Raw genomic sequence first — 115,343 nt, forward strand, 5'->3', positions numbered from 1 at the left:
ATGATTTCATCTGTATCTTCTTTGGGTTGTCAAATCGGTGGGTCCGGCCCATGTAGTTTTACCTGACGCTAACATATGCTTGTCGGGTCGTCGAAATAAATTACACAAAGCATTATTCCTTCGACAAGGAAGTGTGGCTACCAAGCAAAAGCATGCGTGCGCGCCACGTATAATGGCGGTCATCCAAGACCTTCGCAGCGCACCATGACCTCCCCTGACCTGACCGCCGCCCCCTGGGGCGAGATTCCCGCGCACGCCGTCGATGCCGCCGCCGCCCACCTGCGCGAGGTGCTCGCCACCGTGGTCGAACACGGGCCGGCCCAGCGCGCGCTGGTGGTGCACGACTGCCGCTCCGACCTGGCGCGCGCGCTGACCGAAGGCTATCGGCGCAACCTGCCCGATGCCGTCTTCATCGATTTCGATACGGTCGCCGCCGACGCGGTGCTGGCCGCCTTCAAGGGCATGGCGGCGCACGACCTGGTGGTGCTGATCCAGTCCACCAACTTCCGCCTCGAAGCCTTCCGCATCCGGGTCGAGCTGTTCAAACTGGGCCTGAAAGTGATCGAGCACGTGCACCTGTCGCGCATGCCCGGCGCGCAGGGCGAGCACTACATCGAATCGCTGGCCTACGACAGTGCCTACTACCGCGGCGTGGGCAAGGCGCTCAAGCGCCGCATCGATGCCGCCTCCGGCGGCGTGGTGCACAGCGGCGGCGAGACGCTGGTATTCGCCTCGCCGTTCGAGCCGGCCAAGCTGAATGTGGGCGACTACAGCGGCATGAACAACGTCGGCGGCCAGTTCCCGATCGGCGAAGTATTCACCGAAGCGCAAGATCTCGAAGCGGTCAACGGGCGCGTGCGCGTGCACGTCTTCGGCGACACCTCGTACATGGTCAACCGCCCCGAAACGCCGATCACGCTGGTGATCGAACGTGGCCGCGTGGTCGATACGGTCGACGCCACGCCGGAATTCGCGCGCCTGCTGGAGATCATCCGGGCCGACGAAGGCGAAGTATGGGTGCGCGAACTCGGTTTCGGCATGAACCGCGCCTTTACCCGCGAGCGCCGCGTCAACGACATCGGCACCTATGAGCGCATGTGCGGCATCCACCTGTCGCTGGGGGCCAAGCACGGCGTCTATCCCAAGCCGGGCTTCAAGCGCAAGGATGCGCGCTACCACGTCGACATCTTCGCGGTGACGGAAGCCGTGTACCTGGACGAGGAACTGGTCTACAAGGATGGCGCCTGGCAGGTCGGCGCCGAGGCCTGATCAAGCCAGGATGCCGGCGCGGGCCAATGCCAGGTCCCACGGCGCCACGCGGTACTCCTCCACCAGGAAATCGACCAGCGCCCTGACCTTGGGCGAGAGCTGGCGGCTGGCCGGGTACAGGGCCGACAGGTCGTTCAGCGGCAGCTCCCAGTCCGGCAGCACCGGCAGCAGCGCCCCATCGATCAGCTTTTGCCAGGCCAGGAAAGTGGTGTTGTAGACGATGCCCAGTCCGCGCTCGGCCGCCTGCTGCAGCACCAGCCCATTATTCGCGGTGAAACCGGCGTTCACGCGCACCGTGCGGCGCTCGCTCCCGCGCGTGAAGTGCCAGCTGGTGCCGTCGGTCAGGTGGCTGAAATGCAGGCACTGGTGATCTAGCAGTTGTTCCGGTGTTTGCGGCATGCCCCAGCGGGCCAGGTAATCGGGGCTGGCGCACAGCACCCCGCGGCACGGCGCCAGGCGGCGCATGGCCAGGCCGCTGCTGTCCGGGATGCCGCCCACGCGGATGGTCAGGTCGAAGCCATGGCGGATCGGGTCGAGCAGCGCATCGTCGACGAACAGCGATGGCGTGAGCAGCGGATGGCGCAGGTTGAAACGCGCCAGCGCGTCGGCCAGCCATGCGCTGCCGAAACCGGACGGCGCCTGGATCCGCAGCGCCCCGGCCAGCTCGGCGCCGGCCGGACTGATGGCGCGCGCCGCTTCGCGCGCCTGCTCCAGCGTCGCCACGCACGGCGCCAGATAGGCGTGGCCGGCGTCGGTCAGGCTCACTTCGCGGGTGGAACGGTGCAGCAGGCGCGCATCGAGCTTGCTTTCTAACTGCATGATATGTTTGCTGACCATGGCGCGCGTCAGCCCCAGGCGGCGCCCGGCGGCCGAAAAGCTGCGCAGGCGCGCCACCTCGACGAAAATCTCCATTGCGCGCAATTGATCCATGCGGCCGATTGTCAACCCGATGGCGACAATCTGTCAACCGATACGGCGATTGCGGGGCTGCGGCGCCACCCCTACAATGGCAGCTTCCCTCATGCCAGGAGCCACCCCCATGCTCAGCACCGAACAACGCGACCAGTTCCAGCGCGACGGCTACCTCGTCGTCCCCGGCTTCAAGACAATGGACGAGATCGCCAAGCTGCGCCAGCGCGCCGGCGAGATTGTCAACGAATTCGATCCAGGCCAGGGCCGCTCGATCTTCACCACGCGCGACCAGACTACCGCCACCGACGCGTATTTCCTGCGCTCGGACAACACCATCCGCTGCTTTTTTGAAGAAGAAGCGTTCGGTGCGGACGGCCAGCTGCGCCAGGAAAAAGCCCTGTCGATCAACAAGATCGGCCACGCGCTGCACGACCTCGATCCGGTGTTCGACGCCTTTTCGCGCGATGCGAAACTCGCCGCCGTCGCGCGCGACCTGGGCCTGAGCGACCCCAAGGTGTGGCAATCGATGTACATCTTCAAGCAGCCCGGCATCGGCGGCGAAGTACGCTGGCACCAGGACGCGACCTTTTTCGAGACCACGCCGATCAGCGTGACCACCTTCTGGTTCGCGCTGGAAGACGCCACCATCGACAACGGCTGCCTGTGGGTCGAACCGGGCGGCCACCGCGGCCCGCTGCGCGAGCGCTTCGTGCGCCACGGCGACGCCATTAAAATGGAAACGCTCGACAGCATGCCATGGCCGGACGACAGCACCGCCGTGCCGCTCGAAGCGACAGCCGGCAGCCTGGTATGTTTTCACGGCCTGCTGCCGCACTACAGCGCGCCGAACCGATCGTCCGTATCGCGCCATGCCTACACCCTGCATGCGACCGATGGCGCGACTGTCTACTCGCCGCAGAACTGGATCCAGCGCGACGCCAGCTTTCCGGTGCGGGGCTTCGACTAGTTCATGGATATCCGCATTTTCGCCCCGCACTGGGGCAGCAACGAGCTGGCCCCGGAAGTCTTCATCGAGCGCGTGAAGGCGGCCGGTTTCGACGGCATTGAAATGTCGCTCCCGCTCGACGCCGCCCAGCGCGACGACTGGCGCACGCGCATCGCCGATGCCGGCCTGCTGCTCATCGCGCAGCAGTGGGAAACCGTGTTCCATGCCGAATTTGACGCGCACCGCGACGCGCTGGCGACCTACCTGGCCAACGCCTGCGCCGCGCGTCCGCTGTTCGTCAACACCCACACCGGCAAGGATTTTTACACGCACGAACAAAACCTGGAGCTGATCGCGCTGACCGCACGCATCGCGCGCGAGCACGGCGTGCCGATCGTGCACGAGATCCACCGCAGCCGCTTTTCCGGCCATCCGATGCTGCTGCTGCCCTACCTGCGCGAGCTGCCCGGGCTTGAACTGACGGCCGACCTGTCGCACTGGTGCTGCGCCTGCGAATCGCTGCTGGACGACCAGCCGGCCACGCTGGCGGCGACGCTGCCGCACGTGCGCCATATCCACGCGCGCGTGGGCCATGCGCAAGGGCCGCAGGTGAGCGACTTCCGCGCACCGCAGTTCGCGGCCGAGCTGATGCGCCATCTGGAGTGGTGGGACCGCATCGTCGCCCTGCGCCGCGCGGCCGGCGCCGACTTGACAACGATCACGCCCGAATTCGGCCCGGTGCCCTACACCCAGAGCATGCCGTTCAGCGGCGAGCCGCTCTCGGATGCGTGGGACCTGAACCTGGCGATGCTGCGGCTGCTGCGGGAACGCTACGCCGCCTGAACCTACATCAGCAGCATGTTGACGTCGGCCGCCTCGCTCTCGCGGTTGGGCGCCTTGCGTGGAATGCGGATCGTCACGCTGGTGCCATGTTCGGGCGACGATTCGAGCTCGATGCTCCCGCCCAGCATGCCGGTGACGATGTTGTACACGATGTTCATCCCCAGGCCCGAGCCGCCCTGCCCCATCTTGGTCGTGAAAAACGGATCGAACACCTGGTGCAGGATCTTGGGCGGCATGCCCACCCCGTCGTCGCTGAAAATGAGCAGCAGCTGGTCGTTTTCGATCTCGCGCACGTTGATCGTAATGAGCGCGCTTGGGCGCCCCTCGAACGCGTGCAGCAGCGCGTTGTTGATCAGGTTCGACAGCACCTGCCCCACGCTGCCCGGATAGGAATCGAGCAGCAGGCTGGCCGGACCATCCATGCGCGTTTCGCAGTTGGCGCGGCGCAGCTGCGCCGCGTACGTCGCCAGCGTATCGCGCACCAGGTCGCACAGGTCGAAACGGCGGCGCTGGTCGCTGGTCTGGTCCACCGCCACCTGCTTGAACGAGGTAATCAGGTCGCCCGCGCGGCGCAGCGAACTGGCCATGATGTCGCACGCCAGGCGCGTATCGGCCATGTGCGCTTCCAGCGCCGAGCGCTTGATGCCGCCGTCCGCATACTTGCGCTCGAAGTCGGCCACCATGTCGGCCAGCGCGGTGGCAGTCAGCAGGCTGTTGCCGATCGGGGTATTGAGTTCGTGCGCGATGCCCGCCACCAGCGACCCGAGCGAGGCCATTTTCTCCGAGGTGATCAGATTCGTCTGCGCCTGCTTGAGCGTGACCAGCACCGTCGACAGGTCGCGGTGTGCGCTCTCCACGTTGGCCTTTTGCTGTTCGAGTTCGGCCAGGCTGTGTTCCAGGCCATCCTTGGCGTCGACCAGGGCCGCCTCGGTATGTTTGCGGTCGCTGATATTCTGGATCACCCACACCCCGCCCTTGGGCAGGTCCGACGCATCGAGCGCCTTGCCGTTGATCAGGCACCAGATCGTGGTGCCATCCTTGCGCAGCAGTTTCAGTTCGCCCTGCCAGCGCTGGGTTTGCGGATCGACCGCGAACGGATCGGCCGCGCCGGCCGCCGCGGGGCGCGACAGTACCTGCGTCGCTTTCCCCGCCAGCTCGCCCGGCGCGTAGCCCATCATCTCCTCCATGCCGCGGTTGCAGCGCATGATCACGCCGTGCGAAAACAGCGCGATGCCGACGCTGGCGCTGTCCTGGAAGGCGCGCTGCTCGTCGAGCGTCACGCGCAGTTGCTGCGCCAGCAGGCGGCTGCGGCGCGAGGCGATCATCAGCGCCGCGATCAGGGTGCTGATCACCAGGCCGCCGGCGGCGATGACCAGCACCGGCCGCACATCGCGGCTGTAACGGCTGCCGCTCAGCGCCTGGAAGCGGATCACCCACTGGCGCTGCGCCACGTTCAGGCGCGCCTCGGTCTGGAAGCCGGGCAGCGGCGGCGCGCCGGCAGCGCTGGTATCGAACATCACGTTCGATGCGGCATAGGGTGCGTTGGCGCCGTCCGACACATTGCCGGCATCGTGCATGCGAAACGCCATCTGGCTCACCAGCGATGGATCGATCACCTCGTGCATCAGGTTCTTCACGCGGAACACGATCGCCACCAGGCCCACCAGCGCGGCGCGCCGTTCCGCCACGGTGCTCAAGGGCATGTTCTGGCGGTACACTGGCGCGCGCGCCACGAAGCCGGGCTGGCCGGTGTGGTCCTGGACCAGGATGATGCGCTCGGTGGCGACGATCTCGCCGCTGTCGCGGCCCGTCTGGACCGCCGCCAGGTGCGGCGGCAGGGCCGCCAGATCGAGGCCGAAGGCATTTTCGTTGCCCTTGAGCGGCTCGGTGTATTCGATGATGAAGTGTTCGGCGCGCGCCACCTTCGGATGCACGGTGAAAGTGGGATAGCCGACGGGGGAAAGGCGCGTATCGCTGCGCACGGCCTCGGTAAACCGGTCCAGGTCGGCGGCCGGCACATAGCGCACGAACTGGATCGCCTGGAAGCCTGGATAGCGCGTGGTCAGGTTCAGTTCGCGCACGAAGCGGGCGAACTGCACGCGGTCGACCTGATCGTTAACGGCAAAGGCGCCCTTGATACTGAGCAGCATGTCGAAATAGGTTTGCAGGCGCACATTGGTGTCGCTGGCGACCTTGTCGGCATCGCGCTGGAAGATGGCCGAGATCCGCGCCTGCTGCGCATCGAGCACGGCAACGCAGGTCCACATGGTCAGACAAATACCGACTACAAAGGCCAGGTATCCTTGAGTCCGCATCGGTTCGCTCCACGTTGTACCGAAGGCCGGGCACGCCCGGGTATGCGAATTGACTATATCATATTGGTATGCGGAAATCGCACAAATGGCGCAGCCCAACAACACTTCAGCCCGCCGCAACTTCCTACACCCCCCTTAAACCGCCTACAACCGGGGTCTGACCTCTGACTCGAAACATTGCACCAGGACAGCAGCTGCAAAGCGGGAAAATCGTGGAAAACCGGGGTCAGACCCGTTTTGGCGGGTGATGCTTGGCACAGCACGCCCAAATCGCCTGCAAATGCACTCACATTTGACGCAATGAACCTGAATGTTGCTTACGCGAGCACAATACCGTTGCTTAACCGGGGTCAGACCCCGGTTAAGCAACAACAAAGTTTCAAGTCAGAGGTCAGACCCCGGTTTGGGGGGAGGAAATTCGGCGGCGATGGCTTTGAAGCGCTCTTCGATGGCGAGCATGGCGTCGACCACGTCGGGATCGAAGTGCTCGCCCCGGCCCTGGCGGATCAGCTCGACCGCCGTTTCATGCGTGAACGCGGGCCGGTAGACACGCGCGGTAATCAGGGCGTCGTACACGTCGGCCACCGCCATCAGCCGCGCCGACAGCGGAATCGCGGCGCCCGCCAAGCCTTCGGGGTAGCCCGATCCATCCCACTTTTCCTGGTGCGAGTAGGCGATCTCGCGCGCGCAGCGCAGAAAGCCATTGCTGCGACCCAGCGTGCGCTCGACCCCGGCAATCGCATCGCGCCCGTACACGGTGTGCAGTTTCATCAGCTCGAATTCGCTGTCGCTCAATTTACCCGGCTTGAACAGCACCGCATCCGGCACGCTCACCTTGCCGATATCGTGCAGCGGCGCCGCCTTGTGCAGCAGCGCGATATCCTCGTTGGTCAGTTCGGCCGTGTAGGCCGACACGAAACGCAGCTCGCGCGCCAGCGCCGTCACGTAATGCTGGGTGCGCAGCAGATGCTGCCCGACCCCGAGATCGCGCGACTCGGCCAGCACGGCCATCGCCAGCACCGTGGCGTCCTGCATCAGGCCCGCATCGCGCACGCGCTCGGCCACCAGGTGCTCGAAGTGGCGGTGCTGGTCCTTGAGCATGGCATCGGCCGCGCGCAAGCGCAGCTGGGTGCCGATACGCGCCTGCAGCGCCCCGGCCACCAACGGCAATTGCACGACGTCGGCCACGCCTTCGCGCCACGCGCGCTGTTCCAGCCCCACGCCGCCGGCGGAAATGAGCATGATCACGGGGATGTCGGCACTGAGCACCTGGCATTTCAAGCCCTGGAACACGCGCACGCTGTCGGCGTCCGCCAGCGCGCCACCAAGCACGATCAGGTCCGGCCGCGGCGCCTGCCGCGCAATGCGCAACGCGTCCTCGCCGCTGCGCGCCAGGCGCACGTGGTAGCGTTCCTGCAGCAGCTCTTCCATCAGTACAAGGTTGTCGGATACGCCATCGACAATCAGGATGCTCGCCTTGAAGTTCATTTCCATTCCGCCACGCCTCCCCGCCACAATATTCGGCCTCAACAATCATAGCGTGCACCCGCGTCTATGTTTCAGGTTTTTTACAATTCCCTGAAACAATTGACTAATCGGTACGTTTAGAATACCTCCTCTTTTTCACGAGAAAAGCCAGAGACAACATGATCCGTATCCCGGTCTTAGCAGCGCTGTTCCTCGTGTCGGGCATCGCCCCGGCCGCCGAACCGTTCGACGACAAGTTCCGCCAGCTCGAAGAAGTGCTGCCGACACCGAACACGATCCGCAACGCGGCCGGCGCTCCCGGCCACGCCTACTGGCAGCAGCGCGCCGATTACACGATCCGCGCGCGCCTCGATGAAGACAAGCGCACCATCAGCGCGACCGAAACGGTCACTTACCACAACAACTCGCCCGACACCCTGTCCTACCTGTGGGTGCAGCTGGACCAGAATATCTTCAAGCCCGATTCGGACGCGCGCATGTCGGCCACGGTGGCCTCGCGCGACGCGTGGGCCAAGGCGCGCAGCGACGAAGACGGCGTGCGCTTCGAGAGCATGCGCTCGCTGCTGGAGAACCCCGGCTTCGCCGGCGGTTTCGCGATCGGCGCGGTCAAGGGCGCGGACGGCAAGCCACTGCGCCACACCATTAACAAGACCATGATGCGGATCGACCTGGCGCAGCCGATGAAGCCGGGCGCGCGCCTGTCGTTCAACATCGACTTCAGCTTCAATATCAACGACGCCAAGGTCCAGGGCGGGCGCACCGGCTACGAAAAATTCGACGACAAGAACGACCTGTTCGAAATCGCCCACTGGTTCCCGCGCATGGCGGCGTATTACGACGTGTATGGCTGGCAGCACAAGCAGTTCCTCGGCGCCGGCGAGTTCACGCTGGAATTTGGCGACTACGACGTGCAGCTGACCGTCCCGGCCGACCATATCGTGGCCAGCACGGGCGAGCTGCAAAATCCGGGCGAGGTGCTGACGGCCACCCAGCGCGAGCGCCTCAGACAGGCGCGCAGCAGCGCCAAGCCGGTACTCATCGTCACCCAGCAGGAAGCGGAAGCGGCCGAAAAATCGCGCGCCAGCGGCACCCGCACCTGGCACTACAAGGCGAACAACGTGCGCGATTTCGCGTTCGCCAGCAGCCGCAAGTTCATCTGGGATGCGCAAGGCTACAAGAAGGGCGGCACCGACACGATGGCCATGTCGTACTACCCGAAAGAGGGCAATCCGCTGTGGGAAAAGTATTCGACCCAGGCCATCGTCCACACCATCGAACAGTACAACAAGTATGCGCTGGACTATCCCTACCCGGCGGCGATCTCGGTCAATGGCCCGATCGGCGGCATGGAGTATCCGATGATTTCGTTTAACGGCCCGCGTCCGGTCAAGGACAAGAAGACCGGTGAGCTGACCTACTCCAAGCGCACCAAGTATGGCTTGATCGGGGTGATCATCCACGAGGTGGGCCACAACTACTTCCCGATGATCGTCAATTCCGACGAGCGCCAGTGGACCTGGATGGATGAAGGCCTGAACACCTTCATCCAGGGCCTGGCGCAGAACGCGTGGGAAGAGGACTACCCGCAGTCGCGCGGCGAAGCGCGCACCATCGTCGAGTATATGCGCAGCCGCAACCAGGTGCCGATCATGACCAATTCCGAATCGCTGCTGCAGTTCGGGAACAACGCCTACGCCAAGCCGGCGGCAGCCCTGAACGTGCTGCGCGAGACGGTGCTCGGCCGCGAGCTGTTCGATTTCGCCTTCCGCGAATACGCGCAGCGCTGGAAGTTCAAGCGCCCGACACCGTCCGATTTTTTCCGCACCATGGAAGACGCTTCCGGCACTGACCTGGACTGGTTCTGGCGCGGCTGGTTCTACACCACCGACGCGGTCGACGTCAGCGTGGACGGCATCACCGAGTATGGCGTGAACACCAAGAATCCGGAAATCGAAAAGGCGTGGAAAAAAGCGCAGAAGGATGCCGAGCCAGTGTCGGTGACGGCCCAGCGCGACAAGGGCACGCCACGCCGCGTCGATGCGCATCCGCAGCTCAAGGACTTCTACAACGAGCATGACGACTTCACGGTCACCAACAAGGACCGCAACAAGTACAGCGAAGCGGTCGAGGGCCTGGAAGACTGGGAAAAGGCGCTGCTCGCCAAAGGCAAGCACCTGTACCTGGTCGACTTTTCCAACCTGGGCGGGCTGGTGACGCCGCTGGTACTGGAAATCGAACTCAAGTCGGGCAAAAAATACATCGAGCGTATTCCGGCCGAAGTGTGGCGCTATTCGTCGAAGAAGATCACCAAGCTGATCGTCACCGACGAACCGATGGTGAGCCTGAACCAGGACCCGTACTGGGAAACGGCCGATATCGACAACAGCAACAATGCCTGGCCGCGCAAGATCACGCCGTCGCGCCTGGAGCTGTTCAAGACCGACCGCTTCAAGGACGACCTGATGAAAGACTTCAACACGCCCTTGAAAACCAAGTAGCACGGACGGGCACGATCGCGTGCCCGCCTTCTTCGCACCGAATGCCCGCACAATGATCATCAAACACCTTTCGCTGGCCCTGGCCGCCTGCCTCGCCTGCTCCATCGCGGCGGCCCAGCCTTTTGAGGACAAGTTCCGCCAGCTCGACGAGCTGCTGCACACGCCCGGCATCACGCGCACCGCGTCCGGCGCGCCCGGCCACGCTTACTGGCAGCAGCGCGCCGACTACAAGCTGCGCGCCACGCTGGACGAAGCGAAACGCCGCATCGACGGCAGCGGCACGGTCACGTACCACAACAATTCGCCGGATACGCTGTCCTACCTGTGGGTGCAGCTGGACCAGAACATGTTCCGCGCCGATTCGGACAACCGCGCCATCGCCACCGTGCCGTCGCGCGAAGCATGGGGCAAGGCGACCGAGGCGGACGGCATGAAGTTCGAGGCGATGCGCTTTATCGTCGAGAGCCGCACGTTCGACGGTGGTTTCAATATCACCGGCCTGACCGGTACCGGCGGCCAGCCGCTCAAGTACACGATCAACAAGACCATGATGCGGATCGACCTGCCGCAGCCGATGAAGCCGGGCTCGCGCTTTTCGTTCAAGATGGCGTGGAACTTCAACATCCCCGAAATGCATGTGCTGGGGCGCCGCTCCGGCTACGAAAAATTCGAGGAAGACAAGAACGACCTGTTCGAGGTGGCGCAGTGGTATCCGCGCATGGCGGCTTACTACGACGCGGCCGGCTGGCAAAACAAGCAGTACCTCGGCGACGGCGAATTCACGCTCGAATTCGGCGACTACGACATCGAACTGACCGTCCCGGCCGACCATATCGTGGCCAGTACGGGCGAGCTGAAAAATCCGGCCGAGGTGCTGAGCGCGACCCAGCGCGAGCGCCTCAAACAAGCCCGCAGCAGCGGAAAACCGGTGATCATCGTCACCCAGAAGGAAGCGGAAGCGGCCGAAAAATCGCGCAGCAGCGCCAGCAAGACCTGGCACTACAAGGCCGCCAACGTGCGCGATTTCGCCTTTGCCAGCAGCCGCAAGTTCATCTGGGATGCGCAGGGCTACAAGAAGGGCGGCACCGACGTGCTGGCGATGTCCTACTATCCCAAGGAAGGCAATCCGCTGTGGGAGCGCTATTCGACCCAGGCCATCATCCACACCATCGAGCAGTACAACAAGTACGCCTTCGATTATCCGTATCCGATCGCCATTTCGGTCAACGGCCCGGTGGGCGGCATGGAATATCCGATGATTTCATTTAACGGCCCGCGTCCGGTCAAGGACAAGAAAACCGGCGAGCTGACTTACTCCAAGCGCACCAAGTATGGCCTGATCGGGGTGATCATCCACGAAGTGGGCCACAACTACTTCCCGATGATCGTCAATTCCGACGAGCGCCAGTGGACCTGGATGGACGAGGGCCTGAACAGCTTCCTGGAATACCTGTCGGAGCGCGCGTGGGAGGATGACTTCCCCGATACGCGCGGCGATCCGCGCGCCATCGTCGACTACATGCGCAGCAAGAACCAGGTGCCGGTGATGACCAACTCGGAATCGGTTCTCCAGCGCGGCAACAATGCCTATGCCAAGCCGGCCACCGCGCTGATCGTGCTGCGCGAGACGGTGCTGGGCCGCGAACTGTTCGATTTCGCTTTCCGCGAATATGCGCAGCGCTGGAAATTCAAGCGCCCGACGCCGGCCGACTTTTTCCGCACCATGGAAGACGCGTCAGGCACGGACCTGGACTGGTTCTGGCGCGGCTGGTTCTACACCACCGATGCGGTGGACGTGAGCGTGGACGGCATCACCGAGTATGGCGTCAACAGCAAGAATCCGGACATCGAGAAAGCCTGGAAAAAAGCGCAGAAGGATGCCGAGCCGGTGTCGGTGACGACCCAGCGCGACCACGGCACGGCGCGCCGCGTCGACGCGCATCCGCAGCTCAAGGACTTCTACAACGAGCATGACGACTTCACGGTCACCAACAAGGACCGCAACAAGTACAGCGAAGCCGTGGAGGGTCTGGAAGACTGGGAAAAGGCGCTGCTGGCGCAGGGCAAGCATCTGTACCTGGTCGACTTTTCCAACCTGGGCGGCCTGGTGACGCCGCTGGTGCTCGACATCGAACTCAAGTCCGGCAAAAAATACATCGAGCGCATTCCGGCCGAAGTGTGGCGCTATTCGCCGAAAAAGATCACCAAGCTGATCGTCACCGACGAACCGATGGTGGGACTGACCCAGGACCCGTACTGGGAAACGGCCGACACGGACGTGAGCAACAACGCCTGGCCGCGCAAGATCATGCCGTCGCGCCTGGAGCTGTTCAAGACCGACCGCACCAAGGATGACCTGATGAAGGACTTCAATACGCCGCTGAAACTCAAGGACGCCAAGGACAAGAAGGCCGCCCAATGATGCGTCGCCTCGTGTGCGGCGCGCTGCTGGCCTGCGCCTGCCTGGGTGCGCACGCGCACCGCTTCCACGCGGGGATCACCGACATTTCGTTCAACCAGGGCACCGGCAGCATCGAAGTCGTGCACACCTACATGGCGCACGATGTCGAAGCGCTGCTGGCCAATTTGTACCAGCGCCAGTTCGACCTGTCCGACCCGCAGGACGAAGCGGTGCTGCGCAAGTACGTCGAAAAACAGTTCTACCTCCTGGCACCAGACAAATCGCGCCTGCCGCTGCGCTGGGTCGGCGTCACGAGCAACGTGGACACAGTGGTGGTCTACCAGGAAGTTGAAAAGACCCCGCTGGCCAGCGCCGCGCGCGTGCACGACGCGGTCCTGTCCGATTTTTTGCCCGACCAGATCAATACCGTCAACGTCAACCGAGGCGGCGCGACCGCCACCCTCACCTTCGACCGCAGCAAAACCGAACAGCCGCTTCCCTGAACATGCAGCACGCCCATTTCCTCACCCCTCTCGCCTTGTCCCTGATGCTGTGCCACCTGCCGGCGCGCGCCGACGACCTGGTATTACAGCGCGTGCTGATCGACGGCGCGCGCGCCAGCCAGCTGGGCATTGCCGATTCGGCCAACGCCGGCAGCGTCAACCAGAAGCAGCTGGAGATGCGCACCGTGTACCGCCCGGGCGAGCTGCTGGAAGCGGCACCCGGGCTGGTCGCCACCCAGCACAGTGGCGAGGGCAAGGCCAATCAATTCTTCCTGCGCGGTTTCAACCTCGATCATGGCACCGACCTGCGCACCACCGTCGACGACATGCCGGTCAACCAGCGCAGCCACGCGCATGGCCAGGGCTGGACCGACCTGAATTTTCTGATTCCCGAACTGGCGGCGCGCCTGGATTACCGCAAAGGCCCGTACTCGGCGCGCGATGGCGACTTTGCCTCGGCCGGCGCCGCGGCGATCACCTACGCCAACCGGCTGGCGCAATCGGCCGCCAGCGCCAGCATTGGCCAGAACGGCTTTGCCCGTGCCCTGCTGGCCGGCTCGCCCGAGGCGGGCGCGGGCAACCTGCTGTACGCGCTGGAAGTGCTGCACAACGACGGCCCGTTCACCCGTCCGGACGACTACCGCAAGGTCAACGCCGTGCTGCGCTATAGCCAGGGCTACGCCAACAACGGTTTCAGTATCGGCGCCATGGCTTACCGCGCCAGCTGGAACGCAACCGACCAGATTCCGCAGCGCGCTGTCGACGCCGGCACGCTGGGACGCTTCGACGCCATCGACGACAGCGACGGCGGCCAGGCGCGCCGCTACAGCGTGTCCGGCGTGTGGCGCCGCACCGGGGCGGACCAGGCGTCGAAGGTCAGCGCCTACGTGATCCGCAACCAGCTCGAGCTGTATTCGAACTTCACCTACTTCCTGAACGACCCGCTCAACGGCGACCAGTTCAGCCAGCCGGACCGGCGCGTGACCAGCGGCGTCGACGCGACCCACACCTGGCACGGGCACGGCACCGGGATCAATACCGACCTGACCGTCGGCCTGCAGCTCCAGAACGACAATATCTTCAACGGCTTGTACAACACGCGCCGGCGCGAGCGCCTCTCCACCACGCGTGAAGACCACGTGGCCGAGACCAGCCTTGGCCTGTTCGCCGAACACCAGGTGCGCTGGAGCGAAAAACTGCGCAGCGTGGCCGGCCTGCGCGCCGACACCTACCGCTTCGCCGTGCGCAACGAAGGCGGCGCGGCACGCGCGCGCGACCGCCAGCTCAGCCCTTCGCTGAACCTGATCTTCGGTCCGTGGGCGCAGACCGAGTGGTATCTCAATGCCGGCAACGGCTTTCACAGCAACGATGCGCGCGGCACGGTGGACCGGCTCGCCCCCGCGCCGGGCCTGGCGCGCACGCGTGGACTGGAGGCGGGCGTACGCAGCGAACTGCTGCCCAAGCTGCAAAGCGCGCTGTCGCTGTACCGCCTCGACATCGGCTCGGAACTGGTGTTCGTCGGCGACGCCGGCAACACCGAAGCCGGCCCCGCAAGCCGCCGCACCGGGATTGAGCTGTCGAACTACTACAAGCCCGTCAAATGGCTCTCGCTCGATCTGGACCTGGCATTCGCCAAAGCCCGCGCGCGCGGCGCCGCCACCGGTGAAGAGCGCATTGCCGGCGCGGTCGAAGGGGTGGGCCAGTTCGCGCTGAGCGTCGAGCGTGGCCCCTGGTCCGGCGCGCTGCGCCTGCGCTACGTGGGCGCGCGTCCGCTCATCGAAGACAACAGCGTGCGCGCACCCGGCGCCAGCACCATGAATGGCCGCATCGGCTACCGCCTCGCCGGCGGCCTGCTGCTGGAAATCGAAGGCTTCAACCTGAGCAACCGGCGCGCGTCGGCCATCGCCTATTATTATGAATCGCGCCTGCCGGGCGACAGCGAAGCGCGCCAGGACGTGCACTTCCACCCCGCCGAATCGCGTTCGCTGCGGCTGACCCTTGTGAAGAAATGGTAAAGGGGGGCCGCCCCTGACGGCCCGCGGCAAAAAATGCTACGCTAACGGAATGACAACATACGCGCCACCTTTTACCGATATCGCCCAGCTCACCAGCGCGCTGCGCGCCAGCGGCTACGCCCTGCTGCGTCCCGCCGATGTGGCCATCCTGGCCGGCTGCACCCTCGAGGAACTCAACACCCTGGTCGCCAGCTGGGACCAGCTCGCGCCGGACAACTACCTCAAGGATGGCGGCAATTACCGGCGCCGGCGCCACTCCTGCTTCATCCAGGATGGCGCCACGCTGACCCAGACCGCGCACCGCGCGCACTGGCAGCCGGTCGAATACAACGCGCTGCACGGCGGCATGCACCGCCTGTTCGAGCCGGTCGACCCGGCCACGGTGGCGCTGCCGGCGTGGGGCAAGCTGCTGCGCGCACTGGGCGACGCCTGCTCGCGCGTGCGTGCGGGCCAGCCCTGGTACGTGGAAGCGCACCAGTTCCGCATCGATACGCTCGAAGGCATCGGCCGCCCCACCCCGGAAGGCGCGCACCGCGATGGCGTCGATTTTGTCGCCGTGCTGCTGGTCGGGCGCAGCCATATCAAGGGCGGCGAGACCCGCATTTTCGAGGCCGCCGGGCCGGACGGCAAGCGCTTCACCATGCTCGAACCGTGGACCCTGATCCTGCTCGACGACGCCACCGTGATCCACGAATCGACCCCGATCCAGCCCGACGGCGCGAACGGCCACCGCGACACCCTGGTGCTGACCTGGCGCACGGGAAGCTTCCAGGGCGACACGGAGTAAAAAACAGTGACATGATCGAGGCTGTAAATTTACCATCTGGCGCGACAAATCCGATATAGTCGTGTGCAACGCAGCCGTCGTGCAAGGAGCCATGTCGTGGACTCGACGTACCAAATCCAGCCAGAAGAATTCGAGATACTGATCGTCGAAGACAGCCCGACCCAGGCCGAGCGCCTGCGGCGCCTGATCCAGTCCAAGGCGTACCGGGTGCGCGTGGCCCTCAACGGCCAGCTGGCACTGGCCCTGATCCGCGAGCAAAAGCCGGACCTGGTCCTGTCGGACATCATCATGCCCGAGATGGACGGCTACGAACTTTGCCACATCATCAAGTCCGACCCGGCCCTGCGCGATATCCCCGTCATTCTGGTGACGGCACTGAACGACCCCAAGGACATCATTCGCGGCATCGAGTGCGGCGCCGATAACTTCGTGCGCAAGCCGTACGCGGAGGATTACCTGCTCAGCAGGATCAGCCACATGCTGCTCAACCTGCGCCTGCGCGAAGGGCCGCCGCAAGAGGTGGAAGCGGGCATCGCGCTCTATCTCGGCAACCAGAAGCACTTCATCAACGCCGGGCGCCAGCAAATCCTGGACCTGCTCATTTCGACCTACGAACAGGCGGTGCAGGTCAACAGCGAGCTGCAGGCGCGCGAGCGCCAGGTGATCGAACTGAATATGCGGCTGGCGCACCATGCGGCCGAACTGGAAACCATCAACCGCGAGATCGCGCTCAAGAACCTGGAGCTGGCCGAAGCGAGCCGCATGAAGTCGGCCTTCATCGCCAATATGTCGCACGAGCTGCGCACGCCGCTCAATGCCATCATCGGCTTTACCGGGGCGCTGCTGATGAAGCTTCCCGGACCGCTCACGCCCGACCAGGACAAGCAGCTCAACACCATCCGTTCGAGCGCACGCCATCTGCTCTCGCTGATCAACGACATTCTCGATGTGGCCAAGATCGAGGCGGGCAAGGTGACCCTGGCGCTGGAGCGGGTGCAGTGCCAGGACCTGCTGAACCAGACGGCCGACACCCTGCGTCCGCTGGCGGCGCAAAAGGGCCTGACACTGTCGGTGGAACTGCCGGGCGAGGTGATCGTGATCGATTCGGACCGGCGCGCGCTGACCCAGATCATTATCAACCTGGTTAATAATGCGATCAAGTTTACGGACCAGGGGACGGTCAAAGTCGCGCTTTCGCAACGGCTCGACACGAGCGAGCTGCTCACCGAATTCAGCGTGACCGACAGCGGGGCGGGAATCAAGCCGGAAGACCAGTCGAAGCTGTTCCAGGCCTTTTCGCAGCTCGATTCGACCTCGACCCGGCATGCCGAGGGCGCGGGACTGGGACTGTACCTGTGCCAGAACCTGGCCAACCTGCTCGGCGGGAACCTGTATTTCACCAGCGACTACGGCACCGGCAGCACCTTCACCCTCGCCCTGCGCGAAAAACGTTAAGACGTACAAACCGGGGTCAGACCCCGGGGTCAGACCCCATGCAGGCACAAACCGGGGTCAGACCCCGGGGTCAGACCCCATGCAGGCAACACCGGGGTCTGACCCCAAAAAAAACGCCCGCGACCTTGACGGTGCGGGCGGCAATCCAATCTTCTGAGAAAACTGGAGGAGACAAGTCCACTATATTCTCATTGATGGTGCACTGCAATACGGTAGTTCTACGGTGTTGCTGTACGGATACAAATATTCTGCTTACGCTTGAAATAATTGAAATCCCGGCGCCTTGCGTGGCATGTCCGGGAACAAGCGCGCCAGTTGCCTGTCGGGCAAACCGAGGTGTTTTTCGGCCACCTGCGCCAGCACCGCGCGAAAATCGGTGGTCACCGGCAGGTCGCGCCCTTCGTTGAGCGCGTCGTCGCCGACACCCTGCCAGTCGCCATACACCTTGCCGCCCGCGACCCGCCCGCCCAGCAGCCACATCGCGTTGCCGTGTCCATGATCGGTGCCGGCGTTGCCGTTCTGGCGCGCGGTACGGCCAAATTCCGACATGACGACGATGGTCGTGTGCGCGAACATCGGGCCCAGACGCTGGGCCAAGGTGGCCAGCCCCAGTCCGAGCGGCGCCAGCCGGTTGGCCAGCTGGCCGCTGGCCGCGCCCTGGTTGGCATGCGTGTCCCATCCGCCCAGCGCGATGAACGCCACCTGCATGCGCGGGTCGCTGCGCATCAGGCCCGCCAGGCGCGCCGCATCGTCGGGAAAGCCATTCGGCAGCGGCGCGCCGTTGTCGGCGGCCTGCATCTCCTGGCTCATCGCCGCCTGCATGACTTCCTTGTGCGCGACCCTGCCCTCGCCATAGGCGCGGCCGAAGCGCGCATGGCCGCCATACAGCTGGTCGAACACGGCGCCCAGCGCCGGACGGTCAAGGACATCGGCGCGGGTTGCGCCGGCGCCATTGGGCAGGTTGATGGCCGGCGCCGCCCCGCTCAGGATGCGCGGCATGAGCGGGCCGATGCTCATCGCGCGGCTCGCCGCCGGCTCTCCCGGCAGCGCCGCCACCAGCCGGTTCATCCAGCCGTCCGGCGTGTTCTTGCGCCCGGGCGTGGCGTTCTCCATATAGATCTGGGCGTCGAAGTGCGAGCGGCTGTCGTCGGGCGAGCCGCTGGCGTGCACGAATGCGAGCCGCTTTTCCTGCCACAGCGGCAGCAGCGGCGCGAGCGCGGGATGCAGGCCGAAGTAGCCGTCCAGGTCGAGCGCACCGCCCTCCGCCCCCGCCGGTTCAAGGCCGATGGTCGGGCGCAGGCGCCGGTAATTCGGGTCGCCCACCGGCGCCACCACGTTCAGGCCATCGACCGCGCCGCGCAGCATCACGACGATCAGTTTCTGGCGCGTGGCGCTGTCGCCGCTGGCGGCCCAGGCGTTGCGCCCGGCCGGCACCAGCAGGCTGGCACCCGCCGCCATCGAGGATAAAAAGTCTCTGCGTTGCATGGATGCTCCTTCGCTTAACGCTGCATGAAATCGGGGCCGCCGAGCAGCATCGCCGCCCGCAGCGCGATGGGACTGGCCGCCACCATGTCGCGGGTGCGGGCCGACACGGCCGTGCCCAGGGTGGCCTCCAGCACCTGCGGATCGAGCGGCGCCGGCGTCACCGAGCTGGCCGCCTCCAATGGCGCCGGCTGCGCCCCCAGCGGCAGGCGTCCCGCGCCGAGCGCCGTGGCGAACACGATGCGCCGGGTCAGCGCATGGGGATTCATCCAGGCCGCCTCGGTATTCTTGTAGCCGTCCGGGGTCTGGCAGCCGTACAGCGGCATGCCGAGCTGGGTCATGGCCGAGAGCAGCGGGCCGATGTCGCCCAGCGGCGCGGCGCTGGCGCGCGCCGCCGACACCACATATTGGTACGGCGTCTTGAACTTGGCGCCGACACTGGCCGGCGCCATGAATTCGTCGCTGGCGAACAGCACGCGCAGCACGGCGCGAATGTCGCCGTCATTGGCCTGCCAGGTGCGCGCCATGCGCCCGACCAGCGCCGGCGGCGGCTCGTCCTGCACAAAATACTGGGCCAGCTTGTAGCTCAGGTGGCGCGCAGTGGCCGGATGCACGGCCAGCACGTCGAGCGCCATCTCGCCTTCGGCCTGGCCTTGCGCCGGCACCGCGCGCCCCAGCCAGGTCTTGGCGCCCTGGTCGTGGCGCCGGGAATCGAAGCGGAAGCCCTGGTCCGCGGCGATCAGGGCGCGCTGGTCGTAGGTCCAGCCGGTGAGCATGCGCGCCAGTTCCGTCACGTCGCGCTGGGTGTAGCCGCCATCGACGCCGAGCGTGTGCAGTTCCATCAGTTCGCGCGCGTAGTTTTCGTTCAGGCCGCGCGGCCGGCCCCTGGCGCCCGCCGGCGCGGGGCCGGCCGACAGGTAGTTGTCGAGGTAGTACAGCATGGCCGGATGTTTCGCGGTGGCCCCCAGCAACTGGCGGAAGGAGCCGAACACCCAGGGCCGGATCGCATCGCGCTCGTAGCTGGCGACCAGCGCTTGCACATTGCCCTTGGAGGCGGCCACGTTGAAGTGATTGAACCAGAAGTCGAGCATGACTTCTTCGAGCTGGCGCGGACTGTAGATGGCGCGCAGCAGGCGCGCTTCGGCCGTGTCGCGGGCAATGCGGGCCACCCGCGCGCGCCGTTGCGCCAGCGCGGCGGGCGTCTCGTCGCGCGCATTGCGGCGCGCTTGCTCGAATTCGCCCAGGGTCTTGCCGGCGCTGCGGTTGGGCGCTTCCAAAGCGGCCAGGCGCGCGCCCAGCGCGGCCGGCAAGGCAATCGCTTCGGGTTCGAGCTGGCTGTCGATATAGGCGCGCACGCCGCTGCGGGTCACGCGCTCAAGGTCGCCCGGCGCGGGCCCGAAGGCGATCCGGTTGAGCACATGCGCGGCCGCCTGCCCGCCCGGCAGCGGGTCGGCACGCGCCGTCATCAGCGTGGCGGCGGCGAACAAGGCAAGCAAAGTCATTTTCATGGGCAACCCGATCCGGGAAATGGCCGGGAACATCCCCGCCTTCCATGTATTGCGCCCGAACGGACGAAAAGTTCCCGTTAATTCAGGTGCAAGATGGTTCACAATGTAACCTTAATGTAAAGTTACAGCCGCTTAGTTAAAGCGAACGCTTTAGTTATATCAATCGTTTGATTTTCGTGATTAAATTACGGGATGGAAAAAACACCCACATTACCGGCCGACGATGCGCGCCGCACGCGCTCGGACGGCGCCCAGTCGCGCGAGCGGCTGCTGCTGGCGGCGATCCGCCTGTTCGCCGAGCAGGGCTTCGCCAGGACGTCCACGCGCGAGATTGCGCTGGCTGCCGGCACCAATATCGCGTCGATCAGCTACTACTTTGGCGACAAGGCGGGCTTGTACCGCGCCGCCTTCACCGAGCCGTCGCCCGGCTGCGAATCCAACCTGCACGCGTTCACCGCGACCGGCGTCACCTTGCGCGAGACGCTCGCAGGCTTCTACGGCGTCATGCTGGCCGATCTGAAACGCGGCGACCTGGCGCGCCTGTCGATGCGGCTGTGGTTTCGCGAGATGCTCGAACCGACCGGCGTGTGGGACGAGGAAATCGACAACGGCATCAAGCCGGCGCATGCGGCGCTGATGATGGTGCTGGGCCGCCACCTGGGCCTGGCCACGCCCGACGACGACCTGCAGCGCCTGGCCTTCTCGCTGGTCGGGCTGGCGGTGCAGCTGATGGTCACGCGCGACGTGATCGACCGCATCAATCCCCTCCTGCTGGAAAACGACGCCGCCATCGATGCCTGGATGGCGCGCCTGGTCGACTACGGCGAGGCGATGGTCAATGCCGAACTGGCGCGCCGCTCGGCCGGCGCCGCACAACCGATTACAAAGCCACGAAAGAAGAAAGCATGAAGATAATCCATGTATTGAGTGCGGCCCTGTTGCCGCTGACGCTGGGAGGATGCGCGCTGGCGCCGCCGGGCAAGACCGACGCGCCGGTAGCGCCGCAATGGCAGGCACCGCTGCCGCACAACGGCAGCCTGACCGACCTCTCCAGCTGGTGGCGCCAGCAGGGCGACCCTCTGCTGGTGCAGCTGGTCGAGGCGGCGCAGACGGCCAGCCCCAGCGTGGCCACGGCGCGCTCGCGCATCGCCCAGGCGCGCGCCGACCGCATCGCGGCCGGCGCCGCGCTGGCGCCAACCCTGGACGCGAGCGTGAGCGTGAGCCGCGCCAACCAGCAAAGCGCCCAGCCGGGCGGCACCACCAGCCAGGCCGGCCTGGAAAGCACATGGGAGATCGACCTGTTCGGCGGTGGCCGCGCCACCCGTAACGCGAGCGAGGAACGCCTGGCCGGCGCGCGCGCCGGCTGGCATGACGCGCGCGTGGCAGTGGCGGCCGAAGTGGCCAACCAGTATTACAGCCTGCGCGCATGCGAGCAGTTGCTGGCGGTGGCCCGCCTCGACGCCGCCTCGCGCCAGGACACCGCGCGCCTGACCGGCCTGTCGGCCGATGCCGGCTTCCAGGCACCCGCCACGGCGGCCCTGGCACGCGCCAGCGCGGCCGAAGGCAAGAGCCGCGCCACCTTGCAGCGCGCCTTGTGCGATATCGATATCAAGACGCTGGTGGCCCTGACGGCGATCGACGAGCCTGACCTGCGCGCACGCCTGCTGGCCAGCACGCCGGTGGCGCCGCCGCCCTTGGGCATCGCGGCCCTGCCGGCGCAGGTACTGGCCCAGCGGCCCGACGTGTTTACCGCCGAACGCGAAGTGGCGGCCGCCAGCTTCGACGTGGGCAGCGCCCAGGCGCAGCGCTATCCGCGCCTGGCGCTGAGAGGCGCGATCGGCGCGGCGAACTTTCGCAGCGGCGGCGAAAATACCCAGCTCGATACCTGGACCATCGGTCCGCTGGCGCTGACCCTGCCGATCTTCGACGGCGGGCGGCGCAGCGCCAATGTGGACGCGGCCAAGGGGCGCTACGAAGCGGCGGTGGTGTCGTACCGCGCCAGCGCGCGGCGCGCCGTCAGTGAAGTCGAGCAGGCGCTGGTGAACCTGAACAGCGCCGCCGACCGCAGCGCCGACGCGCAAGTCTCGCTGGACGGCTACCGCGCCGCCTTCCGCGCCGCCGAAGACCGCTACAAGAATGGATTGGGCAGCCTGCTCGAACTGGAAGATGCGCGCCGCACCCGCCTGGCCGCCGAGAACGCGGTCGTGACCCTGGAGCGCGAACGCAGCGCCGCCTCGGTCGCCTTGTACCGCGCCGCCGGCGGCGGCTGGACCACCGCCTCGAACTGACCGCCCCGACACGACTACGGATAGAACACCATGACAAACCATACCCTCTACACTTTGAAAAACCTCAAACTCAAGCCGGCCGCCGCGCTGGTGATCGGCAGCCTGGTGCTGGCCTCGACGGCGCTGATGGCCGTGTCCTCCAATTCGATGGCGGCCGACGACAAGAAAGACGCGGCGCCGAAACCGGCGCTGACCGTGACCACCACCAAACCGTCGCCGGCCACGCTGGCCATCAAGCTGGGCGCCAACGGCAACGTCGCCGCCTGGCAGGAAGCGGTGATCGGCAGCGAATCGGGCGGCCTGCGCCTGACGGATGTGAAGGTCAATGTCGGCGACGTGGTCAGGAAGGGCCAGGTACTGGCCGTGTTCTCGGCCGATAGCGTCAATGCCGATGTGGCGCAGGCGCGCGCAGGCTTGCTCGAAGCCGAAGCGAATGCCGCCGAAGCGGTGGCCAATGCGGCCCGCGCGCGCACGCTGGAAACCTCGGGCGCGCTGTCGGCCCAGCAGATCAGCCAGTACAAGACGGCCGAGCAGACCGCCAAGGCCCGCATCGCCTCGGCCAGGGCGGCCCTGTCGTCGCAGCAGCTGCGCCTGAAATACACGCAGGTGGTCGCGCCCGACGACGGCGTGATCTCGGCGCGCGCGGCCACCGTCGGCTCGGTGGTGGGCGTGGGCACGGAACTGTTCCGCATGATCCGCCAGGGCCGCCTGGAATGGCGCGCCGAAGTCACGGCGGCCGAACTGGCGCGCATCAAGCCCGGCACCGGCGCCGTGGTCAAGGCGGCCAACGGCAGCGAGCTGACCGGGAAGGTGCGCATGATCGCGCCGACCATCGATCCGCAGACCCGCTCCGCGCTGGTGTATGTGGACCTGCCTGCAACGACAGGGGCCAACGCGCCATTCAAGGCCGGCATGTTCGCCAGCGGCCAGTTCGAGCTGGGGACCTCGGACGCCATGACCGTGCCACAGCAGGCGGTGGTGGTGCGCGATGGTTTCAGCTATGTGTTCCGCCTGAACCAGGATCAGCGGGTCAGCCAGCTCAAGGTGCAGGCCGGACGGCGCCTGGGCGAGCGCATCGAAGTGACCAAGGGCTTGACGGCCGATTCGCTGGTCGTGGTCAGCGGCGCGGGCTTTTTGAATGATGGCGATCTGGTACGTAACGTGCCTGCCGCGGCTGCGGCCACGGCAGGCGCGCCGGCTGGCGCCGCCAAATAAGGAATCTTCATGAATTTTTCATCCCTATCAATCAAGAACCCGATACCGGCAATCATGCTGTTCGCGTTGCTGACCCTGGCCGGCCTGCTGGCCTACAAGGCCAACGCGGTACAGGACTTCCCGGACATCGAACTGCCGATCGTCACCGTCACCGCCACGCTCGACGGCGCCGCGCCGGCGCAGCTGGAAACGGAAGTGGCGCGCAAGATCGAGGATTCGGTCGCCACGCTGCAAGGCGTGAAGAACGTCTACACCAAGGTGCTCGATGGCGTGGCCACCGTGACGGTCGAATTCATCCTCGAGAAAAACATCTCGGAAGGCGTGAACGATGTGCGCGATGCGGTGGCGCGGGTCAAGGCCGACCTGCCCGCCGAGATGCGCGACCCGACCGTGACCAAGGCTTCCACGGCCGGGCGCGTGATCCTCACCTTTACCGCCAGCGCGGCGCCGGGCAAGGGCGGCGTGCCGCTGGACGACCAGGAACTGAGCTGGTTCGTCGATAATTCGGTCGCCAAGCGCCTCTTGAATGTGCCGGGCGTGGGGGCGGTCAAGCGCGTCGGCGGCGTGTTCCGCGAGATCCGCGTGGAACTCGACGACGCCCGCATGGCGGCGTTGCAGGTGGCTGCCGTGGACGTGTCGCGCCAGTTGCGCAGCGTGCAGCGCGAAGCGCCGGGTGGACGCGGTGACGTCTCCGGCGCCGAACAATCGGTGCGCACCATCGCCACCGTGCAGACGGCCGACCAGCTGGCGGCAATGGACATTCCGCTGCCGGACGGACGCCGTGTGCGCCTGGACCAGATCGCGACCGTGACCGATACCGTGGCCGAGCCGCGTTCAGTGGCCGAACAGGATGGCAAGCGCGTGGTCGGCTTCGAGATTTTCCGCACCAAGGGCGCCAGCGAAATCGCGGTGGCCGAAGGGGCGCGCGCCGCCATCGCCGAACTGCGGGCGGCGCATGCCAACGTGGCATTGAAGGAAGTGATCGACAACGCACAGCCGGTCAAGGAAAACTTCGACGGTTCGATGGAACTGCTGTACGAAGGCGCGATCCTGGCGGTGCTGGTGGTGTGGTGGTTCCTGCGCGACTGGCGCGCCACCCTGGTGGCCGCCGCCGCGCTGCCGCTGTCGGTGATTCCCGCCTTCCTGGGCCAGTACTGGTTCGGCTACACCCTCAACACGGTGACCCTGCTGTCGCTGGCGCTGGTGGTGGGGGTGCTGGTGGACGATGCGATCGTCGAGATCGAAAACATTTCGCGCCACCTGCGCATGGGGAAAAGCCCGATGCAGGCGGCCATGGAAGCGGCCGATGAAATCGGCATGGCGGTCATCGCCACCACCTTCGCGCTGGTCGCGGTGTTCCTGCCGACCGCCTTCATGGGCGGTATTCCGGGCCTGTTCTTCAAGCAGTTCGGCTGGACCGCGGTGCTGGCGATCCTGGCCTCGCTGGTGGTGGCGCGCCTGCTCACGCCAATGATGGCGGCCTACATCCTCAAGGACTTGCCGCACGAAGAGGAAAAAGACGGCTGGATCATGCAGCGCTACATGGTGGCCATGAAGTGGTGCCTGAAGCACCGCCTGGTGACCGCGATCGGCTCGGCCCTGTTCTTCGTCGGTTCGATCATGCTGGTGCCGCTGCTGCCGACCGGCTTCGTGCCGCCGGCCGACCGCGCCCAGACCATGATCAACGTCGAACTGCCGCCCGGCTCCACCCTGGCCGAGACGCGCGCGGTGGCCGAACGGGCCCGCGTGGCGGCGATGGAAGTGTCGGGCATCAAAGGCATTTTCAGTTCGATCGGTGGCGGTTCGAGCGGCGACGCCTTCGCTCCGGGCGCCTCGGCCGAAGCGCGCCGCGCGGTGCTGACCCTGACCACGCTGCACCGCAACGACCGCAAGGAATCGATGGACCAGCTGGAACGCCAGATCCGCACCAAGCTCGATCAGATCCCCGGCGCCAAGTTCAACGTGGGCCCGCAGGATACCGGCGTGAAGATGCAGCTGGTGCTGCGCAGCGAAGATCCGGTCGCGCTGACCGGCGCGGCGCAGGCGGTGGAGCGCGAACTGCGCACCCTCAAGGGCATCGGCAACGTCAGTTCGAGCGCCTCGCTGGTGCGTCCGGAGATCATCGTGCGTCCCGACTTTGCCAAGGCGGCCGACATGGGCGTGACCGCGGCGGCCATCGGCGAGACGGTGCGCGTGGCCACCGCCGGCGACTACGATACGGCGCTGACCAAGATGAACCTGAGCGAGCGCCAGGTGCCGATCCGGGTCAAGCTGCCGGACGCGGTGCGGGCCGACCTGTCGGCCCTGGGCCGGCTGACGGTGCCGGGCAAAAACGGCCCGGTCATGCTCGACAATGTGGCCAGTATCACGATGGAGAGCGGTCCGGCGCAGATCGACCGCCTCAATCGCAGCCGCAACGTGACCCTGGAAGTGGAGCTGTCGGGCCGCTCGCTGGGCGAAGTCAATGACGAAGCGCGCAAGCTGCCATCGATGCAAAACCTGCCGGCGTCGGTGAAGATCGCGGAACTGGGCGACGCCCAGGAAATGCAGGCGCTGTTTGCCAGCTTCGGCCTGGCGATGCTGATCGGGGTGCTGTGCATCTACGGCGTGCTGGTGCTGCTGTTCAAGGACTTCATGCAGCCGGTGACGATCCTGGCGGCGTTGCCGCTGTCAATCGGCGGCGCCTTCGTGGCCCTGCTGCTGACCGGGAAAGCATTGTCGATGCCATCCATGATCGGCCTGATCATGCTGATGGGGATCGTGACCAAGAACTCGATCCTGCTGGTCGATTACGCGATCCTGGCGCGCCAGGCCGGCATGGACCGCTTCGATGCGCTGGTCGACGCCTGCCACAAGCGCAGCCGCCCGATCATCATGACCACCATCGCGATGGGCGCCGGCATGATGCCGCTGGCGCTGGGCTGGGGCGCCGACCCGAGCTTCCGCTCGCCGATGGCGATTGCCGTCATCGGCGGCCTGATCACATCCACATTGCTCAGCCTGCTGGTGGTGCCGGCGGTGTACACCTACATCGATGACCTGGAAGGCTTGCTCAAGCGCGGCATGCGCTATCTGCGCAAGGAAAAAGCCGTTCCGCCACGCAGGACCGTGCTCGACCTGAACGAATAAGCAGCCCGCTCCGGTGCCTGCCCCCTAACGCCAGCCTCGTGCTGGCGTTTTTATTGTCCGACGCGTTTGCTGGAATTTCTAGGTAGAAATGTTCCAGAGCATCGACGTTGTATATCCGTCAGCTTTGTTATGAAAATATAATGCATTTTCTTGAATCTCATCAATACGTCAGGTAGTATTCGCTCCGCATATTCCATTTGCATAAGCACTGCCGAACCCCCGCAATGCTTCTTGAACCATTCCACTGGAAACGACATGAAAAACATTGCTAAAAATATTACGATGGGCGTGGCACTCTGCGCATCCGTCCTGTTCGCCTCGAGCGCGCATGCGACCTGGGCCGGCAATACCACCGCGGCCGACGTCAAGCTGAACGGCGCCAGCGCCGATGCGGCCGATTACGCCTTGCTGGTCAATCCGCAAGGTTTGTTCGCCACCAAGGGCGGCAGCGGCGGTTTCGCCAGCGACTTCGCGCTGTACGGCTCGAAGCAGGGCTGGACCGCGATGGCTGCCTTCGGCAGCCAGGCCGACAATGGCGACGCCTTCACCACCCACAAGCTGGGCACCAACCTGACCTTCACCTTCGACAAGACCGATGGCCGCCATGGTGCGTGGACCGTGGTGAACAACGATGTGAAGAACAACGTCAAACTCGACCTGGTGTTCGCCATGTACGGCGGCATCGGCAGCTCGGCCTTTTTGTTCGACAATGAAACGCTGGGCGCCGGTTCGACCAGCGCCGGTAGCTGGACCTTCAACGCGCTGAACCTGTTCGGCAGCAAGGCCAACTACGGAAACCTGACCATTTTCGCGCGCGACGTCAGCAAGACCGCCTTCGAGGTGCCAACCACCCCGGTACCGGAACCGGAAACCTATGCCATGCTGCTGGCCGGCCTGGGCCTGGTCGGCTTCATGTCGCGCCGCCGCAAGCAGGCACAGCCGCTGTTCCACTGATCCGCCTGTCGTGAATCAGCCAAAAACGCCAGCCTCGTGCTGGCGTTTTTGTTGGACCCTGACAACGGTCGAGGCTGGGGCCGCCGTGCGCCGCCATGTCCGGCCGCGCCAGGCCGCGCCAGGCCGCGTCGCCCGCCGTTGAGCCCGATTCGCCGGGAAGCGCGGGCGGGCAACATGATGCAATCTCAAGCTCATTGCGCATGAAAGTTGTATATTTATCAGTTGAATTGCATTAATATAACTTTCTTTCTTGAATCTAATCAATACCTGCGGTACTATCTGTCCTGACCTACTGCATTTGCATCAAGCGCTGCCTAACCCCTGCAATGCTTCTCCATCCATTTCTCAGTCATCGGAAACGACATGAAAAACATTGCAAAAACGATAAGCTTGGGCGCAGTTGTTTGCTCGTCCGTCCTGTTCGCCGCCACCGCGCATGCGGCTGCCAGCGGTAGCGCCGGCAACACCACCAAAAATGATGTCAGCCTGGGCGGCGTGAGCGCCGCTGCGGTCGACTATGCCGCCGGCGTCAATCCGCAGAGCGGCAACGCCACCAAAGGCGGCAGCAGCGGTTTCGCCAGCGACTTTGCACTGTACGGCTCGCAGCAGGGCTGGACCTCGATCGCCGCCTTCGACAGCAAGGCTGACAATGGCGTTGCGATCACGACCAGCAAGCTCGGCGCCAGCCTGACTTTCACCTTCGACAAGTTTGACGGCCGCCATGGTTCGTGGACTGTCGCGAACAGCGACGTCAAGAACAATGTCAAGCTGGACCTGGTGTTTGCGATGCACGGCGGCGGCGGCAGCGCGGCCTGGCTGTTCGATAACGAAGCCCTCGGCGCCGGCGCGAAAAGCACGGGCAGCTGGACCCTGAACGCGCTCAACCCGGGCGGCAAGCTGGCCGATTACTCGAGCCTGACCATCTTCGCGCGCGACCTGAGCAAGACCGCTTTCCAGGTGCCGACCACCCCGGTTCCGGAACCGGAAAGCTATGCCATGCTGCTGGCCGGCCTGGGCCTGATCGGTTTCATGTCGCGTCGCCGCAAGAGCGAGTACGACACCTTCCGCTGATCCGCAACGCGCTTCCCGGACCAAAAAAAACGCCAGCATTGCTGGCGTTTTTTTGGTCGGTGCGCTCAGATTTTCGGCGGATCGGTTTCGCGCGCGAAAGAGCGGTGCCCGGCCAGCGCCTTCTTGAACGCGGCCAGCGCCGGCGCCAGTGCGCCGGCTTCGGTACCGATCAGGGCCGGGTCGGCCGAGCCATCCGGCAGCGCCGGCGGCACGCCCGCCTTTTTCAGCAGCGCGGCGCCGGCGCCCACCACCAGGATCGGCTTGCAGTGACGATACTGCTCGCGCACGAAGTCGAGCGCATGCGCATCGCGCCCGAGCACGGTGACGGCGTCGCCATCGGGCACGACCACCGCGTCATACAGCACCGACGGTCCGGCTTCGAGCGTGATTTCCACGTCGAGCGTGGCGCCGTCGCTGGTCTTGACCTTGCCCAGCTGGCTGGCCACCACGCGCGGCACGGCGCCCTCTTCCAGCAGCGCGCTGTAGATGGCGCGCACCATGGCGCCATTGACGCCGTTGGCGACCAGCACGGCCACCTTGCGCGTGCGGATGCCGGTTTCGCCCGGACGGCTGAGCAGCGACAGGGCCGGCGACGGCTCGTACTCGGGGATCGGACGGTCGGTCGCCAGCGGCAGCGGCGGCGGCACCTCCATGCCCAGGCCGCCCGCAACGGCGCCAGCCAGGACCGGGTTCACATTGGCCAGGGTAGCCAGCACGCGCGCGCGCACGGCCGGCGTCTGCACGCGCGTGAGCTCGAAGCGGAAGGCGGCGGCGATGTGGGCTTGTTCGGCCGGGCTCTGGCTGTTGAAGAACAGGCGCGCCTGGGAATAGTGATCGGCGAACAGTTCCGGATTGCCGCGCACCTTGTCTTCCGAAATCGTCTGCGGAAAGCTGGTGAAGCCCGACTTCATGCCGGCCTGGAACGGGCATCCGCCGGCCAGCGAGTTCGGCTCGTAATTCACGCGGCCACGGTGGATGGCCTGGCGGTGCATGCCGTCGCGCTGGTTGTTGTGCACCTGCGCCACTGGCGCGTTGACCGGGATTTCGTGGAAGTTGGCGCCGCCCAGGCGGCTGATCTGGGTATCCAGGTAGGAATGGATACGCCCTTGCAGCAGAGGATCGTTGCTGAAATCGATGCCGGGCACGATGTGGGCGGTACAGAAAGCCACTTGTTCGGTTTCGGCGAAGAAATTGTCCGGGTTACGGTTGAGCACCATCTTGCCGACTGGCGTCAGTGGCACCAATTCCTCGGGCACCAGCTTGGTCGGATCGAGCACGTCGAAAGCGAACGATTCAGCCTGCTCTTCGGTGAAAATTTGCAGCGCCAGTTCCCACTCGGGGAAATTGCCGCTGTCGATGGCTTCCCACAGGTCGCGCCGGTGGAAATCGGGATCGGCGCCGACCAGCTTGGCGGCTTCGTCCCAGACCAGCGAGTGCGTGCCCTGCAGCGGGGTCCAGTGGAATTTGCAGAACACCGATTCGCCCGCCGCATTGACCAGGCGGAAGGTGTGCACGCCGAAACCCTGCATGGTGCGGTAGCTGCGCGGAATCGCGCGGTCCGACATTTGCCACAGCAGCATGTGGGTCGATTCGGGCATCAGGGAAACGAAGTCCCAGAAGGTATCGTGGGCGCTCGACGCTTGCGGCATGGCGTGGTGCGGCTCGGGCTTGACCGAGTGCACCAGGTCGGGAAACTTCATGGCGTCCTGGATGAAAAAGACGGGCATGTTATTGCCGACCAGATCCCAGTTGCCTTCATCGGTATAGAACTTGACGGCGAAGCCGCGCACATCGCGCACGGTATCGGAGGAACCGCGTTCGCCGGCGACGGTCGAAAAGCGGGTGAACACGGGCGTGCGCTTGCCCGGCTGGGCCAACAGCGAGGCGCGGGTCACGCCGCTCAAGTCCTGGTAGCTCTCGAAATAGCCGTGGGCAGCGGAGCCGCGCGCGTGCACCACGCGCTCGGGAATGCGCTCGTGGTCGAAATGGGTGAGTTTTTCGCGCAGGATGAAGTCTTCCATCGCGGTCGGTCCGCGCAGGCCGACCTTGAGCGAATGCTGGTTGTCGGCGATCGGCACGCCCTGGTTGGTGGTCAGGCGCTGGCCGCCGCCGTCGACGCGCACGCGGTCGAGCGGGCCTACGGTCGGGTTGGCACCAAGCGGCGCCACGCCGGCGCCGAGCTTGCTGGACGCGATCGTTTCGGTGCTGGTGCTGCCGGTGGCGGACGGGGTCGATGGCTCGGCCGTGGCGCCCGGCGGCGGCGTGCGCGCAGCCTCGCCGTACTCGGCTGGCTTGTTCGGGTTGAATGGCATCGCGGCGGCGAGCTGTTGGCCGGCCACGGTTTTAAGGAGCAACTGTTCGGCGATCGGATCGCTGCTGCCCAGGCTGCCGGGAGGCTGCGCGTTGGAGGGACCGGAGACGGTGCTCAGGATGGAACCGGCGCCATCTTCCGTGGCGCCCGTTTTCTTGCGTGTGACCATGAAATACCTCAATTAAAATATGTGTGACGAGCGACCGGCGCGGGAATGCAACACCACCGGCATGGGCACGGTAGCGACACGATCAAAACGGGAGTGTGGGGACGTACGGGCTTGACCCGGGCGGCGGGCGCCGTCCGGGCCATGCCAGCGCATGAGCGCTGATTAGTGACGACGGCCCAGCAGTTTCGAGAGCGTATAGCCGACACCGAGGGCGACCAGGACCGAGGTCGCCGGGCTGGTGCGAACATAGTCGCGGCCGGTTTCTGCGAAGTTTTTATAGGCATCGGTCAGCTGGCGCGCTTTTTCATCCATGCGGCCGGTGACGCCGTTCAGGGCGCCGCTGACTTTGTCGACGCCGGCGTGCGCACTGGAAGCGAGGCGGTCGACCACAGGCTGGGCAGCCTCGGCTGCCTTGTCGATGGTGTTGTGCAGCTCGCTCGCGCTCTTGCTCAGATCACTGCCTTGATTGTCGCTACCCTTGTTGCCATCGCTGCGGCCAGCGCCCAGATCCTTGCCCATGCTGCTGCCCGAACCTTCGTTACCCATATTGCTTGCGTTGCCGCCATTCGATTTCTGATTGTCCATGATCCATTCCTCTAAAAGTTTTATACCAGCGCGGGTGGTGGCGCTTTGGATGACGCCGAATACAAAAAATATAACGATTACTCGTCGTTCACCGTGCGCTGACTAACAGAGTTGCAATGCATGCCAGTAGGCATCGCTTCTCAGGGAGGGCGGTGGACGCCTTCGCTGCGCCTTGCCGGCCGGCTTGCACATCCTGGACGCGCGCGGGTCGCACCACGGATTGGCCGGCATCGTGATCGCCTGCCATGGATGAGCTCCGTTGCGGACCGGCGCGTGTCAGGGTCCCTATCAGCCCGCGCTATGGTTGGTATGCTGTCCCGCCCGGCCGAACAGGGCGGCGACCAGCGGATCGCGGAAAGGATGGCCCTTCCATTCGGCCGCCAGGAGGCGCTGGATCGGGTGCGGGTCGTGCTCGGCGTCAGCCTGCGCATGGGCGGCCTTGTACACCATGCGCGCGCGCCGGGTGCGCGGGTCGCGCGCGATGACGCCCTCGCGATACAGCAGCAGGCATTGCTGGCGCACCTGTTCGGCGTCCACGCCCAGCCGCTGCGCCAGCGGAATCACTTGCGTGGGGCCGTCCGCCACGGCCCTGACGATGCTGGCGCGCAGTGCATCGATCCACAGGGCTTTCATGCCATCCTCCAGTAGCTGTCGATGGCGTCGGCCAGGGCGTCGCCATCGAGGCCGTGGCGCAGCTGCATCAGTTCCGCGGTGACGCCGCAGACGGTGAACGTGGCATTGCGGCTGTCGCGCCAGGCACAGGCCATGGCGAGCACCTGGCGGGCCTCGTGATTGAGTTCGGGTAGAACGGTCATGTGTTTTCCTTGGTGCTGTGAGCGCCTCTGGCGCGGACGTGGGGGGCCAGCCGCCATCGCTGATGGCGCTGGCGCTGGGCTTGGGTGAAACCGGGTACAACGACACAGCCGGGTCAGGCCCGGCGGACGGCTCCGTGTGCGCCGGCGGGCGGCGCGTACACATCGTTGTGGCTGATCGTCCAGCCGACCGACGCCGCATAGCGGATCAGCCGGGCCGCCACATCGGGCGGCATGGCTTGCCCGTGCTCGTAGTTGGACACATTGCCCTGAGAGACATTGATTCCCTTCGCCATCACGGCCTGGGTCACGCCGAGCCGGGCCCGGATGGTTGCGATTGAGTTCATAAGCATCATATTAGTCCTACTAATGATACTTGTCAACAGTCTGACTAATTGATATTTATTAGTTTTCCTTATATTGTGCGAACTATGCCAGCCCTCCCCCTAAACCAACACGAGCTCGCGGAAGCAGCGCAGCTCAAGCAACTCTTCATTGAGTGGCAACACGCGCGCCGCAGCCAAGGGCTGCCGGCGTCCCAGGAAGCAGCCGCCAACCAGCTGGAGTTCGGCCAAAGCGCTTTGAACCAATATCTCAACGGGAAAATCCCCTTGAATATCGACGTCGCCATCAAGTTCTCCAAGCTGCTTGCAGTGCCGATCTCGGCCTTCAGCGCCACGCTGGCCTCCCACGCCGATGACTTCGCCGCCGCCAAGGATGCGATGGCCATGGCGCAGGCGCGCCAGCACGACTTCGGCATCATCGGCAAGCGCATCACGGTCGATGCGCAGCAGGCCGAGCACATCCCCATCAAGAAGGTCAGCCTGACGCTGCGCGCCGGCGTGATGGGCTTCGAGGCGTCGCAGGAGGATCCGTCCGACAGCACGATCGACCTGCCGCGCCGCTTCATCGAGGAAAACGACCTGGTGCCGCAATGCTTGCTGGCCATCAGCGTCAAGGGTGACAGCATGTGGCCGCTGATGATCGAAGGCGATGTGGTGGTCATCAATATTGCCGATACCAAGCCCATCAACAACGAGTTTTACGCCGTCAATTTCGAGGGCGAAGCCGTGGTCAAGCGCCTGGTGCGCGATGGCCGCGAGTGGTACCTGGCATCCCTGAATCCGGATCCGGCCTACCACCGGCGCGCGTGCCGCGGCGGCGACTGCATCATCGTCGGACGCGTGGTGCGCCAGGAAGCGCGCACGCTGATGGGCCGCGTCTGAGGCCAGGAACAAGCCCGGCGGGGGCGCCTCGCCCCTGCCCGCAACCCCAGGCCCGCCGCGTGCGGGTTTTCTGTTTTATGCTCAAACAAACAACACTTTAGCGAAATATATCAGTTGGACTATTGACAATATTCATTAGTAAGACTAATATAGCGCCTGTCTCAACGATCTGGGGAGCGCGCTGAATGACGGTAATGCAAACAATGTGGCATGGTATGAAGCTGACGATGTTTGTCGGCGAAGGCTTTGACGAAGAGCTGACGCAACTGGCGGCGACGCGGGTCGATTGCCAGATGGCCGGCAACCAGGTGGTGAGGGTGACCTGTCCCCAGGGCGCCGACTTCATCGGCCATGATGGCACCCGTTTGCACCGGCCCGGAGGGTGGAATGCGACCGAGCTGTGCGACCTGGCGCGGCTGGCGGCGCACATCCGCGACGCGAGGGACGAACACCTGTCCGCGCGCGCCAGCCGCCTCGCGCATGACCGTGCCATGGCGATGTTTGCATGATTCAACCGTGCGAGCGGGGAAACATGGCCCTGCGCAGCCTGATCCGGCACGCCGATGCCATGACGGGACCGGATGTATGGGATAGCGGCTACTTTCGCGGGCAGATCAGCACCATCGAAGGCTATTTGCAACCCGACCCAGAACTGCTACAGCGCGCCAAGGCCAGCATCGACCTGCTGGCGGCGCGCGCGGCGCGGACCTTTCCGTCCGCGCAACAGCGCTGAGCGCTCCTGCCGCTACTATTTTTCTCCATGGACAGCCCTTGGCCGGGCTGGCAACATCTGCCGGCCGCGCTTGCGCCACCTCAAACGCGCGCGCTTGACGCACCCATGGGCGACGCTATGATGGACCAATGGATGGCCCATCACGCGAAGAGATCGAAGCACGCCTGGCAGCCCAAAAAGGCTGGACGGAAGCGCGCGTCTCGGCAATTGACATGGATGTAAAAACGCTGATCATGCGCATGGACGAGCGCGACCGCCCGGATGGCCGAACGCGACCGTCTGGAAGCGGAGCGGCGGGCCGAGCGCGACCGCCTGGAAGCAGAGTCGCGAGCGGAGCGCACGAAGGAGCGCGAACGTCTGGACGCTGAGTGGCGAGCGGAACGCGCACGCCTGGACGCGGAACGTTCCGAGCGCGACCGCCTGGAAGCAGAGCGACGAGCAGAACGCACGAAGGAACGCGAACGCCTGGACGCGGAGCATAAGCGTGTTGAAGCGGAAAAGTGGGCTGAGCACAACCGGCTGGAAGCAGAAAAGTGGGCTGAGCACGACCGTGTGCAGGCGGAGCGGCGGGCAGCATACATGCTCAAGGAAGCTGAACGCAACCGCATGGAAGCGGAAAAGTGGGCTGAGTATGACCGTGTGCAGGCAGAGCGGCGGCAAGAGTTCTTACGTGCGGATGCGGAGCGGCGCGCCGAATTTGAAAAACGACTCGATGCCCGGTGCGCCCATATCGAGCAAACCGGAACCGCGATCAAGGCCGACATGAAAGACCTCAAGAAGACGGTCATCATCACCGCCATCACCGCAACTATGGCGACGGTCTTCGGGGTCGCCGCCTTCAACGCAACCTTACTGTCGGGCATGATCACCAGTTTTGAATCGGGGAAAAGTGCCACCCGCGCCCCTGGCGGGAAAACATTCTTCCGGATTCCCATTGGACGCGCGATCGAGCTCACGCCGACACTTGACGCCATCGCGCCCCGGTGAAGCATCGCAGCAAGTCGCCCGCAGCGGCAAAAGAACGAGAAAAAACCCGCTACGCCGGTAAGGCGTGCGGGTTCTGACTTGCTGCTTGTACATGGTGCCGATTGCCGGAATCGAACTGGCGACCTTTTCATTACGAATGAACTGCTCTACCAACTGAGCTAAATCGGCGAAGACGCGTATTCTAGCAAAGAACGCTGCAAAATTGCTAGTGCGAATGCGCGTTCTTTTACTTTTTTGTGAAAAAGACCATTTTTACTCGGCGTGATAGCTGCTCACGCGCTCGACTTCGCTCTTCGATCCCAGGAACACCGGCACCCGCTGATGCAGCTTGTGCGGGGCGATATCCAGGATACGCGTGCGCCCGTCGGTCGCGGCGCCGCCGGCCTGCTCGACGATCATCGCCATCGGGTTGGCTTCGTACATCAGGCGCAGCTTGCCCGGCATCGAGGTGTCGCGCGTATCGGCCGGATACATGAAGATGCCGCCCCGGTTCAGGATGCGGTGCACGTCGGCCACCATCGACGCGATCCAGCGCATATTGAAGTCCTTGCCGCGCACGCCAGTCGAGCCGGCCAGCAGCTCGTCGACATAGCGCTGCACCGGCGCATGCCAGTGGCGCGCGTTGGACATATTGATCGCGAATTCCTTGGTCGTCTCGGGAATCATCATGTGGCGCTGGGTCAGCACCCACGAACCCATTTCGCGGTCCAGGGTGAAGCAGTTCACGCCATTGCCAGTGGTAAGCACCAGCATGGTTTGCGGGCCATACACGGCGTAGCCGGCGGCGACCTGCATGCTGCCAGCCTGCATGAAGTCCGCTTCGGTCGGCGTGCCCATGCCTTCGGGCGCCTTGAGCACCGAGAAGATGGTGCCGATCGAGACGTTCACGTCGATGTTGGACGAGCCGTCGAGCGGGTCGAACAGGAGCATGTATTCGCCCATGGGATAGCGGTTCGGGATCGGATGGATCGATTCCATCTCTTCCGACGCCATGGCCGCCAGGTGGCCACCCCATTCGTTCGCCTCGAGCAGGATCTCGTTGGAGATCACGTCGAGCTTTTTCTGCACTTCGCCCTGGATATTCTCGGTGTCGGCACTGCCGAGGATATCGCCGAGCGCTCCCTTGCCGACCGAATGGCTGATGGTCTTGCAGGCGCGCGCGACCACTTCGATCAGCAGGCGCAGTTCGGCCGGGATGGAGTTATGCAGCCGTTGTTCTTCGACCAGGTGTTGCGTGAGACTGACGCGTTTCATTCACTTCCCTTTGGTTTGTTGACGTTCTTTGCTGACGACAGCATCAGTTGGCAAGCGCCTTGCTCACCACTTCGCGCACGTCGTTGGATAATTTTTTCACGCCGGCGACCTTCTGCAAGGCCTTCTTCATCGGCGCCTGCAAGGCCGGCGCATACCTGCGCCAGCGGTCCATCGAGCGCGCCAGGCGGCTGGCCACCTGCGGATTCAAGGCGTCGAGCGCGATCACCTGTTCGGCCCAGAACGCGTAGCCGCTGCCGTCCGCCGCGTGGAACTGCGACGGATTGCCGACGCAGAAAGTGAATACCAGGCTGCGCGCCCGGTTCGGGTTCTTGAGCTTGAAGGCCGCGTGGCGCATCAACGCGCGCACCGCGGCCACGTCGGTCGCCGGGGCGGACGCCTGCATCGCGAACCACTTGTCGATCACCAGCGCCTCGTTGTCGAAGTCGGCATAGAAAGCCTGCAGCGCCGCCTGCGCGGAAGCGGCGCCCGCATGGATCAGGGCTCCCAGCGCGGCGACCCGGTCGGTCATATTGCCGGCGTGGTCGAACTGCGCCTGCGCCAGGGCGATACTGTCTTCACTGGAGGTGGACGCAAGATAAGCCAGGGCCAGGTTTTTCAGGCCGCGCCGCCCCGCCGACAGCGCATCGGGGCTGTACGCGCCCGGCGTCTGGTTGGCGTCGTACTGGGCGCGCAGGTCAGCGCGCAGCGCGCCGCCGATGGTGCGCCGTACGAACTGGCGCGCCTGGTGGATGGCTTGCGGATGGACCACCTCCATCTGATCGGCAATCATGCTCTCGGACGGCAGCAGCAAGGCTTGTTCGCGGAAGGCCGCATCGAGCGATTCGTCGGCCAGGATTTTGCGCAGCGCCTCGATGAAGGTGGTGTCCAGTTCCAGGGTGTCGCCTTTGGCCACGGCCGCCGTCAGCCTGAGCAGGCGCGCCATCGCCAGGCGCTGGCCGGCTTCCCAGCGGTTGACCGGGTCGCTGTCATGGCTGAACAGGTGCAGCAGTTCGGTATCGGTGTAATCGTATTCAAGGACCACGGGCGCGGAAAAATCGCGCAGGATCGATGGCGTCGGCGCTTCCTTCACGCCGGAAAAGCGGAAGGTCCGCGTTTCTTCGGTCAGTTCCAGCACGGCGGTGACGGCATCATGGCCGTCGACGTTCAGGTGCAGGTCGCTGCCATCGGCGCCCAGCAGGCCCACGGCCACCGGAATATGAAACGGCAGCTTGTTTTCCTGCCCCGGCGTGGACGGACAGCGTTGGGTCAGTGTCAACTCGTAGGTGAGCGCGTCGGCGTCGTAGCGCCCTTCGGCGCGCACCACCGGCGTGCCGGCCTGGCTGTACCAGCGCTCGAACTGGGTCAGGTCGCGCCCGCCGGCGGCGGCCATCGCGGCGCGGAAGTCGTCGCAGGTCACGGCCTGGCCGTCGTGGCGCTCGAAATACAGGTCCATGCCCTTGCGGAAGCGCTCGCGCCCGAGCAGGGTCTGGACCATGCGCACCACTTCCGCGCCTTTTTCGTACACGGTGACGGTGTAGAAGTTATTGATCTCCACAAAAGAGTCGGGGCGCACCGGATGCGCCATCGGCCCCGCGTCTTCCGGGAACTGGGCCTGGCGCAAGGTGCGCACCTGGTCGATGCGGGTGACGGCGCGGCCGCTGTCGGTGCCGATCATATCGGCCGAAAATTCCTGGTCGCGAAATACCGTCAACCCTTCTTTGAGCGACAGCTGGAACCAGTCGCGGCACGTGATGCGGTTGCCGGTCCAGTTGTGGAAATACTCGTGCCCCACCACCGCTTCGATGCCGGCGTAGTCGATGTCGGTGGCCACGCGCGGATTGGCCAGCACGAACTTGGTGTTGAAGATGTTCAGGCCCTTGTTTTCCATCGCGCCCATGTTGAAGTCGCCCACCGCCACGATCATGAAGCGGTCCAGGTCGAGTTCGAGCCCGAAGCGCTCCTCGTCCCAGCGGATGCTGTTCTTGAGCGACTGCATGGCGTAATCGGTCTTGTCGAGATTGCCCTCTTCCACCCACACCTGGAGCAGCGCCGAGCGGCCGTCGGCCAGCTTGAAGCTCTCTTCCTGGCACACCAGGCGCGCCGCCACCAGGGCGAACAGGTAAGACGGCTTCTTGAACGGGTCTTCCCACTTGGCGTAATGGCGGCCATCGCCCAGTTCGCCTTCCTCGATCAGGTTGCCGTTCGACAGCAGCACCGGATAGGTCGCCTTGTCGGCGCGCAGCATCACCGTGTATTTCGCCATCACGTCGGGACGGTCGGGGAAATACGTGATGTTGCGGAAGCCTTCCGCCTCGCATTGCGTGAAGAAGTTGCCGTTGGACACGTACAACCCGTTCAAGGTCGTGTTCTTGACGGGCGCGGTCAGGGTTTCGATTTCCAGCGTGACGTCGTTGGGCGCGTTAGGAATAAGCAGCATCTTGTCGTCCAGGCGGTAATCGCGCTTGGACAGGGTCTTGCCGTTCATGCGCAGCGCCACCAGGACGATATTCTCTCCATGCAACTCAATCGCGCGCACCTTGCTGTCGGGATTGCGCGTCATGGTCAGGCGGCTGGCGACGATGGTGCGCTGCGGGTCGAGATCAAAGCCAAGTTCGACCGTTTCCACCAGAAAGCCGGGCGGGGTGTAATCTTTGCGATAGATGGTTTGCGGAGTGTCTGTGCGCATGGGATCTCGGGAAGGACGGTGAGTCGGGAGCCTATTTTACCAATACCGCCACCGTGCGCCGTTCCTCATTGCCTGTATCGCAGTGTGAACAGGGTAACAACTTGTAAAATTTCTGCGAAAATAGGCTGTGAGCCATAAAGTTAGCTTCGGTGAAATCCGTTTTGAGTATGGGAGTAGTGCGATGAGACGATTATTGATGGCTGCCGGCGCGGCGCTGACCTTGCTGCTGGGAGGCTGCGCGACCACGATCCGCAGCAATGTGACCACCTTTCACCAGTGGCCGGCCGAGCTGCAGGATAAAACCTATGTGTTCGAGGCGCCGCCGGCGCAGGACGACACGCTCGAACTGCGCAGCTACCAGAACCTGGTGCGCGGCCAGCTGGCGCGCCTGGGTTTCCGCGACGCCGGCGAAAGCGGCAAGCCGACCCTGAAAATCTCGATGAAATTCACCACCACCGACGTGCCGGTGCGCGTGGTCGAACTGGTCGATCCCTTCTTCATCCCGAACCCGCGCTTCGCTTTCGGCGGCTACGGCTACGGCTACCGCGGCCGCCACTGGGGCGCGCGGCGCTACTGGGGCGGCTGGCACAGCCCCTTCTACGATCCGTTCTGGAGCGGCGCGCCGATGTACCGCGAGCGCATCGATCACCAATACCGGCGCGAACTGCAGGTGGCGATCAAGTCCATCCCCGACGGCAAGCGCCTGTTCGACGTCACCGTGCATAACATGAGCCGCGAAATGTCCACGCCAGCGCTGATGCCGGCGCTGGTGCAAAGCGCCTTTGCCGAATTCCCGGGCGTGAGCGGGGTCGCCAGGCGGGTCGAACTCAAACGCGAAGGCTGATTCGCCTGTCCCTTACGAAAAACGCGCTCCCCGGAGCGCGTTTTTTCGTTAAGGATGACCGAGCCAGGCCTCCGACCCGAACGTGATCCCCACGATCAGGAGCACGGCCAGCACCAACCCGATCAACAGGCGCCCGAACTTGGGCGAGCCATCGTCACCGGGCGCGCTCATGGCACCAGGATCGACGAACCGGTCGTCTTGCGCGCTTCCAGGTCGATGTGCGCCTGCGCGGCATCGGCCAGCTTGTAGGTCTGGTTGATATCGATCTTCACAGCGCCGCTGGCGACGACCGCAAACAGGTCGGCCGCCATCGCTTCCAGGTCGGCGCGCTTGTCGGCATAGCTGAACAGGGTCGGACGGGTGATGAACAGCGAGCCGCGCGCGGACAGTTCGGCCAGCGAAAAATCGGGCACCGGTCCGGACGCACTGCCGAAGCTGACCATCATCCCGAGCGGGCGCAGGCAGTCGAGCGACTTGGTGAAGGTATCCTTGCCGATCGAGTCGTACACCACCGAGACTTTTTCGCCGTTGGTGATCTCCATCACGCGCGCCACGAAATCCTCGGTGTTGTAGTTGATGACGTGGCTGCAGCCAGCGGCCTTGGCCAGCGCCGCCTTTTCGTCGGAACCGACGGTGCCGATCATGTTCACGCCCAGCGCACGCGCCCACTGCGACGCGATCAGGCCCACGCCGCCGGCGGCCGCGTGGAACAGGATGGTGTCGCCGCGCTTGAGCGGCACGGTGCGGCGGAACAGGTACTGCACCGTCAGCCCCTGCAGCATCATGGCCGCGCCGGTCTCGAACGAGATCTCGCTGGGCAAGCGCAGCAGCAGCGCGGACGGCAGGTTGCGCACCTCGGAATAGGCGCCGTTCGGACGGCCGGCATAAGCCACGCGGTCGCCCACGGCCACCTCGGTCACGCCCTCGCCCACCGCCTCGACCACGCCGGCACCTTCCATGCCCAGTCCCCCCGGCAGCGGCTGCGGATACAGGCCGGTGCGGAAGTAGACGTCGATAAAATTGATGCCGCAGGCGGCATGGCGCACGCGCGCTTCGCCCGGTCCGGGCTCGCCGACTTCGACGTCGACGTATTCCATCACTTCGGGGCCGCCGGTGCGGTTCATGCGGATTGCTTTTGCCATCATGCTGGACTCCTGGTTGATTCTGAGGTGGGTTGTGCGGCCGCGAGCCTGAGCTGCGAGAGCAGCAAATGGGCGGTCGACAGATTGGTGGCGCAGGCCACATTGTGCACATCGCAGGCGCGCACCAGCGCGTTGATGTCCGGTTCGTGCGGCTGCGGCGTCATCGGGTCGCGCAGGAACACCACCGCGTCGACCTGGCCTTCGACCAGGGCCGCGCCGATCTGCAGGTCGCCGCCGAACGGGCCGGATTGCTTGCGTTCGACCGCCAGCCCCAGCTCCTTGATCAGGCGCGCGCCGGTGGTGCCGGTCGCCATCAGCTGGCAGCCGCGCAGGAAATCGATGTACTCGGCGGCGAGCACGATCATGTCGTCCTTCTTCTTGTCGTGGGCGATCAGGGCGAGGCGGGGCTTGGTCGGTTGGCTCATTCGGTCTGCTTTCGTGGGGTCGGGTGGAGGTGGCTATTTTTTCTTCGACAGCATGTAAATACCCGCCAGGACCATCGCGGTGCCGCCCAGCTGCACGGCGGTCATCGGCTCGTTCAACACCAGCGCGCCGAGGAACAGGGTCGAGACGGGGCCGATCATGCCGGCCTGCGAGGCGGTGGAGGCGCCGATGCGCTGTACGGCGATCATGGTCATGAACACCGGCAGCACGGTGCAGAAGATCCCGTTGGCCAGCGAGTACCAGTACACCGCCGCCGGCTGCACCAACATGGCCACCGGCCGCAGCACGAAGAATTGGCCGATGCACACCACGCTCGATACGCACATCGCATACGCCACCAGGCGCAGGGAGCCGATGCGGCGCACCATCTCGCCCGACATCAAAAGATAGACCGCGTACGACAGGGCCGAACCAAGCACCAGCAGCGCGCCGATGGCGGTGCTGCCGGCGCCGCCGTGCAAGTCGTGCACGAACACCAGCACGATGCCGCAGTAGGATACGAGCAGGGCCAGCCACTCGATGCGGCTGATGTGGCGCTTGAGGAAAACCGAGGTAATGAGCAGCACGAAGGTCGGCGTGAGGAACAGGATCAGGCGTTCCAGCCCGACCGAAATGAACTGCAGGCCGAGAAAGTCGAGAAAACTGGACAAGTAGTAACCGATCACGCCCAGGAACACCAGGCGCCAGCGGTCGGTCGTCGACAGCGGCGCTTCGGTGCGCATCTTCCAGATCGCGACAGCGGCGAACACCGGCAGCGAAAACAGCATGCGAAACGCGATCACGGTGACGGCATCGACGTGGTAGCGGTACATCAGCTTGGCCAGGACCGCCTTGGCCGAAAACAGTACCGCGCCCGCGATGGCGAGGGTCAGGCCGGCCAGCAGGGCCGGGCGCGGGATCGATTGGGCGGCGGGGGCCGTTGCGCTTTTGTTCATGCAGCGATTGTAGAACGAATCGCGCAAACGGGCTGGAGGCCGGCGGATTTTGGCAAGACCGCTATGGTAAAATGTCGGCCATTGATGCACACCGTCTAAGGAAATTTCGACATGGCTGGACACAGCAAATGGGCCAATATCAAGCACAAGAAGGCCGCCACCGACGCCAGGCGCGGCAAGATCTGGACCCGATTGATCAAGGAAATCACCGTTGGCGCGCGCATGGGCGGCCCCGACATCGCCACCAATCCGCGCCTGCGCCTGGCGGTGGACAAGGCGGCTGACGCCAATATGCCGAAAGAGAACGTCACGCGCGCCATCGCCCGCGGCTCGGGCGGACTCGAAGGCGTGAACTACGAAGAAGTGCGCTACGAAGGCTACGGCATCGGCGGCGCTGCCATCATCGTCGACTGCATGACCGACAACCGTGTGCGCACGGTGGCCGAAGTGCGCCACGCCTTCAATAAACACGGCGGCAACATGGGCACCGAAGGTTCGGTCGCGTTCATGTTCAAGCACTGCGGCCAGTTCCTGTTCGCGCCCGGCGTGGACGAAGACAAGTTGATGGAAGCGGCTCTCGAAGCCGGCGCCGAAGATGTGGTGGCCGACGAAGAAGGCGGCTTTGAGGTGCTGTGCGATCCTTTCGGTTTCGCGACCGTGAAAGAAGCGCTGGAAGCGGCCGGTTTCAAGGCCGAAGTGGCCGAGATCATCATGAAACCGTCGACCGAGACCGTGATCGGCGGCGAAGACGGCATCAAGATGCAAAAAATTCTCGACGCGCTCGAGAACCTCGACGATGTGCAGGAAGTCTATACCAACGTCCTGATCGAAGATTAAGCTCCTATGAAAATCCTGGTAGTCGGCTCTGGCGGCCGTGAACATGCACTGGCCTGGAAACTGGCCCAATCCGAACGTATTCAAATGGTGTACGTCGCCCCGGGCAATGGCGGCACGGCGCGCGACATCCGCCTCGTCAATGTCGAACTGACCGATCCGGAGCAGCTGGCCGAATTCGTCCAGCGCGAGGGCATCGCCCTGACCGTGGTCGGTCCCGAGACGCCGCTGGCGGCCGGCATCGTCAACCTGTTCCGCGGCCGCGGCCTGAAGGTTTTCGGCCCCACCAGGGAAGCGGCGCAGCTGGAAAGCTCGAAGGACTTCGCCAAGGCCTTCATGCAGCGCCACGGGATTCCGACTGCGACCTACCAGACGTTTTCGGACGTGGCTCAGGCGCACGCCTACATCGACGCCAACGGCGCGCCGATCGTCATCAAGGCCGACGGCCTGGCGGCCGGCAAAGGCGTGGTTGTCGCGATGACGCTGGAAGAAGCGCACCAGGCGGTCGACCATATGCTGGCCGATAATCGTTTCGGCGACGCCGGCGCGCGCATCGTGATCGAAGAGTTTTTGGCGGGCGAGGAAGCGAGCTTCATCGTCATGTGCGACGGCAAGAACATCCTGCCGCTGGCGACCAGCCAGGATCACAAGCGCCTCAAGGATGCCGATGAAGGTCCGAACACGGGCGGCATGGGCGCGTATTCGCCGGCGCCGATCGTCACGCCGGCCATGCATGCGCGCGTGATGCGCGAGATTATCAACCCGACCATCAACGGCATGGCCAAGGACGGCATTCCGTTCACCGGCTTTTTGTACGCGGGCTTGATGATCGACGATAAAGGCAATCCGAAGACGCTGGAATTCAACTGCCGCATGGGCGACCCGGAGACGCAACCGATCATGGCGCGCCTCAAGAGCGACCTGGTGACGGTGATGGAGCATGCGGTCAACGGCACGCTCGACACGGTCGAACTGGAATGGGACCGCCGCACGGCGGTGGGCGTGGTGATGGCCGCCGCCGGCTATCCGGACGATCCGCGCAAGGGCGATGTGATCGACGGTATTCCAGCAGAGACGCCGGAATGCGTGACCTTCCATGCGGGTACGCAGCAGGCCGGCGGCAAGCTGGTGACCAGCGGCGGCCGCGTGCTGTGCGTGGTCGGCCTGGGCGATAGCGTGAAGATGGCGCAGAAGCAGGCTTACGAGACGGTCGACAATATCCACTTCAACGGCGCGCAGTTCCGCCGTGATATCGGGTGGCGGGGGTTGAAGCACTAGTCCCCACGTCGTTCCCGCCGAGTGCCGCCTTGGCGCGGGAACGACGGTGCATTAGCTGCGCATATCATAAAATGCGCGGACGGTGTACAATTCGTCCTCAATTTTTATTCCCCCGATCCCGCTCCCCGATGTCATCCCCTTCCCCTGCGGCCGTCAAGGCCTGGCTACTCGACCTGCAAGCGCGCATCGTGCAAGCGCTCGAAGACGCCGACGGCAAGCCCTTCCTGCGTGAAGAGTGGGAACGTCCCGAGGGCGGCGGCGGCATCTCGCGCCTGATCGAGGAAGGCAATGTGCTGGAACGCGGCGGCGTCAATTTCTCGCACGTGATGGGCGCCAACCTGCCGCCATCGGCCGCGGCCTCGCGTCCCGAACTGGCCGGCCGCGCCTGGGAAGCGATGGGCGTGTCGCTGGTGCTCCATCCGCGCAATCCGTACGCGCCCACGGTCCACATGAACGTGCGCTTCTTCACCGCCACCGCACCGGGCATCGATCCGGTATGGTGGTTCGGCGGCGGCATGGACCTGACGCCCTACTACGGCGACGAAGCCGATACGCGTCACTTCCACCAGAGCTGCCACGATGCGCTCGCGCCTTTCGGTAGCACGCTGCACGCGCGCTTCAAGCGCTGGTGCGACGATTACTTTTACCTGAAACACCGCAAGGAGCCGCGCGGCGTGGGCGGGATCTTCTTCGACGACTTCAACGAAGCCGGTTTCGACCTGTCGTACGCGATGACGCAAAGCGTGGGCGATTCCTTCGTCAAGGCTTACCTGCCGATCCTGATGGCCCGCAAGGACACGCCGTACGGCGAGCGCGAACGCGACTTCCAGGCCTACCGGCGCGGCCGCTACGTGGAATTCAACCTGGTGTGGGACCGCGGCACCCTGTTCGGCCTGCAGTCGGGCGGGCGCACCGAAGCGATCCTGATGTCGATGCCGCCGATCGTCAAGTGGCGCTACGACTGGCATCCGGAAGCCGGCAGCGCTGAAGCGGCGCTGTACAGCGACTTCCTGGTCCATCGCGACTGGCTTCTTACGTGACCTTGTGCGTCGCGCTGCTGGGAGGCAGTTTCGACCCGGTCCATAACGGTCATGTGGCGCTGGCCACCTTGTTTGCCACCCTGCTCGAACCGGACCAGTTGCGCATCCTGCCGGCCGGCAGTCCGTGGCAGAAGAGCCGCTTGCAGGCCAGCGACGCCGAGCGCGTCGCCATGCTGCGCCTGGCCTTTGCGGGCGCAGCGCGCCCGGTCGCGCTGGACCTGCAGGAAATCGAACGCGGCACGCCGACCTACACCATCGACACCTTGCGCAGCGTGCGTGCCGAACTGGGGCCGCAGGCATCGATCGTCTTCCTGATGGGGTCCGACCAGTTGCAGCAGCTCGACAGCTGGCGCGAATGGCGCGCGCTGTTCGAGCTGGCCCATATCGGCGTGGCTGCGCGCCCTGGATTTTCGATGGCCGATGCGGCATTGCCGGCGGCCGTCGCCAAAGAACTCACCCAGCGCCGGGGCAACCTGGCGCAATTGCGTAATACCCCGTCCGGCAGGGCTTACCTGGCCGAGACGCTGGATGTGGACATCTCCGCCACCCAGATTCGTGCGGCATTACAACGGGGCGAGAAGGCAAACTCGCTTATCTCCCCGGTAGTGCTAGACTATATTCAACAACATAATTTATACGAAATCTAATGGATATTAAAAAACTGCAGACCCTCGTCGTCGACGCCCTCGAAGATGTGAAGGGCCAGGACATTACCGTGTTCGATACCGTTCACCTGACCAGCCTTTTTGACCGCATCGCCGTCGTTTCCGGCACCTCCAACCGTCAGACCAAGGCGCTTGCCGCCTCCGTGCGCGACAAGGTCAAGGCAGCCGGCGGCGACGTGATCGGCATCGAAGGCGAAGACACCGGCGAATGGGTCCTGGTCGATCTGGGCGACATGATCGTCCACATCATGCAGCCGGCGATCCGCCAGTACTACCGTCTCGAAGAGATCTGGGGCGACAAGCCTGTGAAGCTCGGCGCGGCCAAGCGCAAGGGCACCGTGGAAGCGGCTGAAGCGGCCGAAACCAAGCCAAAGTCGAAGCACCTCGCCTCGACCCAGGCGGCGCCTGAAGTCAAGCCGGTCAACGAGCGCAAACCAGCAGCCAAAAAAGCCGCTGCCGCCAAGACCCCTGCCGCCGCCAAAAAAGCGCCGGCCAAAAAAGCCGCGTCGAAAGCTGTCGGCAAAGTGGTCAAGGTCGCCGCGACCAAGACCGAAGAAGCCGCCGTCAAGGCCCTCAAGGCACTGCCGCCGAAACGCGCAGCCGCCGCTGCAACCAAGGTGGCAAAAGCGCCAAAAGTGGCAGCCGACGCCGTGCCGGTCAAAAAAGTCATCAAGCGCGTCGCCAAAAAAGACGCAGAGTAAGCGCCGATGCAGCTCATTATCGCTGCGGTCGGCCACAAGATGCCCGGTTGGATCGAGACCGGCTTTTCCGAGTACACGAAGCGCATGCCTCCTGAATTGCGCATCGTGCTCAAGGAAATCAAGCCGGTCGAACGCTCCGGCAGCAAGACGGCGGCTACCGCCATGGCGCTCGAACGCGAGCGCATCGAAGCGGTCCTGCCCAAGAGCGCACGCATCATCGCGCTCGATGAACGCGGCAAGGACCTGACCAGCGTGGGCCTGTCCCAGCAGCTGATGCAGTGGCAGCAGGACGGACGCGACACCGTCTTCCTGATCGGCGGGGCCGACGGCCTCGATCCCGAGCTCAAGGCGCGCGCCGAGGGGCTGATTCGTATTTCCAGTATGACGCTCCCGCACGGCATCGTGCGTGTTATGCTTGCCGAGCAGTTGTATAGGGCGTGGTCGATCACGCAGAATCACCCTTATCATCGCGTTTGAGAAACCGGGAATCCGATGAAACCGATCGACAGAAAAATCTATCTTGCATCCAAAAGCCCGCGCCGGCGGGAATTGCTGCGCCAGATCGGCGTGGAGTTCGAGCTGCTCACCTTGCGCAACGATACCCCGCGCGGTCCGGACGTGACCGAACTGGTGCACCCGGGCGAAGCGGCCAACGACTACGTGGCGCGCGTGGCCAACGAAAAAGCGGCCTTCGGCTGGAACATGGTGCAGCAGCGCCGCCTGACCCTGCGTCCGGTGCTGGCGGCCGACACCACCGTCACCATCGATGGCCATATCCTCGGCAAACCCGCTTCGCCCGCCGAGGCGATGGAAATGCTCGAACGCCTGTCCGGCCGCACGCACCAGGTGATGACCGCGATCGCGGTCCATCACACCGACATGCAGCGCCAGATCACCCAGGTGTCGCAGGTGCGCTTCGCCAGGCTGTCACCGGCGTCGATCAAGGCTTACTGCTCCACTCCCGAACCCTACGACAAGGCGGGCGGCTACGGCCTGCAAGGCATGGCCGCACTGTTCGTCGAACATATCGAAGGCAGCCACTCGGGCATCGTCGGACTGCCCCTGTTCGAAACCGCGCAACTGCTGCGCGAAGCGGGCATTCCGCTGCCCTGATGCGTTTTACGCGCGCAGCGGCCCCGCCCCCGGCCTCGTCCCTCACACTATCATCTGCACGGCGGCCCTGAACAATGAACGAAGATATCCTGATCAACATCACTCCGCAGGAGACGCGCGTGGCGCTCATCCTGCAAGGCGCCGTGCAGGAGCTGCACATCGAGCGCACGCTCACGCGCGGCCTGGCCGGTAACGTCTACTCGGGCAAGGTGGTGCGCGTGCTGCCGGGGATGCAGTCGGCCTTTATCGACATCGGCCTCGAACGCGCGGCCTTCCTGCACGTGGCCGACATCTGGGAAGCGCGCACGCATGAAGGCCCGAGCGTGGCGCCGACCCCGATCGAAAAGATCCTGTTCGACGGCCAGGTGCTGACGGTACAGGTGATCAAGGACCCGATCGGCACCAAGGGTGCGCGCCTGTCGACCCAGATTTCGATCGCCGGGCGCATGCTGGTGTACCTGCCGCAGGACAGCCATATCGGCATCTCGCAGAAGATCGAGAAGGAATCCGAACGCGAACTGCTGCGCACGCGCCTTCACAGCCTGCTGCCGGCCGAGGAAAAAGGCGGCTACATCGTGCGCACCATGGCCGAGGAAGCATCCGACAGCGACCTGGCGGCCGACGTGGACTATCTGCGCAAGACCTGGGGCGCGATCTGCCACGGCGCGCGCACCCGTCCCGCCACCAGCCTGCTGTACCAGGACCTGAGCCTGGCCCAGCGCGTGCTGCGCGACTTCGTGCACGACGAGACGGCCACCATCCAGGTCGACTCGCGCGAAAACCACGCCATGCTGGTCGAATTTGCCAAAGCCTACACGCCGACGGTGCTCACGCGCTTGCAGCACTACACGGGCGAGCGCCCGCTGTTCGACCTGTATGGCGTGGAAGAAGAAATCCTGCGCGCGCTGGGACGGCGGGTGGACCTGAAATCGGGCGGCTACCTGATCGTCGACCAGACCGAGGCGATGACGACCATCGACGTGAACACGGGCGGCTTCGTGGGCGGGCGCAATTTTGCCGATACCATCTTCAAGACCAACCTGGAAGCGGCGCATGCGATCGCGCGCCAGCTGCGGCTGCGCAACCTGGGCGGCATCATCATCCTCGACTTCATCGACATGGACAACAACGAGCATCGCCATGCGGTGCTGCAGGAGTTGAAAAAGACGCTCTCGCGCGACCGCACCAAGGTGTCGGTGTCGAGCTTTTCGGCGCTGGGACTGGTGGAGATGACGAGGAAGCGCACGCGCGAATCGCTCGCTCACATCCTGTGCGAACCCTGCCCGGCCTGCGCCGGCAAGGGCCAGGTGAAAACCAGCCGCACCATCTGCTACGAGATCCTGCGGGAGCTGATGCGCGAAGCGAAGCAGTTCAATCCGCGCGAATTCCGCATCCTCGCTTCGCAGGAAGTGGTGGACCTGTTCCTGGAAGAGGAATCGCAGCACCTGGCGATGCTGGGGGACTTCATCGGCAAGCAGATTTCGCTGCAAGTGGAGACGGCGTATCACCAGGAACAGTACGACGTCATTTTGATGTAGCCACTGCCTCGCCGCCATCGTTGCATGCCACCCTCGCAAAATTGCAATATTTGCAATGTGGATGAGATTGCATGATCAGGCGCGCTTTCAACATTCTCGCTGGGTAAATTATTCCGCAGTAAATCTGACGTGTTGCGTATATGCTACCAAGCGCACAAGTCCGCCTGCTACGATCCGCTGACACGTGGCCTTCACGTGGCTGGCCGGGTGCCTGGTTCGCCCCGGGAGTTTGTTCTATCCTCAGCGGAGGTAGCCATGTTCTTCAGATTGATTGGCGCGGCGGCACTCGCATGTTGCGCTGCAACAGCGCAAGCGGTACCGAGCAAGTTCACGTTCAGCTATACGGGGTTTTTCGATAAGGAAGCCGACCGTTTCGATCCGGCGGCGGTGATTGCGGGGAGTTTTATTGCGGACGACCTGAATCGGGACGGCTTGTTCGCAGCCAACGAACTCATTTCCTTCAAGTACAACGATTCCAACGATTACATCGGTTGCGGCGTGGGCGACCAGTATTTCTGGCACTGCACGATCGAACGGTTCGGCTACCGGATCGGCGGTCCGCTGAAGTTTTTTACCACCTGGTCCACCGCGGACGTCGGCTACCGGATCAACAGCTCGACTATTACCGGCGAAGAATACGTCTACAATTACCGCAGCGCAAACCACTCCCAGACGCACAGCTTGCTGTGGACCGGCCAGACCGCGCTCGTGGTCAGCGCGCTCAATCCGGTGCCGGAACCGTCCTCCCTGGCCCTGGTGGCGCTCGGTGCGGCCGGCGTAGGTGCGGCCGGCCTTGGCGCGGTGCGCCGCCGCAAGCGCGCAGCCTGAAGCGCTTGATGGCCTGGGCCCGGGGCCGGGTCAGCTTTCGACGTCGACCGACTGCACCGTGCCATCTTCCGCAAACTTGACCGCGACCACATAGTTGGTCAAGTCCTCGCCGAAGGTGAAGTCGAACATGGCGAACGAGCCATCGGACTCGTCGGGCATGGGGTGCAGGCCGATATGGCTCAGGTGTAGCGTGGCCAGCATGCGCTCCTCGACCGGCAGCGCGGCATCGGTGCCGTCGATCAGCGCGGCCAGTTCCTCGGGCGAGAACTCGGACAGGTGATGGTCGATGTAGGTGTCCCTGACCTCGCCGCCGGCATGGAAGTCGGCGATGCAGGCGGCATGGGCGCGCGCGATCTTGCTGTCGAGCTCCTCCATGAAGCGCGCGACCCGGTCGAGCACGGACGGGTCGAGGTCCTTGACCGCGGAAAACTCGGTGATCCCATCCTCGCCCTCGAATGCATTGAAGAAAGCGAGCGACAGGTCAATCTCCCGGCCATCGACCAGATACGTCGCTTCGTTGTATTCGTTCGGCAAGGCCAGGTTGATGGCGCCGAAATAGGGGATGATTTTTTCCATTTTGAATCTTCACATTGACCAGAACTGGCTATTTTATCAGCCGGGTCGATGGCGGGCGCAAAGCGGCCGCCCTGCGCCCACGCGTCAGGCCTGCCACACGCCGTAGCCAGCCTCGCGCAATCCGATGCCCAGTTCGACTTCCATGTCGGCCGCACCCGCGTAGGGCATCGGGTTGTAGACCGCGTACAGCTCGGGCAGCAGGCGCAGGCCGTACTTTTGCACGAATTTGTTGGCCTGGATGCCCGCCTTGTGCTTGTCGAAGCGCAGGTCCACGCTCAATCCCGTCATGCCCACGTACACGCACGGCTTGCCGCTCACGTAATCCGGGTTCGACCTTTTAAAACGCGGCTCGTACAGCACATCCTTCGACAGCTCGATCACGTACACATTGTGGTGGTAGCGCCGGCCCATCGCGGCTGGCTCAGGGCGGCGTGGCGGCGCGGCCCAGCGCTGCGATATCGGCACTCTCCAGCACCCGCTTGCGCGCGCCGTTGCGCACCACGGCCAGCATGGCTTGTCCCACCTGGCGCGTGGTCAGCACGTGCTTGGGCATGGCCGCGCGCAGCAGTGGCAGCACGGGCTTCATCAGCGAATAGAAAATGCGGTAAGCGGTGGTCTTGGACTTGATGCCGTCGAGCGGCTGGATCATCCCCGGGCGGAAGATGTAGACGCCGCGAAACGGCAGCGCCAGCAGCGCGTTCTCGGTGCGGCCGCGCACGCGCTCCCACATGGTGGCGCTGGTTTCGCTGCTGTCGGCACCGGCCCCGGACACGTACGCGAACACCATGCGCGGATTGAGCGCCGCCAGCGTCTTTGCCGCCGCCAGGGTCATGTCGTAGGTAAGGCGCGTGTAGTCAGGCTCGCTCACGCGCGAGGACGTCACGCCCACGCAGAAAAAACAGGCGTCGAAGTCGTCCAGCTGCGCCGTCACGCTGGCGTAGTTGAACAGGTCGGCATGCACCATATCGCGCAGCCTGGGATGGCGCTGTCCGGTCGGCGTGCGCCCGATGGCCTGCACCAGTTCCACATCGGCGCCCTGCAAGCATTCACGCAACACGCCCTGCCCGACCATGCCGGTGGCGCCAAATAACAGAACTTTCACGTCGTCTTTCTCCTCCTGCGCAAGGGCGCTATCTTACGCCTTTCCGCTACCTTTGCGCCGACGGGAAAAACAGCTGCTGGCCGCCCGGCCTGAAGCCGGCAATCCTGGCCTGCCCTTCGGCCGACGTGATCCAGTCGACCAGCTGGCGCGCTCCCTGGTCGTTTATGCCCGGATGGCGCGCCGGATTGACCGCGATGATCCCGTACGGATTGAACATCCTCGGGTCGCCCTGCACCAGGATCGCCAGCCCGGTCTTGTCCTTGTAGGTGGCGAAGGTGGCGCGGTCGCTCAGCGTGCAGGCTTGCAGCTCGGCCGCCATGGTCAGCACCTCGCCCATGCCCAGCCCGGCCGACTGGTAGCGCGCGGGCGGCGGCTGCACGCCGGCGGCCTTCCAGTAGCTCTTTTCCATCTGGTCGGTACCGGAGTTGTCGCCGCGCGAAACGAAGCGCACCTCGCTGGCGGCCAGCTTGCGCAGGGCGGCGATGATGTCGGTGCCGCCTTTGATTCCCGCACGGTCCGATGGCGGGCAGGCCAGCACAAAATCGTTGTACATCACGTCGCGCCGGCCGATGCCATGGCCCTCGGCCACGAAGCGGTCCTCGGCGGCGCGCGCGTGCACCAGGGTGACGTCGACATCGCCATTCTTCGCCAGTTCCAGCGCCTTGCCGCTGCCGACCGCAATCACCTGCACTTTGAGGCCCGCCCTGGCCTCGAATGCCGGCAGCAGCCAGGCCAGCAGGCCGGAATTGTCGGTGCTGGTGGTGGTGGACAGCCGCAGCACCTGTTCGCCGGCCTGGGCCAGCGGGGAAGCGATGCAGAGCCAGAGGGCCAATGCGGTATATCTGATCATTTGTATTCGAGCTTTCCATCACGTAGTTTAAGGCGCTGTACGCCGGGCATGCCGATCAGGTCGCGGTCGTGGCAAGCCATCACCACCGTGCTGCCGGCCGCGATCAGCTCTGGAATGAGCGCGATCACCTGTTCGCGCGCGGCGCCATCGAGGTTGGCGGTCGGTTCGTCGAGCAGCAGCAGCGCCGGGCGCAGTACCCAGGCGCGCGCCAGTGCCACGCGCTGCACCTCGCCGCCCGACAGGCGGGCCGGATCGCTGTCACGCAGATGTTCGACGCCGGCCCATGCCATGGCCTGCGCCACCGCCTGCGCCGCCTGCGCCTTGCCGACGCCGCGCGCATGCAGGCCGTAGCCGATGTTGGCCGCCACGCTGGTCGAAAACATCACCGGATGCTGGTGCACATACACGATCGCTGCGCGCAGCGAGCGCGGATACGGCGACCAGGCCGTCGCCTTCCCTTGCCACGTCACGCCGGACGCCTGGCCCGCTTCAAGTCCCGCCAGTATGCGCAGCAGGCTGCTCTTGCCGGCGCCGTTGATCCCGGTGAGCACGTAGGCGCGGCCGGTGTCGAGCGCAAAAGCGTCAAGCTCGAACAGCACGCGCGCGCCGTGCGCCTTGCGCAGTTTGTCGATGCGCAGCAAGCTCATTGGCGGGCTCCGGCGGCGCGCGTATCGCCCTGCAACAGCATCAGCGCGCCATTCATGGCCAGCGCCAGCGCCACCAGCACGATGCCGAGCGCGATCCCCTGCGCGAACTCGCCCTTGCTCGTTTCGAGCGCGATGGCGGTGGTGATGGTGCGCGTTTCGCCGGCGATATTCCCGCCGACCATGAGCGCACAGCCCACCTCGGAGATTACGCGACCGAAACCGCTGATCACCGCCGCCATGACGCCAAAGCGCACTTCGTGCAGCACCGTGAGCATGGTGCGCCAGCGCGACGCGCCCAGGGCGACGGCGGTTTCGGCGTAGCGCGGGTCAAGCGCCTGCACCGCCGCCAGGGTGAACGCCACCAGCACCGGCGCGGCGATGATGCACTGGCCGAGCACAATGCCCGGCTGCGAAAACAGCCAGTGCAGCGATCCCCACGGGCCGTGGCGCGACAGCAGCAAATACAGCAGCAGGCCAATCAGGACCGTCGGCAGCGACAAGCTGGCCTGCACCAGCCAGATGGCGACGCGGCGCCCCGGGAAGCGGTAGCTGGCAATCGCATACCCGAGCAGCACCGCCGGCGGCGCCGCCAGCAGCAAGCCAAGCACGCTGGTCTTGAGCGAAATCCACACGATCCCCCACAGCGCCGGGTCGCCCGACAGCAGCAGCGCGAAAGCGGCGTACGTGGCCTGCGGCAGCGACATCAGGCTGGCAGCGGCTCGAAGTCGAGACGGCCATGGCCGGTCAGCAGCAGGAAGTGCTTGCCGCTGCAACGCGCCAGCAGGGACATGCCGATCTTGTCGGCCACCATGTGGCCCATCTGCGTGGTGCCGGAGCGCGACAGCAGGAAGGGAATGCCCATCTGCGCCCCCTTGATCACCATTTCGGACGTCAGGCGGCCGGTCGTGTAGAACACCTTGTCGCCGCCGGCCACGCCGTCAAGCCACATGCGCCCGGCGATGGCGTCGACCGCGTTGTGGCGCCCCACGTCCTCCACGAAATACAGCAGCTCGCCCGCGTTCGAGAACAGCGCGCAGCCATGCACCGAGCCGGCCTGCTTGTAGATCGATTGCTGCGTGCGGATGGTGTCGACGATGCGGTACACGGTCGATTGCGCAATGCGCGCATCCGGCGGCAGCACAATCTGGTCGATATCGTCCATCAGTCCACCGAAGACCGAACCCTGGCCGCAGCCGGTGGTGACCACTTTTTTCGAGGTGCGCGCTTCCACGTCGGCGATGCCGCCGCGCGTGACCACCGCCACCGCGTCGACCGACCAGTCGACCTGCACCGAGACGATATCGGCGACCGATGTCACCAGGCGCTGGTTGCGCAGGTAACCCAGCGTGAGCGCTTCCGGCGCGCTGCCCAGGGTCATCAAGGTGACCAGCTCGCGCTTGTCCACATACACCGTCAGCGGCCGCTCGGCCGGGATGGCAATGGTGGAGCGGCGGCCGCGTTCATCGAGCACCTCGACCTCATGGGTCAAGGCCGTGCGGGCGTCGCTCAGTTGCGGCAGCATCATGGAGTGCTCATCCCGGCCAGCACCTGGCCGCCGCCGAAACTGCCCTGCTGCTCCACCACCCCACCAAGCGCCACGCGGATAGCGCAGTATTTGAACTCCGGGATCTTGCCGAACGGGTCGAGCGCAGCGTTGGTGAGGCGGTTGATGGCCGCTTCGTAATAGCAGAACGGTACAAAGATCGCGCCGCGCGGCGAGCTGTCGTCGGCGCGCGCGTACAGGGCCACTTCGCCACGGCGCGAGGCGATGGTCACCACGTCGCCCGGTTTGCCGCCCAGCGCCGCCAGGTCGAGCGGGTGCACCAGCGCCACCGGATCGGGTTCGATCGCGTCCAGCACCGCCGTGCGGCGCGTCATGCTGCCGGTGTGCCAGTGTTCGAGCTGGCGGCCGGTGATGAGCACCATCGGATACGCGGCATCGGGGCGCTCGTCGGCCGGGATGATATCGGCCGGGACGAAACGCGCGCGTCCGGACTCGCGCGGGAACTGCTCGGTGAAGACCACCGGCTGGCCCGGATCGCCCTCTTTCGTGCACGGGTAGGTGACGGCGTGTTCGCGTTCCAGCCTGTCCCAGGTAATGCCGCCGATGCTCGGCATGATGCGGCGCATCTCGTCGAATACTTCCGACACATGGCCGTACTGCCAGTCCAGGCCCAGGCGCGCGGCCATCTGCTGGATAATCCACAGATCCTGCCTGGCCTGGCCCGGCGGATCGATGGCCTGGCGCCCGATCTGCACCAGGCGGTCGGTGTTGGTGAAGCTGCCCGTCTTTTCGGGAAAGGCGCTGGCCGGCAGGATCACGTCGGCCAGGTAGGCGGTTTCGGTCAGGAAGATATCCTGCACCACCAGGTGATCGAGCGCGGCGAGCGACGCGCGCGCATGGTTGGCGTCGGGGTCGGACATGGCCGGGTTCTCGCCCATGATGTACATGCCGCGAACCTCGCCGCGCGGAATGGCGTGCATGATCTCGACCACGGTCAGGCCGGGCGTGGAATCGAGCGGCATGCCCCAGGCTTTCTCGAACTTCGCCAGGGCTGCCGGATTGTCGACGCGCTGGTAATCGGGGAACATCATCGGGATCAGCCCCGCGTCGGACGCGCCCTGCACGTTGTTCTGGCCGCGCAGCGGATGCAGGCCGGTGCCGGGGCGGCCGATCTGGCCGGTCATCAGCGCCAGCGCGATCAGGCAGCGCGCATTGTCGGTGCCGTGGATATGCTGCGAAATGCCCATTCCCCACAAGATCATCGACGCCTTCGAGGTCGCGTACAGGCGCGCCACGTAGCGGATGGTGTCGGCGTCGACGCCGCAGATCGGCGCCATCAGCTCCGGGCTGTAGCCGGCCACGTTCTGTTCCAGCTCCGCGTAGCCGATGGTGCGGCTGGCGATGAAGTCCTGGTCGACCAGGCCTTCGGCCACGATCACGTGCATCATCGCGTTGAGCAGGGCCACGTCGGTATCGGGCTTGAACTGCAGGTAGCGGTGCGCGCTGCGCGCCAGGTCCGAGCGGCGCGGGTCGCACACCACCAGTTTGGTGCCGTTCCTGATGGCGTTCTTGATCCAGGTGGCCGCCACCGGATGGTTGACGGTCGGGTTGGCGCCGATGACGATCACCACCTCGGCCAGGGTCACGTCCATCACCGGGTTCGATACCGCACCCGAGCCGATCCCTTCCAGCAGCGCCGCCACCGAGGAGGCGTGGCACAGGCGCGTGCAGTGGTCGACGTTGTTGCTGCCAAAGCCGGTACGCACCAGCTTCTGGAACAGGTAGGCTTCTTCGTTGCTGCCCTTGGCAGAGCCGAAGCCGGCCAGCGCGCGCTTGCCGTAGGTGTCGCGGATGCGCGCCAGCGCACCGCCAGCGGCATCGAGCGCTTCTTCCCACGTCGCTTCGCGGAAGACGTCAAGCACGCGCGCCGGGTCCATGGTGAATTCGCCGCTCTTGGGCGCATCAAGGCGGCGGATCAGCGGCACCGTCAGGCGGTGCGGATGGTGCGCGTAGTCGAAGCCGTAGCGGCCCTTGACGCACAGGCGTTCGCGGTTGGCCGGGCCGTCGCGCCCTTCCACGAACAGGATCTTGTTGTCCTTGATGTTGTAGGTCAGCTGGCAGCCCACCCCGCAGTAGGGGCAGACCGAATCGACCTGTTTGTCCGGCACGGCCAGGGCAGCGTCGCGCGCCGGCATCAGAGCCCCGGTCGGACAAGCCTGCACGCATTCGCCGCAGCCGACGCAGGTGGAGTCGCCCATCGGGTCGTCCATGTCGAACACGATTTTGACATGATCGCCGCGCATGGCCAGGCCGATCACGTCGTTGACCTGCTCGTCGCGGCAGGCGCGCACGCAGCGCGTGCACTGGATGCAGGCGTCGAGATTGACGGTGATGGCGGCGTGCGAGGCGTCGCGGGCGGGCTGGCTGCGCGCAGCGAAGCGCGGCTGGCCGAGGGCCAGCTTGCGGGCCCAGAAGTCGACTTCGTTGTGGCGCGTGTAGGCCCGCTCGGGCATGTCGGACTGCAGCAGTTCGAGCACCATTTTTTGCGCGGCCACGGCGCGCGCACTGGAGGTAGCGACTTTCATGCCGGCGGCCGGATGGCGGCAGCAGGATGGCGCCAGTACCCGTTCGCCCTCGATCTCCACCATGCACGCGCGGCAGTTGCCGGCCGTGTCTATGCCGGGTTTGTAGCACAGGCGCGGAATCTCGATGCCTTCGCGCGCGGCCACCTCGATCAGGGTTTCGTGGGCGAAGGCGGTTACCTGCCGGCCGTTGATTTCCAGCTCCACCGGCGCGCCCTGCAAGGCCGCCTGCTTGATCCTGCTGATCGCATTCATGGCTTCACCAGTTCATGTGAAAAGTATTTGACGACGCAGTCGAAGGGATTCGGCGCGGCCTGTCCCAGGCCGCAGATCGAGGCGTCGCGCATCACCTGCGACAGCTCGGCCAGCAGCGGCGTGTCCCATTGCGGCTGCTCGATCAGCGCCAGCGCCTTGGCGGTGCCGACCCGGCACGGCGTGCACTGCCCGCACGATTCATCCTTGAAGAAGCGCAGCGTGTTGCGCGCCGCCGCGACCGCCGAATCCTGGTCCGACAGCACCACCACGGCGGCCGAGCCGATGAAGCAGCCGTACGGCTGCAAGGTGTCGAAGTCGAGCGGGATCGCGTTCAGCGATGCCGGCAGGATGCCGCCCGATGCGCCGCCCGGCAGGTAAGCGTAAAACTGGTGGCCGGGCGCCATGCCGCCGCAGTATTCGTCGATCAATTCCTGCACGGTGATGCCGGCTGGCGCCAGTTTCACGCCCGGCTCGCGTACCCGGCCCGAGACCGAAAACGAGCGCAGGCCCTTGCGGCCGTGGCGTCCCTGGCCGCTGAACCAGTCCGCGCCCTGCTCGACGATGGCGCGCACCCAGTGCAGGGTCTCGAAATTGTGCTGCAGGGTGGGCAAGCCGAACAGGCCGACCTGGGCCACGTACGGCGGACGCAGGCGCGGCATGCCGCGCTTGCCTTCGATCGATTCGATCATCGCCGATTCTTCGCCGCAGATGTAAGCACCGGCGCCCCGCCGCAGGATGAACGTGGGCATGGACTGGAACGGCGGATCGGCGCGCAGGCGCGCCAGTTCGGCTTCGAGCATCGCGCGGCAGCCGTGGTATTCGTCGCGCAGGTAGATATAGATGGTGTCGACGCCGGCCACCCAGGCCGCCACCAGCGCGCCTTCGAGGAAGCGGTGCGGATCGCGTTCGAGGTAGTAGCGGTCCTTGAAGGTGCCCGGTTCGCCCTCGTCGATATTGATCGCCATCAGGCGCGGGCCGGCTTCGGCGCGCACGATGCGCCATTTGCGCCCGGTCGGGAAACCGGCGCCGCCAAGGCCGCGCAGGCTCGATGTTTCCATGGTCGCAATCAGCGCTTCGGCGTCGCGCCGGCCGTCGTGGCATGCGCGCGCCAGCACGTAGCCGCCGGCGGCGCGGTAGCTGTCGTAATCGATGTAGCCGGTAAGCGCGTGCGTGGTATCGCCGTGCGCCACCGCCGCTGCCACCGTGTCGCAGCTGGCATGCGCCAGCGGGTGCTGGCCGACGACGGCTGCCGGGGCTTGTTCGCAGCGGCCGATGCAGGGTGCGGCAAGCACGCGCACGTCGCTGCCCAGGATGGCGGGCAAGCGCTCGAGCAGCTCGCGCGCGCCGGCCATCTCGCACGACAGGCCGTCGCACACGCGCACCGTCAACGCCGGCGGCGCGCTCTCGCCCTCGCGCACGACGTCGAAGTGGTGATAGAAGGTGGCGACCTCGTAGACCTCGGCCTGGGCCAGCTTCATTTCCTGCGCCAGCGCCGCCAGATGGGCGTGCGACAGGCAGCCGAAGGCATCCTGGATTTTGTGCAGGTGCTCGATGAGCAGGTCGCGCTGGCGCGATTGCTCGCCCAGCAGTGCCTGCACTTCCAGCAGTGCCTGCGGGTCGACGCGGCGGCCCTTGGGCGCCTGGCGCTTGCGCTGGCGGGTGCTGCCCTGCGCCACGATCGGAATGACGGGATGATTCATCAATTAACCTTGTCAAAAACGGCGTCGCGCCATGATTTTACTCCCACGGCGCGCTCTCGCGGCGCGGACGCCGCCATGGATTTACATCTGGCGCAGCTCGTTCCAGACCATGGCCGGTTCAAGCTTTTCCATGCAGTCGTGGTGGCCCAGCGGGCATTCGCGCTGGCGGCAGGGCGCACAGGCCAGCCGCAGCGAGAGCGAGCGCGCGATGTCGGAAAATGGCGGTGCATGGTCGGGGTCGGTCGGGCCGTACAGTGCAATCACCGGCCGGTTCAGCGCCGAAGCAATGTGCAGCAGGCCGGAATCGTTGGCGACCACCGCACCCGCGCCGGCGATGAACGCAATCGCCTCCATCAGCGAGGTGGCGCCGGCGACATTGTGGATGCCGTCGGTCCCGGTCAGGGCGGTAATCTCGGCGCAGGCCTCGCGGTCCTTGGGGGAACCGAGCAAGGCGATGTGTGCGGACCGATCCTGTTGGCGGATCGATTGCGCCAGCGCGGCGAAGTGGCGTGCCGGCCAGCGCTTGGCGGCGCCGAATTCGGCGCCCGGGGCAAACACCACCAGGCGCCCCGCTCCATCCATGCCGTGGCGCGCGCGCACCTCAAGCACCTGCTCCGGCGCCACCCGCATTGCCGGACGCGGCACGTCGGCGCGCAGCGCGGCGCCCGGCGCGCCGGCCAGGGCGGCGTAGAACGGCACCATCGCCCGCTTGGGCGTGTCGTCGTGATGCACGACGTTGAGCAGTCCGTAACGCATCTCGCCCTTGTAGCCAACCCGGCGCGCAATCCCGGCCAGCCACGGGATCAGCGCGTACTTGATCGTGTTGGGCAGCACGTAGGCGTCGACGTAGCCGCGCGCGCGCAGCACCCTGGCGTAGCGCCAGCGCTCGCGCAATTGCAGCGCGCCGTGGCGGAACGGGGTTTCGAGCACGCTGTCGACCTCCAGCATGGCGCGCCAGGCCGGCGCCACCGAGGGCGGCGCCAGCACGTCGATCGGGCGCTCCGGGTGCTGCTGCTTGAGCAGTTGCAGCAGCGGCTGGGCCATGACCGCGTCGCCGATCCAGTTGGGCGAGATGACCAGCGTGCGCCCGCCGCTCATGCTTCGGCCTTGTTGGCGAACTGCAGGCGGTACAGATTGGCGTACATGCCGTCCCGCGCCAGCAGTTCGTCGTGGCGGCCCGCTTCGACAATCCGTCCCTCGTGGAGCACCACGATGCGGTCGGCCCGTTCGATGGTCGAGAGGCGGTGCGCGATGACGAGCGTGGTACGCCCGGCCATCAAGGTGTCGAGCGCACCCTGCACCGCGCGTTCCGATTCGTTGTCGAGGGCGGAAGTGGCTTCGTCCAGGATCAGGATCGGCGCGTCCTTGTAGATGGCGCGCGCAATCGCCACGCGCTGGCGCTGGCCGCCCGACAGGCGCATGCCGTTTTCACCGATCGGGGTATCCACGCCTTGCGGCAGGGCTGCCACCACCTCGTCCAGGTGGGCCGCCTTGATGGCCGCGGCCAGGCGCGCCGGGTCGACCCGTTCGGCGCCGTAAGCGATGTTGGCGCCCAGGGTGTCGTCGAACAGCACCACGTTCTGGCTGACCATGGCCAGCTGCGCGCGCAGGCTTTGCAGGGTGATGTCTTCATACGGCACGCCGTCGAGCAGGATGCGTCCCTGCTGCGGCGAATAGAAGCGCGTGACCAGGTTCACGAAGGTCGACTTGCCGCCGCCCGACATGCCCACCAGCGCCACGGTCTGCCCGGGCGGCACCTCGAGCGTGACGCCGTCAAGCGCCAGCGGGTCGTTGTCGCTGTAGCGGAATTGCACGTCCTGGAGCTGCAAATGGCCGCGCGCGCGTTCGACGACAACCGTGCCCGGGTCGGCTTCGACCGGGGTGTCGATCATGGCGAACACGGTTTCGGCGGCCGCCATGCCGCGCTGCAGCGGGCCGTTCACGCCGACCAGGGACTTGAGCGGCGCGAGCAGCATCAGCATCATGGTGATGAAGCTGATGAATTCTCCCTGGGTCATCCCGGAGCTCATGGCGATGACGATCACCACCGACACCGCCAGCGCGGTGGCGCTCTGGGTGATCGGCACGGTGGCGGCGCTGGCCACCGTGATGCGCTGCGAGAAGCCGAGCAGCGCGGTGCTGCGCTGCTCGAAGCGTTCGCGCTCGTAACGCTCGCCGGCGAACACACGGATCACCTGGTGCCCGCGCGCCGCTTCCTCGACCACCTGGGTCATTTCGACGGTGACGCGCTGGTTGTCGCGGCTCAGGCGGCGCATGCGCTTGGCCGTGGTGCGCACAATGCCGGCGGTGACCGGCATGACCACCAGGGCGATCAGGGTCAGCTTCCAGTTGGTCCACATCAGCATCACCAGCAGGCCGACGATGACGAGCGAGTCGCGCACGTAGGCGACGAACACGGAGTTGATCATGTCGACCACCTGGCGCACGTCGGCGATGACGACGTTGATGATCTTGCCGGTCGATTCTTCGTGAAAGCGCGCCACGGGCAGGCGCAGCAAGCGGTCGAACACCATGCGCCGCAGGTCGTTGAGAACGCGGCTGATCACCCAGTTGTTCAGGTAAGCGGTGGAAAAGGTGAAGATGCCGCGCCCGACGAAAATCGACAGCAGCACCAGCGGAACCAGCCACAGGGAAAAGGCGACCCGGTGCGGGCCGAAGCCTTTGTCGATCAGCAGTTGCATCGCGTAGCCGAGCGCCGGCTCGGTGACGGCGGTGCCGGCCATGGCCAGCAGCGACATCAGCGCGCGCGCGCGGTAAGGCTTGACGATAGCCAGCAGGCGCCGGACTATGACACTATTTTCCATCGTTTTCTTTCGCGTTCAGGCTTCAAGCCATGTGCGGTTGCGGCATGCCGCCATTGCAAGGCGCGGCCGGTACCGGAGGCTCGACATTCTCGCACAGGCGGTCCGGGTGCGGCCACAACAACATCGCGCAGAGGAAGTAAATACAGACGCAGCGCCGCGCCTGCCGCCAGCCGCAGACGGTACTGTAAAATGGCGAACAAATTTCAGGGGCGGGCGCCGCAAGGCGCGTGTGCCCGGTATCGCCACGCTCCCGGCGCGGCATGCACGACCCAGGTCGCTTTACAAGGCTATTGCTACGATGCAAGATTTTCCCGAATCTCCGATTTCCCGGCTCGAGCGCGCGGTCCAGTACCTGCTCCTGCTCGCGCTGTTCTGTGTGCCTTTCTCCACCTGGCTGACCAATGTCTTCGCCGGCATGTGCTTGCTGTGCTTCATCGGCGCGCTGGCCACCAGCGCGCCGATGCGGGCCGCCGCGCGCACCCCGCCGGCGCTGCTGGCCATCGGTTTGCTGGCGCTGCTGGCGCTCGGCGCGAGCTGGTCGATCGGACAGCACGGCGACATTGTCTCGGCGCTGAAAAAATATTCGCGCCTGCTGGTGCTGCCGGTGGCGGTGGCCACCAGCATGCGCGACCGCGCCATGCCGGCACGCGCGCTGGCCGCCTTCCTCGGCGGCGCGGCGGTGCTGGCCACCTCGAACTACCTGGTCTGGCACGACCTGATGCCCAGTTCCAGCCTTGGCTGGTGGCGTATCGGCGACGCCAAGGATGCGTTCTCGTTCAAGAATCACATCACGATCGGCATCCTGCTCAGTTTTGCCACCGTGGTCAGCGCGCTGGGCGCGACCTACGTGCAGGGCGCGCGCGCGCGCGTGGCGTGCCTGGTGGCCGGGGTGCTGTTCAGCGTACCGATCATCTTCCTGAACCAGGGCCGTACCGGTTACGTCACCCTGTTCGTGGGCATGGTGGTGCTGTTCCTGCTGCGCGTGCGCTTCACGGTGCTGCGCACGATTTTCGGGGTGGGCGCCATCGTGCTGCTATTCGTCGGCTTTTACGCCATCTCGAACAACTTCAAGGCGCGCACCGATGACCTGATCACCGAGGTGCGCACCGACCAGAAACGCTCGCCCAACGGCCTGCGCATGAGTTACCTGCGCGCCGGCCTGGGTGTGGTCGCCGCCAATCCGATCATGGGCCTGGGCACCGGCTCGTTCGCCGAAGTGTATGCGCCGACCGCGCGCCGCGACTGGCCGGAGGACAAGCTGGCCGAAACGCGCCACCAGCCGCACAGCGAATTCCTGCTGATCGCCGCCCAGCTTGGCCTGACCGGACTGCTGCTGTATTTCGCCATGCTGGGCAGCCTGCTGCGCCCCGCCCTGGCCGCGCGCTCCTTCCATGCCGATGCGCTGGTGCTGCTGTGGGCCATCTACGTGGTCAGTTCCTCGTTCAACAGCCTGCTGTGGGACGTGACGGAAGCGTACTGGTTCCTGCTGCTGGCCGGCTCCCTGTATGTGAGCGCACGCTTTTCGCGGCAGGCGCCCCAGCCGGCGGCGCGAGCATGACGATGCGCCAGGACGCGCTCATTTCCGTCATCATCGCCACCTACAACCGGCCGGACGCGCTGGAAGCGGTGGTCGAGGCCTGCTTCGCGCAGAGCGACCGCCATTTCGAGATCGTCATTGCCGACGATGGCTCGGGCGAGCCGACCCGGGCCTGCGTCGCGCGCCTGCAACAGCGCGCACCGGTGCCGCTGCGCCATGCGTGGCAGCCGGACCAGGGCTTTCGCCTGGCGCTGGCGCGCAACCAGGGCATCCTGGCCTCGCGCGGCGAGTACATCCTGCTGCTCGATGGCGACTGCATTCCGCAGCGCGACTTCATTGCGCGCCACCGCGCGCTGGCGCAAGCGGGCTGCATGGTCACCGGCAGCCGCATCCTGCTCGACGAAGCGTTCACGCAGCGCGTGCTGGCCGAGCGGCGCGACCTGCACGCGCTCGGGCTGGGCGACAAGCTGGCGCTGCGCGCGCGTGGCCATATCAACAAGATGCTGCAACTGCTGTTCAAATTGCCGGACCTGGGCCGGGTGCAAAAGCGCTTCAGCTGGCGCCGCATCAAGGGCTGCAACATGGCGGCCTGGCGCGCCGATATCGAGACGGTCAACGGCTTCGACGAGAGCTTCGAGGGCTGGGGACACGAGGATGCCGACTTCGTGGTGCGCCTGTTTAACGCCGGGGTCAAGCGCAAGGATGGCGCTTTTGCCACGGAAGTGTTTCATCTCTGGCACCGCGAGAACGCGCGCGACGAAGCGTCGAGCAACCGCGCGCTGGTGCGCCGGCGCGCCGACGAACGCACCGTGCGCGCCGCGCGCGGGCTGGCCTGAGCCCGGATCGCCGGCCCGGCGCGCAATACGCTGGACTGGCCATGGCGGGCACGTATAATACGTTCGTAATTACCCCTGCCGCCGCCGGCAGTCAACGCCGATTTACCGGGAAATCATCGTGCCACGCCCTACCACCATCTCACTGATCGTCAGCACCTACAACCGGCCCGACGCGCTGGAAGCGGTGCTGCGCGCCTGCCTGGCGCAGGATGATGACGATTTTGAAATCATCGTCACCGACGATGGTTCGGGCGAGGCCACGCGTCACTGCATCGAACGGATCGCGGCCGGCACCCGGCGCCGCCTGATCCATGTGTGGCAGCCGGACGATGGTTTCCGCCTGTCGCGCGCGCGCAACCAGGGCGTGCTGGCGGCGCGCGGCGATTATGTCGTGTTCCTCGATGGCGACTGCGTGCCGCGCAAGGATTTCGTGTCGAGCCACCGGCGCCTGGCGCAGCCGGGCTGCATGATCACCGGCAGCCGCGTGCTGCTGTGTCCCGACTTTACCCGCGCCACCCTGGCCGAACAGCGCGACCTGCACGAGTCGGGCCTGGACGTCTGGTGGCGCGCCTGGCGCGCCGGGAATATCCAGAAGATCCTGCAACTGGCGATCCGCCTGCCCGACCTGGGACGGGTGCGCAGCGGCTTCACGATGCGCCGCATAAAGGGCTGCAACATGAGCGCCTGGCGCAGCGACATCGAGCGCGTGAACGGCTTCGACGAATCATTCTGCGGCTGGGGCCACGAAGATGCCGATTTCGTGGTGCGCCTGTTTAACGCCGGCGTGCGGCGCAAGGATGGCGCGTTCGCGACCGAGGTGTTCCACCTGTGGCACAAGGAGCGCGAACGCGACCAGTCGGACCATCACGACCGGCTGGTCCACGCGTGCCAGGTCAACAAGACCATTCGCGCGCCGGTCGGGCTGACGCGCTAGCACCCTCGCCCATGACTCCGCACGCCCCCGCGCAGCAGCCACTGCTGAGCATCATCATCCCCGCCTACAATGTGCAGCATTACATCGGGCAGTGCCTCGATTCGGTGCTGGACCAGATGGGCAGCGGCCATGAACTGATCGTCATCGATGACGGCTCTTCCGACGCCACCCTGGCGCGCATCCGCGCGCTGCTGGCCGCGCGTCCCGGGATCGCCTCGCAGGTGCTGGCGCAGGACAACCAGGGCATCGCGGTGGCGCGCAATAACGGCCTGGCCGCCGCGCGCGGCGACTACATCGTGTTCGTCGACAGCGACGACCGGCTGCTGGCCGGCTCGCTGGCGGCGCTCGAACACACCATCGCGCAATACCATCCGGACGTCATCGCCTGCGATTTCCGGGTGTGGTTTCCGGACCAGGAAGCCAAGTCGCACCGGGTCGGCATGCGCTATCCGCCCGGGCTGCTGCGCGACCAGGCCACCATCCTCAATACCTTCTTTGCCGACCGCCAGATGTATGTGTGGGCGAATGTGTTCAGGCGCGCCATCTACCAGCAGCTGGAGGTGCCGGTTTTTCCTCCCGGCCGCGTGTTCGAGGACATGTCGACCCTGCCGCGCCTGCTCAGCCAGTGCGCCAGCATGGTGTACCTGCCGCATGCGCTCATCGATTACCGCCAGCATGCGGCCAGCATCACCAAGCTCATTTCCGAAAAGTGGTGCATGGACCTGGCGGGGGCGCTGTCGGTGGCGCGCAAGCACCTGGACCTGCGCGGGGTGGCGCAGTCGGTCAAGACCCACTTCGATATCGCGGCCACATATTTGTATATCGGCGTGGTCAAGGATTCGTATGAACTGCCGCGCGCGGTCGGGCGCCGTGTGCGCGCGCGCATCAAGCCGATCTTCGTCGACAGCCTGTATGGCGATTGCGCCAGCATGCTGGCGGCGGTGCAAGGGGGGCAGACCGTGTCGTACGACAGGAACCACGATGCGCGCACGATCCGCCAGGTGCAACGCGCGCTGGCGGGCAGCCTGGTGTTCCGGGTCCGGCAAACGGCCAGCCGCAAGATCAAGCTGTGGAAGCGGCTGCGCCGCCACCGCAAGCTGTTGCTGGGCGCTTAGCTTGGTTAGTATTCCACCGCGACTTCGCGCGCGCCCAGGACCTGTTCCAGCGCCAGCGTCAGCGCGTCCGATGGCGCCACGCGCCAGTCGTCGCCGAACTGCAAGGTGCAATCGACGCCCTGCGGCTTGACCCGCATCGCCACCGGCAAGCCGGTCATGGCGCGGTGCGGCTGCAGCACTTCGGCGATCTTCGAGGACGCCACCCTGGCCGGCAGGTACAGCCCGAGCTGGCGCCCGTACTGCACGCGCGCGGACGTCAAATCGAACACCTTCTCGGCCGTGATGCGCAGGCCGCCGTTGAAGCGGTCTTCCGACACCTTGCCCACCACCGCCAGGAATTCATCTTCCTTGAAGATGTTCTTGTTCGACTCGACCACTTCGCTGTACACCGTCACTTCGACCGTGCCGCTCTTGTCGTCGAGCGAAACGATCAGGATCTTGCCGCGCTGGGTCATCTGGGTGCGCACGCCGGTGATCACGCCGCACATCATGCGCGGCTCGCGCGACGGTTCCAGGTCGGTCAGTTTGGTGCGCGCAAAGCGGCGCGCCTCGGTCGCGAAGGAATCGAACATATGGCCCGACAAATAGAAGCCGAGCGCGATTTTTTCTTCGGACAGCTTCTGGCGGTCGGTCCACGGGGTCGCCTTCACGTATTCGGGCGGGGCCACCAGGTCGCTGTCGTCGCCGCCGAACAGGCTGACCTGGTTGATCGAGGCCGAGGCCTGGTCGGCCACTTCGACCGCAAACGGCACCGACGCCAGCAGGATCGCGCGGTCGACCTTGAAGCAGTCGAAGGCACCGCTGCGGATCAGCGATTCGATGGTGCGGCGGTTGATCTGCTTGCGGTCGACCCGCTTGCAGAAGTCGAACAGGTCGGTGAACGGCCCGCCGCTGGTGCGCGCGGCGATGATCGCCTCGATCGCCGACTGGCCCGAGCCCTTGACCGCGCCCAGGCCGTAGCGGATGTTGGTGACGCGCTTGCCCGTGACGGACGGCGGCGGACCTTCCGGCATGAAGCGGTAGTCGGAATGGTTGATATCGGGCGGCAGCAGCGTCAGGCCGCACACGTCCAGCGAATCCTCGACCAGGATCTTGATCTTGTCGGTGTCGTCCATCGCCAGCGACAAGTTGGCGGCCATGAAGGCGGCGGTGTGGTGCGCCTTCAGGTAAGCGGTGTGGTAAGACAGCAGCGCGTAAGCGGCGGCGTGCGACTTGTTAAAGCCGTAGCCCGCGAACTTTTCCATCAAATCGAAAATCTCGTCGGCCTTTTCGGCGGTCAAGCCATCCTTGGCGGCGCCGGCGCGGAAAATCTCGCGGTGCTCGGCCATTTCCTCGGCCTTCTTCTTGCCCATCGCGCGGCGCAGCATGTCGGCGCCGCCGAGCGAGTAGCCGCCGACGATCTGCGCCATCTGCATGACCTGCTCCTGATACACCATGATGCCGTAGGTTTCGGACAAAATGGATTCGGTGCGCGGATCGGGGTAATCGAAGCGTTCGCCGTGCTTGCGCTTGCAGAAGTCGGGAATCAGGTCCATCGGGCCCGGACGGTACAGCGCAACGAGCGCGATGATGTCCTCGAAGCGGTCGGGCCGCGCATCCTTGAGCATGCCCTGCATGCCGCGCGACTCCAGCTGGAATACCGCGACCGTCTTGGCCTTGGTCAGCAGCTCGTAGGAAGCCTTGTCGTTGAGCGGCAGCTTCTCTAACGCGAAGTCGGCGTTGGCCGCCGGGTCGAGCTGCTTGATGTAGCGTACCGCGCGGTCGAGGATGGTGAGCGTGGTCAGGCCCAGGAAGTCGAACTTGACCAGGCCCACGGCCTCCACGTCGTCCTTGTCGTACTGCGAGACCACGCCCGAGTCGCCGCCCTGGGTGTACAGCGGACAGAAGTCGGTCAGTTTGCCGGGGGCGATCAGCACGCCGCCGGCGTGCATGCCGATGTTGCGGGCAATGCCTTCGACCTGCTGCGCCAGCGCCAGCAGCTGCTTGACCTCGTCCTCGTTCTCCAGACGCTCCTTGAGCATCGGTTCTTCTTCGATGGCGTCGGCAATCGTCACCGGTTTACCCGGCTTGAACGGGATCAGCTTGGAAATGCCGTCGCAGAAGTTATAGCCGAAATCGAGCACGCGGCCGACGTCGCGGATCGCGCCCTTGGCCGCCATGGTACCGAAGGTGGCGATCTGCGAGACCGCCTCCTTGCCGTACAAATCCTTCACGTGCTGGATGACGCGGTCGCGCCCTTCCTGGCAAAAGTCGATGTCGAAGTCGGGCATCGAGACGCGTTCGGGGTTCAGGAAGCGCTCGAACAGCAGGTTGTATTGCAGGGGATCGAGATCGGTGATCAGCAGCGAATACGCGACCAGGGAACCGGCGCCCGAACCGCGGCCCGGGCCGACCGGCACGCCGTTTTCCTTGGCCCACTTGATGAATTCGGCCACGATCAGGAAGTAGCCGGGGAACTTCATGTTGCAGATGGTATCGGTCTCGAACTTCAGGCGCGCATCGTAGCGCGGGCGCGCCGCTTCGCGCTTGGCCGGATCCGGATACAGGTGGATCAGGCGCTGTTCCAGGCCGGCCTGCGATTCGGCGACCAGGAACTGGTCGATGGTCATGCCGGGCGGGGTCGGGAAGTCGGGCAGCTGCGGCTTGCCCAGGGTGAGCACGACGTTGCAGCGCTTGGCGATTTCGACCGAGTTGGCCAGCGCGGCCGGCATGTCGGCGAACAGCGTGGCCATCTCGGCCTGCGACTTGAAGCGCATCTCTTCGTTGAAGCGTTTGACGCGCTTGGCGTTGGCCAGCATTTCGCCTTCGGCGATGCAGGTGCGCGCTTCGTGGGCGACGAATTCTTCGGCCGAGAGGAACTGGACCGGGTGGGTGGCGACCACCGGCAAGCCCAGTTTGGCGGCCAGCGCGACGGCGTGGCGCACCTGGGCTTCCTGGTTGGGCTGGCCGGCGCGCTGCACTTCGATGTAGAAGTGGCCGGGAAACACCGCGGCCCAGCGCTGGGCGCAGCGTTCGGCCAGCGCCAGGTTGCCGTTTTCGATGGCGGTGCCGACGTCGCCGAAGTGGGCGCCGGAGAGCACGATCAGGCCATTGGCCTGGCTTTCGCCGGGCGACAGGGACGATTCGCTGGTGGCAAGCGCATCGAGCCACTCGGGGCGGATTTCGGCGCGGCCCTTGTGCTGGTTGCTCAGCCAGGCTTTGGACAGCAGTTCGCACAGTTGCAGGTAACCCATGCGGTTCTTGGCCAGCAGCAGCAGGCGCGAGGGCTTGTCGCGGTTCTCGTCGTTGCTGATCCAGGCGTCCACGCCGATGACCGGCTTGATGCCCTTGCCGCGCGCGGATTTGTAGAACTTGACCATGCCGAACAGGTTGGCCAGGTCGGTGATGGCCAGCGCCGGCTGCTTATCCTTGGCGGCGGCGGCAACGATGTCGTCGATGCGCACCAGGCCGTCGACGATGGAGTATTCGGAGTGCACACGCAGGTGGACGAAAGCCGGTGCGGCCGGCTTGGCTGGCGCGGCGAGCGTGCTGCTCCCGGCTTCGATGACATAGGTACTCATGTGTGTTTCGCCTGCTGTGCAAAGAGTGCTATTTTACCGCGCCAGCGCCGTGGCGGAGGAAACGTCGTGGCGCCCGCACCCGGTCCGCCGCCACATACCCCTGATGCCAGCGTGGACATTGTTCTATAATATCGGCTTTCCCTGTTTTCCCATCTTTCACCGATCTTTCACCGATCTATCGCCACCATGCAAGCTAATACCGCTTTACAAGCTGAAGCGCATGCCGCCATCGCCGCAGCTGCCGCCCACGTCAATATCGCCGCCTACAAATTTGTCACTTTCGACAATATTGAGGAAATGCGTCCCCTGTACCAGGATATCTGCAAGCGCCTGGCGCTCAAGGGCACGATCCTGCTGACGCCGGAAGGCATCAATATGTTCCTGTCCGGTCCGCGCTCGCACATCGACGAGTACCTGGCCTGGGTACGCCAGGATGCGCGCTTTGCCGATATCGAGGTCAAGGAAAGCTATTCGGAGGAACAGTCGCACAAGCGCATGCTGGTGAAGATCAAGAAAGAAATCATCACCATGCGCATGCCGCTGATCCAGCCGGAACAAGGCCGTGCGCCGTTTGTGCGTCCCGCCACGCTCAAGCGCTGGCTCGACGAGGGCGTCGACGACGATGGCCGTCCGGTGGTGATGATGGAAACCCGCAATGCCTTCGAGGTCGATGTCGGCACCTTCGAGAACACGCTCGATTACCGGATCGACAAGTTCAGCGAATTTCCCGAGGTCGTGGCCCAGCACCGCGAGGAGCTCGAAGGCAAGACCGTGGTCACCTTCTGCACCGGCGGCATCCGCTGCGAAAAGGCGGCGATCCACATGAAAAATATCGGCTACCAGAGCGTGTACCAGCTCGACGGCGGCATCTTGAAATATTTCGAGGAAGTCGGCGGCGCCCACTACAAGGGCGATTGCTTCGTGTTCGACTACCGCACCGCGCTCAATCCGCAGCTCGAAGCGACCGTGACGACCGTGCAGTGCTTCGCCTGCCGCGCCGTGGTGACGCCGCGCGACCAGCTCTCGCCGCTGTACGTGTACGAAAAATCGTGCCCGCAGTGCCATCCCGAACGGGAGCGCGCGCCAGCGGGCGCCGATGGCAGCGCCGACCACAGCGCCGGCGCAGCGTAAATCCGGGTGGGCAGGCGCCCACCCTCTCCCATCAAACGCGGCCGTAGTTATCCTGGAAGCGGACGATATCGTCCTCGCCCAGGTAATCGCCACTCTGCACTTCAATCATCACCAGGTCGAGCACGCCCGGATTTTCCAGGCGGTGCTTGTGGCCGGCCGGAATATAGGTCGATTCGTTGGTGGACACGAACAGTTCGCGCTCGCCGTTGACGACCTTGGCCATGCCGCTGACCACAATCCAGTGCTCGCTGCGGTGGTGGTGCATCTGCAGGCTCAGGCTGGCGCCCGGCTTGACTTCGATGCGCTTGATCTTGAAGCGGGTGCTGTCTTCCAGCACGGTGTAGGTGCCCCACGGACGGTGCACGGTGCGGTGCAGCTTGTGCACATCGTGCCCTTCGGACTTGAGGCTCACGTACAGCTGCTTGACGTCCTGCACCCGGCTGCGGTCGGCCACCAGCAGCGCGTCCGGGGTGTCGACGATGATCAGGTTGGACACGCCGACCGCGCCCACCAGGCGCTCGTTGCTCTGGATGAAGCAGTCGCTCACATCGTGCAGGCGCACCTCGCCATCGATGCGGTTGCCGTCCGCGTCCGGCGCGATCAATTCGCCCAGCGCATTCCAGGAACCGATATCGCTCCAGCCGATATTGCACGGCACCACCGACACCTTGGCCGATTTTTCCATCACCGCGTAATCGATCGAATCGTCGGCGACCTGCTCGAAGGCGGCGGCATCGAGTTCGCACTGGGTAAAGTTCTTGCCGCTGGCGCTGCGCGAGGCGGCCAGGCAGGCGCGCGTGGCGGCCAGGATGTGCGGGCAATGCAATTCCATCTCGGCGATCATGCTGCCGGCGGCAAAGCAGAACATGCCCGAATTCCACAGGTAGCGGCCGCTGGCCAGATACTCGCGGGCTTTTTCCAGGCTCGGCTTTTCGACAAAGCGCAATACCGTGTTGCCCTCCGCCTCGATGTAGCCGAACCCGGTCTCGGGCGAATGCGGTTCGATGCCGAAGGTCACCAGGCGGCCGGACTGGGCCAGCGGAATGGCCTGCGCGACGGCGGCGCCAAAGGCGGCCTGGTCGGTAATCAGGTGGTCGGCGGCCAGCACCAGCAGCAGGGCGTCGGGGCCATGGGTGGCGGCCACGTGCAGGGCGGCGGCGGCGATCGCGGGCGCGGTGTTGCGGCCGAACGGTTCCAGGATGTAGCTGTTGGCCACGCCCTGGTGGCCGGCGCCGACGGCACGGTAATCGTCCTCGGTCTTGAAAAACAGTTCGCGGTTGGTGACGGTGAGCACGTCGGCCACGTCCGGCAAGGCAGCGCCGCGCAGCCAGGCTTTTTGCAGCAGGCTGTGGCCGTCAGCGAGGCGGATGAAAGGCTTGGGGTGGAGTTCGCGCGAAACGGGCCACAGGCGCGAGCCGGCACCGCCGCATAAAATGGTAGGGATGAGTTTCAACTGCGGTTCCTTTAGTGCATGCATGCCGGATCGTCCGGCGATGAATGTGTCAACGCAAATAACGTTGCGCATTCTACATCATTGGATACACCGGAGGAATCGCAGCACCATGCCGGCGGCGCCATGGCGGCGCGACGGCATGGCCGGTTGATCTTATTGCGCGGTTTTCGGCAACAAATCTTTCAACACACTCTTGTAAGTGCCGCGTGCGGTTTCGTAGATGGCCATCTGCGCATTCAGGCGCGCCATCTCGGATTCCACGAAGCGCAGGTTGGCGACTTGCTGTTGCGCTTCCTGGGACAGTTCCGACACTTTATAGCTGACGCCACCGGTGCTGATTTCAAGTTCGTTATTGCTCATGTTTCCTCTTATGATAAAAAAAGCCGGCGCCAGATGGCCGCCGGCAGGGGGTTGGGTCAGCGGAAGTAGGACGCCAGGCGGGTGACGTCGTCACCGCCCAGGGTGCCGGCCGCGGCGCGCAGGCGCAGCGAGGCCAGCAGGTAGCCGTAGCGGGCCTGGGCCAGGTCGCGCTTGGCGGTAAACAATTGCTGCTGGGCGTTGAGCAGGTCGAGGTTGATGCGCACCCCGCCCTTGATGCTTTGTTCGGTCGCCTTGATCAGCAGATTGCTCGATTCCACCGCGCGGTTGAGCGCGTTGACCTTGGCGACGCCGCTTTGCACCGCGCTGTATTGCTTGCTCACTTCGATCAGGGCCTTGTCGGTCTTGGTCTGCAGGTCGGCGCGCGCGCGTTCCAGGCCGGCGACAGCCTGGCGTGAACTGGCGTTGACCGCACCGCCCGCATACAGCGGCACGTTGAGCTGGATGCCGATCGCGCGCACGGTCGATTCCTGGTTGAAGGTATTGATCGTTTCCGAGGCGTTCTTGCTGTAGGAAGCGACAAAGTCCAGGCGCGGCGCATGGCCGGCGCGGGCCTTGAGGATTTCCTGCCTGGCCACGTCGAGCGCGAGCGTCTGGGCGGCCAGCTCGGGATTTTGCTTGAGCGCCATGGCCTTCCACTCTTCCACGCCGGTCGGCGCCAGCGGCAGCATGCGGAAGGTATCGTTCAGGCCGACCAGTTTGCCAACCTCGGCGCCGACCATGGCGGACAGGGCATTGCGCGCGGTGGCCTGGTTATCCTTCGCTTCGATCAGCTGGGCTTCCGACAGTTCCAGGCGCGCCTGCACTTCCAGCACGTCGGTGCGGGTGCCTTCGCCGTGCTTGAGCAGGCGCTCGTTGACGGCGCTCTGTTCGAGGTAGGCGTCGCGCTGGGCCTGGATCAGGGCCACCTGTTCATCACTGAACAAGGCGTCGAAATAGGCGCCGATCACGCGCAGCAGCAATTCCTGGCCGCGCACGCTGAACAACTGGTCGCTCAGCGCGGCCTGGGCCTTGCCCTGCTTGAAGCGCGCATAGGCGTCCACGTTGAACAGGGCCTGGCGCAGCTGGATGGTGGAGACCCGGCTGATGTATTCAGGCTGGGTCGACGTGGTCGGCGTGTCGATATCGGAGCGGTTCTTGCTCGCGTTGTAATTGGCCTGCACGTTCGGCAGCAGGCCGGCGCGGCCCAGGATCGCATTTTCCTTGCCGCTCTGGTTTTCATAGAAAGCGGCGCGGTAAGTCGGATCGTTCTGCAGGGCCTGCTGGTAGGCTTGCTGCAGATTGATGGCGCTGGCACCGGCGCTGGCGAGCAGCATGGCGGCGGCGGCGGCGACGGTTTTCAGGCGCCGGCCCTGGCGTAAGGCGATCAGGTGAAACGTCATTTAATCCTCCGACAAGGATGTCTTGGCACGATCGAAGATCGGCTTGAACAGGTAATTCATCATGGTGCGTTCACCGGTCTTGATGAACAGTTCCGCAGGCATGCCCGACTGGATGTCGAGTTTATTCTGAGCAATCAGCTTGGCGCCTTCCGGGGTGACCCGGGCCTTGATTTTGTAGTATGGCATACCGGTACGTTCCTCGACGGTACGGTCGGCCGAGACTTGCGTCACGATGCCGGGGATGTGCGGGGTCTTGTTGGTGTTGAAGGCCGAGAAAATGAACTCGACCGGCAGGCCGACGCGCACCTTGTCGATCAGGTTGACCGCCAGCTGGCCCTCGACCACCAGCGCGTCCGAGCTCGGCACGATATCCATCATGTGCGCGCCGGCGCCGATCACGCCGCCCTTGGTGAAGATTTGCAGGCCGACCACGGTGCCGTCGACCGGCGCCTTGACTTCGGTGCTGGCCAGCTCGAAGTCCTGGCCCGCGATGCGGCTGGCGAGCGAACTGCTTTCCTTTTGCACGTCGGCCAGCTGGGCGGCGATTTCCTTCTGGTATTCCTGGGAGCGCATGATGCGGCGCAGGGACATTTCCATCACCTGGTTCTGGACCCGGCCGATATTGCCGAGATCTTCGGAAATCGTGCCTTGCAGGGACATATAGGTGCGCTCCATTTCCAGCAGGCGCGAGCGCGGCACATAGCCATCCTTGGCCAGTTCGCGCATGCCGTCGAGCTGTTCCTTGATGATGACGGCCTGGCTTTTCTTGCTGGCCAATCCTTCCTGCAAGCCCTTGGCCTGGGATTTCAAGCCGGCGGCATTCTCATCCATTGCAGCCAGTTCGTTTTTCAGGGACGATTGGCGCGAGCTCAACAGCTGCTTTTGCGATTCCATCGCGTCGATGGCACGCGCATCGTTCTTGCTGTCGATCAATTCCTTGGGAAACACCGGCTGGCTCTTGCCGTCACGCTCGGCCTGCAGGCGCGCTTCCGCCGCCAGGGCGCCGAAATACTGGGAACGGGTGATCTCGGCGGACGAACGGGCCACGGTCGGATTCATGCGCACCAGCACCTGGCCAGCCTTGACCACATCGCCATCCTTGACCAGGATATCTTCGATCAGGCCGCCGGCCTGATGCTGGACCGCCTTGCGGCTGGTCTCGGTCGCTACCGTGCCCGACAGCGGAACACCGCGGTCGAGCGGGGCCAGCGAGGCCCACAGGAGGAAACCGACCACGCCCACCAGCACGATGATCCAGCCGAGGCGGGAATACTTGCGCGAGTCCACGCTGTCGGGGTCAAACGGCACCACATCGCGCGCCACCACGTCGGTGGCGTTGCTGGTCCTGCTCAGGATTTTCATGGTCATGGCTTATTCCTTTTCCGTTGTTACCGCAGGGCTGCCAGCGTTGAGCTGGGGCTGGGCCGGCTGCGTTGCCTGGCCCGGCTGGGCGGGTTGGCCCGGCGCCGTGCCTGGGTGTCCCTGCTGCTGGCGGGCCGCGGCCTGCTGCGCTTCTATGATTTTCTTGTTGGCGTCGTGGATCGCCTGCATGACCTGGTTGGTCGGGCCGAACATTTGTACCGTGCCTTCGCGCAAGACCAGCATTTTGGTCGAGACGTTGATGGCGGCCGGACGGTGCGTGATCAGCACGATGGTCTTGCCGCGCTGGCGCAATTCCTGCACGGCCACCATCAGGGCTTGCTCGCCCATATCATCCAGGTTCGAGTTCGGCTCGTCGAGCACCAGCAGCGATGGATCGCCGTACATGGCGCGGGCCAGGCCGAGACGCTGCTTCTGGCCGCCGGACAGGCCGGCACCGCCGTCGCCCAGCACGGTATCGTAGCCTGCCGGCATCTTGAGGATCATTTCATGTACGCCGGCACGCTGGGCGGCCAACACTACCTGCTCCGGCTCGATGCTGCCGAAACGGGCGATGTTTTCGCTCACGGTACCGCCAAACAGTTCGATATCCTGCGGCAGGTAACCCATGTGCGGGCCCAGTTCATCCTTGTTCCACTGGTAGATATCCGCACTGTCCAGGCGGACCTTGCCGACCACGGCTGGCCAGACACCGACCAGCAGGCGCGCCAGGGTCGACTTGCCCGAACCGCTGGGGCCGATCACGGCCAGCACATCGCCCGGTTCAACCGCGAAACTGACGCTTTTCAGGACTGGCGCGGCCGCGCCCGGCGGGCCGGCGGTGATGTTATCGATCTGCAAGTGGCCGGTCGGCTTCGGCAGGCTCATGCCTTCCTTGCGCTCGTCATTCTCTTCCAGCAGCGCTTCCAGACGCTCGTAGGAACTGCGCACGCCGGCAAACGACTTCCACACGCCGATCACTTGCTGCACCGGCTGCATGGCGCGGCCGACCAGGATCGAGGCGGCGATCATCATGCCCGGGGTCAGCTTGCCTTCGATCACCAGCAAGGCGCCGAGGCCGAGGATCAGCGATTGCAGCGAGACCTGGAAAAACTTGGTGATGGCACCCACGGTACCGGCCTTGCGGCTCGCTTCGGCCTGCAGTGCCAGGAACTTGCTGTGCAGCTTGTACCAGCGCGCCTGCAGGTTGGGCAGCATGCCCATCGCTTCGATGACTTCGGCATTGCGCAGGTTATTCGTGGCCATGTTGCCGGCCAGGATGGAGGTGGTGCTGGCCTCGGCCAGCGGCTTGTGCGAGACGCGCTCGTTGACCACGGCCAGGATCACCAGGATGGCGGTGCCGCCCAGGGCGAACCAGCCGAGCAGCGGCTGGAAGAAGAAGATCACGATCAGGTAGAGCGGGAACCATGGCGCGTCGAAGAAGGCGAACAGTGCGTTACCGGTCAGGAACTGGCGGATATTGGTCAGGTCGCTCAAGGCCTGGCCCGCATTGCCGCCGGCTTTCTTGAGGTTGCGTTCAAAGGCGGCGGTGTAGACGCGCCGGTTCATCTGCATGTCGAAGGCGGCGCCGACGCGCACCAGGATCAGGCTGCGCATCAATTCCAGCGCGCTCATGAGCAGGTAGGCGCCCAGCATCAGCAAGGTCAGCATGAGCAGGGTGATTTCATTCTGGCTGGCCAGCACGCGGTCGTACACTTGCAGCATGTAAATCGACGGCACCAGCATCAGCAGGTTGGTGATGGCGCTGAACACGCCAACGGTGTAGAAGGTGCTCTTGAACGTGAGCAGCGCTTGCCCAATTTCGTTCTTTTTATCGAGAAGTTTTTTCATTTGAGACCAGCACAATTCATTAGTAATTCACGAGGGACAGAGCGGACGGCGGCTGCTTCCCGAGCCCTTGACATGCGCGCCGCGCTGGCCGCCAGGGCGGGAAGTGGGCAGCAGGCCGACAGGATGTCAAAAAAATCCGCTTGGAAATGTGATGTGGATCACAAGTTCAAAAGCTTAGCATAAGCAAGGTTTTAACACCAGAGAAGATTTATTGTGTGCAGTATCAAACCTGCAAGAACGCCCGGCACGAACGGCGGGCGGATAAAAAAAGCCAGGCGGTGAAGCCTGGCTTTTCGTGTGGCTTGGAAACGCAAGCCCGGGGGCCTGCGATTCCTTGCTACTGGGACTAATTATTACATAACAACCAGAGCACCAGGACCGTAGGTGGTGTTGAAGTTGGCAACGCTGGTACCAACAGCCAGATCATCCCCAGCGACCAGACCGGTCAGGTGGAGGGTGGTGGTGGTGCCGCCGTTGGTTGCAACCACATCGATGATGCCGTCGCCGGTGTTACCGTTGACGATCGACAGGACGCTGCCGGTCACGAACTGGAACACGTCCAGATCGGCGTAGCCAGTCACGTTGGTCGTGTAGGTACCGGTAGCAACGCTGAACGTCACGTTACCAGCCGATGCGTCGATGGTGGTGACACCCGAGTTGATTGGGGTCGTAGCAGCGCCCGAAACAACGATCGCACCAGCGCCGAAGAACGCGTTGAAGTCAGCAATGGTGACCATTGCAGGGATGACGGCATCACTAACCGGGTTTTGCACCGTAATGGCGTGAGTAACGCCACCGTTGACGGTGTTAATGGTGGTTTCGTGGTCGCCGACAGCGCCGTCAGCAATGCTCACGGTAGTGCCAGCAGCAAACACGAACTTGTCACCGTTGCTGAAGTTGCTGACCGTCGAATTGAAGGTCGTGTTATCGACCGTAATCGTGACGTTGTTGTTGTTGCCAGCGTTGTAACCGACAGGACCAGTCATGTTGTAAGCAACAGCAACTGGTGGAACGATCGCTGCAGGTACGCCACCAGCTGCGCCTTCGAGCAGGTAGTAGTTAGCTGCGTCGGAGTTGACGAAGTTAGCCTGGGTCAGCGAGTTCCACAGCGAAGTTGCTGCAGGGATCGTCTGAGCCAGATCGATGGTGCCAGCCTTGACGATGGTCGCGGTGTTAGCACCGATTGCATCGGCGATCTGGTACACGGTACCGATCGAGGTCACCGAATCAACAGCCACGTACACGTGGGTCTGGGCAGCGATGTTGTTAGCAGCGTACAGAGTCGCGATAGCGGTCTCGGTCAGTGCAACATTCACAGCGGTGCCGATGGTGATCGACTTGTCGGTCGTCAGGGTGTTGGTCAGCGTGGTGCCGCCCAGTGCCGTGAAGTCCAGGTGATCGATGCCAGCGCCGGTCCAGTCGAAGTTGACGATGGTGTCGTTGCCGAATGCAGGAGCATAGACAACGGATTCGTTGTTCGACACAGCGAATTCGGTGCTGGTTGGAGCAGCCAGATCAACAGCGATGACTTCTTTGTTGCCCAGGACGATAACGTCATTACCCGTGCCGCCGGTGATGATGTTGTCGCTGATCGACGCGCTTTCAGCGCCGGTCATTGCCACGAACGTTGCTGGCACGACTGGATCGAGCGCGGTAGCGAAGGCCGAGGTGTAATCGCCTTTGATGCCCAGTGCATTGATCGAGTTGACCATGGCAGCGTACACATTGGCGCCGGAAGCCTCAGCAACGATACCGTAGGCTTTGGCAGCAGCGGTGATGTCGGCAGCCGACAGGCCGGTGGATGGAGCAACGAAGCCGATGGTCAGGTCGTTCAGGGCATGAACGCCATCCGACAGGGCCGTGACGTTCAGCGCGTTCGATTCAGCATCGGTTGCGACCAGCAGCTTGCTCAGCACTGGATCCAGGTTGATCGCTTTTTTGATCGCCTGGTTGATGTCGCGGTCGGTTGCGGTGTAGGTGTTGCTGTTTGCCAGGGTGATCGTCGACACGATACCTTTGTACGTCACGTTAACTTTCGTGTTGTACAGGAAGTAGGTGTTGTTGAAATCCGAACGGGTATCGCTGACGAAACGGTCGCCATCGATGTTCAGTGGGTTCTGGTCAACGGTGTTGAATACCCATGCTGCGTTGGTCGACGTTGCAACAGGCACAGCCGAACCATACACCAGCACTTGCACTGGCTGACGGCCGGTGTTTTCGCTGTAGATGGTGTCGTCGCCAGCGCCGCCGGAGATGCGGGAATCGCCATCGCCCAGTTTGCGGATGGTGTCGTTGCCGTCGCCGCCGCTGATGCTGATGTTGTTGTTCAGATCCTGGTTGTTAGCCCAGTTGGTGGTTGCGGTAACGCCGCCACCAGCAACATTAGGAGCGATGCGCAGGGTCAGTGCATCGTTACCAGCGCCGCCGTTCAGGCTGAACGTGAAGTCTTCCAGGCCGCTTTCGATACGTGCACGGCTGCCAGCAACGGCTGCGTCCAGATCGACGATCATGGTGTCGCTGCCCGTGCCGCCGGTGTAGGTGAAGGCGATGTTGTCAACAGCAGCGTCAGCCTGGGTGTCGACTTTGTTGACGTACTTGGCGATCGAACGGTCGGTCACGACAGCGGTGAAGCTCAGGTCGCCGGACAGGGTCGAACCATCGATCAGACGCACGTCATGGAAACCATACATGTCGCCGTGCTGGCTGCCGCCGCGCTGGGTAACGGTACCAGGCATTGGGAAGTCGCTACGGGTGCCGACTGGGGTGCCGCCGGTTGGCAGAGTCGCAGTTGGGGCTGCGGTATCGACCAGCGGGGTCAGTGGGAACAGGGCGTTCGGGTTGAAAGCCGAATTGATCAGGTTCTGGTTGCCGATGACCGACAGGTTACCTTTGACAACGCCGTTGACCAGATTAACTTCTTCCAGCGCGTTGTTGGTCGAGTTGATCGTTTGCAGTTTGCTGCTGCGCTCAACGGTGATTTCGAAACGCTCAACACCTTTCGAGTTCGAGGTGTCGCCAATCGACAGACCGCCGATGACCAGATCGCCACCGTTCGAACCACGGCCCACGTCGTCCAGGATGATGGTGCTGGTGACTTTGAACGCCTGGGTTGCTGGGGTGTCGGTCAGGATCGCGGTGTGCAGACCGGAGTTTGCTGGCACTGCGGCTTCAGCCAACCAGCCCGATTGGTCGTCGATCGCGATAACGCCGGCGCCTGGGTTGGTGATGTTGATTTCAGTACCGGTCTGTGGACGGCCCGACTGGGTATCGACAGCGGTAAAGGTGATGCCTTTGGTCACAACGAAGTTCTGGATGCCAGGGGTGTTGGCAACAGCCGATTTCACTGCGGTGAACAGTTGGTCGTAGGTTTGCGCCTGGTCGATCTCTTGCGAGCGAACAACGATAGCCTTGCCGTCCAGTTTGAACGTGAAGCCGTTGTATGGATTGCTTTTCAGTGGGTCGAGGTTAGCATCGGCAGCGCGGGTGTCCATCAGTTGCAGACGCATCGTGGCGCCGCTCTGGGCAACCGGAGCTGCGCGCAGGGAGTGCTGATCGAAGTACAGGCCGAAATCGACGTTACCTGGATCGGTGCCAACCATGGCGATGGTGATGTCGCGGGTGATCTGCGAAGGCAGGATGCGGACATCTTCGATTTGCAGGTCGGCGCGGCTATCGCGGTCTTCCCAACGCAGAACGCCTACCATGTCCTGGGCATCGATTTGCGTCTTGCTGGTGCGCTCGGTGTTGTTGTCGGTGCTGTCACGCGAGATAGCTTGTGCGCGCAGAACTACGGTCTCAACGCTGGTCGTTTCGACCGTCATTGCGAAGTTGTTCGAATCGCCCAGGTCGGCACGCAGGGTGTCGTTGCCGCCGCCGCCGTTGACGCGGTCGCCAGCTTGCAGGGTGTTGTCGTTGTTGGTGAACGTGCCGATGAAGGTGTCGTTCAGCGCGGTGCCAACCAGAGCATCTTTGTTGATGGTCAGGTCGAGGCTCGAGCCAGGAACGGTACCCAGCACCAGGTTGGCGATGGTCGTGTTGACGGTCGTCTGGTACACGGCAGCGTCGGTGGTGGCGGTCACGTTAGCCAGCAGCTTGCGTGCTTCGGCAGCAGCGCCAGCGCCTTTGTACGCGGTGATTTCGTTGTCGGTATCGACAGCGCTGGTGAAGCCTTCGGCAACAGCAACTTTACGGGCGATGACAGCAGCGTCAGCACCGCCGGTGATGTCGAGTGCGCCGGTCATGATGGCGTGTGCGGCAGCGGCTTTGGTGACGCGGCCGGCATCGATTTCAGCGGTCCAGTAGGTCAGGCCGGCGGTCAATGGAGCGCGGTTGAACAGGTTCTGGAAGATTGCGGTAACGAACTGGGAAGTCGTCGCGCCAGCGTACAGGGCTTGCGATTCAGCGCTGGTGCCGAAGCTGTCGATCAGTTCTTTAACGGCAACGTTACCGTTCTTGTATGCCAGATCCAGACCCGAAGTCGAGGTTGGCGCGTCCGCAGCGGCGAGCGCAGCAGTCATGGCTGCCAGGCCTGCAGGATCGGCAGGACGACCGAAATAGGAAAGGTAAAGTTCTTGTGCTACTTTTGTGTACTCAGTTGCTGCGGCCATGATTGATCCTTTAAATGAATAGATATAACCAAATTTCTGCGGCCCGGGCAGGGTAGAAGTACCCCGCCAGACGCCTTTTTTGCAGAACAGGGAGTATATTGCCACATCGTGGGGCACAGGTTGTGACCGCCATCACAAAACCCCGCTTAATCGCACTTTTTTCCCGATTTTTTGGCTTTATATTTTGCTCTTGAACAAATTTTGCTGCTTTATTGAGCAGTTAACGCTGCGCTGCCGCATTTTTATGCATTTCATTGCCGGCCCGCTTGCGGCCGATAATGCGCGCGGCCCACCGGCTTAAATCGGCCCGCTTTAAGACCTGCTTAATAAGCCGAATATCCATAGGTGTTTTTTTACCGCCCACAGGCGCCCCATGCCCCGCAGCCCTGCCCGCACAGCGCGGCCCCCTTGCATTCGGCGGCCCCGCCCCAAAGCGTATTCAATTACTACCCTTGTAATTTGGAAATGATTATCTCGGGTCCCACGTTTCCATAAGCCTTTGCTGCGACATAAACCCCATAAGAAAAGGCCGCCTTATCGGCGGCCTTGGAACTGATAATCGCGCAGTTAATAAACGGGCGATCCTGATAATACGGGCGCGGCAACAGTCCCGCCCCGCAGGGCCGTCAGCGCGCCCACACCGTGATGCCTTCGGCGGTCAGGTTCGGGTCGTTGCGCGACTTGAAGATGAAGGTCGCCGCCGTGCCCTTGTCGCCACTGAGGTAACCGCGGATCAGCGAATTCGAGACCGCCTGGTTGTACAGGTCGCCCTTGGGGAACACGTCACCCACGCCGGTCACTTTCATCTGTGTTTCCGGACTGTAGACCATCATGCTGGTGGTGAAGGTCTTCTTGCCGAAATCGACCTTGAGGCTGGCGTCGCCAATGGTGGCCCCGAGTGCGTCGCCGGTGGCGCGCTGCAGGGTCGCCTCGCCGCTCACCAGGGCGAACGATGCCGTGCCTTCGGTCGGCAGCACCAGCTTGTTGACCAGCTGCCTGCGCACCGCATACGCACCGAGCACATAGCCCTGGTCGTAGTCGGGATTGCTCAAGCGTTCAATGACGGCCGGATCGGGTGGCGTATTGGCGATGCGTTCCCAGCGCCCCCAGATGACTTCGGGGCCTTTCGGCACTTCCGGCACGGGCACCGGCACCACCACGATCGGCTCGGGCAGCACGCCGCTGTTGCCATTATTGCCATTGTTGTTATTGCCATTGTTGTTGTTATTGTTGTTCGCATTGTTGGCCACCGCCGCCTTGGCGATCTGCTTGCTGCTGTCTTTCTGCGCGTCGAGGTTGACCGCGGTGCCCGGCGTGGCCGGCACAGTGGTGGCGGCGTGACCTACGGGTTCGTCCGAACGCGGCGGGACGACCTTGTCCGGATTGCTGGCCGGGCTGTTGAGCAGTTTGGGAATATTTTGCCCGCGCTCGACCTGCAGCAGCATGCCCGGCTGGCCGGCGAACAGTTCGCGGCTGGCCGCGCCTTCGCACGGTCCCCCGCCTTCCGGGCGGCAAGCGCCGGCAAAGCCGCTCACCACCACCCCGCCCGAGACCACCGCAATGCGCGAGGTCTGCTGGTCGGTGGAGACGATGAAGTCGGTGCCGCGCACGCCGATGGCGGCCACCGGCGTATTGAAGCGGTAGTTCTGGCGCGACAATTTGACGCCCTGGCCGGAGATGCTGCGCGCCACGCCGCTGAGCAGCTCGAGCTTGACGCGCGTGTTGGCCGGATTGGCCACATCGACCTTGTAGGCGATGATGCGCGCCTTGCTGTTCGGACGCAGGATCAGGAAGCCGCCGTCGACCGTCTTCATATAGACATAGCCCTGGGCGCCGGTGGTGAGCTCGTCGCCTTCCTGCACCGCGCTGTCGAGCACGGCGGCGCGGCTGGCCACCTGCACTTCGCCGGTCACGAACACGATGCGGCCCGCTTCGCCGGCGACGGCGTGCGGCAGCGCGGCGCACGATGCGGCAAACGCGACAGACATGAATCCCGCTCTGATAATTGATTGACTAAACATAAATTCTCCCTTACTAATTGAGATTATGCTCTCATCCCGGCAGCGAAAACGTGTTGTACGTCACATTTTTGCATCCCGATACAATTCTGCGACGTTCCTGCGACAAGCCTGGCAGCGCTTGCTCTTCATAATGTATGCGCCGCGGAACATGCGGACACACTCCCGATGGCCTTGGCGCGCAACAGGCGCTATACTTGCAGGTCTTTTACCTCGGCAACGTTTCTGTTTAAGCATCAGATGGCGGGGACACTTTCCACAGTACGGGTCAACTTGCGCCTCCCTTCCGCCTCTTTTCTGCACCTGACCATCCCGCTCGCCGCCTTGCTGCTGGCCGCGTGGGCGCAACTGCCGCGCGGCCCGTCCGCGCTGGACGCCGCCGACGAGTGGCTGCGCGACCGCTTCGTGGTGGCGCAGGCGGTCGACACCCTCGAGACGCGCATCCTGGTGGTCGACATCGATGAAACCAGCCTGGCCGCCCATCCCTGGCCATGGTCGCGCGAGCGCCTGGCCGAACTGGTCGAAACCTTGCTGGGCGACGGTGCGCGCGGGGTGGCGCTGGACATCATCCAGGGCGAGCCGGGCGACCCCGGCGGCGACGCCCGCCTGGCCGTGCTGGCGCAGCAGGGTCCGGTGGTGCTGGCCCAGGTCTTCGATTACGAACAGCGTCCCCAGCCCCTGCGCTTCGGCCAGCCCGCCGGCGGCAGCAAGGCCGATACCGCCGCTGGCGCGGCTGCGGCCTACGGCTACATGGCCAACCACGCCGGCCTGGCCGCCGCCCCGCACGTGGGCAATATCGGCGTCCTGCCGGACCCCGACGGCGTGCTGCGGCGCGTGCCCATGTACACCTGGTTCGAAGGGCGGCGCTACCCGACCCTGGCGCGCGCCCTGCTCGACTGCTGCGGCGAGCCGCCCAAGGTGGCCCAGGGCGCGCGCGAAGATGGCTTCGTGCGCGTGCCGTTCACCCGCTCGCTCGACGCCTACCTGGTGGCCAAGGCCGGCGACGTGCTGGACGGACGCGTGGACCCGTCGCTGGTGGCCGGCCGCCTGGTACTGATCGGCTCGTCCTCGCTGAGCATCGGCGACCGGGTCGCCTCGCCCCTGGGGCGCAACAGCGCCGGCCTGCTGGTGCACGCCGCGATGCTGACCACCCTGCTCGACCGCGACAGCGGCCTGGCCCCGGCGCCCTGGCCCGGACGCCTGCTGGCGGTGCTGTTTGCCGCCGCCGTGGCGGCCCTGGCCAGCCTGACCTTCGCGCGCCTGTCGGCCGCCTTCAATGTGCTGATGCTGGGCGCCGCCGCGCTGGCCTGGCTGGCCCTGGCCTACGGCCTGAGCGCCCACGACGCCCATTTTTCCGTCAGCGGCCCGCTGCTGGCGATCCTGTTCCTGCTGGCCGTGGGCGTGCCCTTCCACTGGCAGCTGGCGCAGTCCGGCTCGCGCCGCCTGCTCGATACCATGCGCCGCTACGTGGCCGGCGAAGTGGTCGACGAATTGCTGCGCAGCGGCCTGAAAGACCCGCTGGCCCCGCGCAGCCTGCAAGTGACCACCCTGATCGCCGACATGCAGGGCTACACCACCCAGGTCGAATCGCTGCCGGTCGAAGAAGCGGCGCGCCTGACCACCGATTTCCTCGACTGCCTGACCCGTCCGGTGCTGGAACAGCGCGGCACGCTCGACAAATACACGGGCGACGGCCTGGTGGCCTTCTGGGGCGCGCCGATTCCCAACGACGAGCACGCCGACCTGGCGCTCGACGCCGCCGCCCACATCCTGCGCGAAGTGACCATGCTGAGCCGGGCCCGGGTACGTGCCGGCGGCCAGCCGCTGCGCGTGCGCATCGGCATTGAAAGCGGTCCGGCCATGGTGGGCGACTACGGCACCGCCTTCCGCAGCATCTATACGGCAGTCGGCGACAGCGTCAACACCGCCTCGCGCCTGGAACAGGCGGCGCGCGACTTCCCTTACGACGTCATCATCGGCGAAGGCACCGTGGCCTACGCCAGGCGTCACCGTTTCATCAGCCTGGGGCAGCACACCCTGCGCGGCAAGGAGCACCCGATGCAGCTCTACACGCTGGAGGCGGCCGCATGAGGCGCGCTCCATGGACCCTGCTGCTGGCCGGCGCCACCCTGTGCGCCGCCGCCCACGCCCAGCAGGACGACGGACCAAGCGCACCCGCTGAGAATGTCGTCGCGGCCGCCGCCGTCCCGGACACCGCCGCGGCTGCCGAAGCGGCCCCGGCGCCGCCCGACGCGCGCGCCGACGACATTGCCGCCCAGGAAGAAAAACTCTACCTCGACGCCCTGCGCGCCCTGTCCGAAGGGCGGCCCGACGAAGCCACCGGCAAGCTCGAACGCTTGCTGGAGAAAAATTCCCAGCACGCGGGCGCCTGGCTCGACCTGGCCATCAGCCATTGCTCGCTGGGCAACGAGTCGGAAGCCGAACGCATGTTCGAGCAGATCGAGACGCGTTTCGATCCGCCGCCCGCGATCCGCGAACTGATCGCCCACTACCGCAAGTCCGGCTGCAAGGGAGCGCAGGTGGCGCGGCGCGCCATGTCGTTCAAGCTCGGACGCGGCTACGACAGCAACGTCAACCAGGGTTCCAGCAACCGCTTCGTCACCGTCGGCAGCGGCAACCAGCTGTCCCAGGTGGAGCTCGGCCCCGATTCGCTGCCCAAGGGCGACCATTTCAACCTGCTCTCGGGCGACTTCAACCAGCCGCTCGGCAGCCGCGGCATGCTGCTCATTGCCCAGTTGCGCGCGCTGCGCCACAGCCAGGTCGACAGCCAGGACAGCACCTCGGGCTTGCTGGCGCTGGAAAAGCCATGGAATGCCGGCGCCTGGACTGGGCGCGCGACGGCCGCTTTCGGCCTGGTGCGCCTGGGCGGCGACCTGTACCAGCGCCAGGGCCAGCTGCTGCTGCGCGCCGTGCCGCCGGTGGCGCTGGGCGAAGCGACCAGCTGGGCGCTGACGGCCGGCTACAGCGGGGCCGAGTATCCGACCCGCCGCTATTACGATTCGCACACGCTCGACCTGGGCAGCACCGTGGCCTGGAGCGCCAAGCGCGCCACGGTGGTGCTGGCGGCCGGCGCGCTGGCCGACCAGGGCCGGGCCAGCCGTCCGGGCGGCGACCGCAGCGCCTGGTACGGCTCGGTCAACCTGTTCGGCGCGCTGAACGACAAGGCCATCGGCGAACTGGGCATCAGCCGCCAGTCGTGGCGCAGCGAGCGGGCCTATTCGCCGGGCCTGATCGATACCACCCGGCGCCAGAACACCACCCAGCTGCGCGCCAGCCTGCAAGTGCCGGTCGGCACCCACAGTGCCCTGCAACTGGAACTGCGGCGCACCTGGAACCGCGAGAACATTCCCCTGTTCCAGTACGACAGCCGTGCGGTCCAATTCAGCTGGCGCACCGACAACTGGTAAGATAACAGTCCAGCACGCTGCTGGCGGAACCGCGGGTGCAATCGCTGCCGGCGGTCCGACTGTTGATGTGGACTTTATGACTTGGGAATTGATCTTGTTTTTACTGGGCACGGTTGCTATCGTGGCAGGCTGCCTGGTACCGAACGAATGGCTGCCGCCTTTACCGAACGACAAACTGCTGCATTTTCTCGCCTTCGGCGTGCTCGCCCTCTTGCTGGCCCGCATGGTGCCCGGAGGCTGGATCCTGCAAGCGAGCTTGCTGGGCCTGTTGCTGGCCGGCCTGCTGATCGAAATCCTGCAAGAACTGGTGCCGGGGCGAAAATTTTGCTGGCGCGACATGGCGGCCAATGCCGCCGGCATTGCCACGGTGGCGCTGTGCGCCCCCCTGCTGCACGCCTATCAATGACGGAAGTATTTGCATGAGTACAGACAACAACAATATCGTGTCCGCGCCCAAGCATGGCGCCCAGGTCAGCGCGGCCGACGCCGGTTCTGTGATGCCGGTGCCCAAGGATTCGCAGAACAAGATCAGTTTCCAGATTCATCTGCGCAAGATTCCCCTGCTGGCCAACCTGAGCGAAGATGAAATGCGCCAGGTGATGACGGACTTGCGCATCCGCACCTATGCCAAGCGCGATGTGGTGCTGCAAAAAGGCGCCAGCGGCGACAGCCTGCTGTTCCTGCTGTCGGGCCAGCTGCAAGTGATCGACGTGACCGAAGACGGGCGCGCGATCGGCTTGCGCATGCTCGCGCCGGGCGACTTCTTCGGCGAAATTGCCGTGATTAACGGTTCGACCCGTTCGGCCTCGGTGGTGGCGCTCAGTCCGGTGATGGTCGCCCTGCTGCCGCGCAACACGGCGCTGCACCTGTTTTCGCACTCGCCCTCGGTGGCCAATCACATGCTGCGTTTTCTGGCGGAAAAAGTGCAGCGCGATTCGCAGTTCCGCGCGCTGCTCAGCATTCACAACACGGCCAAGCGGATTTACACCTTCCTGGAACTGCTCAAGGAAAAGAAGGATGGCGATGTGGAAGTGGTGGAAAACCTGCCGACCCACCAGGATATCGCGAACATGATCAATACCAGCCGCGAAACCGTCACGCGTACCTTGCTGACGCTGGTGCAGCAGGGGATCATCGAAAAGGGCACGCACCGCCTGATCATTCTCGACCCGGCGGCCTTGCAGAAGCTGGCGCAGACCTGATGCGCGCCGGCGCCTAAGCCGGCGCGATCAAGCCGCTGCGCTCCAGATACGCCATCACCTGCGCGGTGCAGGTCTCGGCATCGTCGCGCAGCGTATCGAGCCGCACTTCCGGCTGCTGCGGCGCCTCGTAGGGCGAATCGAGTCCCGTAAAATTGGGCAACTGCCCGGCGCGCGCCTTGACGTACAGGCCCTTCGGATCGCGCCGTTCGCACTCGTCCAGGGGCGCATCGACAAAAATCTCGATGAATTCGCCGGCCGGCATCAGGCTGCGCACCAGCTCGCGGTCCGAGCGGAACGGCGAAATAAAGGCACTGAGCACAATCAATCCGGCGTCCGTCATCAGGCGCGCCACTTCGCCGGCGCGGCGGATATTCTCGACCCGGTCGGCCGCGCCGAAGCCCAGGTCGCGGCACAGGCCGTGCCGCAGATTGTCGCCATCGAGCAGATAGGTATGCGCGCCGCGCGATGCCAGGCTGCGCTCGACCATGCCGGCCACCGTGCTCTTGCCCGCGCCGGACAGGCCCGTAAACCACAACAGACAGGGATTTTGCTGCTTGCTGGCGGCCCGGCGCGCGCGGTCGACCGGATGCTGCTGCCAGGTCAGGTCAGGATGGACAGGCGCGCTCATGACGCCGCCGGCTGGTCGCATACGGTGCACACGTCGCCATCCCAGGCCAGGTAGCCATGGGCCTTGAGGTGCCACTTGAGCACGCCGGCTTCCACTTCATCGCACGACGTCACGGCAGTGGCGGTGAAGCGCACCTCGGCGGCGAACTGCTGGTCGAGTTCAAGCACGCCATCGACCCGGCCGCGCTCGGTCAGCACGCGCCACGGCAGCGGATTGTCGTTGTCGTTACGCGTATTAAAGCGGATATACACCCAGGACCGTTCCATCGTTTTCCTAAAAGTTCCGCTGCCCTTGCCAGGCGCCGCTGCTTGTTTATTTGTTATTTTTTCTTGGCCGTTATCATAGCAGTTCATGCCGCGAGCGGCAATCCTGACGCCTGCCGTGCCGGCCCGCGCGACGCGGCCGCGCGCATGCCTGCTGTATAATCGCCCACCCCGGCGCGCCGGCCTTAACCAATGAATGTTCTATGACGATAGCAATTTCGCGCCCACGGAGCATGCGCTGATGGGCAGCATCCAGGTCAGCCAGCTCGGCAAAGCATACAAGCAATATCCAACCCGCTGGTCGCGCCTGCTCGAATGGGCGCTGCCCTTCCTCGGCCAGCGCCACCGCCTCAAGTGGGTATTGCGCGACATTAATTTCAGCATCGCCCAGGGCGAGGCGGTCGGCATCATCGGCGTCAACGGCGCCGGCAAAAGCACCCTGCTCAAGATGATCACCGGCACCGCCCAGCCGACCACCGGCGCGGTGCACCTGAGCGGCCGCGTGGCCGCCCTGCTGGAACTGGGCATGGGTTTCCATCCCGATTTCACCGGGCGCCAGAACGCCCTGATGGCCGGCCAGCTGATCGGCATGAGCGTCGAGGAGATCGAGCTGCTGATGCCCGAGATCGAAGCCTTCGCCGACATCGGCGACTACATCGACCAGCCGGTACGCGTCTATTCGAGCGGCATGCAGGTGCGCCTGGCGTTCGCCGTGGCCACCGCCGTGCGGCCCGGCATCCTGATCATCGATGAAGCGCTGGCCGTGGGCGACGTGTTCTTCCAGCAAAAGTGCTTCGAGCGCATCCGCGAGTATTGCCACGCCGGCAGCACCTTGCTGTTCGTCTCGCACGCCATGGGCGCCGTGTATTCGCTGTGCAACCGCGCGATCCTGATCAGCGAAGGCCAGGTCGCGCTCGACAGCAGCCCGCGCGAAGTGATCGACCTGTACAACGCCCACGTGCTCAACCAGCGCGACGGCAAGCCGCCCGCCCCGCCGCCCGCCGCCCTGACCGCCGCCGTGCCGGCCGCAAGCGCCGCTGAAACGCCACCCACCGTGCATGCCGAGACGGCAGCCCCGGCCCCTGCCCCGCTGCCGGCCGCCGCCATCGGCTCCTTCGAGCGCGGCGGCGCCCTGATCCGCGCCATCGGCCTGTATGCCGACGAGCGTCCGGTGGCCACCGTCATCAGCGACCGCGTCGCCACGGTGCGGGTCGAGGTGCTGTTCAGCGCCGCGTTCGCCGACCCGCACATCGGCTTTCAGATCCGCAATGCGCGCGGCGAAGCCGTGTTCATGACCAATACCTACTGCATGCGCCGCCCGATCGGCGCGGTGGCCGCCGGCGAAGCCGTGGCCGCCGAATTTTCCTTCAAGGCGGCGCTCGCGCCCGGCGAATACACCATCACCGCCGGGGTGGCCGAGGGCGGCGCCGGCGACGGCGATTTCCGCCAGACCCTGGCGCGCGTGCAGGACGCCAGCGCCTTCAGCGTACTGCGCAACCTGGACGCGATTATCTGGAGCGGGGTGGTCAATCTGGACCCGGTCCTGGAGCTGCAGCGCATGGCCGATCCGGTGTGAAATCCTCGCGTGTTGTCGGCCTCTTCCGCCTTCACGTTATAATCGCCGATTCAAATGCCGCCTGGCGGCATCAGGCGCCGTGCGTGCAACATTGCGACAGGCGCATCCTGTCAACACGGTTCCTTGCCTCATGAATTTACTAATTACCACATCGCAATCGTTCTTATTGCTCAATACCACCAGCGGCCACGCGCATGTGCTCGACCGCGGTCACGGGCTGTACTACGGCATCGCCCATAACGACAAGCATCTGTTCGTCGCCGCCCGCAACCGGCTGGTATCGTCCGACGTGCCGCCGTCCGAAGAGCGCGGCGACGTGCTCGTGTTCGACCGCTCGCTCGCGCTGTGCGAGCGCCTGCAAGCGCCCTTCCCCCTGCGCGACCTGCACGAGATCGCCTGGCACGACGGCAAGCTGTGGCTCACCAGTTCCTACGACAATATGATCGCCATCTGGGATGGCCAGTCGTGGGAACGCTGGTATCCGTTCGGCGCCCAGGATGGCGGCGACGTCAACCACTTCAATTCCTTCATGTTCGACCAGGGCCTGGTCTGGATCCTGGGGCACAACCGCGGCCCGAGCGAGCTGTTCGGCTTTTCGCTGGCAAGCCGCGAACTGGTGCAGACCGTGGCCATGGGCAATTGCGGCCACAATATCTGGCGCGAAAATGGCGAACTGTTTTCCTGTTCCTCGGCCGAAAGCCGCCTGCTGAGCGATTCCGGCTTCGTGCTCGATACCGGCGGTTTTCCGCGCGGCGTGGCGTTCGATGCCAGCACCCGCTGCGTCGGCATTTCCGCCCTTACCGAACGCAAGTCGCGCGACTTCACCTCCGGCAAGCTGATGGTGTTCGAGCGCGACTGGACGCTGCGGCACGAGATCGACATGGCCGGCGAAGGCCTGATCCTCGACCTGTGCCGCCTGCCGACCGGCTTCGCGCTCGGCCACGGCGCCGCCGCGCCCTCGCTATGGGCCAGCATCACGCGCGCCCACAAGCGCGTCACGCGCCCGGAACAGGTGTTCGCACTGATGGAAACCTGCCGCGCCTGATGCTGCCGACAGCGCCGCCCAAGCCCGGCCAGGCCCGGATCCACGCCTGCAGCGGGAGCTCGACGCGGTGGTAGCACACATGGGACAGCGCGAAGGTGGCCCCCAGGAAGCCGAGCAGCAGCCATGGCGAGCGCCACGGGATAGCGCACCCGAGCGCCCCGCACACCAGCGCAATGGCCAGTTGCAGCGGAAAATGCAGCAGGTAGCTGGCATAGGTCAGATTGCCCAGCCGTGAGAACAGCGTTTGCGCACCAACGTGGGCCGGGCGCACGTACTGCAGCATCAGGTACACCAGGGCCGGCACGATGCCGAACAGCGCGTGCTCGGGCTTGATGGCGGCCGCCGCCGTGCCCCCCGCCAGCCCCACCAGCGCCACGGCAAGCAGCGCGCCCAGGCCATGGCGCGCCACGGCGCTCCAGGCGGCGCTGTGCCGGTCGAGCAGCGCCAGCACCCCGCCCAGATAAAAAAACAGCAGGCATTCGATCAGCGGCAGATCGCTGGAATAGCGCGCCAGTGCCAGCACCGCCAGCGCGCCCACGGTGGCACGCGCGCCCACGCCGGCCAGGTGGCTGAAGCCGAAGAAAAACAGGTAAGCGATCACTTCCAGCGACACGCTCCAGATCGGCGCATTGAAGGAAAAGCCCGTCAACGGAAAGAACCAGTGGCTCGCCATGCCCAGCTGCAAGAAGAAGCTCGACAGGCTGTTATCGCGGTAGACGAAATACCAGGAGTGAGTGCTCGCATGCAGCACTTGCCCAGCCGCCACCAGCAGCAGGGAAATCAGGTGCAGCGGATACAGGCGCGAAAAGCGCAGCAGGAAAAAGCGCCCGCCGTCGACCGTCTTGTCGGCCAGCGCCTGCCCGTATTTCCAGAAAAAGATGAATCCCGAAATGCACCAGAATACTTGCACTCCGTACAAGCCATAGCGGTAGAACAGGGAAAGCAGGCCGAACAGCGGCTGGGCTTCGGTATGGAAATCGCGCGCCTGGTTGGCCACGAAGGAAAAATGCTGGTAATGCCACAGCAGCACCGCCAGCGCGCTGGCGAAGCGCAACAGGTCGATGCCGGCCAGCTTGCCGCTGGCGGCGCCGGGGTCGGCACGCTGGACGTGGGAATTTTGCATTTGGGGAAGTGACGTTTGGAAAATGCAATATTATAACTGCTGAGTTCGCCTACTGCCAGATCGTCCCGGCTGCCGCTGCGCATGCCTTTCCCATCGATTGACGCAGGGCCGCATGGTATAATCCCGAGCCTTTTGACGCCACGGTAACAGCGGCGACAGGGATCCCGCGGCAGTCCGGCTGGCGCCCGCGCAAGCCGTGGCGGCCGCGGGCAGCTGAACCGGTGGCCCCTCCGCGACCCTACATTTCCCATATGAAAATCGACACGATCCAACCCCTGACCCTGCTGTTAGCCGCCAGTGCGCGAGCCACGCCCACCCGCACCTGCGCGCCGTTCGTCCGCGCCGCGCGCGCATGATCTCGCTGTCGATGTTCAGCGGCGTATGGCGCTACCGCGGCTTCGTGCTCGGCAGCGTCAAGCGCGAATTCCAGTCCAAGTACCGCAATTCCCTGTTCGGCGCCGTCTGGACCGTCCTCAATCCGCTGGCGATGGTGATCGTCTACACCGTCATTTTTTCGGAAGTGATGGGCAGCCGCCTGCAAGGGGTCGATTCGACCTTCGCCTACAGCATCTACCTGTGCGCGGGCGCGCTGACCTGGGGCCTGTTTGCCGAAATCACCACGCGCGGCCAGACCGTGTTCCTGGAAAACGCCAACCTGATCAAGAAGCTGCAATTCCCCCGCATCTGCCTGCCGATCATCGTGGTGCTCAATGCAGGCATCAACTTCGCCATCATCTTCGGCCTGTTCACCGCCTTCATGGTCATCTCGGGCACCTTCCCCGGCTGGATTTACTTCGCGCTGTATCCGGTGCTGCTGCTGCAGATCCTGTTCTCGATCGGGCTGGGCATGGTGCTCGGCGTGCTCAACGTCTTCTTCCGCGACGTCGGCCAGTTCTTCACCATCCTGCTGCAATTCTGGTTCTGGTTTACGCCCATCGTCTACCCGGTCAGCGCGCTGCCGCCGGCGGTGCGCGAGCTGCTCGTGTTTAACCCGATGGCCGGCGTGATCGGCGCCTACCAGACCATCCTGGTCAAGGGCCAGATGCCCGACTGGGCCAGCCTGCTGCCGATCGCGGTGCTCACCGTGCTGTGCTGCGTCATGGGTTTACTGCTGTTCCGCAAGCGCGCCGGTGAAATGGTGGATGAACTCTGATGGGCAGTATCGTTGTCAGCAACCTGGGCAAGGCCTACAAGCAGTATGACAACCGCTGGGGGCGCCTGTGGGAATGGGTGCTGCCCTTCCTTGGCGCGCGCCACCGCCTCAAGTGGGTGATCCAGGATGTCAGCTTCCAGCTCGCGCCCGGCGAAGCGGTCGGCATCATCGGCATCAACGGCGCCGGCAAGAGCACCCTGCTCAAGCTGATCACCGGCACCGCCCAGCCGACCACCGGCAGCGTGCGCATCACCGGCCGCGTGGCCGCGCTGCTGGAACTGGGCATGGGCTTCCATCCCGACTTCAGCGGGCGCCAGAACGCCTTCATGGCCGGCCAGCTGATTGGCCTGACGGTCGATGAAATCGGCGAGCTGATGCCGCAGATCGAAGCGTTCGCCGACATCGGCGACTACATCGACCAGCCGGTGCGGGTCTACTCGTCCGGCATGCAGATGCGCCTGGCCTTCAGCGTGGCCACCGTCAAGCGCCCCGACGTGCTGATCGTCGACGAAGCGCTGTCGGTGGGCGACGCCTACTTCCAGCACAAGAGCTTCGAGCGCATCCGCCAGTTCCAGAAACTGGGCACCACCTTGCTCATCGTCAGCCACGACCGCGCCGCGATCCAGTCGATCTGCGAACGCGCGCTGCTGCTCGACGGCGGGCGCCTGGCTTCCCAGGGCAGTCCGGAACAGGTCATGGATTACTACAACGCGCTGATCGCCTCGCGCGACGGCGCCGGCGTCGAGCAGGTGGTCACCGAGGCCGGGCGCACCCGCACCAGTTCCGGCAGCGGCGAAGCGACGGTGAGCGCGATCACCCTCGAAGACGAGGCCGGACGCGCGCTCGAAACGGCCAACGTGGGCGCCGCCGTCACCTTGCGCATCCGCGTGCGCGTGCATGCGCCGCTTGAGCGCCTGGTACTCGGCTACATGATCAAGGACCGCCTCGGCCAGCAGATGTACGGCACCAATACCCACCACATGGACATGGCGCTGCACGACGTGGCCGCCGGCGAAGAAATCGACTTCCGCTTCCGCTTTCCGCTCAACCTGGGCGAAGGCAGCTACTCGCTCACCACCGCGCTGACCAGCACCGAAACCCATTTGGGCGACAACTACGAATGGCGCGACCTGGCCTTCCTCTTCATTGTCATGAACATGAACCGCAAACAATTCGTCGGCACCAGCTGGCTCGAACCGCAAGTGGAGATCCTGCGATGAGCGACAATTTTTACCGCGCCTTTGAAGACCGCTACCGCGGCGCGCGGCCCCTGATCAAGGCGCGCCTGATGGCCTACCAGCCCTTCTTCGCGCCGCTGGCCGCGCTGTATCCGGGCGGCGCGGTGCTCGACCTGGGCTGCGGACGCGGCGAATGGCTCGAACTGCTGACCGAGCATGGCTTCGCGCCGCGCGGCGTCGACCTCGACCAGGGCATGCTGGCGGCCTGCCGCGAACGCGGCCTGCACGCCGAACTGACCGATGCCCTGTCGGCCCTGCGCGCCTGTGGCGACGCCAGCGTGGCCATGGTGTCGGCCTTCCACCTGGTCGAGCACATTCCGTTCGACCAGGTCCAGCTCTTGATCGCCGAAGCGCTGCGCGTGCTGCTGCCGGGCGGCCTCTTGATCATGGAAACGCCGAATCCGGAAAACCTGGTGGTGGGCGCCTCCAGCTTCTACATGGATCCCTCGCACCTGAAGCCCATCCCGGCGCCGCTGCTCGAATTCGTGACCGGCTTTGCCGGCTTCCCGCGCCACAAGGTGCTGCGCCTGCAAGAAGCGGCGCAGCTGCACACCGACGCCCCGATTGGCCTGATCAACGTGCTCGATGGCGTCAGCCCCGATTACGCGGTGCTCGGCCAGAAGGATGCTCCGCCCGAGGCGCTGGCCGCGTTTGCCGCGCCCTTCGCCGCCAAGTTCGGCATCGGCCTGTCCGACCTGGCGCTGCGCTTCGAAGAGCAGGATAACCAGCGCCGCAACGAACTGCACGCCGGCATCGCGCGCGCCGAACATACGATACAGCGCGTCGAGCACGCGCTGCAGGACGGCCTGGTCTCGCTCGGCGAAGCGCACCAGGGCGTGGCGCGGGTGGCGGCCGGCGTCGAGCAGCACCGCCTGCGGCTGGAGATGGCCGAACCGATCCTGCAGCGGGTCGGCCCGCATGCCGACCGCCTGGCCGAGCTGCAAGGCCAGATGGTGCAGCAGGTCCAGCTGGCGCTGCAAGCCCAGACCCAGTTCCAGGCCCAGATCGGGCACATCCAGGGCCAGCTCCAGGGCCAGCTCGACGCCCTCGGACATCGCACCGGCGTGGCCGAAGCGCGCGCCCAGCAAGCCGACGCCCACGTGGCGGCCCTGCTGGCGAGCAGCTCCTGGCGCGTGACGGCGCCGCTGCGCGCACTGGCCGGCACCACTTACCGCCTGCGCAGCGCGGCGCGCGAGGGACGCCTTGCGAGCGGCGTGAAACGGCGCCTGAGCGGGCCGCTCCTGACCTTCATGCGCGCCATGCTGCGCCGTCCGCGCATCAAGCGGGTGGCGCTGACGGTGCTGCGGCGCTTCCCCGGCCTGCACGCGCGCCTGTACGGCGTCCTGCGGCGCGGCAATGCTCCGCCGCCGCCGCCGGCCGCCGCCGCGCCCACCCCGAGCGCCAGCGCGGCCGACCTGTCGCCGCGCGAGCAGCGCATGTACCACGAACTCAAACAAGCCATGGAAGCAAGGAACAAGTGATGCGGATTGTGATCGACCTGCAGGGCGCCCAGTCGGAGAGCCGTTTTCGCGGCATCGGCCGTTATTCCCTGGCCCTGGCGCTGGGCGTGGCGCGCAACGCCGGCGAGCATGAAGTCTGGCTGGTCCTGAACGGCGCGCTGGGCGGCGCCATCGCCGAACTGCGGCGCGCCTTCGCCGGCCTGGTGCCGGCCGAACGCATCCGGGTGTTCGACATCGTCGGCCCGGTCGCCGAAATCGAGGAAGGCAACAGCGCGCGCTGCCGCGCCGCGGAACTGATGCGCGAGTATTTCATCGCCCAGCTGCGCCCGGACGCGGTGCTGGTCACCAGCCTGTTCGAGGGCTTCGTCGACGACGCCGTGGTCTCGGTCGGCGCCTTCGACGGCGCCGCGCGCACGGCGGTGGTGCTGTACGACCTGATCCCCTTCCTCAATCCGGCCGCCTACCTCGGCAGCCAGACCCAGCGCACCTACTACGACCGCAAGATCGCTTCGCTGCGCAGCGCCGGCCTGCTGCTGTCGATCTCGGACTACTCGCGCCAGGAAGCGATCGACGCGCTTGGCCTGGCGCCCGAGTCGGTCACCGCCATCTCCACCGCGGTCGACGACAGCTTCCGCCCGTCCGACAGCACGCCCGAACAACTGGCCGAACTGAGGGCGCGCTTCGGCATCACGCGCCAGATGCTGATGTACGCGCCGGGCGGCTTCGACGCGCGCAAGAACATCGATGGCCTGATCACCGCCTACTGCCTGCTGCCGCCGGCGCTGCGCGACGCCCACCAGCTGCTCATCGCCAGCAAGATGGGCGAGCGCGAACGCGCCGACCTGGTGGCCCACGCGGCCAAGCGCGGCTTGGAGAAGGACCAGCTGATCCTGACCGGCTACGTCAGCGACGCCGACCTGATTCGCCTGTACCAGGCTGCCGCCCTGTTCATCTTCCCCTCGCGCCACGAAGGCTTCGGCCTGCCGGCGCTCGAAGCGATGGCTTGCGGCGCGCTGGTCATCGGCGCCAACAACACCAGCATCCCCGAAGTGGTGGGCTGCGCGGAAGCGCTGTTCGACGCCGACCGGCCGCAATCGATCGCCGAAAAAATCACCCAGGTGCTGCAAGACCCGGCCATGCAGGAACGCCTGCGCGTGCACGGGCGCGCCCAGGCCGCGCGCTTTTCGTGGGACGCGAGCGCCACCAAGGCCCTGCGCGCGCTGGAAGCGCGGTTCGGCAACGTGCCCGCGCCGGTGGCGGCCCTGCCGGCCAAACGTCTGCGCCTGGCGTTCGTCTCGCCGCTGCCGCCCGAGCGCACCGGCATCGCCGACTACGCGGCGCAGGTGCTGCCGGCCATGATGGAACACTACGACATCGAATTGATCGTCCAGCAGGACAAGGTGGTGCTGCCGCCGTCCCTGGCCGCCCTGCCCCGCCGCAGCGCCGCCTGGTTCGACCAGAACGCCGGCCAGTTCGACCGCATCCTGTACCAGTTCGGCAACAGCCCCTTCCACAGCCATATGTTCGGGCTGCTGGCGCGCCATCCGGGCGTGGTGGTGCTGCACGATTTTTTCATCAGCAGCGTGCTGGCCTACGAACAGATGGCCGGCGCGATTCCCAACGGCTGGACCGATGCCCTCTACGAAGGCCATGGCATGGCCGCGCTGCTGGCCGGGCTGGACCCGGCGCGCGCGCTCGACGCCCGCAACCTGTATCCGTGCAACCTGGCCGTGCTGCGCCAGGCGCGCCGCGTGGTGGTGCATTCGCAGCATGCGCGCGAGCTGGCGCGCCAGTGGTACGGAGCGCTGGCCGCGGGCGACTGGAGCGTGGTGCCGCTGCCGCGCGCCCTGCCGCAGGCACAGGACCGCGCTGCCGCCCGGCGCGCGCTGGGCATCGCCGACGATGTCTTTTTGGTGTGCAGCTTCGGCTTCGTGGCGCATACCAAGCATAGCCAGGAATTGCTCGACGCCTGGATCAGCTCCACCCTGCACGCCAATCCACGCTGCGAACTGGTGCTGGTCGGCGCCAACGATGGCGGCGACTATGGCGTGGCGATCAACGCCACCCTGGCTGGCGCCGGCGGCAAGCGCATGCGCATCGCCGGCTGGACCGACGAAGCGGTGTACCACCAATACCTGCAGGCGGCCGACGTCGGCGTGCAGCTGCGCTGCCAGTCGCGCGGCGAAACCTCGGCCGCGGTGCTCGACTGCCTGAACTACGCTCTGGCGACCATCGTCAACGCCAACGGTTCGATGGCCGAACTGGCGCCGGATGCGGTGTGGGGCTTGCCCGACCAGTTCAGCATGGCGCAGCTGCGCGAAGCGCTGGAAGGCTTGCATGCCGATCCGGCCCGCCGCAGCGCGCTGGGCGAGCGCGCGCGCACCCTGCTGCATACCCTGCACAGCCCCGCCCACAGCGCGCGCCTGTATGCCGAAGCGCTGGAACAGACCTACGCGCCGGCAGCCGGCGCACGCGGCGCCCTGCTGGCGGCGCTGGCCGCGCAGCCTGCGCTGCATGCCGACGACGCGCTGGTGCGCCGCAGCGCCCAGTGCCTGGCCGTCATGCCGGAAGCGCTGGCGCCGCGCCAGCTGCTGGTCGACGTCACCTCGATCGCGCGCCACGATCTCAAGACCGGGATCGAACGGGTAGTGCGCATGCAGCTGATCGAACTGCTGGCGCGGGTCGAACCGGGCCTGCGCATCGAGCCGGTGTACCTGGCCGACCAGGATGGGCGCTGCGAATACCGCTACGCGCGCGACTATGCGCGGCGCCTGTTCGGCATCGATTGCCCGCTGCCGCCCGACCAGCCGGTCGAAGTGCAGGCCGGCGACCGCTTCTACAGCGCCGACTACGCGCCGGGCGCCATCATGGCCGCCGCGCGCAAGGGCGTGTACGCGCACTGGCGCGCGCGCGGGGTCGAAGTCAATTTCCTGATCCACGACCTGCTGCCGGTGCTGCGTCCCGAATTCTTCCCCGAAGGCGCGCAGCATGGCCACGCCGCCTGGCTGGCCTGCATCGCCGGCCAGGCCGACCGCCTGGTGTGCATTTCGGACGCCGTGCGCAATGAACTGCAAGCCTGGCTGGAGCACACCCGGCCCGAGATCCACGGCCAGGTCAAGCTGGCGGTACTGCACCACGGCGCCGATATCGGCGGCCCGCAAGCCGTCCCCGCCGCGCGCGTGGCGGCCAAGGGCGCCAGCGCCACCTTCCTGATGGTCGGCACCATCGAGCCGCGCAAGGGCCACCTGCAAGCGCTCGACGCCTTCGAGCAGCTGTGGCGCGAGGGCGTGGACGTGAAACTGGTGATCGTCGGCGCCGAGGGCTGGACCCCGCTGCCCGATGGCGCGCGGCGCACCATTCCGCGCATCGTCGAACGCCTGCGCGGCCATCCGCAACTGGGGCAGCGCCTGGAATGGCTCAAGGGGATCGGCGACGCCGAACTGCTCGAGCTGTACCAGACCAGCTCCTGCCTGCTGGTGCCGAGCGAAGGCGAAGGCTTCGGCCTGCCGCTGATCGAGGCGGCGCGCTACGGCCTGCCGGTACTGGCGCGCGACATTCCGGTGTTCCGCGAAGTGGCGCGCGAGCACGCGGCGTACTTCAGCGGGATGGAAGCGGCCGACCTGGCGGCGGCGCTGCGCGAGTGGCTGGAACAGCACGGCGCGGGCACGGCCCCGGCATCCGCCGGCATGCCGTGGATTACCTGGCGCGAAAACGCCACCCAGCTGCTCGACGTGCTGGCCGGACGGCGCGAGGAAGCGCGCTGGCCGGCCGCCTGAGGCCGGGTCAGGGCAGCGCTTTGACCGCCAGCGGCGGCGCGCCCGGCGCCACCGGCAGCATGCGCTCGGTAACGTAGCGCAGCATGTCGGTGTAGACGGCGTTGCCGTCGTGGTAGAGCAGCAGAATATCGGTCTGGTCCGGATTGCGGTACATATACGTGCGCAGCGCGGTCAGCTGCGCCGGCGAGAGCAGGTCGATATTATTGGTCGCGAAGTGCTCCACTTCGCGGTAGTAGCGCGCATACCATGGCGAGACCTTCGAGCCGAAGGAATCGGAAATGATCAGCAGGCGGCGCGCCTGCGCCTTCGGATTGCCGAAGCGGCTGACGTCGCGCAGCACCTTGCCCGCCTCCACCTCCGGAAAACAGGTCTCGCCGAAGCAGCCCGTCACCTGCGATGCCGCCAGGTCCGGCTCGACGATCTCGCTCTCCAGGCTGACCCCGTCGAACAGGTGCGACACGTCCGAATGGTGCATGTACTTCTTGGTTTGCAGCGGCGGCGCCTGGTCGAGCGGACGATGCCAGAACGTGGCCAGGCTCAGGCGCACCACCTGGTCCAGCCCCTCCCCGGTCCAGTGGAACCAGGTCTTGGGGAACAGGGTCGCGCCCTGTTTGATCTCGCGCATCTGCGCCAGCGGATACAGCATCGCCGCGCTGGAAGCCGGCGCCAGCGCGCGCGAGGCGAGCATGGCGGCGACACCGGTATCGGTGCCCATGCAGCGCGGCGCCAGCCAGCGCGGCAAGTCTTCCGGATGCACCACCGGCGCCGACGGCACCAGCAAGAGCCTGGGCGCCAGCCCGGCCGCGCGGTAGGTATCGAACATGCGGTTAATGTAGGGCACGATGGCGGGGTCGGGCAGCACGCCGCTGCAGGTGCTGAGCACCGCCTGGAACGGCCGGTCGGTGGTGCTGTGGGCGGTGAGGAAGTAGCGCCCGTGGCGCCCGCTCGTCACCTGCACCGACGGGAATTCGCGGAACACCTTGAAGCGCAGGCGGTTGTTCATCTTGACCAGCTCGCTGCGGTAGCCGAAATGGTCGTTGATCCAGGCCGTGACCTTGGGCGGCGCTTCGCCCAGCGCGTGCAAGGAGGCCGGGCGCGGCGGCAGTTGCGCCAGGTTCGGGTCGTTCGGCTTGGTGCGGGCGTCGATCACCGAGACCACGCCGGGCACCGCCAGCACGGCCACCACGGCCAGCTGCATGGCGCGCCGGCCCAGCGCCCTGAGAATAGTCTTGCTCATGTCAGAAGCGGAAATAGATAAAGGGGTTGTAGGTGCCGGCCGCGAGGCTGGCGATGCACAGCAGCGACAGGGCCGTGGTCCAGGCCAGGTGGCCGCCGTGCACCAGCACGGCCGGCATGCGCACGGCCGGCGCGCGCATGCGCCAGCAGGCGAGCACGATGCCCACCACCAGCGCCGTCAGCGAACTGGCTTGCACATCCAGGCGCCAGGGATGCAGCAGCGCCGGGTCGCCGTGGATGCCGGCCATGCTGCCCAGGTACTTGAGCGCGTACGGCACGTTTTCGGCGCGGAAAAACACCCAGCCGATCATCACGCACAGCAGGGTCCAGGCCTGGGCCAGGGATGCGGGCAGGCGCGCCAGCAGCTTCGCGCCACCCAGGCGTTCGAGCACCAGCAGCGCGCCGTGCCACAAGCCCCAGATCACGAAGGTCCAGGCCGCGCCATGCCACAGGCCGCACAGGAAGAATACCAGCGCCAGGTTGAAGTAAGTGCGCAGGGGCGAAGCGCGGTTGCCGCCCAGGGGAATGTACAGGTAGTCGCGGAACCAGCTCGACAGGCTGATGTGCCAGCGGCGCCAGAAGTCGGTGATCGAGGTGGCCGAATACGGGCGGTTGAAGTTGGGCGGATAGGTAAAGCCGAGCATGTGGCCGATCCCGATCGCCATGCTCGAGTAGCCGGCGAAATCGAACAGGATCTGGATCGAATAGCAGGCCACGCCCATCCAGGCGCTGGCGGCGTCGAGCCGCGACGGATCGACCGCGAAAATGCGGTCGGCCGCCAGTGCCACGTTATTGGCGATCAAGACCTTCTGGGCCAGGCCGAGCACGAACAGGCGCAAACCCATCCAGATGCGCGCGTTGGACAGCGAACGGTGATCGACTTCGCCTGCGATCTGGCTGTAGCGCACGATCGGGCCGGCGATCAGTTGCGGGAACATGGCCTTGTACATGGCAAAGCGCAGGAAGCTGCTTTGCGCCGTGATATCGCGCCGGTACACATCGATCAGGTAAGAGATGCCCTGGAAGGTGAAGAAGGAAATCCCGAGCGGCAGCACGATGGCCGGCAGCGCCCCTTCGCGCAGGCCCAGGCCATTGAGGATGCCGGCGAAAAAGCCCAGGTATTTGTAATACCCCAGCATCGCCAGGTTGAGCACCACCCCCGTCACCAGCAGCGCCTTGCGGCGCGGGCCGGCGCGCGCGATCAGGTAGCCGACGCTGTAATTGAGGAAGGCCGACAGCAGCAGCAGCGGCACGAAGCGCGGCTCGCCCCAGGCATAGAACAGCAGGCTGCCGATCAGCAGGGTGGTGTTCTTCCAGGGGAGGAGGTAATACAGCAGCAGAAAGCCGGGGAGAAAATAAAAGAGGAAAACCGCTGAACTGAATACCATGGGTGTCTCGTCAGAAGAAAACAGCGGCGGCGGCCCGGGAGGGCGCGCCGCCGATCGGCAGTACGTTGTTGCTCATCACCGGCAACCGGCCGCGCCGGGCCCGCTGCCTTACTGCTTGGCCGCCAGCGGCGGCGGCAAGATCATCTGGGTACCATTGCGCAGCACGTCATACATGGCGCCGCCATCGTGATACAGGAACAGGATATCGGTATCGGCCGGGTTGCGATACAGATATTTCTTCATTTCTTCCGTCTGTTCCGGCGTCAGCTCGTGCGTGTGGTTTGTGCAGAAGTGTTCCACCTCGCCGTAGTAGCGCGCAAACCACGGCGACATTTTTTCGCCGAAGGAATCCGAGATGATCAGCAGGCGGCGCTTGGGCGCCTTCGGATTGTTGAAGCGGCTGACGTCGCCCAGGATGCGCGCAATGGCCGGCATCTCGGGGAAGCACTCGCCGCCGAAGCAAGCCTTGATGCCGGACGCGCCCAGGTCGGGCTCGACCACATCGCTTTCGAGCTTGATGCCGATGAACATATGCGACATGTCCGAGCCGCCCTTGTAGCGGCGCAGCTGCATGGGCGGCTGGTCGAGCGGGGTTTTCCAGAACTGGGTCAGGGTGATGCGCGCGACCTCGTCGAGGCCATCGCCGGCCCAGTGGAACCAGGTGTTGGGAAACAGCGACGCGCGCGTCTTGATCTCGCGCATTTCCTTGAGCGGATAGAAAATCGATGCGCGCGCTTGCGGCAGCAGCTCGGGCGAGGCCAGCACGCGCGCGGCGGCCGTGTTGGTGCTGGTGCACTCTTCCACCAGGTCGGACGGCACGTCTTCCGGGTACACCGCCGGGGCCGAGGCCACCACCAGCAGTTTCGGATCCATGCCCGCCGCGTGGAAGGTGGTAAACAGCTTGTTCAGGTAGGGAATGGTGGTGGCGTTGGCCTTGCCCTTGCCGCACACGGTCGTCATGGCCTGGTACGGCCCGACCGTCTTGGCATGCGCCGCCATGAAATAGCGCCCGTTCTGGCCGTAAGCCACCTGGATCGAGGGAAACTCATGGAACAGGTTGAAACGCAGCACGTTGTCGGCCACGATGAAGTGGGTACGGAAACCGAAATGGTCGCTCACCCAGGCCGTGACCTTGGGCGGCATTTCCAGCCACGCCTGCGGCGTATGCGGACGCACCGGCAGCGGCGTGAGGTTGGGATCGTTGGGCCTGCGGGTCGCCTTGATGGACATCAGCGCCGGCACCACCAGCATGAACACGATGCAGATCTTGGCCGAGTGCCGGCCGATGCGCGCAAAAACTGTCGAAGCCATGTCAGAACCTGAAATAGATGAAGGGATTGTAGGTGCCGGCCGCCAGGCTGGTGATGCACAGCAGCGCCAGCAGGGCCGTCAGCATCGCGCTGGTGCCGCTGGCGAGCACGCCGTGGCGCGTGGCCACGATCGCCGGGACCGCCTTCGCTTCGTCCTTGACGCCGGGCGCCGGCCGCAAGCGCCAGCAGGCCAGCACGATGCCGACCACCAGCGCCAGGGTGGCGGTGTGGCCGATGTCATGGCGCCATGAGTGCAGCTCGGCCTGGCCATCGTAGGCGCCGAACATGCTGCCCAGGTACTTGAGCGCGTACGGCACATTGTCGACGCGGAAGAACACCCAGCCGATCATCACGCACAGCATGGTCCAGGCCTGGGCCAGGGACGCGGGCATGCGCGCCAGCAGCCTGGCGCCGCCCAGGCGTTCGAGCACCAGCAGGGCACCGTGCCACAAGCCCCAGATCACGAAGGTCCAGGCCGCGCCATGCCACAGGCCGCACAGGAAGAATACCAGCGCCAGGTTGAAGTAAGTGCGCAGGGGCGAAGCGCGGTTGCCGCCCAGCGGAATGTAGAGGTAATCGCGGAACCAGGTCGACAGGCTGATGTGCCAGCGGCGCCAGAAATCGGTGATCGAGGTGGCCGAATACGGGCGGTTGAAGTTGGGCGGATAGGAAAAGCCGAGCATGTGGCCGATCCCGATCGCCATGTTCGAGTAGCCGGCGAAGTCGAACAGGATCTGGATCGAGTAGCAGGCGATGCCGAGCCAGGCTCCCGGCGCGTCGAGCTTGGACGGATCGACGGCGAAGATGAAGTCGGCGGTCTGGGCCACGTAGTTGGCGATCAAGACCTTTTGCGCCATGCCCAGCACGAACAGGCGGAAGCCCATCCAGATGCGCTCGTTGGACAGGGAGCGGTGATCGACTTCGCCGGCGATCTGGCGGTAGCGCACGATCGGGCCGGCAATCAGTTGCGGGAACATGGCCTTGTACATGGCAAAGCGCAGGAAACTGCTTTGCGCCGTGATGTCGCGCCGGTACACGTCGATCAGGTAGGAAATACCCTGGAAGACGAAAAACGAAATGCCCAGCGGCAGCACGATGGCCGGCAGCGCCCCTTCGCGCAAACCCAGCGCATTCAGGATGCCGGCGAAAAAGCCCAGGTATTTATAGTAGCCAAGCATCGCCAGGTTGAGCGTGATGCCGGTCGCCAGCAAGGCCTTGCGCTGGCCGCCGGCGCGCGCGATCAGGTAGCCGAAACTGTAATTGAGGAAGGCCGAGAGCATCAGCAGCGGCACGAAACGCGGCTCGCCCCAGGCATAGAAGACCAGGCTTCCGATCAGCAGGATGGCATTTTTCCATGGCAGCGAGTAATACAACAGCAAGAAAATCGGGAAGAAATAGAACAGGAAAATTGCCGAACTGAAAACCATAGAATGTCTCGTCAGATAAAAACGGCGGCGATGGCGGCGCCGGATAAGCGCGCGATTATAGCATCGCCTTGTTGCGAAAAATCGAAAATTGCCATAAGTCAATTATTGCAATGGGCGCAAGGAGGCGCGCCCGGTGCCGGCGTTCAGGGCAGCTTGCCGACCTCGCACAGCTGGTAGGGATCGCTGTTCTTGCTGCCGCCGAAGCCGGCTTCGTAGACGATGCAACTGGCATCGTTGAAGGTCAGGCCGTAGCGCTTGAGGATTTCCTGGCCGGCTACATGCACGCGCAACTGGCGCGCGATGGTGTCGGGGTCGGGCACGGCGCCGCCCTGGCGCGGGCCGGGGGCCAGGCCGTTGGCGGTCAGCATGACATACAGCGGACCCTTGCGGGCGGCGACCATCTCGGCCACGCGCGCGCCAAATTGCGGCGACTCGGGGAAGCCCGAGCCGAGCGCGGCGAATGCCAGGCGCGACGGGAAATTCGGTATCAGCCACGACATCGGCGGGTCGCCATGCACGGTAAACACCATGCTCTGGGATGGATCGGCGAAGGCCGGCACCTGGACCTGGAAACTGGCCGGGCCATTGAAATGGTGGCCCCAGTTCACGCGCGGCAAGCCAGCCATGACGGCCAGCAGCAGGCAGCTGGCGCCGATCACGCGCGCGGTCGGCAGCGCGCACAGGCGGTGCAGCAGCAGCCACAGCACCAGCGGCGCGAGCAGTTCGAGCGGCACCAGGTAGCGGTAAATGCCAAACAGCTTGAGCCAGATCACATACGAGAGCGCGAAGAACACCAGCAGCATGCGCGCGCCGGCGGCGTCGGCGCCCGCTGTTGCGGTGGCGGACGGCGCCGGCGCGGCCAGCCACAGGCGGCGCAGGCGCCGGGCGATGAAGACGATGAAAGCGAGGTACACGATCGGCCACAGGATCTGGGTCATCGGCAACTCGATCACGCGGCGCGGATTGAAGGTGAAGATGAACGGCCACAGCAGGAATTCGCTCAAGCCCTTGGGCACCCAGCCCATGTCGGCCACGCTGATCGGCGCGGCCAGCGGACCCTTGAAGATATTGTTAAATTGGGGGAACAGAGGATTGCCGAACTGCTTCCACATCAGCCAGTACCAGTGGCCGGCGCTGGCGGCGATGCCGGCCAGGGTGCCCAGGCCGAACACGAAGGCGGTGCCGACCCGCCGCCACAGGCTGGCGCGCAGGGTCAGCAGCGCCAGGCACAGGGCCAGCGCATAGTTGGCATTGGTCAGCTTCAAGCCGGTGCCGGCGCCGATGATCAGGCCCGCCAAGGCGGCCACCATGGCGCCGCGCGCGCCGCCCGCCACCAGCTGCGGCCACTGGCGCAGCAGCAGCGCGATGGCGCCCAGCACGGTGAGCGTGGTCAGGTTGTCGCCCATGGTGTTGCCGAGCTGGCTGAGGAAGGCAAAGCCGGTGCAGCCGGCCAGCGCCAGCATCAGCGGCAGGCGGTAGGGCGCCGCGCCGGCCGCGGCCGGTTCGCCGCTGCGCAGCACCTGGCGCGTGATCATGAGCAGCAGCACGTAATTGAGGCCGTGCAAAAAACCCATCACGAAGCCGGTCACGCGGGTCGGGAAATGCGTGGCCAGGCCGTAGTACAGCAAGTCGATGGTGGGATTGAAATAACTCTGGAACTGGCCCGGATTGAGGTCGAAGCCGATCTTGCCGTTCAGGAAGGCGTACGGGTTATACCAGTGATAATTGCGCAAATCCCAGTTGGCATCCTGCCCCAGCCACATCGACACCAGCCCGGCCAGCAGCGGCCCGAGCCACATCGACAGGCGCAGTACCAAGGCGCGGTCGAGCCCATCCCACAGGCGCACCACGCCCGCATCCAGGCGGGAAATTGCTCGAGTCACTGCATTCATGCCACACCTGCGATATAAGGGGGATTACCGTTAAGGGGGATTACCGTTGAAAGACGAACCAGCGCGCGCCGACGAAATTGACCGTCATGCCGGCCAGCGAACCGGCGCACACGCCCCACGAGGTGATGTGGGGCACGTTCGGGAAGCTCCAGACGATGACGCTGTAGGTGGCGACATTGACCGCCCCGCCGCCGCTCATGGCCAGCAGGTAGCGCCACCATTCGGTCCACAGCGAGATGCCGGCCGGATGGAAGGTGTAGCGGCGGTTGATCTGCCAGGTGGCGAACACCGCGCACAGGAAGGAGGCGGCGCGGCCGGCATAGGGATTCATGCCGGCGCGCAGCGCCAGTTCGAGCACGGCCAGGTCGACCAGCAGGCCGGCCACGCCGGCCACGCCGAAGCGCAGCACCTGGGTACCGAGCTTCATCGCTGACTACCCGCCTCAGGCATGCTTGACGCGCGGAGCGGAAATGGCCAGGTAGGCGAAACGCTTCTGTTCGATGCGGCCCTTGGTGACGGTATCGAGGATCAGGCCGCAGTTGAGCGAAATCACGCCGAACAGGCTCAGCGCAACCGACAGGATCGCGGTCGGCAAGCGCGGCACCAGGCCGGTTTCCAGGTAAGTCTGGAGCAGCGGGAAGGCCAGGCCGACAGCGGCCAGCATGAAGGCGAAAAACGCCAGCGAGAAGAAGGCCAGCGGCTTTTCGGTCTTGAACAGCTTGACGATGGTCCACAGGATGCGCACGCCGTCGCGGTAGGTATTGAGCTTGCTGACCGAGCCTTCCGGACGCGAGCGGTAAATGGTTTCCACCTCGGCCACCGGCATGCGCAGTTCCAGCGCGTGCACGGTCAGTTCGGTTTCGGTCTCGAAGCCGGCCGAGTGGGCGGCGAAGGACTTGGCGTAGCGGCGCGAAAACACACGGTAGCCGGACAGCATGTCGGTGAAGGTGTTGCCGAACACCGCGGCGACCGAACCGGTCAGCAGGCGGTTGCCGAAGCGGTGGCCGAAGCGGTAGGCTTCCTGCTCGGTCGAGACGCGCGTGCCGACCACCATGTCGAGGCCTTCGTCGACCAGTTTTTCGGCCAGCTGGGGCGCCACGCTGGCGTCGTAGGTATTGTCGCCGTCGACCATGATGTAGATATCGGCGTCGACGTCGGCGAACATGCGCCGGATCACATTGCCCTTGCCTTGCAGCGGCACATTACGCACCACGGCGCCGGCGTCAAGCGCCAGGCGCACGGTGGCATCCTTGGAATTGTTGTCGAATACATACACCACGGCTTGCGGCAGGCAGGCGTTGAAGTCGCGAACAATCGCGGCAACCGTCAATTCCTCGTTATAACAAGGCACGAGGATGGCGATGCTTTGATTAATTAGTTTGTTCATGGCTAGACATTGAGTAAAAAGAGAAACGCCGCAGCGCCCGGCCGGAAAGCCAAGCGGGTGGCGGCATTACATATAAGCAAATTATACATCCAGGCAACAATCGGCCGGCAGCGCGGCGCGCGCGAAGCGGCGCCGGGCCGGCTGCTTACTGCTTGGGCGAACCGCCGAGCAGCACGGCAATCTTCTGCTTGGGCTTGCTGCTGGTGCTGACCTGGTCGGCAATCACCGGCGTGGTCTTCTTGGCCGGCTCGTACGGGGTCAGGAACCAGGGATCGACCTTTTCGCGGCGCGGATACGGACCCGAACGCGGACCGGAAGAACTGCTGCTGGAACTGCGCTCGGAACTGCGCTCGAAACTGCGTTCGCCGCCGCTGCTGCGCTCGGGCGGACGCGCGGACGGGCGGGCGGCGCCGGCAGGGCTGTCATCGCGGCGCGGACGGCGCTCGCCGGATGCGTCGCTGCGCCCGCCGCTGGCGGCGCTGCTGGCCACGAAACCGGCCAGTTCGCCGCGCGTGATGGTCTGCTTGATCAGTTTTTCGATATCGACCAGCAAGCGCTCGTCCTTGTCCGAAAACACCGACAAGGCGTCGCCCGAGGCGCCGGCACGGCCGGTGCGGCCGATCCGGTGCACATAATCTTCGGCGTTGTATGGCAAGTCGAAGTTGATCACGCACGGCAGGTCGGAAATATCGAGGCCGCGCGCGGCCACGTCTGTTGCGACCAGCACGTCGATCTCGCCTTTTTTGAAGGCGTCGAGCGCGGCCATGCGTTCCTGCTGGGTCTTGTCGCCGTGAATCGCGGTGGCCTTGATGCCGCCCTGCTCCAGGTGGCGCGACAGGCGCGAAGCGCCGATCTTGGTGTTCGAAAACACCAGCACCTGCTTGAGGTCGCGGCCGCGGATCAGGAATTCGACCACGTCGCGCTTGGCTTCGTCGGCGACCTTGTAGACGATCTGGGTCACCTTGTCGGCGGTGGCATTGCTGCGCGCCACTTCGATGGTCACCGGATCGGTCAGGAAACTGTTGGCCAGCTTCTTGATTTCCGGCGAGAAGGTTGCCGAGAACATCAGGTTCTGGCGCTTTTTCGGCAGCAGGTTGATGATGCGCTGCAAATCCGGCAGGAAGCCCATGTCGAGCATGCGGTCGGCTTCATCCATGACCAGCATCTGCACCTGGCCCAGGCTGACGTTTTTCTGTTCGATATGGTCGAGCAGGCGGCCCGGGGTGGCGATCACGATCTCGACCCCGCCCTTGAGGATGATGGTCTGGCCCTTCATGTCCATGCCGCCGAACACCACGGTCGAGCGCAGCGGGGTGTGCTGGGCGTAGGCCTTGACGTTCTCGGCCACCTGCACCGCCAGCTCGCGCGTGGGGGTCAGCACCAGGGCGCGCACCGGATGGCGCGCCGGCGACATGCTGGGGCTGGCGTGGGCCAGCAGCAGCTGGATGATGGGCAGCGAAAAACCGGCGGTCTTGCCTGTGCCGGTCTGGGCCGCGCCCATGACATCGCGCCCCTGCAGGACGATCGGAATGGCGGCGGCCTGGATCGGCGTCGGGTGGATATAGCCCTGGTCCGTCAGTGCGCGCAGGATCTCCGGCGCAAGGCCGAAATCGGCAAACTTGACGGTGGGTTCACTGTCGGCTTCGATGGTAATCGGTGTTTCAGACATAAGTTTTCCGGGCGTTGGTTCGATATGCTCTACGTCCGGACAGGCCGACGCGGGGAACTTCCAGGATGGACGGGAACGAGCCGGGCAGTGGCAAGACCGGTGGCCAGCTCGAAGTGTGCCACGACAGCGTCGGCAGAACCGGCCGTACGGACGTAGATGCAATAATAGTGCCGTAAACGATACCCTAAATCCCGGCAACTGTACATCGATATAAGATCAAGAAAGAGGTATTGCCGCAGAGTCAACTTGGTTTACACTGCCCGGGTTCCCCGGCATTCCTGGGGTGACCGGTACTGTAGACACCTATTTGACATGCCAACCGTATTTACCGCCCTCGCGCACCGCCTGCCCGCCCTGTTGCGCATGCTGCTGTGCGCCTGTCTGTGCGCTTGCCTGGGTCTGCAGGGCGCGGCCCAGGCCAGCGCCACCCCGACCTCGCCGCTGCGCTTCAAGCGCCTCGCCTCCTTCGACTCGGACGAGCTGTCCATCCTGGCGCTGCTGCAAGACCGCCAGGGCTTCGTCTGGATCGGCACCCATAGCGGCGGGCTGTACCGCTACAACGGCTACCACGCGGTCAAGTACGTCAGCAACGCCAACAGCGGCGGCAACTTGCCGCACGACCGCGTGTCGGACCTGTACGAAGACGCGGCCGGCACCATCTGGGTGGCGACCCAGAACGGGCTGGCGCGCTTCAATCCCCATACCAACAACTTCACCCGCTTCGTGCCGCCGCCGGGGCCGGGGGCGCAGCGCATCATCAAGGAAATCATCGGCGACGGCAAGGGCGGCATGTGGCTGGCCACCTGGGGCGGCCTGCAGCATTTCGACCCGGCCAGCGGCAAGTTCACCCTGTACCTGCACGACGCGGCGCGCCCGGGCAGCCTGGCTTCCAACGACCTGAACGCCATCGCCATGGACCAGCACGGCGGCGTGTGGGCCGCCACCTGGCCGGGCGGCCTCGATTACCTGGCGCCGGGCGCCGATCAGTTCGTGCACTACCGGGTCGACCGGCCCGAATCGCCCGACCCCAAGCTCAACATCGTGCGCGCCCTGCATTTCGCGCCCGACCGCACGCTCTGGATCGGCACCGAAACCGGGGTGGTGACCTGGCGCACCGAGCAGCCCTGGAGCGCGCGCCAGCAAGTGCCCTCGCCCGCCACCCGCATCAATTACCTGTACGGCGACCGCAACGACACGGTCTGGGCCGGCACCCTGGCGGCGGGCTTGCTGCGCTGGGATAAAGCCGCGGACCAGGCCAGCAGCACCCCCGTGCATTACGTGCACCGCGCCAACGATTCCTACAGCTTGCCGTCGGACGATATCCGCGCCGTCATGCACGACCGCAGCGGCATGCTGTGGATCGGCTCGATCACCGATGGCATCAGCCTGGTCAACCTGAACAGCGAAGGTTTCCAGCGCTACATTCCGTTCGATGTCGAGGCCAACAACCTGCGTCCCAACAATGCCATGCGCGCCATGGAAGGCGCGCCCGACGGGCGCCTGTGGCTGGCCAACAATGCCGGCCTGTCCCTGTTCGACAGCGCCAGCGGCGCGGTGCTGCGCAGCTACCGCGCCGACGGCAAGCCGGGCGCGCTCAGCAGCAACATCGTGTACAGCCTGCACCAGCAGCCGGGCGGGCCGCTATGGATCGGCACCGCAGCCGGCCTGAACCGGCTGGACGGGGTCGGCGTGCCGGTCAAGGTGGTCAGCTTCGGCTCGGTCGGCAGCGACTTCATCAACACCATCGCCCCGGCCGCCGGCGGCGCCCTGTGGCTCGGCACCGGCCAGCACGTGGTGCGCTACGACCCGGCCACGGGCGAAAGCACCCAATTCCCGTCCGACCCGGCCCAGCCCGACAGCCGCAGCGTGAACAGCACCACCAGCATCGTCGAAGACCGGCTCGGGCGCGTCTGGATGGGCTCGGAATGGGGTGGCGGCGGGCTCGACGTGCTGGACCAGGCCAGCGGCAAGTTCCGCCACCTGCGCTACCGCGCCAGCGACCCCGCTTCGCTGTCGGACAATAACGTGGTCTCGCTGTACCAGGACCCGCGCGGGCGCCTGTGGGCCGGCACCGCGCGCGGGGTAAACCAGATCCTCACCGATGCCAAGGGCGCGATCCGCTTCCAGCGCTACCAGCAGCCCGACAGCGTGGGGCAGGTCAAGATCCTGGCCATGCGCAGCGACCAGGCCGGCCAGCTGTGGCTGAGCACCGCAAATGGCTTGCTGCGGCTCGATCCGGACAGCGGCAAGGTGGCGCGCTTTTCCGCCGCGGATGGCTTGTCGGAAGGGTTTTCCACGGGCGCCGCGCACGCCGCGCCCAACGGCCGCCTGTACTTCGGCGGCGTCAAGGGCATCACCGGGGTGACCCCGGCGGCGGTGCGCAGCGTGTCGGCCCCGCCGCAGGTGGCGATCACCGATATCAGCGTGTTCAACCGCTCGCTGCGCGATGGCCGCGCGGTGCCCGGGCTGCGCCTCGATGGCGCGGTGACGGCCCCGCTCAACCTGACCCTGGCCGGCGACGGCTCGGTATTCTCGATCGAATTCGCGGCCCTGCACTTTACCGATCCGGTGCGCAACACCTACAAATACCGCCTGGCCGGCTTCGACCGCGAATGGGTGGTGACCGACGCCGCCCACCGCAGCGCCACCTACACCAACCTCGACCCGGGCAGCTATGTGTTTTCGGTGCGCGCCGCCAATCACCAGGGCATGTGGAGCGACAACGCGGCCAGCATG

89 protein-coding genes, 1 tRNA gene and 1 pseudogene (1 of these 91 running past the window's edge) are annotated in these 115,343 nt (G+C 65.0%); 45 read left to right on the forward strand and 46 right to left on the reverse strand.

Features of this window, described 5'->3' with window-relative positions:
* Positions 1-204: 204 nt before the first annotated feature.
* On the forward strand, positions 205-1,269 hold the full coding sequence (locus PO883_RS12990) for a hypothetical protein (RefSeq protein ID WP_289310140.1): 1,065 nt from the start codon (positions 205-207) through the stop codon (positions 1,267-1,269).
* On the opposite strand, the gene PO883_RS12995 is transcribed toward PO883_RS12990, so the two are convergent.
* Entirely contained in the window at positions 1,270-2,199 is a 930-nt protein-coding gene (locus tag PO883_RS12995) for a LysR family transcriptional regulator (protein ID WP_289310141.1), read from the reverse strand.
* A 109-nt stretch (positions 2,200-2,308) separates the two neighbouring features.
* Between PO883_RS12995 and PO883_RS13000 the strand changes: the two genes are divergently transcribed.
* Complete coding sequence (locus PO883_RS13000; RefSeq protein ID WP_289310142.1) at positions 2,309-3,148, forward strand: phytanoyl-CoA dioxygenase family protein; 840 nt, start codon at positions 2,309-2,311, stop codon at positions 3,146-3,148.
* 3 nt (positions 3,149-3,151) lie between these two features.
* Positions 3,152-3,970 (forward strand): sugar phosphate isomerase/epimerase, encoded by an 819-nt coding sequence (locus PO883_RS13005; RefSeq protein ID WP_289310143.1) that lies wholly within the window; start codon positions 3,152-3,154, stop codon positions 3,968-3,970.
* Positions 3,971-3,972: 2 nt separating this feature from the next.
* On the opposite strand, the gene PO883_RS13010 is transcribed toward PO883_RS13005, so the two are convergent.
* Positions 3,973-6,285, reverse strand: coding sequence for a CHASE domain-containing protein (locus PO883_RS13010; RefSeq protein WP_289310144.1), 2,313 nt, complete (start codon positions 6,283-6,285; stop codon positions 3,973-3,975).
* Positions 6,286-6,669: 384 nt separating this feature from the next.
* Positions 6,670-7,773, reverse strand: coding sequence for an HD-GYP domain-containing protein (locus PO883_RS13015; protein WP_289310145.1), 1,104 nt, complete (start codon positions 7,771-7,773; stop codon positions 6,670-6,672).
* Positions 7,774-7,931: 158 nt separating this feature from the next.
* Between PO883_RS13015 and PO883_RS13020 the strand changes: the two genes are divergently transcribed.
* From PO883_RS13020 to PO883_RS13045, 6 genes are all read left to right on the forward strand, one after another.
* Positions 7,932-10,271: a M1 family metallopeptidase gene (locus PO883_RS13020; RefSeq protein WP_289310146.1), complete on the forward strand. Its 2,340-nt coding sequence runs from the start codon at positions 7,932-7,934 to the stop codon at positions 10,269-10,271.
* 52 nt (positions 10,272-10,323) lie between these two features.
* The gene (locus PO883_RS13025; protein WP_289310147.1) at positions 10,324-12,693 is read left to right on the forward strand and encodes a M1 family metallopeptidase; all 2,370 of its coding nucleotides are present in this window, start codon (positions 10,324-10,326) and stop codon (positions 12,691-12,693) included.
* On the forward strand, positions 12,690-13,175 hold the full coding sequence (locus PO883_RS13030; RefSeq protein WP_289310148.1) for a DUF6702 family protein: 486 nt from the start codon (positions 12,690-12,692) through the stop codon (positions 13,173-13,175). Before PO883_RS13025 ends, PO883_RS13030 begins: the two co-directional genes overlap by 4 nt.
* 2 nt (positions 13,176-13,177) lie before the next feature.
* Positions 13,178-15,190 carry a TonB-dependent receptor gene (locus PO883_RS13035; RefSeq protein ID WP_289310149.1) on the forward strand — a complete coding sequence of 671 codons (2,013 nt, stop codon included), beginning with the start codon at positions 13,178-13,180 and terminating at the stop codon, positions 15,188-15,190.
* 49 nt (positions 15,191-15,239) lie between these two features.
* The gene (locus tag PO883_RS13040) at positions 15,240-15,977 is read left to right on the forward strand and encodes a 2OG-Fe dioxygenase family protein (protein ID WP_289310150.1); all 738 of its coding nucleotides are present in this window, start codon (positions 15,240-15,242) and stop codon (positions 15,975-15,977) included.
* Positions 15,978-16,073: 96 nt separating this feature from the next.
* On the forward strand, positions 16,074-17,432 hold the full coding sequence (locus tag PO883_RS13045) for a response regulator (RefSeq protein ID WP_289310151.1): 1,359 nt from the start codon (positions 16,074-16,076) through the stop codon (positions 17,430-17,432).
* 252 nt (positions 17,433-17,684) lie between these two features.
* Here the strand turns inward: PO883_RS13045 and PO883_RS13050 are convergent, their stop codons facing one another.
* Both PO883_RS13050 and PO883_RS13055 read right to left on the reverse strand, forming a co-directional pair.
* Positions 17,685-18,917 carry a DUF1501 domain-containing protein gene (locus PO883_RS13050; RefSeq protein WP_289310152.1) on the reverse strand — a complete coding sequence of 411 codons (1,233 nt, stop codon included), beginning with the start codon at positions 18,915-18,917 and terminating at the stop codon, positions 17,685-17,687.
* 14 nt (positions 18,918-18,931) lie between these two features.
* A complete protein-coding gene (locus PO883_RS13055; protein WP_289310153.1) occupies positions 18,932-20,422 on the reverse strand; it encodes a DUF1800 domain-containing protein in 1,491 nt (496 codons plus the stop codon).
* Positions 20,423-20,614: 192 nt separating this feature from the next.
* Between PO883_RS13055 and PO883_RS13060 the strand changes: the two genes are divergently transcribed.
* The 6 genes from PO883_RS13060 to PO883_RS13085 all read left to right on the forward strand — a co-directional run bounded on the left by PO883_RS13060 (position 20,615) and on the right by PO883_RS13085 (position 29,079).
* On the forward strand, positions 20,615-21,331 hold the full coding sequence (locus tag PO883_RS13060; protein WP_289310154.1) for a CerR family C-terminal domain-containing protein: 717 nt from the start codon (positions 20,615-20,617) through the stop codon (positions 21,329-21,331).
* Positions 21,328-22,710, forward strand: a complete 1,383-nt coding sequence (locus PO883_RS13065; protein ID WP_289310155.1) for an efflux transporter outer membrane subunit — start codon at positions 21,328-21,330, stop codon at positions 22,708-22,710. Before PO883_RS13060 ends, PO883_RS13065 begins: the two co-directional genes overlap by 4 nt.
* Positions 22,711-22,740: 30 nt before the next feature.
* A complete protein-coding gene (locus PO883_RS13070) occupies positions 22,741-23,925 on the forward strand; it encodes an efflux RND transporter periplasmic adaptor subunit (protein WP_289310156.1) in 1,185 nt (394 codons plus the stop codon).
* 9 nt (positions 23,926-23,934) lie between these two features.
* Complete coding sequence (locus tag PO883_RS13075; RefSeq protein ID WP_289310157.1) at positions 23,935-27,054, forward strand: efflux RND transporter permease subunit; 3,120 nt, start codon at positions 23,935-23,937, stop codon at positions 27,052-27,054.
* Between the two features lie 255 nt (positions 27,055-27,309).
* Positions 27,310-28,008 carry a PEP-CTERM sorting domain-containing protein gene (locus tag PO883_RS13080; protein WP_229423408.1) on the forward strand — a complete coding sequence of 233 codons (699 nt, stop codon included), beginning with the start codon at positions 27,310-27,312 and terminating at the stop codon, positions 28,006-28,008.
* 363 nt (positions 28,009-28,371) lie between these two features.
* Positions 28,372-29,079, forward strand: coding sequence for a PEP-CTERM sorting domain-containing protein (locus PO883_RS13085; RefSeq protein ID WP_289310158.1), 708 nt, complete (start codon positions 28,372-28,374; stop codon positions 29,077-29,079).
* Between the two features lie 65 nt (positions 29,080-29,144).
* On the opposite strand, the gene PO883_RS13090 is transcribed toward PO883_RS13085, so the two are convergent.
* The 5 genes from PO883_RS13090 to PO883_RS13110 form a co-directional block, all read right to left on the reverse strand.
* Positions 29,145-31,559 carry a catalase gene (locus tag PO883_RS13090; RefSeq protein WP_289310159.1) on the reverse strand — a complete coding sequence of 805 codons (2,415 nt, stop codon included), beginning with the start codon at positions 31,557-31,559 and terminating at the stop codon, positions 29,145-29,147.
* Between the two features lie 162 nt (positions 31,560-31,721).
* A complete protein-coding gene (locus PO883_RS13095) occupies positions 31,722-32,144 on the reverse strand; it encodes a YqjD family protein (RefSeq protein WP_289310160.1) in 423 nt (140 codons plus the stop codon).
* Positions 32,145-32,432: 288 nt separating this feature from the next.
* Complete coding sequence (locus PO883_RS13100) at positions 32,433-32,777, reverse strand: hypothetical protein (protein WP_289310161.1); 345 nt, start codon at positions 32,775-32,777, stop codon at positions 32,433-32,435.
* A complete protein-coding gene (locus PO883_RS13105) occupies positions 32,774-32,959 on the reverse strand; it encodes a hypothetical protein (protein WP_289310162.1) in 186 nt (61 codons plus the stop codon). The genes PO883_RS13100 and PO883_RS13105 overlap by 4 nt, the downstream gene beginning before the upstream one ends.
* A 113-nt stretch (positions 32,960-33,072) precedes the next feature.
* A complete protein-coding gene (locus PO883_RS13110) occupies positions 33,073-33,312 on the reverse strand; it encodes a DNA-binding transcriptional regulator (protein ID WP_289310163.1) in 240 nt (79 codons plus the stop codon).
* Between the two features lie 75 nt (positions 33,313-33,387).
* Here PO883_RS13110 and PO883_RS13115 point away from each other — a divergent pair, with 75 nt between their 5' ends.
* The 4 genes from PO883_RS13115 to PO883_RS13130 all read left to right on the forward strand — a co-directional run bounded on the left by PO883_RS13115 (position 33,388) and on the right by PO883_RS13130 (position 35,902).
* Positions 33,388-34,182 (forward strand): helix-turn-helix transcriptional regulator, encoded by a 795-nt coding sequence (locus PO883_RS13115; RefSeq protein ID WP_373890063.1) that lies wholly within the window; start codon positions 33,388-33,390, stop codon positions 34,180-34,182.
* Positions 34,183-34,397: 215 nt separating this feature from the next.
* Positions 34,398-34,691 (forward strand): hypothetical protein, encoded by a 294-nt coding sequence (locus PO883_RS13120; RefSeq protein ID WP_289310165.1) that lies wholly within the window; start codon positions 34,398-34,400, stop codon positions 34,689-34,691.
* The gene (locus tag PO883_RS13125; RefSeq protein ID WP_289310166.1) at positions 34,688-34,915 is read left to right on the forward strand and encodes a hypothetical protein; all 228 of its coding nucleotides are present in this window, start codon (positions 34,688-34,690) and stop codon (positions 34,913-34,915) included. Before PO883_RS13120 ends, PO883_RS13125 begins: the two co-directional genes overlap by 4 nt.
* A 261-nt stretch (positions 34,916-35,176) precedes the next feature.
* Positions 35,177-35,902 carry a hypothetical protein gene (locus tag PO883_RS13130; RefSeq protein ID WP_289310167.1) on the forward strand — a complete coding sequence of 242 codons (726 nt, stop codon included), beginning with the start codon at positions 35,177-35,179 and terminating at the stop codon, positions 35,900-35,902.
* A gap of 92 nt (positions 35,903-35,994) precedes the next feature.
* Here PO883_RS13130 and PO883_RS13135 read toward each other — a convergent pair.
* From PO883_RS13135 to pepN, 3 genes are all read right to left on the reverse strand, one after another.
* A tRNA-Thr gene (locus PO883_RS13135) sits at positions 35,995-36,070 on the reverse strand.
* An 84-nt stretch (positions 36,071-36,154) separates the two neighbouring features.
* Positions 36,155-37,156 carry a class 1 fructose-bisphosphatase gene (locus tag PO883_RS13140; RefSeq protein WP_167085787.1) on the reverse strand — a complete coding sequence of 334 codons (1,002 nt, stop codon included), beginning with the start codon at positions 37,154-37,156 and terminating at the stop codon, positions 36,155-36,157.
* 43 nt (positions 37,157-37,199) lie between these two features.
* The gene (gene pepN, locus PO883_RS13145) at positions 37,200-39,842 is read right to left on the reverse strand and encodes an aminopeptidase N (protein WP_289310168.1); all 2,643 of its coding nucleotides are present in this window, start codon (positions 39,840-39,842) and stop codon (positions 37,200-37,202) included.
* A 181-nt stretch (positions 39,843-40,023) separates the two neighbouring features.
* Between pepN and PO883_RS13150 the strand changes: the two genes are divergently transcribed.
* Positions 40,024-40,686 (forward strand): DUF4136 domain-containing protein, encoded by a 663-nt coding sequence (locus PO883_RS13150; RefSeq protein WP_289310169.1) that lies wholly within the window; start codon positions 40,024-40,026, stop codon positions 40,684-40,686.
* A gap of 167 nt (positions 40,687-40,853) precedes the next feature.
* Here the strand turns inward: PO883_RS13150 and PO883_RS13155 are convergent, their stop codons facing one another.
* From PO883_RS13155 to PO883_RS13165, 3 genes are read right to left on the reverse strand one after another with little or no spacing between them, the layout of a single operon-like run.
* On the reverse strand, positions 40,854-41,828 hold the full coding sequence (locus tag PO883_RS13155) for a quinone oxidoreductase (protein ID WP_289310226.1): 975 nt from the start codon (positions 41,826-41,828) through the stop codon (positions 40,854-40,856).
* Positions 41,828-42,253, reverse strand: coding sequence for a methylglyoxal synthase (locus tag PO883_RS13160; RefSeq protein ID WP_167085784.1), 426 nt, complete (start codon positions 42,251-42,253; stop codon positions 41,828-41,830). The genes PO883_RS13155 and PO883_RS13160 overlap by 1 nt, the downstream gene beginning before the upstream one ends.
* Before the next feature lie 33 nt (positions 42,254-42,286).
* On the reverse strand, positions 42,287-43,207 hold the full coding sequence (locus PO883_RS13165; protein WP_289310170.1) for a DMT family transporter: 921 nt from the start codon (positions 43,205-43,207) through the stop codon (positions 42,287-42,289).
* Between the two features lie 111 nt (positions 43,208-43,318).
* Here PO883_RS13165 and PO883_RS13170 point away from each other — a divergent pair, with 111 nt between their 5' ends.
* The 9 genes from PO883_RS13170 (at position 43,319) to PO883_RS13210 (ending at position 51,204) form a co-directional block, all read left to right on the forward strand.
* Positions 43,319-44,044, forward strand: coding sequence for a YebC/PmpR family DNA-binding transcriptional regulator (locus PO883_RS13170; RefSeq protein ID WP_289310171.1), 726 nt, complete (start codon positions 43,319-43,321; stop codon positions 44,042-44,044).
* A 6-nt stretch (positions 44,045-44,050) separates the two neighbouring features.
* Positions 44,051-45,319: a phosphoribosylamine--glycine ligase gene (purD, locus tag PO883_RS13175; RefSeq protein ID WP_167085781.1), complete on the forward strand. Its 1,269-nt coding sequence runs from the start codon at positions 44,051-44,053 to the stop codon at positions 45,317-45,319.
* Between the two features lie 128 nt (positions 45,320-45,447).
* Positions 45,448-46,359 carry an oxygen-dependent coproporphyrinogen oxidase gene (gene hemF / locus PO883_RS13180; RefSeq protein ID WP_289310172.1) on the forward strand — a complete coding sequence of 304 codons (912 nt, stop codon included), beginning with the start codon at positions 45,448-45,450 and terminating at the stop codon, positions 46,357-46,359.
* Entirely contained in the window at positions 46,356-47,006 is a 651-nt protein-coding gene (locus tag PO883_RS13185; protein WP_289310173.1) for a nicotinate-nucleotide adenylyltransferase, read from the forward strand. Before hemF ends, PO883_RS13185 begins: the two co-directional genes overlap by 4 nt.
* On the forward strand, positions 47,006-47,725 hold the full coding sequence (rsfS, locus tag PO883_RS13190) for a ribosome silencing factor (RefSeq protein ID WP_289310174.1): 720 nt from the start codon (positions 47,006-47,008) through the stop codon (positions 47,723-47,725). The genes PO883_RS13185 and rsfS overlap by 1 nt, the downstream gene beginning before the upstream one ends.
* A gap of 6 nt (positions 47,726-47,731) precedes the next feature.
* The gene (gene rlmH, locus PO883_RS13195) at positions 47,732-48,202 is read left to right on the forward strand and encodes a 23S rRNA (pseudouridine(1915)-N(3))-methyltransferase RlmH (protein ID WP_289310175.1); all 471 of its coding nucleotides are present in this window, start codon (positions 47,732-47,734) and stop codon (positions 48,200-48,202) included.
* Between the two features lie 15 nt (positions 48,203-48,217).
* A complete protein-coding gene (locus PO883_RS13200) occupies positions 48,218-48,838 on the forward strand; it encodes a nucleoside triphosphate pyrophosphatase (protein ID WP_289310176.1) in 621 nt (206 codons plus the stop codon).
* A 74-nt stretch (positions 48,839-48,912) separates the two neighbouring features.
* Positions 48,913-50,376 carry a ribonuclease G gene (rng, locus tag PO883_RS13205; protein ID WP_167085775.1) on the forward strand — a complete coding sequence of 488 codons (1,464 nt, stop codon included), beginning with the start codon at positions 48,913-48,915 and terminating at the stop codon, positions 50,374-50,376.
* Positions 50,377-50,631: 255 nt separating this feature from the next.
* Positions 50,632-51,204 (forward strand): PEP-CTERM sorting domain-containing protein, encoded by a 573-nt coding sequence (locus tag PO883_RS13210; RefSeq protein ID WP_289310177.1) that lies wholly within the window; start codon positions 50,632-50,634, stop codon positions 51,202-51,204.
* Positions 51,205-51,234: 30 nt separating this feature from the next.
* On the opposite strand, the gene PO883_RS13215 is transcribed toward PO883_RS13210, so the two are convergent.
* The 11 genes from PO883_RS13215 to msbA form a co-directional block, all read right to left on the reverse strand.
* Complete coding sequence (locus PO883_RS13215; RefSeq protein ID WP_289310178.1) at positions 51,235-51,780, reverse strand: DUF2004 domain-containing protein; 546 nt, start codon at positions 51,778-51,780, stop codon at positions 51,235-51,237.
* An 84-nt stretch (positions 51,781-51,864) separates the two neighbouring features.
* The gene (locus PO883_RS13220) at positions 51,865-52,191 is read right to left on the reverse strand and encodes a hypothetical protein (RefSeq protein WP_289310179.1); all 327 of its coding nucleotides are present in this window, start codon (positions 52,189-52,191) and stop codon (positions 51,865-51,867) included.
* Positions 52,192-52,201: 10 nt separating this feature from the next.
* Positions 52,202-52,882 carry an NAD-dependent epimerase/dehydratase family protein gene (locus tag PO883_RS13225; RefSeq protein WP_289310180.1) on the reverse strand — a complete coding sequence of 227 codons (681 nt, stop codon included), beginning with the start codon at positions 52,880-52,882 and terminating at the stop codon, positions 52,202-52,204.
* A 46-nt stretch (positions 52,883-52,928) separates the two neighbouring features.
* Positions 52,929-53,732: a substrate-binding domain-containing protein gene (locus PO883_RS13230; RefSeq protein ID WP_289310181.1), complete on the reverse strand. Its 804-nt coding sequence runs from the start codon at positions 53,730-53,732 to the stop codon at positions 52,929-52,931.
* Positions 53,729-54,379, reverse strand: coding sequence for an energy-coupling factor ABC transporter ATP-binding protein (locus PO883_RS13235; protein ID WP_289310182.1), 651 nt, complete (start codon positions 54,377-54,379; stop codon positions 53,729-53,731). The genes PO883_RS13230 and PO883_RS13235 overlap by 4 nt, the downstream gene beginning before the upstream one ends.
* Entirely contained in the window at positions 54,376-55,083 is a 708-nt protein-coding gene (locus tag PO883_RS13240) for an ABC transporter permease (protein WP_289310183.1), read from the reverse strand. The genes PO883_RS13235 and PO883_RS13240 overlap by 4 nt, the downstream gene beginning before the upstream one ends.
* The gene (locus tag PO883_RS13245; protein ID WP_289310184.1) at positions 55,083-55,904 is read right to left on the reverse strand and encodes a formate dehydrogenase accessory sulfurtransferase FdhD; all 822 of its coding nucleotides are present in this window, start codon (positions 55,902-55,904) and stop codon (positions 55,083-55,085) included. The genes PO883_RS13240 and PO883_RS13245 overlap by 1 nt, the downstream gene beginning before the upstream one ends.
* Positions 55,901-58,720: a formate dehydrogenase subunit alpha gene (fdhF, locus tag PO883_RS13250; protein WP_289310185.1), complete on the reverse strand. Its 2,820-nt coding sequence runs from the start codon at positions 58,718-58,720 to the stop codon at positions 55,901-55,903. The genes PO883_RS13245 and fdhF overlap by 4 nt, the downstream gene beginning before the upstream one ends.
* Positions 58,717-60,420 (reverse strand): NAD(P)H-dependent oxidoreductase subunit E, encoded by a 1,704-nt coding sequence (locus PO883_RS13255; RefSeq protein ID WP_289310186.1) that lies wholly within the window; start codon positions 60,418-60,420, stop codon positions 58,717-58,719. The genes fdhF and PO883_RS13255 overlap by 4 nt, the downstream gene beginning before the upstream one ends.
* Before the next feature lie 81 nt (positions 60,421-60,501).
* The gene (gene waaF, locus PO883_RS13260) at positions 60,502-61,518 is read right to left on the reverse strand and encodes a lipopolysaccharide heptosyltransferase II (RefSeq protein ID WP_289310187.1); all 1,017 of its coding nucleotides are present in this window, start codon (positions 61,516-61,518) and stop codon (positions 60,502-60,504) included.
* Entirely contained in the window at positions 61,515-63,245 is a 1,731-nt protein-coding gene (msbA, locus tag PO883_RS13265; protein ID WP_289310188.1) for a lipid A export permease/ATP-binding protein MsbA, read from the reverse strand. The genes waaF and msbA overlap by 4 nt, the downstream gene beginning before the upstream one ends.
* A 298-nt stretch (positions 63,246-63,543) precedes the next feature.
* On the opposite strand from msbA, the gene PO883_RS13270 reads away from it, so the two are divergent.
* From PO883_RS13270 to PO883_RS13285, 4 genes are all read left to right on the forward strand, one after another.
* Positions 63,544-64,803, forward strand: coding sequence for an O-antigen ligase (locus PO883_RS13270; protein ID WP_289310189.1), 1,260 nt, complete (start codon positions 63,544-63,546; stop codon positions 64,801-64,803).
* Entirely contained in the window at positions 64,800-65,618 is an 819-nt protein-coding gene (locus tag PO883_RS13275) for a glycosyltransferase family 2 protein (RefSeq protein ID WP_308605892.1), read from the forward strand. The genes PO883_RS13270 and PO883_RS13275 overlap by 4 nt, the downstream gene beginning before the upstream one ends.
* Before the next feature lie 118 nt (positions 65,619-65,736).
* Positions 65,737-66,552 (forward strand): glycosyltransferase family 2 protein, encoded by an 816-nt coding sequence (locus PO883_RS13280; protein WP_289310190.1) that lies wholly within the window; start codon positions 65,737-65,739, stop codon positions 66,550-66,552.
* Between the two features lie 11 nt (positions 66,553-66,563).
* Positions 66,564-67,667, forward strand: a complete 1,104-nt coding sequence (locus PO883_RS13285) for a glycosyltransferase family A protein (protein WP_289310191.1) — start codon at positions 66,564-66,566, stop codon at positions 67,665-67,667.
* Positions 67,668-67,672: 5 nt separating this feature from the next.
* Here PO883_RS13285 and dnaE read toward each other — a convergent pair whose 3' ends face one another.
* Positions 67,673-71,227, reverse strand: coding sequence for a DNA polymerase III subunit alpha (dnaE, locus tag PO883_RS13290; RefSeq protein ID WP_289310192.1), 3,555 nt, complete (start codon positions 71,225-71,227; stop codon positions 67,673-67,675).
* 186 nt (positions 71,228-71,413) lie between these two features.
* Here dnaE and PO883_RS13295 point away from each other — a divergent pair, with 186 nt between their 5' ends.
* On the forward strand, positions 71,414-72,358 hold the full coding sequence (locus PO883_RS13295; protein ID WP_289310193.1) for a sulfurtransferase: 945 nt from the start codon (positions 71,414-71,416) through the stop codon (positions 72,356-72,358).
* Positions 72,359-72,389: 31 nt separating this feature from the next.
* Here PO883_RS13295 and PO883_RS13300 read toward each other — a convergent pair whose 3' ends face one another.
* The 7 genes from PO883_RS13300 to PO883_RS13330 form a co-directional block, all read right to left on the reverse strand.
* On the reverse strand, positions 72,390-73,811 hold the full coding sequence (locus tag PO883_RS13300; RefSeq protein ID WP_289310194.1) for a mannose-1-phosphate guanylyltransferase/mannose-6-phosphate isomerase: 1,422 nt from the start codon (positions 73,809-73,811) through the stop codon (positions 72,390-72,392).
* A 153-nt stretch (positions 73,812-73,964) separates the two neighbouring features.
* Complete coding sequence (locus tag PO883_RS13305; RefSeq protein WP_167085756.1) at positions 73,965-74,171, reverse strand: DUF6447 family protein; 207 nt, start codon at positions 74,169-74,171, stop codon at positions 73,965-73,967.
* 56 nt (positions 74,172-74,227) lie between these two features.
* A complete protein-coding gene (locus PO883_RS13310) occupies positions 74,228-75,571 on the reverse strand; it encodes a TolC family outer membrane protein (RefSeq protein WP_289310195.1) in 1,344 nt (447 codons plus the stop codon).
* The gene (locus tag PO883_RS13315; protein WP_308605893.1) at positions 75,572-76,939 is read right to left on the reverse strand and encodes an HlyD family type I secretion periplasmic adaptor subunit; all 1,368 of its coding nucleotides are present in this window, start codon (positions 76,937-76,939) and stop codon (positions 75,572-75,574) included.
* A gap of 3 nt (positions 76,940-76,942) precedes the next feature.
* A complete protein-coding gene (locus PO883_RS13320) occupies positions 76,943-78,781 on the reverse strand; it encodes a type I secretion system permease/ATPase (RefSeq protein WP_289310196.1) in 1,839 nt (612 codons plus the stop codon).
* A gap of 353 nt (positions 78,782-79,134) precedes the next feature.
* Positions 79,135-83,388, reverse strand: a complete 4,254-nt coding sequence (locus PO883_RS13325) for a DUF4214 domain-containing protein (protein WP_289310197.1) — start codon at positions 83,386-83,388, stop codon at positions 79,135-79,137.
* Between the two features lie 626 nt (positions 83,389-84,014).
* Entirely contained in the window at positions 84,015-85,376 is a 1,362-nt protein-coding gene (locus PO883_RS13330) for a FecR family protein (protein WP_289310198.1), read from the reverse strand.
* Positions 85,377-85,679: 303 nt separating this feature from the next.
* On the opposite strand from PO883_RS13330, the gene PO883_RS13335 reads away from it, so the two are divergent.
* From PO883_RS13335 to PO883_RS13350, 4 genes are all read left to right on the forward strand, one after another.
* Positions 85,680-87,497: a CHASE2 domain-containing protein gene (locus PO883_RS13335; RefSeq protein WP_289310199.1), complete on the forward strand. Its 1,818-nt coding sequence runs from the start codon at positions 85,680-85,682 to the stop codon at positions 87,495-87,497.
* On the forward strand, positions 87,494-88,834 hold the full coding sequence (locus PO883_RS13340) for a tetratricopeptide repeat protein (RefSeq protein WP_289310200.1): 1,341 nt from the start codon (positions 87,494-87,496) through the stop codon (positions 88,832-88,834). Before PO883_RS13335 ends, PO883_RS13340 begins: the two co-directional genes overlap by 4 nt.
* Before the next feature lie 94 nt (positions 88,835-88,928).
* The gene (locus tag PO883_RS13345; RefSeq protein ID WP_229423401.1) at positions 88,929-89,240 is read left to right on the forward strand and encodes a VanZ family protein; all 312 of its coding nucleotides are present in this window, start codon (positions 88,929-88,931) and stop codon (positions 89,238-89,240) included.
* A gap of 13 nt (positions 89,241-89,253) precedes the next feature.
* Complete coding sequence (locus PO883_RS13350; RefSeq protein WP_289310201.1) at positions 89,254-90,036, forward strand: Crp/Fnr family transcriptional regulator; 783 nt, start codon at positions 89,254-89,256, stop codon at positions 90,034-90,036.
* A 13-nt stretch (positions 90,037-90,049) separates the two neighbouring features.
* On the opposite strand, the pseudogene cysC reads toward PO883_RS13350, so the two are convergent.
* Together cysC and PO883_RS13360 are read right to left on the reverse strand one after the other, a co-directional pair.
* Positions 90,050-90,634: pseudogene (gene cysC / locus PO883_RS13355) on the reverse strand (adenylyl-sulfate kinase); the annotation flags it as partial.
* Positions 90,635-90,660: 26 nt separating this feature from the next.
* Positions 90,661-90,930: a hypothetical protein gene (locus PO883_RS13360; protein ID WP_289310202.1), complete on the reverse strand. Its 270-nt coding sequence runs from the start codon at positions 90,928-90,930 to the stop codon at positions 90,661-90,663.
* A gap of 193 nt (positions 90,931-91,123) precedes the next feature.
* Here PO883_RS13360 and PO883_RS13365 point away from each other — a divergent pair, with 193 nt between their 5' ends.
* A complete protein-coding gene (locus PO883_RS13365) occupies positions 91,124-92,503 on the forward strand; it encodes an ABC transporter ATP-binding protein (RefSeq protein ID WP_373890064.1) in 1,380 nt (459 codons plus the stop codon).
* Between the two features lie 130 nt (positions 92,504-92,633).
* Positions 92,634-93,548, forward strand: a complete 915-nt coding sequence (locus PO883_RS13370; protein WP_289310203.1) for a hypothetical protein — start codon at positions 92,634-92,636, stop codon at positions 93,546-93,548.
* Here the strand turns inward: PO883_RS13370 and PO883_RS13375 are convergent.
* A complete protein-coding gene (locus tag PO883_RS13375) occupies positions 93,499-94,671 on the reverse strand; it encodes an acyltransferase (protein ID WP_289310204.1) in 1,173 nt (390 codons plus the stop codon). The two genes, PO883_RS13370 and PO883_RS13375, sit on opposite strands and share 50 nt — an antisense overlap.
* Positions 94,672-95,023: 352 nt before the next feature.
* Between PO883_RS13375 and PO883_RS13380 the strand changes: the two genes are divergently transcribed.
* The 4 genes from PO883_RS13380 to PO883_RS13395 are packed head-to-tail and all read left to right on the forward strand — an operon-like array spanning position 95,024 to position 102,298.
* Positions 95,024-95,824 (forward strand): ABC transporter permease, encoded by an 801-nt coding sequence (locus tag PO883_RS13380; RefSeq protein WP_289310205.1) that lies wholly within the window; start codon positions 95,024-95,026, stop codon positions 95,822-95,824.
* Entirely contained in the window at positions 95,824-97,044 is a 1,221-nt protein-coding gene (locus PO883_RS13385) for an ABC transporter ATP-binding protein (RefSeq protein ID WP_289310206.1), read from the forward strand. The genes PO883_RS13380 and PO883_RS13385 overlap by 1 nt, the downstream gene beginning before the upstream one ends.
* The gene (locus PO883_RS13390) at positions 97,041-98,543 is read left to right on the forward strand and encodes a bifunctional 2-polyprenyl-6-hydroxyphenol methylase/3-demethylubiquinol 3-O-methyltransferase UbiG (protein ID WP_289310207.1); all 1,503 of its coding nucleotides are present in this window, start codon (positions 97,041-97,043) and stop codon (positions 98,541-98,543) included. The genes PO883_RS13385 and PO883_RS13390 overlap by 4 nt, the downstream gene beginning before the upstream one ends.
* Positions 98,543-102,298: a glycosyltransferase gene (locus PO883_RS13395; protein ID WP_289310208.1), complete on the forward strand. Its 3,756-nt coding sequence runs from the start codon at positions 98,543-98,545 to the stop codon at positions 102,296-102,298. The genes PO883_RS13390 and PO883_RS13395 overlap by 1 nt, the downstream gene beginning before the upstream one ends.
* A gap of 7 nt (positions 102,299-102,305) precedes the next feature.
* Here PO883_RS13395 and PO883_RS13400 read toward each other — a convergent pair whose 3' ends face one another.
* The 8 genes from PO883_RS13400 to PO883_RS13435 all read right to left on the reverse strand — a co-directional run bounded on the left by PO883_RS13400 (position 102,306) and on the right by PO883_RS13435 (position 112,607).
* On the reverse strand, positions 102,306-103,535 hold the full coding sequence (locus PO883_RS13400) for a hypothetical protein (protein WP_289310209.1): 1,230 nt from the start codon (positions 103,533-103,535) through the stop codon (positions 102,306-102,308).
* Position 103,536: 1 nt separating this feature from the next.
* On the reverse strand, positions 103,537-104,922 hold the full coding sequence (locus PO883_RS13405) for an MBOAT family protein (RefSeq protein WP_289310210.1): 1,386 nt from the start codon (positions 104,920-104,922) through the stop codon (positions 103,537-103,539).
* Between the two features lie 108 nt (positions 104,923-105,030).
* Complete coding sequence (locus PO883_RS13410; RefSeq protein WP_289310211.1) at positions 105,031-106,233, reverse strand: hypothetical protein; 1,203 nt, start codon at positions 106,231-106,233, stop codon at positions 105,031-105,033.
* Between the two features lies 1 nt (position 106,234).
* Positions 106,235-107,659: an MBOAT family protein gene (locus PO883_RS13415; RefSeq protein WP_289310212.1), complete on the reverse strand. Its 1,425-nt coding sequence runs from the start codon at positions 107,657-107,659 to the stop codon at positions 106,235-106,237.
* A gap of 143 nt (positions 107,660-107,802) precedes the next feature.
* Positions 107,803-109,551 (reverse strand): hypothetical protein, encoded by a 1,749-nt coding sequence (locus PO883_RS13420; protein WP_289310213.1) that lies wholly within the window; start codon positions 109,549-109,551, stop codon positions 107,803-107,805.
* A gap of 40 nt (positions 109,552-109,591) precedes the next feature.
* Positions 109,592-109,978, reverse strand: coding sequence for a GtrA family protein (locus tag PO883_RS13425; RefSeq protein ID WP_289310214.1), 387 nt, complete (start codon positions 109,976-109,978; stop codon positions 109,592-109,594).
* Positions 109,979-109,993: 15 nt separating this feature from the next.
* Positions 109,994-110,938 carry a glycosyltransferase family 2 protein gene (locus PO883_RS13430; protein WP_167085734.1) on the reverse strand — a complete coding sequence of 315 codons (945 nt, stop codon included), beginning with the start codon at positions 110,936-110,938 and terminating at the stop codon, positions 109,994-109,996.
* Between the two features lie 145 nt (positions 110,939-111,083).
* Complete coding sequence (locus tag PO883_RS13435; protein WP_289310215.1) at positions 111,084-112,607, reverse strand: DEAD/DEAH box helicase; 1,524 nt, start codon at positions 112,605-112,607, stop codon at positions 111,084-111,086.
* A 312-nt stretch (positions 112,608-112,919) separates the two neighbouring features.
* On the opposite strand from PO883_RS13435, the gene PO883_RS13440 reads away from it, so the two are divergent.
* Positions 112,920-115,343: the 5' portion of a diguanylate cyclase domain-containing protein gene (locus tag PO883_RS13440; protein WP_289310216.1), read on the forward strand. The gene runs 693 nt beyond the window's last position; 2,424 of the gene's 3,117 nt are visible here — the first part of the coding sequence; its start codon is at positions 112,920-112,922; its stop codon lies off the right edge, out of view.

The sequence above is a fragment of the Massilia sp. DJPM01 genome (assembly GCF_030348125.1).
GTDB classification, from domain to species: Bacteria; Pseudomonadota; Gammaproteobacteria; order Burkholderiales; family Burkholderiaceae_D; genus Telluria_A; species Telluria_A frigida.

Excerpts from the sequence above, each read along its gene's own strand:
- PO883_RS13085 (WP_289310158.1), top strand. The coding sequence starts at position 28,372 with ATGAAAAACATTGCAAAAACGATAAGCTTGGGCGCAGTTGTTTGCTCG.
- PO883_RS13420 (WP_289310213.1), bottom strand. The coding sequence starts at position 109,551 with ATGAATGCAGTGACTCGAGCAATTTCCCGCCTGGATGCGGGCGTGGTG.
- msbA (WP_289310188.1), bottom strand. The coding sequence starts at position 63,245 with ATGGAAAATAGTGTCATAGTCCGGCGCCTGCTGGCTATCGTCAAGCCT.
- PO883_RS13295 (WP_289310193.1), top strand. The coding sequence starts at position 71,414 with ATGCAAGCTAATACCGCTTTACAAGCTGAAGCGCATGCCGCCATCGCC.
- PO883_RS13120 (WP_289310165.1), top strand. The coding sequence starts at position 34,398 with ATGAAGCTGACGATGTTTGTCGGCGAAGGCTTTGACGAAGAGCTGACG.
- PO883_RS13230 (WP_289310181.1), bottom strand. The coding sequence starts at position 53,732 with ATGATCAGATATACCGCATTGGCCCTCTGGCTCTGCATCGCTTCCCCG.
- purD (WP_167085781.1), top strand. The coding sequence starts at position 44,051 with ATGAAAATCCTGGTAGTCGGCTCTGGCGGCCGTGAACATGCACTGGCC.
- PO883_RS13275 (WP_308605892.1), top strand. The coding sequence starts at position 64,800 with ATGACGATGCGCCAGGACGCGCTCATTTCCGTCATCATCGCCACCTAC.
- PO883_RS13000 (WP_289310142.1), top strand. The coding sequence starts at position 2,309 with ATGCTCAGCACCGAACAACGCGACCAGTTCCAGCGCGACGGCTACCTC.
- PO883_RS13200 (WP_289310176.1), top strand. The coding sequence starts at position 48,218 with ATGAAACCGATCGACAGAAAAATCTATCTTGCATCCAAAAGCCCGCGC.
- PO883_RS13090 (WP_289310159.1), bottom strand. The coding sequence starts at position 31,559 with ATGGTCACACGCAAGAAAACGGGCGCCACGGAAGATGGCGCCGGTTCC.
- PO883_RS13070 (WP_289310156.1), top strand. The coding sequence starts at position 22,741 with ATGACAAACCATACCCTCTACACTTTGAAAAACCTCAAACTCAAGCCG.
- pepN (WP_289310168.1), bottom strand. The coding sequence starts at position 39,842 with ATGCGCACAGACACTCCGCAAACCATCTATCGCAAAGATTACACCCCG.
- PO883_RS13405 (WP_289310210.1), bottom strand. The coding sequence starts at position 104,922 with ATGGTATTCAGTTCAGCGGTTTTCCTCTTTTATTTTCTCCCCGGCTTT.
- PO883_RS13075 (WP_289310157.1), top strand. The coding sequence starts at position 23,935 with ATGAATTTTTCATCCCTATCAATCAAGAACCCGATACCGGCAATCATG.
- PO883_RS13140 (WP_167085787.1), bottom strand. The coding sequence starts at position 37,156 with ATGAAACGCGTCAGTCTCACGCAACACCTGGTCGAAGAACAACGGCTG.
- PO883_RS13035 (WP_289310149.1), top strand. The coding sequence starts at position 13,178 with ATGCAGCACGCCCATTTCCTCACCCCTCTCGCCTTGTCCCTGATGCTG.
- PO883_RS12990 (WP_289310140.1), top strand. The coding sequence starts at position 205 with ATGACCTCCCCTGACCTGACCGCCGCCCCCTGGGGCGAGATTCCCGCG.
- PO883_RS13400 (WP_289310209.1), bottom strand. The coding sequence starts at position 103,535 with ATGAGCAAGACTATTCTCAGGGCGCTGGGCCGGCGCGCCATGCAGCTG.
- hemF (WP_289310172.1), top strand. The coding sequence starts at position 45,448 with ATGTCATCCCCTTCCCCTGCGGCCGTCAAGGCCTGGCTACTCGACCTG.
- PO883_RS13015 (WP_289310145.1), bottom strand. The coding sequence starts at position 7,773 with ATGAACTTCAAGGCGAGCATCCTGATTGTCGATGGCGTATCCGACAAC.
- PO883_RS13410 (WP_289310211.1), bottom strand. The coding sequence starts at position 106,233 with ATGGCTTCGACAGTTTTTGCGCGCATCGGCCGGCACTCGGCCAAGATC.
- PO883_RS13245 (WP_289310184.1), bottom strand. The coding sequence starts at position 55,904 with ATGATGCTGCCGCAACTGAGCGACGCCCGCACGGCCTTGACCCATGAG.
- PO883_RS13255 (WP_289310186.1), bottom strand. The coding sequence starts at position 60,420 with ATGAATCATCCCGTCATTCCGATCGTGGCGCAGGGCAGCACCCGCCAG.
- PO883_RS13055 (WP_289310153.1), bottom strand. The coding sequence starts at position 20,422 with ATGAAAATGACTTTGCTTGCCTTGTTCGCCGCCGCCACGCTGATGACG.
- PO883_RS13125 (WP_289310166.1), top strand. The coding sequence starts at position 34,688 with ATGATTCAACCGTGCGAGCGGGGAAACATGGCCCTGCGCAGCCTGATC.
- PO883_RS13115 (WP_373890063.1), top strand. The coding sequence starts at position 33,388 with ATGCCAGCCCTCCCCCTAAACCAACACGAGCTCGCGGAAGCAGCGCAG.
- PO883_RS13130 (WP_289310167.1), top strand. The coding sequence starts at position 35,177 with ATGGCCGAACGCGACCGTCTGGAAGCGGAGCGGCGGGCCGAGCGCGAC.
- PO883_RS13065 (WP_289310155.1), top strand. The coding sequence starts at position 21,328 with ATGAAGATAATCCATGTATTGAGTGCGGCCCTGTTGCCGCTGACGCTG.
- PO883_RS13160 (WP_167085784.1), bottom strand. The coding sequence starts at position 42,253 with ATGAGCCAACCGACCAAGCCCCGCCTCGCCCTGATCGCCCACGACAAG.
- PO883_RS13025 (WP_289310147.1), top strand. The coding sequence starts at position 10,324 with ATGATCATCAAACACCTTTCGCTGGCCCTGGCCGCCTGCCTCGCCTGC.
- PO883_RS13005 (WP_289310143.1), top strand. The coding sequence starts at position 3,152 with ATGGATATCCGCATTTTCGCCCCGCACTGGGGCAGCAACGAGCTGGCC.
- PO883_RS13320 (WP_289310196.1), bottom strand. The coding sequence starts at position 78,781 with ATGAAAAAACTTCTCGATAAAAAGAACGAAATTGGGCAAGCGCTGCTC.
- PO883_RS13360 (WP_289310202.1), bottom strand. The coding sequence starts at position 90,930 with ATGGAACGGTCCTGGGTGTATATCCGCTTTAATACGCGTAACGACAAC.
- PO883_RS13365 (WP_373890064.1), top strand. The coding sequence starts at position 91,124 with ATGTTCTATGACGATAGCAATTTCGCGCCCACGGAGCATGCGCTGATG.
- rng (WP_167085775.1), top strand. The coding sequence starts at position 48,913 with ATGAACGAAGATATCCTGATCAACATCACTCCGCAGGAGACGCGCGTG.
- PO883_RS13150 (WP_289310169.1), top strand. The coding sequence starts at position 40,024 with ATGAGACGATTATTGATGGCTGCCGGCGCGGCGCTGACCTTGCTGCTG.
- PO883_RS13095 (WP_289310160.1), bottom strand. The coding sequence starts at position 32,144 with ATGGACAATCAGAAATCGAATGGCGGCAACGCAAGCAATATGGGTAAC.
- PO883_RS13165 (WP_289310170.1), bottom strand. The coding sequence starts at position 43,207 with ATGAACAAAAGCGCAACGGCCCCCGCCGCCCAATCGATCCCGCGCCCG.
- dnaE (WP_289310192.1), bottom strand. The coding sequence starts at position 71,227 with ATGAGTACCTATGTCATCGAAGCCGGGAGCAGCACGCTCGCCGCGCCA.
- PO883_RS13395 (WP_289310208.1), top strand. The coding sequence starts at position 98,543 with ATGCGGATTGTGATCGACCTGCAGGGCGCCCAGTCGGAGAGCCGTTTT.
- PO883_RS13210 (WP_289310177.1), top strand. The coding sequence starts at position 50,632 with ATGTTCTTCAGATTGATTGGCGCGGCGGCACTCGCATGTTGCGCTGCA.
- PO883_RS13170 (WP_289310171.1), top strand. The coding sequence starts at position 43,319 with ATGGCTGGACACAGCAAATGGGCCAATATCAAGCACAAGAAGGCCGCC.
- PO883_RS13380 (WP_289310205.1), top strand. The coding sequence starts at position 95,024 with ATGATCTCGCTGTCGATGTTCAGCGGCGTATGGCGCTACCGCGGCTTC.
- PO883_RS13020 (WP_289310146.1), top strand. The coding sequence starts at position 7,932 with ATGATCCGTATCCCGGTCTTAGCAGCGCTGTTCCTCGTGTCGGGCATC.
- PO883_RS13220 (WP_289310179.1), bottom strand. The coding sequence starts at position 52,191 with ATGGGCCGGCGCTACCACCACAATGTGTACGTGATCGAGCTGTCGAAG.
- rsfS (WP_289310174.1), top strand. The coding sequence starts at position 47,006 with ATGGATATTAAAAAACTGCAGACCCTCGTCGTCGACGCCCTCGAAGAT.
- PO883_RS13340 (WP_289310200.1), top strand. The coding sequence starts at position 87,494 with ATGAGGCGCGCTCCATGGACCCTGCTGCTGGCCGGCGCCACCCTGTGC.
- PO883_RS12995 (WP_289310141.1), bottom strand. The coding sequence starts at position 2,199 with ATGGATCAATTGCGCGCAATGGAGATTTTCGTCGAGGTGGCGCGCCTG.
- PO883_RS13325 (WP_289310197.1), bottom strand. The coding sequence starts at position 83,388 with ATGGCCGCAGCAACTGAGTACACAAAAGTAGCACAAGAACTTTACCTT.
- PO883_RS13235 (WP_289310182.1), bottom strand. The coding sequence starts at position 54,379 with ATGAGCTTGCTGCGCATCGACAAACTGCGCAAGGCGCACGGCGCGCGC.
- PO883_RS13425 (WP_289310214.1), bottom strand. The coding sequence starts at position 109,978 with ATGAAGCTCGGTACCCAGGTGCTGCGCTTCGGCGTGGCCGGCGTGGCC.
- rlmH (WP_289310175.1), top strand. The coding sequence starts at position 47,732 with ATGCAGCTCATTATCGCTGCGGTCGGCCACAAGATGCCCGGTTGGATC.
- PO883_RS13285 (WP_289310191.1), top strand. The coding sequence starts at position 66,564 with ATGACTCCGCACGCCCCCGCGCAGCAGCCACTGCTGAGCATCATCATC.
- PO883_RS13310 (WP_289310195.1), bottom strand. The coding sequence starts at position 75,571 with ATGACGTTTCACCTGATCGCCTTACGCCAGGGCCGGCGCCTGAAAACC.
- PO883_RS13010 (WP_289310144.1), bottom strand. The coding sequence starts at position 6,285 with ATGCGGACTCAAGGATACCTGGCCTTTGTAGTCGGTATTTGTCTGACC.
- PO883_RS13060 (WP_289310154.1), top strand. The coding sequence starts at position 20,615 with ATGGAAAAAACACCCACATTACCGGCCGACGATGCGCGCCGCACGCGC.
- PO883_RS13370 (WP_289310203.1), top strand. The coding sequence starts at position 92,634 with ATGAATTTACTAATTACCACATCGCAATCGTTCTTATTGCTCAATACC.
- PO883_RS13350 (WP_289310201.1), top strand. The coding sequence starts at position 89,254 with ATGAGTACAGACAACAACAATATCGTGTCCGCGCCCAAGCATGGCGCC.
- PO883_RS13155 (WP_289310226.1), bottom strand. The coding sequence starts at position 41,828 with ATGGCAAAAGCAATCCGCATGAACCGCACCGGCGGCCCCGAAGTGATG.
- PO883_RS13270 (WP_289310189.1), top strand. The coding sequence starts at position 63,544 with ATGCAAGATTTTCCCGAATCTCCGATTTCCCGGCTCGAGCGCGCGGTC.
- PO883_RS13330 (WP_289310198.1), bottom strand. The coding sequence starts at position 85,376 with ATGTCTGTCGCGTTTGCCGCATCGTGCGCCGCGCTGCCGCACGCCGTC.
- PO883_RS13305 (WP_167085756.1), bottom strand. The coding sequence starts at position 74,171 with ATGAGCAATAACGAACTTGAAATCAGCACCGGTGGCGTCAGCTATAAA.
- PO883_RS13030 (WP_289310148.1), top strand. The coding sequence starts at position 12,690 with ATGATGCGTCGCCTCGTGTGCGGCGCGCTGCTGGCCTGCGCCTGCCTG.
- PO883_RS13050 (WP_289310152.1), bottom strand. The coding sequence starts at position 18,917 with ATGCAACGCAGAGACTTTTTATCCTCGATGGCGGCGGGTGCCAGCCTG.
- PO883_RS13375 (WP_289310204.1), bottom strand. The coding sequence starts at position 94,671 with ATGCAAAATTCCCACGTCCAGCGTGCCGACCCCGGCGCCGCCAGCGGC.
- PO883_RS13215 (WP_289310178.1), bottom strand. The coding sequence starts at position 51,780 with ATGGAAAAAATCATCCCCTATTTCGGCGCCATCAACCTGGCCTTGCCG.
- fdhF (WP_289310185.1), bottom strand. The coding sequence starts at position 58,720 with ATGAATGCGATCAGCAGGATCAAGCAGGCGGCCTTGCAGGGCGCGCCG.
- PO883_RS13435 (WP_289310215.1), bottom strand. The coding sequence starts at position 112,607 with ATGTCTGAAACACCGATTACCATCGAAGCCGACAGTGAACCCACCGTC.
- PO883_RS13390 (WP_289310207.1), top strand. The coding sequence starts at position 97,041 with ATGAGCGACAATTTTTACCGCGCCTTTGAAGACCGCTACCGCGGCGCG.
- PO883_RS13430 (WP_167085734.1), bottom strand. The coding sequence starts at position 110,938 with ATGAACAAACTAATTAATCAAAGCATCGCCATCCTCGTGCCTTGTTAT.
- PO883_RS13385 (WP_289310206.1), top strand. The coding sequence starts at position 95,824 with ATGGGCAGTATCGTTGTCAGCAACCTGGGCAAGGCCTACAAGCAGTAT.
- PO883_RS13240 (WP_289310183.1), bottom strand. The coding sequence starts at position 55,083 with ATGTCGCTGCCGCAGGCCACGTACGCCGCTTTCGCGCTGCTGCTGTCG.
- PO883_RS13315 (WP_308605893.1), bottom strand. The coding sequence starts at position 76,939 with ATGACCATGAAAATCCTGAGCAGGACCAGCAACGCCACCGACGTGGTG.
- PO883_RS13040 (WP_289310150.1), top strand. The coding sequence starts at position 15,240 with ATGACAACATACGCGCCACCTTTTACCGATATCGCCCAGCTCACCAGC.
- PO883_RS13415 (WP_289310212.1), bottom strand. The coding sequence starts at position 107,659 with ATGGTTTTCAGTTCGGCAATTTTCCTGTTCTATTTCTTCCCGATTTTC.
- PO883_RS13100 (WP_289310161.1), bottom strand. The coding sequence starts at position 32,777 with ATGAAAGCCCTGTGGATCGATGCACTGCGCGCCAGCATCGTCAGGGCC.
- PO883_RS13080 (WP_229423408.1), top strand. The coding sequence starts at position 27,310 with ATGAAAAACATTGCTAAAAATATTACGATGGGCGTGGCACTCTGCGCA.
- waaF (WP_289310187.1), bottom strand. The coding sequence starts at position 61,518 with ATGAGCGGCGGGCGCACGCTGGTCATCTCGCCCAACTGGATCGGCGAC.
- PO883_RS13105 (WP_289310162.1), bottom strand. The coding sequence starts at position 32,959 with ATGACCGTTCTACCCGAACTCAATCACGAGGCCCGCCAGGTGCTCGCC.
- PO883_RS13110 (WP_289310163.1), bottom strand. The coding sequence starts at position 33,312 with ATGATGCTTATGAACTCAATCGCAACCATCCGGGCCCGGCTCGGCGTG.